The following is a 115,343-nucleotide window of genomic DNA, read 5'->3' as shown; positions in this document are numbered from 1 at the left end:
TACATATACCTATGCCTTGGTTCCTAAAGAAATTCAAGCAAGTGTAACATTGAACAGTAACGAATATGATGCCATTATTTCAACACCTGTTGAAGATTTTGTAGTTACCTCAACCACTCATATTCCCGCTTTAGAAGAATTGGGTGTTTTAAATCAACTTATTGGTTTTCCAGACACCAAATATATTTCCTCAATACCAGCAAGAAAATTAATTGATGCCGGGCAAATTAAAGAATTAGGTGTCAATGAAAGTATAAATACCGAAGCTGTTCTTGCTCTGAAACCAGATCTTATTTTCGGCTTTTCCATTAATGATGGTAACAGCACGTATGAAACCATACAACGCGCTAATATCCCCGTAGTTTATAATGGCGATTGGGTAGAAGAAACTCCTTTAGGAAAAGCGGAATGGATAAAATTCTTTGCTCCCTTTTTTAATAAAACAAAAGAAGCCGAGGCTATTTTCAGTAAAATTGAAACATCATATCTAGAAGCCAAAAAACTAGCTTCTGAAGCTAAAAATAAACCAACCGTTCTTAGTGGCGCCATGTTCAATGACGTTTGGTACTTACCTGGTGGAAAAAGCTGGGCAGCGAATTTTCTAAAAGATGCCAATGCCAACTATCTCTGGAATCTTACAGAAGAAAACGGGAGTCTTTCCTTAAGTTGGGAAAGTGTTCTTGATGTAGGTCAACACGCCGAGTACTGGATCGGTCCTGCTCAATTGGCAACTTACCAAGAAATGGAAGCATCTAGCCAGCACTATAGACAGTTTGATGCTTTTAAGAACAGAAAAATATTTACCACAGCAAATACAAAAGGTGAAACTGGTGGAACCTTGTATTATGAACTAGGTCCACAAAGACCAGATCTTGTACTGAAAGATTTAATCCATATTTTACACCCTGGCTTATTACCAGACTATGTACCTTACTTTTTTAAACCATTACTATAATTGTCAAAGCAACCTACATATAGCTTTCATTTTATAGCCTTGCTGGTAATACTGCTTCTTTGCTTTATTATTAATATTTGTTTGGGCTCTGTAAGCATTTCAGTCCTTGAAACCTTAAAAGCTTTGTTTGGAACAGCTACTGAAAATTCTACTTATTACATTGTTTGGGAATATAGACTACCAAAAGCGATAACAGCTATATTGGTGGGTGGCGGATTGTCCTTGAGTGGATTACTTATGCAGACATTATTCAGAAACCCCTTGGCAGGTCCTTACGTACTTGGTATTAGTTCTGGTGCAAGTTTAGGTGCTGCGCTCTTAATCATGGGAACATCGCTATTTTCCGGAGTGTTCACTTTTTCCACATTTAATGATATTACACTAGCTATAGCATCTAGCCTTGGTTCTTTTTTGGTTTTATCGTTAGTTCTCGTTGTTGCAGCAAGAGTAAAAGACACCATGGCTCTTTTGATTATTGGGCTCATGTTCGGGAGTATTACTGCTGCCATTGTCAGCGTACTTTCTTATTTCTCTAAAGCTGAAAAATTACAGCAGTATATATTTTGGTCTTTTGGTAGTCTAGGTAATTTATCTTGGATGCAATTACTAATAGTCGCGCTATGCACAATAATTGGTATTTTTCTCAGCATCATATCCATTAAACCATTAAACGCTTTTTTACTTGGTGAAAATTACGCCAAAAGTTTAGGTATTGGTCTACAAAAATCGCGGTACTTTATTATAGTCGCCACTGGGCTACTTGCTGGATCCATTACCGCATTTGCCGGTCCTATAGCCTTTGTTGGCTTAGCTGTACCACACATTACCAAGCAACTATTTCATACCACAGATCATAAAATTCAAATTCCCGCAGTACTTTGCTGTGGTGCCATTTTAATGCTGCTCTGTGACACTATTGCGCAATTGCCAGGCTCAGTTAGTGTCTTACCAATAAATGCCATTACTAGTATTTTTGGAGCTCCGGTCGTAATTTGGCTATTGGTTCGTAAAAGAAAAATGATATTTTAATTTTAAACTGACGTCATCACTAAAAACATAGCACATAGCACCCTTTCTATTAACAATTTATCCGTTGGGTATGATGATAAAATTGTTGTGTCTAATATTTCGTTTGAATTAAATAAAGGAGAACTTGCAGCTATTGTTGGTATTAACGGAATAGGAAAATCTACATTGTTAAGAACCTTAGGTAATTTTCAGCCAAAAATTTCTGGCGCAATAACAATTGAAGGAAAAGAATTATCTACCTATAGCGAATTACAAATAGCATCTAAAATTAGTGTTGTTCTTACAGAACCAATTGCATCTAAAAATTTATCTGTTTATGAGCTATTGGCTCTAGGCAGACAACCATACACAAATTGGCTAGGTAAATTAGCCGATAAAGATATTTCTATCATAAATAATAGTATTGACATTTTAGAATTGAAACCTTTCTTAGATAAAAAATGTTTTCAGTTGAGTGACGGTCAATTACAACGGGTACTTATTGCTAGAGCTTTAATTCAAGATACCGATATCATATTATTAGATGAACCAACCACTCACTTAGATTTGTACCACAAGGTTCAAATATTGAAACTACTGAAATCTATTGCGCACAAAACAAATAAAGTGATATTGTTCACTAGTCATGAAATTGAACTTGCAATTCAGCTATGTGATAAGATGCTTATTTTAGACGGAAAAGAGAATGCATTCAATGAGCCATGTAAATTAATCGAGAACAATAATTTTAACACCCTCTTCCCTACCGACACCATTTCTTTTGATGCCAACACTGGCTCTTTTAGAATAAATAAATAGATATTTCTACATTTATAAGATATTCAATTAAGTATGTTGATTAAAAACAGACCGGCTCATTTAAACTTTATTACCCAATCAAGTATCTTTACCAGATTACTCTAATTTAATAATGAACGAAATTTATATTTATTTGATCATTGCTATCCTTTGTCTTGCCATTGGATATTTTTTGGGTAACTATATTCAGCTTCTAAAAACAAAATCTCGTCAAAGCATTTTAGAAGAAAGAGAGCAGCAAATGCTAAATAACCTTTCTGTTTTTCAAGATCGATTAAAAGCGAGTGAGAATTATAAATCACAACTACAATTAGATAAAGAACAATTAGGCAATCAGATTGTTCGCTACCAGGCAGACTTAGAAAATTTACAGCAAAAGAATAGGGAACAGAAAGAAGAAGTAGAAAAACTTCAAGAGAAATTCACGAAGGAGTTTGAAAATCTTGCCAATAAAATATTAGAAGAAAAAAGTTTAAAATTTACCGAACGTAATGAGAAGAACATTAAAAATATTCTTACTCCGTTAAATGAAAAAATACTTCTTTTTGAAAAGAAAGTTGAAGAAAGTCAGAAAGAAAACATCAGTATTCATTCGGCTTTAAAAGAGCAATTACTAAACCTACAAACCCAAAATATAAAAATTACCCAAGAGGCCGAGAATTTGACAAAAGCCCTAAAAGGTGATAGTAAAATGCAGGGTAATTGGGGCGAGCTGGTTTTGGAGCGCGTATTAGAAAAATCAGGTTTAGAGAAAGATAGAGAATACACTGTTCAGCAAAGTTTTACTCGTGAAGATGGTAGCCGAGTGCTACCAGATGTTATCATAAACTTACCTGATGGTAAGAAAATGGTGGTAGATTCTAAAGTTTCATTGACCGATTACGAGCGGTATGTAAATGCCGAAGATGAACTAAGAGAGAAATTTTTAAAAGACCATATAAACTCCTTAAGAAGACACGTAAATCAATTATCTGCCAAGAAATATGAGGATTTATATGAAATGGAGAGTCCTGATTTTGTTCTGATGTTCGTTCCTATAGAACCTGCTTTTGCAATTGCTATTAATCAAGACAATACTTTATATAACAAAGCTTTTGAGCAAAATATTATTATTGTTACTCCTTCAACTCTTCTTGCTACCTTGCGGACCATTGATAGCATGTGGAATAATGAAAAGCAACAAAGAAATGCCATTGAAATTGCACGACAAGCTGGTGCACTTTATGACAAGTTTGAAGGCTTTGTAGGCGACCTCATGAAAGTAGGTAAAAAAATGGACGACGCTAAAGATGAATACCGTGGCGCAATGAACAAACTAGTTGAGGGTCGTGGAAATATTATCACCAGTATTGAAAAACTTAAAAAAATGGGTGCGAAAGCGAAAAAATCAATCCCTGAATCACTTATAAATAGAGCACTTGATGATGATGATTTTGAAGAAGAACCTAAATTAAAATTATAATACCAACCATTAAATATAAACTAAACACATGAAAAAAATAGTATCATTACTTTTATTAGGCGTTGTCGTTATTGGCGCGCTTTATTATGCCTTTATTTACTTTGTAACTTTTAGCGAAGGTGTAAGATCAGGAGAACTTATTAAAATAAGCCACAAGGGCGTAGTTGTAAAAACTTGGGAAGGTGAAATAAGCCAAGGAATTTCTGGTGCTCAAATATTCTCTTTCTCAGTTTTGGACAAAGACCAAGAAGTCATTGAAAAATTACAGGAGTATCAAGGTCAATACGTAAAAGTAAGTTATGTAGAACGCTACACAACTTTCTTTTGGTTGGGTGACACCAAATATTTTGTAACCGAGGTACATGCTGAAAAATCACCACATTTTAGAAACTAAAAAGAAACACAAGGACTATGGAAAAATTTAAAAGTGTAAGGGAGTCTAGAGTTTCTATAACTGAGTTGATGTTACCTTCCCATTCAAACTTTGGAGGAAAAGTGCATGGTGGCCACATTTTGAACCTTATGGATCAAATTGCTTTTGCATGTGCATCTAAACACTCTCAACAGTATTGCGTAACAGCATCGGTTAACCGTGTAAACTTTCTAAACCCTATTGAAGTTGGTGAACTAGTGACTTTAAAAGCAAGTATAAACTATACAGGTAGAACTTCTATGGTAGTTGGTGTTCGTGTTGAATCGGAGAATATTACATCTGGCACTAAAAAACACTGTAACTCGTCTTACTTTACCATGGTGGCTAAGGGAACAGATGGTAAAAATGTTCCCGTACCAGGTTTAATTATTTCTGACGACCAAGGTATTAGAAGATTTGCACGTAGCAAATACCGCAAATTAGAGGCTCAAGAAAGAGACACTAAATTTGAATCCAAAACCTTTAATTCAGAAGAATATATTAAAGAATTACAATCTGAAAATATTAAGATTGAAATGAAGTAAGAAGCTTTGCCGCGGCAGCATCTAAAAACCACACCAAGTCTTTTGTTTTAGGTGCTACGTGACTTGCAGGATATTCTAAATAGCCTTCTTCCCTATCCACTATAATTTTCACTTTTTCTGCCTTACTCTCACCAGTTACCAAGAAAGCAACAGTTTTGGCATTATTTATTATTCTACCCGTAAGCGAAACTCGTCTTTGACCGGATTCTGGATGTATAGCAACCTCACAATTATCTGGAGAAACCCAAAGATTAATTTCATGAGGAAAAATTGATGCCGTGTGACCATCATCTCCCATACCAAGTATCACTAAATCAAACTGAGGTAAACCTAATTCTTTTGGCAATTCTTTATCTAGCAACTCACCATAACGCTTAGCTTCAGTTTTTGGGTCATCTTCGCCTTTAATTCTATGAATATTCTCTTCTGGTATATCTACTTTAGAAATAAGGTGTTCTACTGTCATTTTATAGTTACTCTCATCATCGGTAGGTGCTACACATCTTTCATCGCCCCAGTATAAATGAATGTTCTTCCAATCTACATCACCAGAAAATTCCTTTGCAAGAACATCAAATACAATTTTAGGGGTACTACCGCCGGATAAGGCTATATGAAAAGCTTTTTGAGTACCTGATTTTTCAATTAAATACTTAGAAAACTCTTCTGCAACCTTTACTTTATTTTGATAAACTTTTAATTCCATTTTTACTTTTACTTTAATTGTAACGACTACTAATTAGCAAATAACACAATAGCCAGATTCATCTGCTAAGTTTTCACTAGGGTTTCTCCATTCCCCAACACCTTCAATAAGCTCATTGGCATTTTCTGGACCCCAAACACCGGCTGCATAACCGTACATTTTTACATCCTTACCACTATTCCAATATTCAAGAATTGGATCTACAAAAGCCCATGCCGCTTCAACTTCATCTGCTCTTGCATATAATGTAGCATCACCTTGCATTGCATCTAATAATAGACGCTCATAGGCTTCCATAACATTTGTTTCTGACAAACTAGAGTAATAGAAATCCATATTTGCACGTTCTACCTCAAATCCTTGTCCCGGTACTTTTACACCAAACTTAATTAGAATACCTTCATCTGGCTGAATTCGAATAACTAATTTGTTATCCTTATTATTAATTCCAGATTCCTTAAAAATTTGATGATGCGGAGTTTTAAAATGTATAACTACCTCTGTTACTTTTGTAGGCATACGTTTTGCCGTTCTCACGTAAAAAGGAACATCTGCCCAACGCCAGTTATCAACAAAAAATTTAACTGCCGCAAAGGTTTCTGTTGTTGAATTTTCATCAACCCCCTCTTCTTCTCTATATCCTTTTACTTCTTGCCCGTCAATTTTAGAAGATACATATTGTGCTCTAATTGTATTTTCAAAAAGTGTTTTCTCGTCATTCATAATCCTAAGCGACTTCAATGCTTTCAGCTTTTCATTACGAATTTCTTCTGCATCTGCACTTAAAGGCGGCTCCATTACAATCAAAGCAACTATCTGTAACAAATGACTCTGAAACATATCTCTCAATGCCCCAGATTTATCATAATATCCACCTCTTTTTTCAACACCAACACTTTCTGCATTGGTAATCTCTACATGATGAATATAATTTCTGTTCCAAAGTGGCTCAAAAATACTATTGGCAAAACGTGTTACCAATAAATTCTGAACTGTTTCTTTACCCAAATAATGATCTATTCTGAATATTTGACCTTCCTTAAAATAAGTATGTAAACCGTCATTTAATTCTTTGGCAGAATCTAAACTATAACCAAATGGCTTCTCAACAATCAACCTTCTCCAACCATTTTTTTCATTATTTAAACCTTGGTCAGATAAATTTTTTGCAATTGGCTGATATAGACTTGGCGGTGTAGATAAGTAGAACATATGGTTGCCGTCCGTACCGTATTTCTGATCTAAATCTGAAATACGTTTTTCTAAACGCTCATAAGATGTATCATAATCAGAACCTAAATCTTCGTAAAAAAGTTTATTTGCGAACTTTTCAATGAAATCATTATCAAACTCTTCTCGTTCTTTTTCTAAATATGGGCTTTCTAAAACTACCTTACTTCTAAATTGTAAATCGCCTAAATCACTCCTACTCACACCCAACACCACAAAATTATCAGGTAACTCATTTCCCTTATATAAATTGAATATAGCTGGTATAAGTTTTCTTGCCGTTAAATCTCCAGATGCCCCAAAAATTACGAGCATTTGATTTTCTGTCTTTTTCATTATAGGTTGATATTCTTTATTCTTCAAATATCTTAAAAACTAAGCCATTATCGGGCGTTATTAAGATACAATTTGGATTTAAAGTCAATATTTTAAATTATTTTTGATTCACATTATGTTACAAACAATAAATAATTAAAAATTGTAACATTATAATGTATTCTAATTATAAAACATTCAATTTATGTACGATTTTGGTTTAGTAGGTCTTGGAGTAATGGGACAAAATTTTATCCTTAATGTAGCCGATAACGGATTTTCTGCCTATGGATATGATTTAGATGACGAAAAAGTAGAGGCTTTAAAGACTTTAGGAGGAGATTTAGATAAAGTAAGTGCCTCTAGCAACATAAAAACGTTTGTAAAAAACCTTAAGCAACCACGTAAAATTATGCTTTTGGTTCCTGCAGGTAAAATTGTAGATGGCGTAATAGAATCCTTATTACCACATATTGATGAAGGAGATATAATTATTGATGGAGGAAACTCTTTCTTTACAGATACTGACAGAAGAGAAGCTTATTTACAAGAGAAAGATATCAACTTTTTTGGCGCAGGTGTTTCTGGTGGCGCTAAAGGTGCACGTAAAGGACCTAGTATTATGCCGGGTGGATCAAAATCTGCCTACGAACATATTAAACCAATTTTTGAAGCTGTATCGGCTAAATATAATGGCGAACCTTGTGTAGCATATTTAGGTCCAAAATCTGCCGGAAACTACGTAAAAATGGTTCATAACGGTATAGAATATGGATTAATGCAATTAACTTCTGAAATCTATGATGTTCTTAAAAAAGGAGGAGATTATGATAATGATGAATTACACAGCACTTTTGCAAAATGGAATTCAGGAAGGTTACAATCTTTCTTAGTTGAAATAACTTCTGCAATTTTTGAACAAGAAGATGAATTGGTAAAAGGGAGATTAGTTGATCAAATCTTAGATAAGGCAAAGCAAAAAGGTACCGGTAAATGGACAAGTCAAAATGCGATGGATTTAGGTATTCCTGTTCCTTCTATAGATGTTGCCGTGAGTATGCGTGAACTTTCTGCACTAAAAGACGAAAGAATTAAAGCCGATGCTCTTTATGATAGACCAACGGTAGCCCATATGGACAAAGAGAAGCTAGAAGCATTAACGGAAAAGGCTTTGTACTTCTCATTTATAATCACATACTCTCAAGGTTTACATCAATTAGCAGATGCCTCTAGGGAATATGGTTACGACTTAGACATTTCTGAAATTGCTAAAATATGGAGAGCAGGCTGTATTATACGCGCTGGCTTATTAGCAGATATCACAGAAGCATTTAAGGCTGAACCAACACTACCTAATTTGTTACTTTCATCAAATTTTGTAGATAAAGTAAAAGAAACTGTTGACGCAGCAAGAGAGCTGGTAGCTTTTGGTGCAAAGAATGGAATTCCGTTACCTGGTTTATCCAATTCACTTACTTATTTTGATGCCTATACTTCTAGCAAATTACCTTTGAACCTTATTCAAGCGCAAAGAGATTACTTTGGTTCTCATACGTATGAGCGTTTAGACCGTGAAGGTATTTTTCATACAGAATGGGAAGATTAAACAATATCAATTGAGAAAATTAAATATATCTTTTAGTAGCATTTGCCTTATAGCTGTTTTTGCCACTACAATATTATCTTGTAAGCAAACATCTAAAGAAGAAATTCCTGTAGAAATACTTGATAACCATACTTTAGACAGAACGGCAAATGCTACTTTAAACGATACTCTTACCAGAGAGGTATATGTTCCTATATACTCTGACATCTATAATCAGACAAGAGATTCAAGAACTCTACTTACCGCTACTTTAAGCATTAGAAATACCAGCTTAAAAGACAGTTTATTCGTTAGTAAAATTGATTATTACAATACGGAAGGTGATTTGGTCAGGAGCTACATAGACTCCCCTATTTACCTTACCCCAATGGAATCTATTGATTATGTTATTGAACAACAAGATACCTCTGGTGGTAGTGGTGCTAATTTCTTAATTGACTGGTACTCCAAAAAACAATTAAAACCGTTATTTCAAGCAGTGATGGTAGGTGGCTTAGGTGCGCAAGCTTTTTCTTTTACCACAGAAGGAATTGAGATTACTGAAGAATAGCCTAAATCAATAAAAATATATTAAAGTCTATTTTTCATACTACTTCATATGTATTTTATTTACGTTATTGAATTATCTAAAAAAGTGTTTTCCGAGAACAGAAAATTTCGGGAAGCTAATCCACAATTCAACGGAGTATTAGAATGTCTTTATGTTGGTATGACCAGCAAGACTCCAAAGGAACGTTTTGACCAGCATAAGAACGGCACATTAAGTAAAAAAGGACATAAACTTTCTTCTACAATTGTACAGAAATACGGTTTGTATTTACGTGGCAGTCTCTTTAATCATATAGACCCTATTAAATCAAGAACAGACGCTTTAAAAATGGAGGAGCAATTAGCACTTGAACTTAGACGCAAAAAATATGCGGTCTGGTTTAATTAATGACTAATTGATTATTTCGGTACAGGCGTTACAGCATCTAAAAGTTCATCTTCCATACCATAGTATTTTAATGCAAAGCCAAACGCAATAACCGATAATATTACACCTATAATAAATACAGTATACGTCCAGCGTAACAATCTATACTTCTCTTGCAATACTTTACCCAGATAGTATAAATCCATACTTAAAGAGTCATAGATAGATTCTTTACTTTTTATAATATCTCTTAATTTGGATTTAAAGTCACCCAACTCCATAGCATGAAAATTTCCAAAGAATAAGAAATTGGTATCCTTCTTCTTAATATCTTCTTCTACCACATTTGTATTATCCACTTTTGGTCTTGTTGCCAGTACCGACATAATCATGGAAGCTATACTAAAAAGAACAAAAATTACCGTTGGATAAATAAGATATGAATTAGATGGTGTATCTAGTTTTGGTATTAGATTTGCTAACAATAACGAAATAATAATTGCATTGACCGACAATAGAATATTTGCTTTGGTATCAGCTATATCACTCAATTTAATATGATTTCTAAGTTCTATACGGTATAAAGATTGAATTGCCCGCTGCGGACTCTCATCTTTTAATTTAGCTTTTAGTATTTCTTTCTTTTCTGTTTTTTCAGCTTTCTGTAATCTAGATATTAACGATAAAATATTTTCTTCTTTCTGTTCCTGCCAATTTTCTTTGGCAAAGTCAGTATAATATCTATGCTCTATTCTAAGTTTTTCAAGATAGTTTAGCCTCCATGTATCTAAATCAGGATTGGTTCCATTGAAATTTTCTAACTCTAACCGCAATAACTGAAGCATTTCTTCAAAATCTTCTGATGCATAAAACCATGTACAAACATCTTTCACAATGGCTTCAGCTTCATTTTTAGGTTTATCATTTTTCCATGCGCGCTCTATTAATTGAACCACAAAAGTAATTTCATTCTGTGGACAACTATTTTCTTGTAAAAAGTTAGTAGCCAAATACACACTCTCTTGAACATGATTATCATAATCTATTGAAAATCCAGCATGAAGAAACCACGTAGCTAATAACACGCTATCCGGATCAATATTTTCATTTGCTGAAGATTCTAGTATCTTATTTGCTTTTTTTACAGTTTTACTGGCATAACTTTGACTATGAAATAGAAAGTTTTTGTTCATCTGTTCCGATAACAAATTCTTTATATATTTTTCAGCTTTTGTTACTGTAATTTCAGTCATAATTTCAAGTTTATTGATTATAAAATGCTATGCGTAGACTAATCTATCACACAATTAAAACATGCCATTTGCGCTTTGGTCATTTTCACATCTTCAGACCCTTTTAAAGCTTTGGTCAATTTTTCACTTTTAACCAATTCTTGCTGATACAGCTTTGCATAGTTTACTAGATTATTTCTTCTGCTTTTGATTTTGCTGATGAGCTCTCTTCCATCCAGTTCAAATATATCTTCAGGCCAAACGGAGAAAGATGATTCAATAGCTTCATCAGTTAACAATTGTTGTAATTTCTTCGCTTCTTGTTCAAATACAGATGGCGGAATATCTCGCATAAAATAAACATCAAATAGAGAAATGAGACCTGATAAAAAATCAATTTCTTTTTCAAATGATTGCACTTCTGGAAGAAATTTATTGTTAGAAATTATAGTAGGCAAAACACCTTCTAAATTAAAAAAAGCATTATCTCTATCACATGGTAATGGAATTGCATTTATAGAATCGCCAATATTCTCAATTGCCCAGCCCCATTGTTTGGCATGACGGTCCCAATCACCTATTAACAAATCAAATAAACGTGCCTTAACCAGAGACTTTTCATCTATACTAACCCTGCTAGCATTGTTTATTTTCAGTTCTTGCAGATTATCAGTGTCCACTAATGAATCTACATTTTTAAGTCCTAACCAGTTTGCATTACCCTTTGTTTCATACTCCAAAAGAAATAGTCTATTTCCGTATTTGTTATTATAACTAGATAACTGTTCATGTTTTGGCACGTATACGACCTTTGGCCTGGTGTTAAGGATTTTTGCTTTCTCAGAAAGTTTTGCTACCACTAATGCCGCATAAGGATGTTGAGCAGAAATACCGTCGACAATTATATTTTCTATACCCAATGTCTTAGCCACTTTTGGCACTAAAGGCGAAGGATCTTTAGAAACACTACGTAAAGTCATTAAAGTACCATCACCTCTCTGAACTTTTAAAGAATGTGTCTGTTTTCCGCCACCTTCTTCCAACACCTTTAAATCATCATCAATATCACTTAAGTATAAAATAGGAACTTTTACAGGTGTAGACCATGCTTTTCTATATTGCTCTCCCTGCATTACATTTTTTAAACTATTACCCTCATAAAGAGTACTTGCAGCAACCAATACCGAATCATACGCTTTAAAATCTATTTTCTCTACATCAGAAAGTCCAATAATCTCACAGGTATCAAAAGTTTTATCCGTGCTAGATAATGACCAATACGTCAACCCTAAAAACACCAACATTAATAAAATCACTACTAATAGTACTCTTTTCAATCTCTAATAATTTATTTTTCAACTAAGCAAGTTTACTGATAAACACTAGTCTTGAATTATCTAATAAAATTATTTTTTAATCTTAAAAAAGTATACATCACATTATCAACTAACTATAATTAATTCACATTTTATAATGTTAAAATTGTGATGATTTCTCATTTTAAATTCATTAAATTTAATGGTCAAACAATTATTATAACTTAAAAGTGTGTTTTTATGAATGGATTAATAATGGATTACCCACTAACCACAACTACCATATTAAATTATGCAAGAAGTGCTTTTCCTGATAAAAAACTAATCTCTTACTTACCAGATGGTAGTAGGCATGAATATAATTACGGTCAACTATACAAAAGATGTTGTCAATTGGCGAATGCCTTAAGAAACAAGCTTGGTATTACCAAAGGCGATATGGTTGGCACTTTTGCATGGAACCATTATCAGCATGTAGAACTATATTATGGAATACCTGGTATTGGAGCGGTATGCCACACTATAAATATTAGATTATCATCTCAACAGACAGAATTTATAATTAACCATTCTGAGGATAAGGTCATTTTTGTAGATGCCACCCTGGTTCCTCTATTGGAAAAAATTGCACCAAAATTAGAGACCGTAGAAAAGTATATTATTATTAACGCACCCAAAGGTTTCACTACCTCCTTACCAAATACAATACATTATGAAGACTTAATAGGAGAGCAATTAGAAACTATTGAATGGCCTGAGCTAAATGAGAACGATGCAAGTGGTATGTGCTATACCAGTGGAACTACAGGTATGCCCAAAGGTGTATTATACTCACACAGATCTACGTATTTGCACGCTATGACCATTCTCACCCCTAATGCAGGTAATTATAGCAATAAAGACATTGTTTTACTCATTGTACCACAGTTTCATGTTATGGCTTGGGGTTTTCCATACATGTGCCTTTTAACTGGTTCAGATATGGTAATGCCTTCTTTACACCTGAGACCAGATGCTATTATTAGAATTCTGGAAAGCGAGAATATAAATAAGGCTAACGGGGTACCTTCTATTTGGAGAGGTGTTTATGAGGAAATGAAACAAAATCCGCCAAAGAAAAAATTAGCTTTAGAAGAATATTTAGTTGGCGGTTCTGCATTATCTGCAAGTCTTATAGAAAATTTTGAAAAGGATTTTGGTATAAAAGGTGTTCAAGCTTGGGGTATGACAGAAACATCTCCACTTGGCACAGCCAGTAGGCTTCAGAAAAAACACGAAAGCCTTAGTAACAAGGAGCAAATTAAAATACGTGCCAAGCAGGGAATAGAGTTTCCAGGCATAGAAATGCGTATTGTCGGCGATGATGGAAAGGTTGCTCCACGTGATGGCAAAACCATGGGAGAATTACAGGTAAAAGGGGCTTGGGTAATAAAGTCTTATTTCAAGACCAATAGTCGTGATAACTTTACAAAAGACAGTTGGTTTAGAACTGGTGACGTGAGTACTATTGATGAAAATGGATACATGGAAATCACTGATCGAACTAAAGACTTAATTAAAAGTGGCGGTGAATGGATTTCTAGTGTTGCTTTGGAATTGGCATTAATGTCACACCCAAAAATTAGAGAGGCTGCGGTAATTGCCATACCTGATAAAAAATGGTCAGAAAGACCTTTGGCTACATTGGTCTTGGCCGATAGCAATAATCATGTTTCTGTTGAAGAATTGAAAGAATACTTAAGTAAAGATTTTGCCAACTATCAAATTCCAGAAAATTATAAGTTCATTGAGGAAGTGCCAAAAACAAGTGTTGGTAAATTTGACAAGAAAGAAATAAGAAGATTATTCGCAGAAGGGAAACTTTAAAATAATCAAAGTCTCCCTCCTACTTATAACTTAAGTCCTGTTATTGGACTATTTACTCAAATACATTTTACGTCTAGCATAAAGATTATAAAAATCATCATCTTTTAAGCTATCAATAAACAAAATGCTTTCGCCCGTACTTTTCATTTCAGGACCTAAATTCTTATTTACATTAGGGAATTTGTTGAAAGAGAATACTGGTTGTTTAATTGCAAACCCTTCTAATTGTGGATTGAAATTGAAATCTTTAATTTTCTTCTCACCTAACATTACCTTAGTTGCATAATTTACATAAGGTTCTTTATACGCTTTCGCTATAAAAGGAACTGTACGAGATGCTCTAGGGTTAGCCTCAATAATGTATACAATATCATCTTTAATAGCGAACTGTATATTGATCAGACCTACGGTATTTAAAGCCAAGGCAATCTTCTTGGTATGATCTTTAATTTGCTGCATTACAAATTCACCAAGGTTAAATGGCGGTAAGGTAGAATTAGAATCTCCAGAGTGAATACCACAAGGCTCAATATGCTCCATTATACCAATAATATATACATCTTCGCCATCACATATTGCATCAGCTTCAGCCTCTATAGCTCCATCCAAATAATGATCTAATAATAATTTGTTATTTGGTATTTTACGCAATAAACCAACTACATGCTCTTCTAGTTCTTGTTTATTAATTACAATTTTCATTCCCTGACCACCTAGAACGTATGACGGCCTAACTAAAAGTGGAAAATCTAATTCATCTGAAAGCGCCAATGCTTCATCTGCAGTTTCAGCCACTCCAAATTGTGGGAAAGGAATATCATTTACTTTTAATAAATCGGAAAAACTACCTCTGTCTTCCGCTAAATCCAATGCTTCAAAACTAGTTCCTATAATCTTAACACCATATTTAGAAAGCTTTTCTGCCAATTTAAGAGCAGTTTGCCCACCTAATTGAACAATTACTCCCTCAGGTTTTTCATGGCGTATAATATCATATATATGCTCCCAATATACCGGTTCAAAATACAATTTATCTGCAGTATCAAAATCTGTAGAAACCGTTTCTGGATTACAGTTGATCATAATAGTCTCATAACCACACTCAGCAGCAGCCAAAACACCATGTACACAGCAATAGTCAAATTCAATACCTTGCCCTATTCTGTTTGGTCCAGAGCCAAGAACTACAATTTTCTTTTTGTCGGTTACCACACTATCATTTTCTACATATCTGGTACCATCGGGTTTCTCTATCTCTGCTTCAAAAGTTGAATAATAGTACGGTGTCATTGCTTTAAACTCTGCAGCACAAGTATCTACCAACTTATAAACTCTATTTATATTTAGCTCGGTACGCTTATTATACACTTCACTTTCATAACAATCTACCATATGAGCTATTTGTCTATCGGCAAATCCTTTTTGTTTCGCTTCTAACAATAAGTCTTTTGAAAGTGTGGCAATCGTATATTTAGAAATCTCTTTTTCTAAGAAATACAGTTCTTCATATTGCTTTAAGAACCACATATCAATTTTAGTGATCTCATGTATTCTACTTAACGGAATACCTATTTGTATAGCATCATATATTACAAATACCCTATCCCAACTTGGAATAGTAAGCTTACTTATAATTTTATTATAATCCTTATACCCTTTTCCATCCGCTCCTAGACCATTGCGCTTTATCTCTAAAGACTGCGTTGCTTTGTGAAGCGCTTCTTGAAAAGAACGCCCTATTCCCATTACTTCACCTACAGATTTCATCTGAAGACCTAAAGTACGGTCAGAACCTTCAAATTTATCGAAATTCCAACGTGGTATTTTTACAATTACATAATCTAAAGTAGGCTCAAACAATGCCGACGTAGATTTAGTAATTTGATTATCTAACTCATCAAGCGTATAACCAATAGCTAATTTGGTAGCTACTTTAGCAATAGGATAACCAGTAGCTTTAGAAGCTAATGCAGAAGACCTAGATACTCTTGGGTTTATTTCAATTGCTATAATTTCCTCTTCTTCGTCAGGACTAACAGCAAACTGCACGTTACAACCACCTTCAAAATCACCAATACTACGCATCATATGTATTGCCATATCACGCATTTTCTGGTACGTTCTATCAGAAAGCGTCATTGCTGGCGCTACGGTTATAGAATCACCGGTATGTATACCCATTGGATCCATATTCTCAATAGCACATATGATAACAACATTGTCGTTTTTATCCCTAAGCAGCTCTAACTCATATTCTTTCCAACCCATAAGGGCTTTATCGATCATCACCTCATGAATAGGCGAAATCTCTAGACCATAACTTAACTGTTCATCAAAATCTTCTGGCTTATAAACAATTGATGCTCCCGCACCACCTAGTGTATAAGAAGCTCGTATTACCAATGGAAAACCAAATTCTTGAGCAATCTCTTTACCCTTTAAGAAAGATGTTGCCGTTGCTTGCGGCGCCATACCAACACCAATTTTCAACATTAGCTCCCTAAATTGTTCTCTATCTTCAGTAATATTAATGGCATCGATATCAACACCTATTAATTCTACTCCAAAATCTTCCCAAATTCCTTTTTTATCTGCTTCGATACAAAGGTTTAATGCAGTCTGCCCTCCCATAGTAGGTAACACTGCATCAATTTGAGGATGAGCTTTTAAAATCTCTATTATAGATTTTGTAGTTAACGGTTTTAAATACACATGATCCGCCATTGAAGGATCTGTCATAATTGTTGCAGGGTTACTATTTATCAAAATAGTTTCTATACCATCTTCACGTAACGAACGTAGAGATTGACTACCTGCATAATCAAATTCACATGCTTGACCGATAACTATAGGACCTGATCCTATTAGTAAAATGGAGTTTAAATCTTTTCTTTTTGGCATTTTATAACAATTTAATATGGGAATTGGACAAAAAAAAGGTGCTACTTTCAGAAAAGTAACACCTAAATATTTTTAAAACAATGAAATCATTATTTTTTATGGCTTGGTTCAGAGGAAACAGTTAATTTCTTTCTTCCTTTTGCTCTTCTTCTTGCAAGAACTTTTCTTCCATTAACGGAAGCCATACGCTCACGAAAACCGTGTTTGTTCTTTCTTTTTCTCTTTGATGGTTGAAACGTTCTCTTGCTCATCGCCTATATAATTAAATGCTTTGTATTAATTTTGAAATTTGCCCTTCTTATTGAACGGGTAAAACTGGGCGCAAATATACAAAGAGTTTTTGCTTTAGCAAGGGTTATGAAAAAAAATATTTTTATAAATCCGTACGTCACAAAACCAAGCTTTTGATTAATTTTGCCCGGATTGAAATTTAGCGCTGTAATCGCTTTATTTTAATAGGGTTTCAATAAAAACTAAAAAACCTTTTTAACCATCAACTAGATTAATAAACTCAAAATATGTTCAATAAAAATTTAAAATTAATCATAGCCGGACTAATAATCGCCTATTCCGTGTACCAATTTATAGAAGGTAATATTGGAAATGGCATATTTCTAATATTGTTATCCTTAATTTTTATCTTTCTTTATTTTAGAAACGAAATTATTCTTTTGGCATTTTTAAGAATGAGAAAACAAGATTTAACCGGAACTAAAAACTGGTTAGACAAAATTAAAAGCCCTGAAGCTGCATTAACTGTTAAACAACAAGGCTACTACAACTACTTACACGGTATCATTTTTTCTCAAACCAATTTAACCCAAGCAGAGAAATACTTTAAAAAAGCTCTCAAACTTGGATTAACTATGGATTATGATGTTGCTATGGCAAAATTAAGCTTAGCTGGTATATCTATGCAGAAACGTCGTAAGAGAGAAGCTACTATGCTGCTTAACGAGGCTAAGAAATTAGACAAAAACAATATGTTGACAGATCAAATAAAAATGATGCAACAACAAATGAAGAAAATCTAATACTATTTAGTTTCTCTATAATATCCTTTATTAGGGATTTCTATAGTATATTTTTTACGAGAACTATTATTTAAATGCGCCTCTCTCAACCAAGGATTGTGGCGCTTTAATATTTTGTAGTTGATTTCATATTCTTGTGCAAAATCAGCAAAATCACTTACCGGTTTGTCAATTTCAACATTAAATGTAGGTACAGCTTCGTACATATCTTCTTTTTCGATATGAAAACCATACTTTTCTGGATTAGAAAGAATTTCTTTGATAGCCATAATTCTAAATACATATCTACCGGTTTCACTACCTAACAAAAGATCCCAATAATTATCTACCTGCTGAATGCCCATGTACTTATTAATTGCTCCAGGACCTGCATTGTAAGCTGCAGCAGTCAAAGCCCAGCTACCATACTTATTTTTCCATCTGTTTAAATATTTACAAGCAACCTCTGTAGACTTTTCTAAATGATAGCGTTCATCTACATTTGAGTTCACTTCTAAACCATACTCCCTACCCGTTTCTCTCATTATTTGCCAGAACCCGGTTGCACCTGCCGGAGAAACCACATTGGTTAAACCACTTTCTGCCACCGCTAGATATTTAAAATCATCAGGAATGCCATTTTTAGCCAAAATTGGTTCTATAATGGGAAAAAACTTATTTGCCCTTTTAATCAATAATACTGCATTTGATTGCCAGTAGGTATTTACCAAAAATTCACGGTCTATACGCTCCAATATTTCTGGATCTGACTGTGGTACCACCTCTCCTGCAAAATTTAAGTTCTCGGGTATATCTATAGATGAAATTTTATAAGATTTAGATACATTTTTCTGAACGCTGTCATTTACAACAACTTTATCATTACTCGCAACGCTATCAGTATTTCCCACAGCAAATATTAATGTACCTGCAACGAATACCACACCCAACAACATCAATATATTTTTAATAGCCTTCATGTATTTTATCTTTTATTTTATTTCTACAAACTTTCTTGCCTTCCAAAGGTATATATAGAACTATTTTATTCCAAAATAATTGTTGGCAAGTTCTCGTTAAACCACTTTGCCCTGTGTATTATCATTGTATGTGTTCCGTTAGGTACAGAAATATAGTTACTAATATTATCTATTGGAAAAACAGTATCCTTTTCACCTTGTATATGAATTAATTTATCGCATGGCACCTCTTGCTTCCAATTTACCAACTCATTTATGGACCAATCTATATAACTTTTATCCCTTACAGATAAATACTTTTCATATAACGAAAGTCTCTTGGTTACACTTTCTCCAAAAGCATATTTGGCGAGTAATTCCACATTGTTGACCAAACCTGTGGGCAGCAGTTTATGTACACTAGTATATCTTGCAAACAACATACGTTTTGGCAACTCATATCTCGTTTTTACACTAGAAATAATAATCACCTTTCTAACATCGATAAACTTAGTCATTTCTTGAACAAGAAGTCCTCCTAAAGACACCCCCAGCAATACTACATTTTCGTGCTGTATTTTGCTACACATATTTTTAGCATAGGCTTTAAAAGTTACACCTTTTGTAGGAATATTCCATTCTAAAAAATGAAGCTCAAAATTTTCTTTTGGTAGTTTTATATACTCAAAAATAGCAGGACTTGCCGCCATGCCAGGCATACAATAGACATGAATCATAATAGCTAGTATAGTCACGAAACGTAGTAAAAACTAGGAAATTAAGTAATTTTTAACTACTTTTGTAGGATAATGCGAAAAACACAACAATTTTCATGTGTTATATTCTGTACAGCATTTACCAAAGACTAATTACGATATGAGAACGTCGTAATTTTTTTGTCTAATAACAACACTAAAATTATCTATATGAACGATGTTATCATTAATGACAATTCTTTTCTGCGTCAATTCGAAACTACCGTAGATGGACATTTAGCCAGAATTGAATATTCTTCTCAAGAACGAAAGGTATTCCTTACCAAATTAGTGGTTCCAGAAGAAATTACAGATGAAGATTTCAAAGAAAACTTTATCAAAGCCGTTCTAAGTATTATTCAAGAAAGAAATCTTAGAGTTGTTCCAACAAGTCCTCATATAGCAGGATTTCTTCGTAAGAACAGAAGACAGTACAAAGAGATGTTACCTATTGGTATTCGAATCTAAAAAATTTAAAAGCCTTTCAGATGAAAGGCTTTTTTTTATGCTTCTACTTTCTCGTTCACAAAATTAAATCTAACCAGACCATCCTTATCGATCTCGGTCAGCTTTACTTTATGCAGCGTATTCACTAATTCAGGATTCCAAGGAGATTTTACTTTTACGTAATTTTCGGTAAATCCATGAATATAACCTTCTTTGTTTTCACCTTCAAACAATACGGTCAACTCATTCTCTAGCTGACTCTCGTAAAACGCACGTCTTTTCTTAACTGATAGTCCACGTAACATTTTACTTCTTTTGCTTCTTACTTTATTAGATACTACGCCGTCCATAGTAGCTGCGGGTGTGTTATCTCTTTCTGAATAGGTAAAAACATGGAGATATGAAATATCCAAATCGTTTAAAAAATGATATGTCTCAAGAAAATGTTCTTCGGTTTCTCCTGGAAATCCTACTATCACATCTACACCAATACAGCAGTTTGGCATTACCTCTCTAATCTTTTCTACCCGTTCCTTATAAAGATTAGTCATATAACGACGCTTCATTAATTTTAGAAGATCATCACTACCACTCTGCAAAGGAATATGAAAATGGGGTACGAACGATTTACTTTGAGAAACAAACTCTATTGTCTCGTTTTTTAAAAGATTAGGCTCTATTGATGAAATTCGTAAACGATGAATACCGTCCACATCATCTAATGCTTCAACTAATTCTAAAAAAGTATGTTCGTGTTTTTTATTACCGAACTCGCCTTTACCATAGTCGCCTATATTTACACCGGTTAAAACAATTTCTTTAATTCCTTGGGCAGATATATCTGCCGCATTCTTCAGCACATTTTCTAAAGTATCACTTCTAGATATACCACGTGCTAAAGGAATGGTACAATAAGTACATTTATAATCACAACCGTCTTGAACTTTCAAGAAAGCCCTTGTTCTAGCTCCAATAGCATAGCTACCTACATAAAAATCAGCATCTGCTATTTCACAAGAATGAACCTTACCATGATCATTTTTGGTTAAATCATTTATATAATCTGTAATCTTGAATTTCTCGGTAGCACCTAGAACCAAATCTACACCGTCTACATCTGCTAATTCTTCAGGTTTCAGTTGAGCATAACAACCAACAGCCGCAACAAAAGCATCAGGATTTATCTTTTGCGCTTTTTTTACTATAGTTTTAAATTTCTTATCAGCATTATCGGTTACAGAACATGTATTAATTACATACATATCTGCTTCTTCTGAAAAATCTACCCTATCAAACCCTTCGTCCGCAAAACTACGAGCTATAGTAGAGGTTTCTGAAAAATTCAACTTACACCCCAAAGTGTAAAAAGCCACCTTCTTCTTCATCTAAATAATCTATTTGAGTGCGCAAAAATACTTAAACTAATCTCAGCCATAAAATTCCAATTAACTGAATTTCAGACTTAACTACTTAATACTTTCTCCATTTTTTTGTTAATTCGAAAACGTGGGTCAGAATATCAGCTTCAACTTCATTAAACTCCACTCCCCTTCTTGCCATCATTACTTTTGCCGCATCAAATGCTTTTGCAGGTTGATAAGCCGTAAACCCAGACGCACCGCCCCAACTAAAACTTGGAACAAAATTTCTAGGAAATCCAGGTACATATATGTTAGAATTCACCCCAATTACCGTCCCAGTATTGAACATGGTATTAATAGCGGTCTTACTATGATCCCCCATCATTAGTCCGCAAAACTGTAATCCCGTTTGCTCAAAGCGCTCTGTTGCGTAATCCCACAAACGAACTTTTGCATAATTATTTTTTAGATTAGAGTTATTGGAATCTGCACCAATATTACACCATTCTCCTAATACGGCATTCCCTAAATAACCTTCATGACCTTTACTTGAATACCCAAATATTACCGAGTTACTGACTTCTCCACAAACTTTACTGAAAGGACCAATAGTCGTTGCTCCGTAAAGCTTACCTCCCATTTTAATAATAGCATTATCACATAGCGCCAAAGCACCACGCACAAGACTACCTTCCCAAATTTCAGAATTCTTCCCTAGGTAAATAGGTCCGTCGGTAGCATTTAATATACTAAATTCAACCTTTGCCCCTTCTTCAAGGAATATACGCTCTGGATGTATTAATTGATTAGTATCTGATATAGGTTGACTTACTCGTCCTTTGGTAATAAAATCGAAATCGGACTGTAAGATATCTGCATTTTTATCGAAAATATCCCAAGTGTTATTGATTTGCACCAAATTACTTTTAAATTCTATAGTATTAAAACTGCTTAATTCATCAGAACTTTTTACCGATGGGCTTGAATAAGCTATCACTAAATCACCTGACTTTATAACTTCACCTTCTTTTAAAGCATTGACCGTTTTTATTAAACTATCAGATGGCAAAATAGATGCATCTATAAATATATTGGAGTCCTCTAATTTAACAGGATACTTAACACTCAAATACTCTTCTGTCAAAGAAGTTACAGAAACCTTTAAATAAGCCTCCCATCGTTCTTTCAAGGTCATTATACCTACACGAATTTCAGAAACGGGACGTGTAAAGGTAAAAGGTAAAAGATGATTCCTACGTGGACCATCAAAAAGTATAAAGTTCATACAAGATGATTTTTTTTTCAAAATTAACAAATATCCACAGAGCATCTATACATAATAGATAACTTCCTTATTTTAAAAGTTAAATGCAAAAAGAAACGCCTTCGAAAATTTCGAAGGCGCTATATTTATTAGAAGAAATAAAAATACTACTCTTCTTTTTTCTCTTCTTTAACAAACTTCTTGTACTTGTTCTTGAACTTGTCAATACGTCCTGCTGTATCCAACAATTTAGATTTACCTGTGTAAAAAGGGTGAGAAGTTCTTGAAATTTCTAATTTTACCAATGGATATTCAACTCCATCAACTTCTAAAGTTTCTTTAGTATTAGCTGTTGATTTTGTTAAAAAAACTTCTTCGTTAGACATGTCCTTAAAGGCCACGATTCTATAATTTTCTGGGTGTATGTCTTTTTTCATTTTAAAAACTTTAACGCACCCATTCCGACGGGCACTCATTTTAAGGCTGCAAAAATAGTGAAATTCTATTAACAGACTATTACAAAATCAAAAAAAATATTAAAAATAAATTTTATCACTTTTGTAACAATACATATCGATACTATACTAATATACAAAACAACCTATAATCACTATATAATGGAAGAAAATCAACCAAAAACAGGAAAATTTGCTAGAGTTTACGGCTTAGTATTAGGTATACTTACCATCACCTTTGCCTTAATGCTATACATAGCCGGCTTACAATACGAACAAAGTCTTGCCCTATTCGCTGTAAATATAAGCATAATGATAGGGGTAATTGTTTTTGGCATTTACAAGTTTAGAGAGGCTAACAACAATTTACTAACAATAAGTGAAGCAATAAAAGTAGGGATAGGCATTGCTTTAATTGGAGCAATTATAGGAATCATTTATCAAATGATTTTTATCAATATTATTGAACCTGATTTTATGACCAATATGATGGCTGCTCAAAAAGCCGAAATGATTTCCCAAAACCCTGGCATGACCCAAGATGAAATTGACGCAGCCGTCAAAATGATGGAAAACTTTTCCGGACCATTTTTAAGTGCTGCAATTGGTTTGATCAGCGCTTTATTTTTTGGTCTCATAATTTCCCTTTTGAGTGGCTTAATATTGAAAAAAGAAGAAGCTGCTTATTAATGCTAAGTAATTGTAGTATTTTTGGAGACAATACCAGAAGTCGCGCATGCAATTATCAATAGTAATTCCTTTACTTAACGAAGAAGAGTCACTTAAAGAACTTCATGATTGGATTGTGTCTGTAATGCAATCCAATCATTATACATATGAAATACTATTCGTTGATGATGGTAGTACGGACAATTCTTGGAAGATAATTTCAGAATTATCCAATCAAAATCCTTCAGTAAAAGGTATTCACTTTTTACGCAACTTCGGTAAATCACAAGCACTACATGCTGGGTTTAAAGCCGTAAGTGGTGACGTCATCATTACTATGGATGCAGATTTACAAGATAACCCTGAGGAAATTCCGGAGTTATATAATATGATTACCAATGAAGGTTATGAATTGGTTTCTGGCTGGAAAAAGAAACGCTACGATTCTATCATCTTTAAAAACACACCTTCTAAATTATTTAATTGGGCAGCAAGACGTACATCTGGTGTGCGACTTCACGATTTTAACTGTGGCTTAAAAGCATATGCAAAAGACGTTGTGAAAAATATTGAAGTATCTGGTGAAATGCATAGATACATACCGGTACTTGCCAAAAATGCAGGCTTTTCAAATATTGGCGAAAAGGTAGTAAAACACCAAGCTCGTAAATACGGTAAAACAAAATTCGGAATGGAACGTTTCATTAATGGATTTCTAGATTTATTAACCATTTGGTTCGTATCTAGATTTGGTAAACGACCTATGCACTTATTTGGCGCATTGGGCGTTTTAATGTTTTTAATCGGTTTTGGATTTGCCATCTATTTAGGTATAGATAAATTATTCATCAACAAGTTTGGAAGACTAATTACAGACCGTCCACAATTTTATATTTCACTGATAGCTATGGTCATAGGAACACAGTTGTTCTTGGCCGGTTTTATTGGGGAAATATTAATACGTTCAAAGAAAGAAGAAAAAAGATATATCGTTTCAGAAGAAATAAACACAGCACTTTTAGAATAGTAAAATTCTTACTAACTTAATTGCACATAAAACTATAAACCAAATGGATAACATCCTTGATACTGCTAAAACCTGGTTAACCGATTTTTTCGACCCAGCTGTAAAAAAAGAAATTGAACATCTTATTGCCAACGATAAAGAAGAACTGAACGACCGTTTCTATAAGAATATGGAATTTGGTACCGGAGGTATGAGAGGCGTTATGGGCGTTGGCACTAATCGTATTAACAAATATACCTTGGGTAAAAGTACACAGGGTCTAAGCAACTATTTAAATAAAGTTTACAAAGGCGAGGAAATTAAAGTAGTAATCGCTTTTGATTGCCGTCACAACAGTGACACGCTTGCAAGAACCGTGGCTGAAATCTTTTCCGCTAACAATATTAAAGTGTACTTATTTTCAGATTTACGTACCACTCCAGAACTTTCGTTTGCGGTAAGACATTTAAATTGTCATGCGGGTATTGTATTAACGGCATCTCATAACCCTCCAGAATATAATGGTTATAAAGTGTATTGGACCGATGGCGGACAAATTGTACCACCACAAGACGGCGAGATTATTTCTGAAATAAACTCCCTTGATTTTGAAGATATAAAATTTACACCCAACGATAGTTTAATTGAAGTAATAGATAAAGAAGTCGATGAGGCTTTTATTTCACAATCTGTTGCTGCAGGTAATTTTAATGCTGCTGGAAAAGATGACTTCAAAATTGTTTTCACTTCTTTACACGGAACATCGATTACGGCTATTCCAGAAGTATTGAAACGAGGAGGGTATGAAAATGTAACTATTATTGAGGAGCAAGCTAAACCAGATGGAAATTTCCCAACGGTAAAGTCTCCTAACCCAGAAGAATCTGAAGCACTTTCTATGGCTGTAAAAAAAGCCGAAGAAATTGGTGCGGATATGGTTGTGGGCACAGATCCAGACAGTGACCGTTTAGGTATTGCCGTTCGTAATCTTGATGGAGAAATGGAAATTGTTAACGGAAACCAAGCTATGGTTTTAATGACAAAATTCCTTCTTGAAAAAAGAAAAGAAAAAGGATTTAAAGGCAATGAATTTATTGCGACAACAATAGTATCTACCCCAATGATGGAGGCTATGGCGAAAGCATACGGAGTAGAATTCAAAACCTCTCTTACCGGATTTAAATGGATTGGTAAAATGATCAAAGATTTTCCAGAATCTGACTTTATTGGTGGTGGTGAAGAAAGCTTTGGTTACATGGTTGGTGATTTTGTTCGCGATAAAGATGCGGTTACCTCTACCCTATTGGCATGTGAAATTGCTAGCCAAGCAAAAGCTAACGGCAGCTCTTTCTACAAAGATTTAATTCAATGTTATGTTGATTATGGTTTCTACAAAGAACACTTAGTTTCTATTACTAAAAAGGGTATTAGTGGTGCCGAAGAAATTAAGCAAATGTTGAAGGATTTCAAGGAAAATCCTGTAGCATCTGTTGCTGGATCAAAAGTGAAATGGATTGAAGATTATAATACTTCAACTGCCAAAAATGTACTAACAGGTGAAGAGAAGACTATTGACATTCCAAAATCTAACGTTTTAATCTATGAAACTGAAGATGGCACAAGAATTGCCGCTAGACCAAGTGGAACAGAACCTAAAGTGAAGTTTTACATTAGTACCAATACAAAATTGGAAAAAACTGAAGATTATAAAAAAGTGGCAGCAGAACTTGACAATAAAGTCAAAAGTATTCTTGCTGAGCTTAATTTAGCTTAATGAACTATTTCAAAAAGATTCTTCGCTTTGCGAAGCCTTACAAGATATATGCAATTTTAAACATTATATCTAATATCTTTTACGCACTGTTTTCAACATTGGCAATGATTTCATTATTTCCAATGTTGACAGTGTTATTTGACAAAACAGAAGAAGTATACACTAAACCGAAATGGAAAGGTTTTTTTGAATTAAAGGATTATGGTATAGATTATCTAAACTATTTCGTAACGGAAAAAAGTAAAGATAATGATCCTGGCGAAGTACTAATGTTTATGGTTATTTTAATAATATCCATGTTCTTACTTAAAAATTTATTTAATTACTTAGCCATGTATTTCATTACATTTTTACGTAATGGCGTACTTAAAGATTTACGTAATGAGCTTTATGACAAAACCGTAGAGCTACCCATCTCCTATTACTCTGAAAAAAGAAAAGGTGATACAATTGCCCGAATAACCTCAGATGTTTTAGAAATTCAACATTCATTTCTATCTATTTTAGAATTAATTGTACGAGAACCTTTGACAATAATTTTTACAATTATTGCCATGCTCTCTATTAGTCCTAAATTAACCTTGTTTGTATTTCTATTTCTTCCACTTTCCGGATTTTTAATTTCATTGATTGGAAAATCGTTAAAACGTAAATCTGATAAAGTTCAACAAGAACAAGGTTACTTCTTGTCCATTCTAGAAGAAACCTTAGGAGGATTACGAGTTATAAAAGCATTTAATTCTGAATCGGTATTTTCTAAAAAATTTCAAGCTTCAACTAAACGTTTTTTTAATTTCTCCAATAGTTTACTTAATAGACAAAATTTAGCTTCACCTACTAGTGAATTTTTTGGGATTGCTGCTATTGGCGTAATTTTATGGTATGGCGGGCAAATGGTTTTAGTGGAAAAAACTCTAGAAAGCGGTTTGTTTATAACTTATATGACATTGTCATACCAAATATTAACTCCCGCAAAGGCTATTAGCAAAGCCTCCTATAGCGTTAAAAAAGGAAATGCTGCAGCAGAACGTGTTATGGAGATTTTGGAAACTGAAAATCCTATTTCTGAAATTGAAAATCCTATCCATCAAGAAGCATTTAATACAGCTGTCAACATCAATAATATCTCATTTAAATATGAAGACGATTACGTGCTGAAGGATTTCAATCTAACCGTTGAAAAAGGTAAAACAGTTGCGTTAGTAGGTCAATCCGGTAGCGGAAAAAGTACTATTGCTAATCTTGTAACGCGTTTTTACGATGTTAATGAAGGAGATATAAGCATTGACGGTAACAACATTAAAGACCTTAGTAAAAAGTCTTTACGTGGTTTATTAGGTTTGGTAACTCAAGATTCTATCCTATTTAATGATACGGTTAAAAACAACATTGGCTTAGGAAAAGAGAATGCCACAGATGAGGAAATCATAGAAGCTGCAAAGATTGCAAATGCCCATGATTTTATAATGGACTTACCCAAAGGTTATGACACCAACATTGGTGATAGCGGTAATAAGTTAAGTGGCGGACAAAAACAACGTTTGTCTATTTCAAGAGCGGTATTAAAGAATCCGCCAATAATGATTTTGGACGAAGCTACTTCTGCTTTAGATACCGAAAGTGAACGCTTGGTACAAGATGCACTTGAAAAGATGATGATGAACAGAACGTCTATTGTCATTGCTCACAGGCTTTCTACCATTCAGAATGCAGATACCATTGTTGTACTTCAGAAAGGAAAAATTGTTGAGCAAGGTACTCATGCTGAACTTTTAGAGTTAAATGGCACATACAAGAAATTAGTACAGATGCAATCATTGGCATAGTAACTGTAGATTACTATAAACAAAACGGTTTAATTCATTAGTTGATTAAACCTTTCCCTAACTTAATAGTCTAAGAATAAACAAAACCTCATTTCTAGGTGATCGAAGAGGAAACATTAGTATTAGATTTAAAAACAAAAAGCAAGCAAGCGCAAGCTTTTGAGGTATTGGTAAATACCTACAAAGAGCGACTGTATTGGCAAATACGAAGTATTGTATTAAATCACCAAGATGCAGATGATGTTTTACAAAACACCTTCATTAAGGTTTATAAAAATATAGACGGATTTAAAGGAGACAGTAAACTCTTTTCTTGGATGTACCGTATTGCAACTAACGAAGCGCTAAATTTCATAAAAAAACGAGCTAAACTGCAAGGGATTTCCGATACGGATTATCAAGATAAATTGGTATCTAATTTAGAAGCAGATGTATATTTTGAAGGAGATGAAATTCAACTACAACTGCAAAAAGCTATTGCTACGCTCCCTGAAAAACAAAAGTTAGTTTTTAATATGAAATACTTTCAGGAATTAAAATATGAAGAAATTTCAGAAATATTAGACACCTCTGTTGGCGGGCTCAAAGCTTCTTACCATCTAGCTGTTAAAAAACTAGAGCAGTATTTGAAAGAAGATTAAACCTTTTATATAATTGATTGTCAAACTAGTATCATGAACAAAAACAAAAATAATCCGTTTAAAACTCCAGAAAGCTATTTCAATAGTTTTGAGGATAAACTAATGGACAAGTTATCTAAACCAGAAAGCACTTTCCCAAAAGATAGCGCATTCAATGTACCTGATAATTATTTTAAATCGTTCAATGAGACCTTAAAAAAGCAGTTAAATAACGAACCCAAGGTTATACCTCTTTTTTCTATAAAGAAAGTTTTTGCTGTAGCCGCATCTATTGCTGCCATAGCAGTCATTGCTTTAAATTATGATTGGAATTCTTCTAACGACTTAAGTTTTGAAGACCTTGCAAATACTGATATTGAAGCTTATTTTGAAAATAATGATTTTGGTTTATCTCCGTATGAAATTGCAGAAGTATTACCAGTAACGAATACCGAATATTCAGATTTTTTAAGCTCACCTATAGAAAGTGACAACCTTCTAGACTACTTAAACGAAAATGTGAGCGATTTTGATGAATTAAATTTTGAAGACAATGAATAAATTAATAATAATCATATGCCTTTGTGCAACCAGCTTCTCTTTTGCTCAAAAAAAGCAAGACTGGGAAAAAATAAACACTTTAAAAGTAGCTTTCATAACAGAAAAGCTTTCTTTAAACACTAAAGAAGCTCAAGATTTTTGGCCAGTTTATAATGAGTACCAAGAAAAGAGAAATGTACTACGCAGAAAAAGTCATAACCAGATAAGAGGTAAAATAAAAGATGCGGATGCTCTAACAGAGAAAGAAGCCGAAAATCTTTTGGCATTACACATTCAAATTGAAGAGGAAGAAGAAGCTCTAGACACTAGTTTTTTAAATAAAATCAGCAAAGTGATAACTGCTAAAAAAACACTTTTGTTATTACGTTCAGAAGAAGAATTTAAACGACAGCTAATGAAACAATATCGCCAGAATAAAGGCGGTAAATAACTACTTGAACGTTAATTTAGAAATGCGGTTTTTACCTGCTACATAAGCTACAGAATCATTTTTAAATCGTAGGGTATAGAAAGATTCTTTTGATAATTCTTTCCAAGTAGCACCCATATCCGAAGAATACGATATTCCCTTAAACCCTAAAGCAACTAAGCCCGTTCCGTTTGACCCTGGAACAAACTGAACGCAACTTTTATAACCCGGCTCTTTTCCGTCTGCAATTAAATCCCAAGTTTTTCCACCATCTTTAGTAATTGCTTTGTTAGCTTTAGAGTCATCTGGTTTGGTATAATCGCCACCAATTGCAAATCCTAAGTTTTCATCAAAAAAATCAATTGAATAAATACCCTCAGTTGGTTCATTATTTTTCATAGGAGTTTTAAAAACTTCCCATGATTTTCCCTTATCAGAGGAAAAAAGAATTCTACCAGATGTAGTCGCTACCCAAATGTTATCATTAAGTGTTTCAATATTTGTGTTACTAGCTGCAAATGCACCTTCACCTTCAATTCCATCCGGTAATTGCGAACAAGGCAATTTAGACCATGTTTTTCCTCCATCTGAAGTTATAATGATACTTAAACATCCGTTTACAGAATCTCCTATTGCAATTCCGTCTTTATCATTTAAAAACGTCATGGCATCATAAAATACTCCTTCTCCCTCCTCTTTATAGACCAGTTCCATTCGTCCATTTTCCCCTGTTTTATAAAGAAGTGCCGGCGACTCAATTGAAAGCATAAAAAAATCGGTGCTCGTATGCGCTACCGCCCTGAAAGCTGGTATACTTGTATGGTATTTTTCAACATTGGCACGAACTTTCCCTGTAGTTAAATCAACCGTACCAAATGTGCCATTGTTTGCAGCAAAAGCCAAACTATTACCCATCAACTCAACTGCCCTAATACTTAATGAATCTGTATATAACGTTTCAATTTCTACAGAATTGAAGGGAGATTTTGGAACACTTTTAGCACATGAAATCATCAAAACAATCAAAAGAAAGGTGTAACGCATAGTAATCTGGTATAAAGTTCATCAAAAATAAATGGAATCGCTTCTAAAACAATACCTTTGCAGCCATAAATTTTTGGAGAACAAAAGCCTATCTAATCGATAATCAATACAATGACGGCTTAAACCTTCTGACAAAGTAATAATAGCTATTCTAATGAAATTACACAGAAATTTGGTGTTTGCCGTGATAGACGCCCTAAACCTCATCTTCAACGAAAACGAATATGCCGATAAGGTAGTTCAAAAAGTATTACGATACGATAAACGGTGGGGTTCTAGAGACCGTGGTTTTATTGCCGAGACTACCTATGAAATGGTACGCTATAAGCGTTTATATACTGAAATAGCAGAGGTAAAAGCACCTTTTAGCAGACCTGATCTTTTTCGTATGTGGGCTGTTTGGGCAGTTTTAAAAGGTATTAAACTGCCAGACTGGAAACAGATCGAACCTACACCTGAGCGAAGAATAAAAGGTAAATTCGACGAACTTTCGCAAATTAGAAAGTTTAGAGAAGCTGTGCCAGATTGGATAGATGAATTATGCGAAAAAGCTTTAGGTGAAAAATTATGGACCGAAGAGCTTGCCAAACTTAATCAGCCTGCAGAAGTAATTCTACGTACCAATACTTTAAGAACTAACAAAGAAGAATTACGCAAAGCATTATTGAACGAAAATATTGTTGCCGAGCCAATTAGAGGATATGCCTCTGCCCTAAAATTGGTTGAAAGAGCAAACGTTTTTGTTACTCAAGCATTTAAAAACGGAATGTTTGAAGTACAAGATGCTTCTTCACAACTGGTTGCAGAGTTCTTAGATGTGGAACCTGGGCAACGTGTTGTTGATACTTGTGCCGGTGCCGGTGGTAAATCATTACACTTAGCGGCACTAATGGAAAACAAAGGTCAATTGATTTCTATGGATATTTACGGTAGTAAATTGAAAGAACTTAAGAGACGCGCCAGACGTAATGGAGCACACAATATTGAAGTTCGTGAAATAGATTCAACTAAAGTTTACAAGAAGCTTTATGGTAGTGCCGATAGAGTTCTTATTGATGCACCTTGTACAGGACTTGGCGTTTTAAGAAGAAACCCAGATTCTAAATGGAAAATGAAACCGGAGTTTCTTCATAAAATTGTAAAAACACAACATGAAATCATTAGAAACTATAGTAAAATAGTTAAACCAGGTGGTAAAATGGTTTATGCTACTTGTTCTATTCTACCGCAAGAAAACAGCCACCAAGTGCAGTCTTTCTTGAAGTCTGAAGAAGGAAAAGATTTTACTTTGGTAAGAGACAAAAAGATATACGCTTCTAAAAGTGGTTATGACGGCTTTTATATGGCTTTACTAGAGAAAAGCATGTAATTTATTTACTAAAAAATTAAAAGCCTTTCAATTTTAAGAATTGAAAGGCTTTTTTGATGGGTAGTATTTAATCGGCTAATCTTTTAAAGTTGGGTATTCAATACCCAATTGTTCCAAATAGGTATCATACTTTGTTTCATCATAATAATATTTTTCCAATTCTGATCTAAACTGATCTTGCTTATCCTTATTCAAATAAATTGGAGGTAAGTCGCTTTCAGAAATCATAGGTCGATACTTTGTTTCTTTTTGCTGTTCGTTATTAAAATAATCCCAAGCACCTTCCAATAAATCAGGCTTCAATAAAAAGTCTATTATGGTCATAGCCTCTACTTTTGCTCCCGCTACAACCCCTTTATGGGCAATTGGCGTTGCCATTGTTATGGCGTTACTCCAATGATGTCCCTGCAATCCTGGAATATTAGATGGGTACCTCAACGTTACCGTTGGCACCTTCCAAGAAATATCACCAATATCATCCGATCCACCACTAATGGGTTCTAAGACCGGCAATCCTAATTCAGCCAGTTCTAGTGGCAAACCTTCTATTTTTTCTGAGTTCACTTCTTTTTGCACTGCTTTTGCCAGTTGCTGATCTGCTTCAGACCAATCTGGCAAACCTACTTCCTTGATATTGGAATACATGGTTTCAGCAATTACCTTATTATAATGCCTGGGCCAAGCCGTACCTAAAACTTTCGAAGTCATTGTAGTTCCTGTCATTAATGCTGCGCCTTCAGCCATATCATTAGCCATAGCGTACATTTCCATAATCCCCTCATATTTAATATCTCTAAAATAGAACCATACTGCAGCTTTTGACGGCACTACATTAGGCTGATCACCAGCATCTGTAAATATAGAATGAGAACGCTTTAAAGGATGTAAATGCTCACGCTTATAATTCCACGCTATATTCATTAACTCTGCAGCATCTAAGGCACTTTTACCTCTCCACGGAGAGCCTGCGGAGTGGGCCGCCTCACCGTCAAAGGAGTATTCTACAGATATTAATCCCGTACCCCGTGTTGGTCCATAAGAGACACCTAAATTATTACCTACATGAGTAAAAATACACATATCAATATCATCAAAACGACCATCTCTTACATACCAAGCTTTAGCAGCAACAAGTTCCTCTGCAATACCTGGCCAGACCATTAACGTGCCGCCAATATTTTCGCGTTCCATTATTTTTTTAACCGCCAAGGCGGAAGTTATATTCATGGGAATACCAGAGTTATGACCTTCACCATGCCCCGGAGCTCCTTCAACTATTGGCTTATGATAGGCAACACCAGGATATTGAGACGCCTTAGGAATACAATCCACATCACTACCTAAAGCAATTGTTGGTCCTTCTCCATTGCTCCAGGTCGCGAACCAAGCGGTAGGAATTCCCGAAATTGAATTCTCTATTTCGAATCCGTTTTCTGCTAAAATTCCAGTTAAGTATTTAGAAGATTCCACTTCTTGAAATCCTAATTCCGAGAAGCTGAAAATCTTATCGACCATTACCTGAGCCAACTTTTTGTTGTCAACGACCAACCCTGCTACCTCGGTTTTTAACTTTTCAATTTGTTTTTTTGATTTTTTCTGCTTCGCATACGTAAAGCTTAAGGAGAATAAACAGCATGCAAATGCCAATAGCGTAGTTCTTTGTTTCATGATGGTTTTTTGAATTAGTTGCTAGAAGTTACACAAATTGATGATTACACATGCACAAACAATCAATTTTTGTCTAATTCAAAACCTAAGTAAACTATTTTAAAGTAAAATGGATTTTACATGGCGATAAAATCCATATTTGAAAACGTATAAAATTCTATAATAAACACTAAAAAAGTGGCAACTGCTGATTTTGAGGAACTTTTGGAGCTTCCTCAACTTCTGCCTCTTTTTTAATTTCAACATCTTTTTTAACTTCTAAAATTTCTGGTGCTTTAGGCACTTCTTTTATTTCTGGTTTTTCTTTTATTTCCGGAATTTTTTCGACTTCTACAACTTCGGAAATTACTACGGTCTCAACTATTTGCTTCTGTCCCCAGTCTGTTATAGCCTGAACCACCGGAAGTAGCGATTTACCTAACGGTGTCAATGTATATTCTACACGTGGCGGAATTTCACCATATAATGTACGATCCAAAATACCTGAACGTTCTAATGACTTTAATTGCTTGCTCAACATTTGACGATTGATGCTTTCTATTTCAGAAAAAAGCTTATTAAATCTGTTCGTACCTTTATTGACATGATATAGAATAATTGGTTTCCACTTACCCCCTATCATTTCCATACTATAGTCAAGTGCCTGAGTCTCATTATTTGCTTTCGCCATGCATATTACATTTTAACAACAACCAAAATCTGCTGTAAATTTTATAATTAATTAAAGTCTAACAAACATACTATTTATATGTTTATTGCAAAAATCTAATTTTCAGACTTTAAAGTGTTTCTTTATTAACACCACAAAGCCAGACAATAAAGGTATAACAAAATCTTACTTATTTCATTAACAATTACTGTTTAAAAGTGTTTCAGATTAGCGTAAATAGTTACTTGTAAAGTCTTAATTTTGTAATTCAAAATCAATACCAGACACACTACAATGATTCACTTTTTTGGGGAACCTAGCAAAAAGGTTTTTGCGGTACAGACCGCTAAGGAACTTTCATCTGAAGATATAAGTAAACTTATATGGTTGTTCGGCAACCAACCTAAAATAAATGCGGCGTCTCTTGACGCCTTTTTTGTTGGTCCTAGAGCCGCAATGATTACTCCTTGGAGTACCAATGCAACTGAGATCACTCAAAATATGGGCGTTTCTAGCATTATTAGAATTGAGGAGTTCAATGCTGTAGAAGAAAAATTTACAGGATTTGACCCCATGATTTCTCAAAAATACGGTTCGCTAAATCAAGAGGTTTTTGATGTTCATGTAGAACCTAAACCTATATTGAATATTGAAAATATAGCTGCCTTTAACCAACAAGAAGGTCTAGCACTGAATGACGAAGAAGTTGATTACTTGGAAAACCTAAGTAAAAAGCTTGGTAGAAAACTAACTGATTCTGAGGTTTTCGGGTTCAGTCAAGTAAACTCTGAACATTGTAGACACAAAATATTCAATGGCACTTTTGTTATTGATGGTGAAGAAATGCCTTCCTCGTTATTTAAACTAATAAAGAAAACTTCGCAAGAATTTCCTAACGATATTGTATCTGCCTATAAAGACAATGTTGCCTTTGTAAAAGGACCTAGAGTAATGCAATTTGCTCCAAAAACTGCCGATAAGCCAGATTTCTATCAAGAGAAAGAGTTTGCTTCAGTAATTTCTATAAAAGCGGAAACACACAATTTCCCTACAACAGTAGAGCCTTTTAATGGAGCAGCAACTGGTGCTGGTGGAGAAATAAGGGATCGTTTAGCTGGCGGTAAAGGTTCTTTACCTCTAGCCGGTACAGCTGTTTACATGACCGCTTATTCTCGTTTAGAAAAAGAAAGACCTTGGGAAAAGGGAATGCAAGAGAGAGATTGGTTATACCAAACTCCTATGGACATCCTTATAAAAGCTTCTAATGGTGCTTCTGATTTTGGAAACAAATTTGGACAACCTTTAATCTCTGGATCGGTGCTTACATTTGAATATGATGAAGCTTCTACTCCGTTCGATTCAACAGAACAAGATGCTTCAAACACCAACAATAATCGCAGACTAGGTTATGATAAAGTGATCATGCAAGCTGGTGGTATTGGTTACGGTAAAGTGGAGCAAGCCATAAAAGACAAACCTGAAACAGATAATAAAATTGTAATTCTAGGTGGTGATAATTACCGAATTGGTATGGGCGGTGCCGCTGTTTCTAGTGCAGATACCGGAGAATTTAGCTCTGCAATAGAATTAAATGCAGTACAGCGTTCTAACCCTGAAATGCAAAAAAGAGCTGCCAATGCCATACGTGGTATGGTAGAAAGTGATGAAAATACTATTGTATCTATTCATGACCATGGTGCCGGCGGACATTTAAATTGTTTATCTGAATTAGTGGAAGAAACCGGTGGAAAAATAGATTTAGACAAATTACCTGTTGGTGATCCTACCCTTTCTGCCAAAGAAATAATCGGTAACGAATCTCAAGAACGTATGGGGCTTGTTATCGGAAAGAAAGATATTGACTTGTTGCAACGTATTGCTGACCGTGAGCGTTCACCAATGTTTGAAGTGGGTGATGTTACTGGTGATGACAGATTTACATTTGAATCTAAAACCAATGGCGCCAAGCCAATGGACCTAGAATTATCTGATATGTTCGGTAGTTCTCCTAAAACGGTAATGACAGATTCTACGGTAAAACGTGATTATAAAAATGCAGAGTATTCATTAGAATTTTTCCATGATTATTTGGACGCCGTTCTTCAGCTAGAAGCCGTTGCCAGTAAAGATTGGCTTACAAATAAAGTTGACCGCTGTGTTGGTGGTCGTGTGGCAAAACAACAATGTGTTGGATCATTACAATTGCCGTTGAACAACTGTGGTGTAATGGCCTTAGATTTTAAAGGTAAAGAAGGTATTGCTACAAGTATTGGGCACTCCCCTATTTCTGCATTAATAGACCCTGCTGCAGGTAGTAAAAATAGTATTGCAGAATCGTTGACCAATTTGATTTGGGCACCGCTAAAAGATGGCTTGGCTTCCGTATCACTTTCTGCCAACTGGATGTGGCCTTGTAAAAACGAAGGTGAAGATGCGCGTTTATACAAAGCCGTACAGGCGGTTTCTGATTTTGCTATTGATTTAGGAATCAATGTCCCTACAGGAAAGGATTCACTTTCCATGAAACAAAAATATAAAGATGGTGATGTGATCTCTCCAGGTACCGTAGTAATTTCCGCTGCTGGTAACTGTAGCGATATCACCAAGGTAGTTGAGCCAGTTTTACAAAAAAATGCGGACGCAATCTACTACATCAACTTATCTAAAGACAACTTTAAATTAGGTGGATCTTCTTTTGCCCAAACTAGGAATAGTATTGGTAATGAAACTCCTACTATTACTGACTCAGCTTACTTTAAAACTGTTTTTAACACCATTCAATCTTTAATTAAAGAAGATAAAATTGTTGCCGGACATGATGTTGCTTCTGGCGGATTGATTACTACGCTGTTAGAATTATGTTTTGCAGATACTGAATTAGGAGCAAATCTTGACCTTACAAGTTTAGGTGAAGCCGATACCATTAAGCTATTGTTCTCTGAAAATGCCGGTATTGTTTTTCAAGCCAGTGATGATAGTATTGAAGCTATATTGAAGTTTAAGAACATTGATGCCAAGAAAATAGGAACAGTTACTAAAGAAGCTACACTTACCGTTAAAAATAATGGTATGGAAATGGGGCTGAATATTGATACCTTACGTGATACTTGGTTTAAAACTTCTTATTTACTGGACAATCAGCAAACTGCAAATGATTTAGCAAAAGATAGATTTGACAACTATAAGATTCAACCTTTACAATATCAATTTCCAAGTACAACACCAATAACTCTGGCAAACCGCTCCAAAACTTCAAGCAACGGAAGACCAAAAGCAGCTATTCTACGTGAAAAAGGTAGTAACTCTGAACGTGAAATGGCTAATGCGATGTATTTAGCAGGGTTTGATGTAAAAGACGTTCACATGACCGATTTAATCTCCGGTCGAGAAAATCTTGAAGATATTCAATTTTTAGGGGCTGTTGGCGGCTTCTCCAATTCAGATGTACTCGGTAGCGCAAAAGGATGGGCAGGAGCTATTAAATACAATGAAAAGGCTAATACAGTCATTAAAAACTTCTTTGCCAGACCAGACACCTTATCAATAGGTATTTGTAACGGATGCCAATTGTTCATGGAGTTAGATTTAATTAACCCTGAACACGAAACTCACGGCAAAATGACCTACAATGAATCTCATAAGCATGAGAGTAATTTTACCTCCGTAGAAATTCAGAAAAACAACTCTGTTATGCTTTCTTCTTTAGAGGGTAGTAAACTTGGTGTATGGATTTCTCACGGTGAAGGCAAATTTGCTTTACCGCTATCAGAAGACAACTATGATATTGTAGCCAAGTACGGTTATGAAGGTTACCCGGCAAACCCAAATGGTAGTGATTTCAACACTGCTATGCTTTGTGATAAAACCGGTAGACACCTAGTGACCATGCCACATATTGAGCGTTCTATTTTTCCATGGAACTGGGCACATTACCCAACGGATAGAAATGACGAAGTATCACCTTGGCTAGAAGCTTTCAAAAACGCTAAAGCCTGGGTAGACAATCAGAAATAATACTTTTAATTCATAAAAAAGCAAAAGCTGTGCACTCCCATGTCTGGGGTACACAGCTTTTTTTACAACCAAAACGTATTATCTAACTAAAAGCCTTCCGCTCCATATTTTCTCATTGGAGTTTTGCAACTTATAGAGGTATAACCCTGGGGCTAAATCTTTTCTTTCTACAACTATTTCATTCTGTCCGGCTACACTCTCACCTTCCATGTGATGATTTCCTAGAAGTTTACCGCTCAAAGAATAAATATCTAACTGATAAGTATCTGCGTTCTCTTCATAGAAATATAAGCTGGCGCTCTCCATCATAGGATTCGGGTAAACTACTGACTTATTTAAGTCTGAGTCTACGAATTCTTGACCTGGCTCACGATTATGAAAATCTATATTTTGTAGCTCCATTGATTTCTCTTCTGCATAACCGTTCTCTGCCACAAGATTGAACGATAATACTTTTATATCTGAAAAATCTGTTCCTGCATCCGAATCATTTTTAAAATCGGTCTCAGATAATGTATACATATCCATTTCATTATCTAAGCTTACAGTCGTTTTATAGATAGAACCATCACCTCTAATTAACTGCACGTCTAAACTACCCGTACCTTTTGCCTCGAAACTTACTTTGCTGTAATCACTTAAATCTACAGCCGTAAATCTTGGGCTCAAAGCACGGTATGCGCCTAAATAAGTACTAGTAGAACCTTCTAATTTTATATTTCTTTCTATTGGGTAACCTTCACCAACGTATGGTCCATCCGCAGGTAAAACCTCATAACTTGTCATTTTAGTTTGCTCTCCAGAATCATCTAATCCCCAAGGCGCATCTGCTACGAACAAGTCATCTGGTGTAGTACCTAGTCCTGCGCTTATCCTAAAGCCCAAATCAAACAATGTTCCTGTTTTTAAAGCAACGGAATCTAAATACCCGTCTATATCGGCAGAAACTCCTAATACTTCGGTATCACTAGTTTCGGTAAGTTTTAAACCACCTTCTAGATTAATACTTTCAGAATTATTGTTATTTACGATATTTAATAGCACTTCACCATTTTTATAACTTGCAGACTTCACAAACACCGGTGGCGGAGTTGAACCGTTATATTTGGTAATATCAGCATTAACTTCTAATAGATTTAAAATTTCATCTGCCAACAATAACAAATCATCTACCGAGTTTGACCAGATTTGAAAATTATAATATGAAGTTTCACTTGCATAAGCATCAATATTCCAATGCGATTCAATAGTAAAATTATCATCTGCATTTACTCTAGCTGAAAAAGTCAAAGCAAACTCAAGACTTCCGTCTGGCTGTTTTATGATAGACTTGATAAAATCTTTTTCTCTTAACTGTATATTGGTAACGGACAGCAACTCTGCACCAAGAAAACGATCACAAATGAACTTACTATGTTCGTAAACTTTGTTTTCTGTCTTAATAACCATTAACGATCCTAAGTTATCAGACCCGTTCAAATAATCTACCGAATAAATGTCAGATGCATTTGTCAAGTCTAACAAATCACTTGGAGATGATTCTATTGTACTGGTTTCTCCAACAACGCCTAGTGGTACTAAGCTATTTAAAGGAATCTCTTTTACATCTGTTTTAGAACTTAATCCGTAATAGGTGTTTTTAACTAGTTTTTTTGCATTCAACTTATCAAATACGTAATTGGTCTTAGCTCTATTAAAATTTCTTTTACTTATTAAATTAGCCAACCTGTCATTACTTTCCAATCCGCCTTTATTGGCACTAGAGGTTGTAACGATTACGGGACATGCAGCAACACCTGAACAAGATGGATCATCACAATCTACCAATCCGTCGCCATCGTCGTCTACTCCATTTAAACAATCTTCTTGTGGTACAGGAGCTGTTGGACAACGTGCACCATCATTACTTGATGCCGCAGGACCAAATGCGAATATGTTAGATTTCATATTTCCGCTTACTACATCCTGTACTTGTTCAATTTTATAGACGGAACCTGTTTGGTTGGCAGAAATATAGAAGTTGCCATCTACATCAAAATAGACCGCTCCAAAAGTATATCGTAAACCCTCTAAAATAGGAACTTCACCTAAATTGTAGACTTTACCTGTCTCAGGATCAATTTTATATAATTTTCTACTTCCGCCCTCTACCGTATACAACATACCATCGGCAGCGTTAAAAGCCCAGTCCGCAATACTAAGACTTTGACTAAGTTCAAAAGCACCTATATACTCTAAATAAGTTGGTGAAGCTGGATTAATATCTACCTTATAATATGATGAACCACCAGCTTTAAAATAATAAACACCGTCAGGAGATATGTCTCCAACATATTTATTTCCCGTTGGTAATTCAGGTATTGTATATTGGTCTACACTATAGTCTTTACCTATTCTAACAATAGTACTCGATGGTGTGGATAAGTATCCCCATAAATAACCATCTGCAGGATTATAACCCACGCCATTAACGTTACCCGGAGTTATATCTTCAGCAACCAAATAAGAACTGCCCGAAGCTAGATCCAAGGCATAGATATCGTTGTACTGAAATAAATATGCATTAAAGTCACAATTAAAAGGTTCTGATTGCGCACTAACTTTCCAAGAGGTTAATGTGAGCGAAATAACTGTAATTAGATAAAGTAAAGATTTAGTAAAGTAATTTTTTTCCATATTTTCTACAATTTGGGATAAAATATTTTTCTCAAAAATAATAGATATAATTACAGAATTTTCCTACATTTATTTGAGATGTATAGATAACACGCTCAATTACAATTTATTGTAGGTAAATGGTAAAATTCGATGGACTACACTCTAAAAGTCTATAATTAAGAATATTGTAATGAGATGCTATTTTATTTAACAATACAATTTTAAAATATCGAGTTCTTTCACTATTTTGCAATTCTTATTAGAATTTAAGTATGCATAAAGTAACACGTCTTTTTGATTTTCCATATTACCAACTTGAAAAGCACTCTTTAAAAGAGTCATTGGTTTCGAAGACAAATGGAGAGTGGATAAAAACATCTACTCAAGAATATATAGATAAAGCAAACGCTATTAGTCGCGGGCTTTTACGCCTGGGTGTAAAACCTAATGACAAGATTGCCGTAATATCCCTCACCAATAGAACTGAGTGGAATATTATGGATATTGGCATTCTTCAACTTGGTGCTCAAAATGTTCCTATTTACCCTACTATTTCTGAAGATGATTATGCTTATGTATTAAATCATTCTGAAGCAAAATTCTGTTTTGTTTCTTGTAATGAAGTACATGAAAAAGTAACCGCAATTAAAGATCAAGTCAAAAGTTTAGAAAATGTCTTTTCATTTGATGAACTTTCTAATTGCGATAATTGGGAAAAGGTCATTGAATTAGGTACAGATACATCTAACCAAGATGAAGTAGAAAAACTAATGAATGCAGTTACACCTAATGATTTGGCCACATTAATTTATACTTCTGGTACAACCGGCAGACCTAAAGGTGTTATGCTATCTCACAATAATTTGGTAACCAATGCTATTGAAAGCTCTAAACGCTTTCCTATAGACGATGGTAAAACAAAGGCATTAAGTTTCTTACCACTTTGCCATGTGTATGAGCGTATGCTAATATATCTATACCAATATAGAGGTGTATCTATTTACTATGCAGAATCATTAGATAAAATTAGTGACAACCTTAAAGAAACCAGTCCGCATGTAATGACAGCGGTACCAAGACTTTTAGAAAAGGTATATGATAAAATTTATGCCAAAGGAACAGAACTTACCGGTATTAAAAAGAAACTTTTCTTTTGGGCAGTTGATCTTGGACTTAAATATGAACCATACGGACAAAACGGATGGTGGTACGAAAAAAAATTATCTATTGCTAGAAAATTAATTTTCAGCAAATGGAAAGAGGGTTTAGGTGGTAACCTAGGATTAATAGCATCTGGTAGCGCAGCTTTACAACCGCGTTTATCTCGAATTTTCAATGCAGCCGAATTCGGACTTATGGAAGGTTACGGATTGTCTGAAACTTCACCTGTTATTTCAGTAAACGATATGCGTGAAGGTGGTTTTAAAATTGGAACAGTAGGTAAACCTATTGGACAAACCGAAGTTAAGATTGCGTCTGACGGTGAAATATGTATTAAAGGTCCACAAGTAATGTTGGGCTATTATAAAGATGAAGAAAAAACTAAAGAGGTAATCGTAGATGGTTATTTCTTAACAGGAGATATAGGTGAACTAGATAGCGAAGGTTTCTTAAAAATTACCGATCGTAAAAAAGAAATGTTCAAAACCTCGGGCGGTAAATATGTAGCACCCCAGCTTTTAGAAAATCGTTTTAAGCAATCAAGGTTTATAGAACAGATTATGGTTGTTGGTGAAGGTGAAAAAATGCCTGCTGCATTGATTCAGCCAGATTTTGAATTCTTAAAAGATTGGGCTGCTTTACACAATATCAGTGTTACTGACAATGCTAACTTAATAACGAACGAAAAAGTTCTGGAACGATACCAACAAGAGATTAACGAAGCAAATGAAAAATTTGCGAAATGGGAGAAAGTAAAACAATTTAGACTTACCCCTGATATTTGGAGTATGGAAGGCGGACACCTTACCCCTACTATGAAATTGAAAAGGAAGATTATTAAAGAGAAATACATGACTCTTTATAATGATATTTATGAGCATTAAGAGTTTATAAAACAATATACTTTTAATTTATACCACCCAACTAAGGCTCAGAAATGATATTTAGTTGGGTGTTATTGATTTTAGCAATAGGTAATTACTAGTTCAAATAAAATGCAAACTATTCTTAAGTATTTTTTAAACCTATCTGCTTAAGAAAGAAACTTGTAAAAAATAGAACCAACCTAAAAACAAAACTTAAAAGGTAACACCCAAATTACTTTAGCGACACCCGATTATCTAAAATTTAAACTAATTTATTATGCATGCATAATAAATTTTCTTATATTTGGGAACCAACTAAAGGAGTATGAGAGAAGCAACGATAGATTATGCGTTGAGAGCTACATGGCAAGCAGTAGCAAGAATGTATAATGAAGAAGCAAAGAATTTTGATTCTACTATGGCTGTTGGATTTACTTTATTGAGCATTGACCCAAAGACGGGTACACCTTCTACTTCGTTGGGTCCAAAAATGGGAATGGAAGCCACTAGCCTTTCAAGAATTTTGAAAAGCATGGAGCAAAAAGGTCTTATTTTAAGAAAACCCAACCCAAAAGATGGTAGAGGTGTTCTTATTTATTTAACTGATTTCGGTTTAGAAAAAAGAAATGATTCTAAGAATACCGTTATTAGATTTAATGAAGCTGTGAAGGAAAATGTAACGGAAGAAAAACTAGAAAGTTTTTTTGAAGTAACAGATGTCATCAACAAGCTCATTTCGGATAAAAAATTATTTTAATACAACTTATCAAATTAATACAGCATAAAGTACATGAACAAGCACATTAAAAAAGTAGCAGTAATTGGCTCAGGAATAATGGGTAGCGGTATAGCCTGTCATTTTGCAAATATTGGCGTAGAGGTTTTATTGTTAGATATTGTTCCTCGTGAACTAAATGACAAAGAAAAAGCGAAAGGTTTAACCTTACAAGATAAGGTAGTTCGTAACAGAATGGTGAACGATGCTCTAAAAGCAGCGTTAAAATCTAAACCATCTCCTATTTACCATCAAAAATTTGCAAATCGTATTACTACAGGAAACTTAGAAGATGATATTGCAAAGGTATCTAAGGTAGATTGGATTATTGAGGTCGTAGTTGAACGTTTGGATATTAAAAAACAAGTGTTTGAAAACTTAGAGAAGTACCGCACACCTGGTACACTTATTACCTCTAACACCTCTGGTATTCCTATCAAATTTATGTCTGAAGGCAGAAGTGAAGATTTCCAAAAGCATTTCTGTGGTACACACTTTTTTAACCCGGCACGTTACCTTAAACTTTTTGAAATAATTCCTGGTCCAAAAACAGATGCAGATGTACTTGAGTTTTTAAATGGATACGGTGAAAAGTTTTTAGGAAAAACTTCTGTTGTAGCTAAAGATACTCCAGCATTCATTGGTAATAGAATTGGAATATTCAGTATTCAAAGTCTTTTCCATATGGTAAAAGATATGGATATGACCGTTGAGGAAGTAGATAAATTGACAGGTCCTGTGATTGGTAGACCAAAGTCTGCAACATTTAGAACTGTTGATGTTGTTGGTTTAGATACATTGGTACACGTTGCCAATGGTATTTATGACAACTGTAAAGATGACGAACGTCATGATTTATTCAAACTACCTGGTTTCATCAATACAATGATGGAAAACAAATGGTTAGGAAGTAAAACGGGACAAGGTTTTTATAAGAAATCAAAAAACGATAAAGGTAAAACTGAAATATTGACGCTTGATTTAGAGACGATGGATTATCGTTCTAAAAAGAGCGCAAAATTTGCCACCTTAGAGTTAACAAAAACGATTGACAAGGTTGTTGATCGCTTTGCTGTTCTTTGTGGAGGAAAAGATAAAGCAGGTGAATTCTACCGTAAAAGTTTTGGGCAGTTGTTCGCTTACGTATCGCATAGAATACCTGAAATTACAGATGAGTTTTACAAGATAGATGATGCCATGAAAGCTGGTTTTGGTTGGGAACATGGTCCTTTCCAAATTTGGGACGCTGTTGGTCTAGACAAAGGTCTTGAGTTTATTAAAGCAGAAGGTTTAGAAGCTGCTGCTTGGGTACAAGAGATGAAAGATGCCGGTGTAGACTCTTTTTATTCAGTAAAAGAAGGAAGTACTTACTTTTATGATATCCCGAAAAAGTCTATGGAAAAAATTCCTGGACAAGATTCATTTATCATATTGGATAATATTAGAAAATCTAAAGAAGTATTTAAAAATGCAGGTATTGTTGTTGAAGATTTAGGTGAAGGAATTTTAAATGTAGAATTCCAATCTAAAATGAACACCATTGGCGGTGATGTATTGAATGGCCTGAACAAGGCTATAGACATGGCCGAAAAAGATTATAGAGGTTTGGTTGTTGGTAACCAAGCTGCCAATTTCTCTGTAGGTGCAAATATTGGTATGATCTTTATGATGGCCGTTGAGCAGGAATATGATGAGCTTAATATGGCTATTAAATTCTTCCAAGACACGATGATGCGCATGCGTTACTCTTCTATACCTACCATCTCTGCTCCACATGGTATGGCTTTAGGTGGTGGATGTGAAATTTCATTACATGCAGACAAAGTTGTTGCTGCGGCAGAAACCTATATGGGTCTTGTTGAATTTGGCGTTGGTGTTCTTCCTGGTGGAGGTGGCTCTAAAGAAATGGCATTACGTGCACAAGATACTTTCAAGAAAGGTGATGTTGAATTAAACGTATTACAAGAATATTTCTTAACCATTGGTATGGCAAAAGTATCTACTTCTGCTTATGAAGCGTTTGATTTAGGATTACTTCAAAAAGGTAAGGATGTTGTTGTAGTCAACAAAGATCGTCAAATAGCAACTGCGAAAGCACACGCTATTTTAATGGCAGAATCTGGTTATACACAACCAGCAGCCCGAAACGATGTTAAAGTATTGGGTAAACAAGCATTAGGTATGTTCGTAGTTGGTACTGACTCTATGGAGGCTAGCCATTATATCAGTGAACATGACAAGAAAATTGCCAACAAACTTGCATATGTAATGGCAGGTGGTGATTTATCAGAACCTACTCGAGTATCCGAACAATATTTATTGGATATAGAACGTGAAGCTTTCTTATCATTATGTACGGAAAGAAAAACTTTAGAACGAATTCAGCACATGTTGAAAACGGGTAAGCCGTTACGTAATTAAAATTACGTAGCTGTAAGCCTATAGCAATTAACTAGTAGGCTATTTTAAAACAACAATTAAATGCTAGTAGCTTAAAGCTAATAGCCAAAAGCATAAAAAATGAAAACTGCATATATAGTAAAAGGATATAGAACTGCTGTAGGAAAAGCTCCGAAAGGTGTTTTCCGTTTTAAGCGTACCGATGAATTGGCTGCCGAAACCATAGAATATATGATGAAGGAATTGCCGCAGTTCGATAAAAAACGTATTGATGATGTCATTGTAGGTAACGCAATGCCAGAAGGTTCTCAAGGTTTAAACATGGCAAGGCTAATTTCATTAATGGGATTGGATATTGTTGATGTACCAGGTGTCACCGTAAATAGATTCTGTGCTTCGGGCTTAGAGACTATTGGTGTTGCCGCAGCTAAAATTCAAGCTGGTATGGCCGATTGTATTATCGCCGGTGGTGCTGAAAGTATGAGTTCTGTTCCTATGACAGGTAATAAACCAGAATTAAACTATGACTTGGCAAATTCTGGTCATGAAGATTACTACTGGGGAATGGGTAATACCGCAGAAGCTGTAGCAAATGAGTACAAAGTATCTAGAGAAGATCAAGATAATTTTGCTTACAATTCACATATGAAAGCGTTAAAAGCACAAGCGGAAGACCGTTTTCAAAGTCAGATAGCACCTATTGAAGTTGAGGAAACATATTTAGATGCCAATGGAAAGAAAGCACATCGTAAATATACAGTTACCAAAGATGAAGGACCTAGAAAAGGAACTTCGGTAGAGGTTTTAAATAAGCTTCGCCCAGTTTTTGCTGCCGGTGGTAGTGTAACTGCTGGTAACTCATCTCAAATGAGTGATGGTGCTGCGTTCGTTTTAATCATGAGCGAGGAAATGGTTAAAGAGTTAAATCTTGAACCTATTGCAAGATTGGTTAATTATGCAGCTGCAGGTGTACCACCAAGAATTATGGGAATAGGACCTATTGCCGCTATTCCAAAGGCATTAAAACAAGCAGGATTGAAGTTAAACGATATTGATTTAATAGAATTGAACGAAGCCTTCGCTTCTCAATCTTTAGCGGTAATGCGTGAATTGAACATTAATCAAGATATCGTTAACGTAAATGGTGGCGCTATTGCCCTTGGTCATCCATTAGGGTGTACAGGAGCTAAGTTATCCGTACAATTATTTGATGAAATGCGTAAGAGAGATATGCAAGGCAAATATGGTATGGTTACCATGTGTGTAGGTACTGGTCAAGGTGCCGCAGGGATATTTGAATTTTTAAATTAACAACTTTTATCAATTACTATTAGTGTATTTATAGAATACATAATACTAATTACTTTATACTAAATACTATTAACAACATGAGTACAGATACAGCAAAAAAAGATATTCTTAGAGGAGGACAGTTCCTTGTAAAAGAAACCAATTGTGAAGACGTTTTCACACTTGAAGATTTGAACGAAGAGCAACGCATGATGCGTGAGAGTACCAAAGAATTTGTTGACAGAGAACTTTGGGCACATTGGGAGCGTTTTGAGAATAAAGATTATGCTTTCACTGAAGAAACTATGCGTAAAGCAGGTGAGTTAGGATTATTGAGTGTTGCTGTACCAGAATCATATGGTGGTATGGGCATGGGCTTTGTTTCTACTATGTTGGTATGTGATTATATTTCTGGGGCTACTGGTTCTTTCAGTACTGCCTTTGGTGCGCATACAGGTATTGGTACAATGCCAATTACCCTTTACGGATCAGAAGAACAAAAGCAAAAATATGTTCCAAAATTAGCTTCAGGAGAGTGGTTTGGCGCTTATTGCCTTACCGAGCCAGGTGCTGGTTCTGATGCAAACTCAGGAAAAACCAAAGCTGTTCTTTCTGAAGATGGTAAGTCTTATAGTATTACAGGTCAGAAAATGTGGATTTCAAACGCAGGTTTCTGTAACATGTTTATTGTATTTGCTCGTATTGAAGATGATAAAAACATTACTGGTTTTATTGTTGAAAATGACCCAAGTAACGGAATCACTTTAGGTGACGAGGAAAAGAAATTAGGTATCCACTCCTCTTCTACTCGCCAGGTATTCTTCAATGAAACAAAAGTTTCTGTTGAGAATATGCTTTCTACTAGAGGAAACGGATTTAAAATTGCAATGAACGCTTTAAATGTTGGTCGTATTAAATTAGCGGCTGCATGTTTAGATGCACAAAGAAGAGTAATTGGTGAAGCTACTAAATATGCTAACGAGCGTATTCAATTTAAAACCCCTATTATGAACTTTGGCGCTATTAAGTCTAAAATCGCTGATATGGCTACCAGTGTTTATGTTGATGAATCTGCGAGTTATAGAGCTGCTAAAAATATTGAAGACCGTATTGCAATTCGTGAAGCTGAGGGTAATACACACCAAGAAGCTGAATTAAAAGGTGTTGAAGAATATGCAATTGAATGTTCTATTCTTAAAGTAGCTGTTTCTGAAGATTGTCAGAATACTACAGATGAAGGAATTCAAATTTTTGGTGGTATGGGCTTTAGTGCAGATACACCTATGGAATCTGCATGGAGAGATTCAAGAATTGCTCGTATTTATGAAGGTACCAACGAAATCAACAGAATGTTGGCGGTAGGTATGCTTGTAAAAAAAGCTATGAAAGGTCATGTTGATCTTTTAGGCCCTGCTACTGCTGTTGGTGAAGAGTTAATGGGTATTCCTTCTTTTGATACTCCAGATTTTTCAGAATTATTTGCTGAAGAAAAAGACATCTTAAAACGATTAAAAAAGGTATTTTTAATGGTTGCCGGTTCTGCCGTTCAAAAATACGGACCAGAACTGGAAAAACACCAACAATTAATGTTGGCGGCATCTGATATTCTTATTGAAGTATATATGGCAGAATCTGCTTTATTACGTACAGAGAAAAATGCAAAACGTTTTGGCGAAGAGGCACAAGCTACACAAATAGCTATGTCTAGATTATATTTATTCAATGCAACTGAAACTATCATTAATAAAGGAAAAGAAGCTATTGTTTCTTTTGCTGAAGGTGATGAGCAAAGAATGATGTTAATGGGACTTAAACGTTTTACGAAATATACAAACTACCCTAATGTAGTTGCCTTACGCACACAAATTGCGGATAAGGTTGCTGCAGATAACGGTTATACGTTTGACTAATTCAGATTACCTTTTGTTGTTTGGTAACTTGAATATTAAACCGTCCCAATTGGGGCGGTTTTTTTGTTTGGTAAACATTCATATTGAGACTACTTTTAAACCATGAACAAGAAATTACTAGAACAGGTTTATAATACATCCGATTTTAATTCAAACGGACATCATTTAATTGACCAATTGACTTCACATTTAGAGGATAAGCTAAATGATTCTTCCCGAAATGCCATTAATTGGAACAATCCTGATAATGAACTAGAATTTTGGAGGAATTTTTTATCTAACGGAGATAGTAAAGACTTGTTCAAAGAAATTACTAATAGAACTACACATATACACCACCCACATTATATTGGTCATCAAGTAAGTCCGCCTGCTCCAATAACCGCATTAACGAGTTTAATCAGCGCTTTGTTAAATAATGGAACAGCGGTTTACGAAATGGGAATGTCCTCAAATGCAATAGAGCGAATTATCACAGAACTTATATGCCAGAAAATTGGCTTCAATGATTTTTCGGGAGGATTTTTAACTTCTGGAGGAACCTTGGCCAATCTTACTGCATTGTTAAGCGCTAGAAAAGCCATTACAAAACAAGATATATGGAATGAAGGCAGCCAAAATAAATTGGGAATTATGGTGAGTGAAGAAGCGCATTATTGCGTTGATCGTGCAGCTAGAATTATGGGACTAGGTGAACAAGGCATCATTAAAGTACCTGTTACGGAAGGTTTTAGCATGAATACCGATATTCTAGAAAAGAAATTTAAAGAAGCAACTGAAAATGGTATTGAGGTATTTGCCATTGTTGGTAGCGCACCTTCCACTGCAACAGGAATATTCGATAATCTAAAAATTATAGGTGAGTTCGCAAAGAAGCATGATATTTGGTTACATGTTGACGGTGCCCATGGTGGAGCGGGAATATTTTCTAAAAAATATAAACATACCCTTAGCGGTATTGATAAAGCTGATTCTGTTGTCATTGATGGTCATAAAATGATGATGATGCCAGCATTGACCACTGCCCTACTCTTTAAAGATGAAGTAAACGCTAAAACAACGTTTAGTCAAAAAGCAGATTATCTATTGTCAGACTCTGAACATGAAGATTGGTATAACTCTGGTAAACGTACATTTGAGTGTACCAAAAACATGATGAGTATTCACTGGTTTACGCTTTTAAAATTTTACGGTGAAGAAGTTTTTGATGCCAATGTCACCCAACTTTATGATATGGGTGCGCTATTTGCAAATTTGATTGAGCAAGAATTAAATTTTGAATTGGCACTACAACCAATGTCCAATATTGTATGTTTTAGATACTGCACGCCAGATTCAGATACAGAAAGTCTAAATGCCTTAAATGAAAAAATTCGCCAATTTCTTTTAGAAGATGGCGAATTTTATATTGTACAAACGAAGTTGAAAGGAAAACATTATTTGCGTATTACCGTTATGAATCCGTTTACGACCGAGCAACATTTTAAAGCCCTAATTGCTAAAATTAAGGCTTATGTTACTGGCTGATTATTCTCTTAGAGATTCCATCATTTCATCTTCACTTTCTTTTTTAGAGAAGTTTATAGCACATTCTATCAGTGCTAAATGTGAATACGCTTGAGGGAAGTTTCCTAATAATCTTTTAGTCTTAAAATCAATATCTTCACTAAAGAGACCTAAATGATTACTATAACTCAGTAATCTTTCAAAATGCTCTAATGCTTTCTTGCGTTCTCCAATTTTGAACAGGCTATTAATGTACCAGAATGTACATACTGTAAACGACGATGATGGTAAACCAAAATCATCTTCATTCTTATATCGATATAGCAATCCGTCATTGCTTAGCTCCTCTCCTATGGCGTTAACTGTTTTTATGTAGCGTTCATCTTTTGCATTCACACAACCATAAGATTCCATCAATAACACAGAGGCATCTAGCTCTTTAGAACCGTAAGATTGCGTGTACGCACCTACTTCATCATTCCATGCATTATCATAAATATCTTTCCAGATTTCAGCTCTAATAGGTTCCCATTTTTCAATTTTATGCTTTTTACCTAACATCTCTGCTACCTTAATAGCACGATCTAAGGCTGTCCAACATAACACCTTTGAGAAAGTAAAATGCCTATCTTCTGCTCTAAACTCCCAAATACCCTTATCGGCATCTTTCCAATTATTGCTAACAATCCACACGATTCCTTTCGTTATCGCCCATAAATCCTCACCATTTTCTATATCAATGCTGAATTTCACCATCTGCTCGTATATCACATCCATCAGAATACCATAAATATCATTCTGTTTTTGGTGATATGCCGCATTACCTATACGTACAGGTTTTGAACCTTTATAACCTGCTAAATGTTCTAGTGTTTCTTCCGTTAACTTTTTCTCCTTATTAATTCCGTACATGATTTGTAGCTTCTCTGCCTTATCAGGAATTAAATCTATGATGAATTGTAAATAACGTCTTGCTACATTCTTGTGCCCTAGTTCTGATACTACTTTAATTACCATAGAGGCATCACGAATCCAACAGAAACGATAATCCCAATTACGTACTTCACCAATAGTCTCTGGTAATGATGTAGTTGCTGCTGCTAGTACGGCACCCGTTTTATCATAACTTAAAAGTTTTAAGGTCAATGCACTTCTGGTAATTTCTTCGTTGAACTTTTTATATGTAGGCGTTAAGTCTACCCAATTCAACCAATATACTTTTGTGTTCTGCAAATCTAAATAAGCTCTATCTGTTGTTGGCAATAACAATTTCTCATTATAACCCATCATCATGAACTCATCTTCCGTAAGCGTAATGGTAGTACTTTCTACAACGGCGTTTTTATCAAAAGATGTATATAAAAAAACGGTGTCAAATTTTACATCGTGGGTAAGACTCGCAATAAAATCCTTTTTAATAAAGGTTTCTGTTGTACCCATTGCATACTCTAACTTTGGGTCATATAATACTGAAAAGCTGGGTTTACCCGATATATGCTTAAAATAACGTACCAATTCTGGTGGAGAATGATACTTCTTCTCTTCTTTACGATATCTAGGCATAAAATCATGAATCTCAAAATGATCATTGCCAGACTTGAAAGTAGTGATTAATATATTTGTATACTGTTCGTATTTCTGTGAGATTTCATAACTGTCATCTACGTTAATCTCAAAACTACCACCAATATTTTCATCTAATAATTTGGCAAATACTGACGGACTATCAAATTCTGGCAAACAACACCAGTCTATACTTCCTGTCTTTGAAATTAATGCTGCACTTCTACAATTCCCTATTATTCCGTAGTCTAAATTATCCATTCAATAAAAATCTTGATTCATATGAGGTTTCAATTGGTATTGCCCTCCTTTTTCCCGAAATTTAGAGAAATAATTAACAAAAAGTAGCAAAAAAACCTCTTTTATGGCGAAAACTATCATTATCTCAAATAGACTACCTGTACAATTACAAATTAGCAATGGAGACATTACTGCAGTACCAAGTGTAGGCGGATTGGCTACTGGAATGAAATCTGTACACTCTGGTGGTGATAGCTTGTGGATTGGTTGGAGTGGATTAACCGATGAAGAAATACCTGAAGAATTAGTACCCAAAATTGATAGCGCACTTGCAAAGCACGGATCTTCAAAGGTTAACCTTACAGAAAAAGAGGTCGATGGTTTTTATTACGGATTCAGTAATAGAACCGTATGGCCTCTATTTCATTACTTTTTAGAATACTCTGAGTTTGAACTGGAAAGTTGGGAAATTTATAAAGCGGTAAATCAAAAATTTGCAGATGCTATTCTCGCAAAAGCAGATAATGAAGATACAATTTGGATTCATGACTACCAGTTGATGTTAGTACCACAAATGGTACGCGCAGAAAGACCGGATATTTCTATTGGGTTCTTTTTACATATTCCTTTTCCTTCTTATGAAATATTCAGAACACTACCTTGGCGAAAAGAGGTGCTACAAGGTTTGTTAGGTTCTGATTTAATTGGTTTTCATACCTATGACTATGAGCGTCACTTCTTAAGCTCTGTACGTAGGCTTTTGGGCTTAGAGGTAAGTTTTAATGACATTTACCTAGACGACAGGGTAATTAAAGTAGACTCTTTCCCCATGGGGATTGATTATAAAAAATTTAGCGAAGCTGCCAAAGAACATTCGCAACGTAGCGAAGATGAAAAATCTGAACTACAAAAAAGATTGGATACCCATAAGAAATCAGCACCAGATGCCAAGTTCTTTTTATCTATAGACCGTTTAGATTACACCAAAGGTATTGCCAAACGTTTGAATGCCTTTGAGTATTTCTTGAACAAATACCCTCAATACAAAGAGAAAGTAAGATTGATTATCCTCGCCGTGCCTTCGCGTTCCAACGTTCCACAATACCAATTACTAAAACGTGAGGTTGACGAGTTGGTAGGACGTATTAACGGAGAGCTTTCAACGGTTAGCTGGACACCAATTTGGTATTTCTACAGATCCATGCCTTTTGAAAATCTAATTGATCTATACACGTCTTCTGATATTGCGTGGTTAACACCTATTAGAGATGGTATGAATTTAGTTGCCAAAGAATATATTGCTACTAGAACAGACAAAACGGGAGTACTTATTTTAAGTGAAATGGCTGGCTCTGCCAATGAAATGAACGAATCATTACTAATTAACCCAAACAACTTTGAACAGATAGCAGATTCGCTCTACGAGGCTATCAACATGCCAAAAGAGGAACAGATTTCTAGAAACACTTCATTACAAAAAAGGTTAGAGCGTTACAACGTTGAAAGATGGGCCAATGATTTCATGAATTCATTAGTAGGTCAAAAGGAAAAAGATCAAACCTATAAATCAAGGAAATTATCCGAAGACATCATGAATACCGTGATGGATAAGTATAGTAATGCCAAACGTAGATTAGTCTTCTTAGATTATGACGGCACCTTGGCAGGTTTTCATCCTGATCCACAAAAAGCATCGCCAGATGAGGAACTATACAAGTTATTAGATGAAATTTCATCTCAACCAAATACGGATATGTATCTTATTAGTGGGCGTGATAAAGAAACATTCACTAAATGGTTCTTACCTAAAAAATACAACATGATCGTTGAGCATGGCGTATGGATCTCACAAGGTGGTGAGGAATTTAGGATGTTAGAAACCGTAAAGAAAGACTGGATGGAGAAAATTCTACCAGTGTTAGAATCTTTTGTTGATCGTACTCCCGGTAGTTTTATTGAAGAGAAAAACTATTCTCTAGCTTGGCATTACAGAAAAACAGATCCAGATTTTGGTCAAAAACGGTCGGTTGAGCTGAATACTGTACTTACCAGCCTTATTGCCAATGACGACCTAAGTGTTTTAAACGGTAATAAAGTAATGGAAATAAAAAGTAGCAACGTAAATAAAGGTAGAGCCTCTATGCGCGTATATACGGAGCATGAATATGATTTTGTTTTCGCAATCGGTGATGACTGGACAGATGAATTTATGTTTCAAGAGCTTCCAGAAGATTCTATTACCGTTAAAGTAGGTCGCCAAAAAACACAAGCAAGATATTTTGTTGATAACACAAAAAATGTGCGTGCAATTTTGAAGAAATTTGCCGACAAAAAATAGGTTAACTAACCAGAATCTAATTTTAGATAATTAGATTCTGGTAATTACTATTAATCTATTGAAACAAAAACTACATATTCTCCCCATCATCATTCTATCTCAATTTGCCAGTACCTCTACTTGGTTTGCAGGTAATGCCATTATAGAATCACTGACTAAAAAATTAGATTTTGGTGCAGACATTGTTAGCTACGTTATTTCATCCGTTCAATTTGGATTCATAATCGGAACGTTAATTTTTGGTATACTAATGATTGCCGACAGGTTTTCACCTTCTAAAGTTTTTATGGTTTGCGCTTTTTTAGCTTCCGTTTCAAATTTGTCATTAATCTATCCGCAATTAAACGTGACCGGATTGTTATTAGCCAGATTTAGCACAGGTTTCTTTTTAGCCGGCATCTATCCTGTAGGCATGAAAATAGCCGCAGATTATTATGAAAAAGGTTTAGGCAAAGCATTAGGGTATTTGGTAGGAGCTTTAGTTCTTGGTACTGCTTTTCCGTTCTTAATTAAAGGTAGCCCCATAGCCAATCATCCAGATAGTGTTATACAACTGACATCAGGTATTACCGCTTTAGGAGGATTATTATTGTTCTTACTGGTACCAAATGGTCCGTATAGAGTAGCAAGTTCTACATTGAAACTAGATGCCGGACCAAGACTTTTTAAAAATTTTAAATTTAAAAAAGCAGCATTCGGATATTTTGGACATATGTGGGAACTTTATGCATTTTGGGCATTTACACCTGTTGCCATTCAATGGTTTGCCATGGAATCTGGTAGTGATATTTCCGTATCGCTATGGTCAGGAATCGTAATTGCACTCGGTGGATTGTCTTGCGCTTTTGGTGGTATAATCTCTCAACGTATAGGCAGCAAGAAAGTTGCTTTAATCGCCTTGATAGCATCTGGCTTTCTATGCTTGATTTCACCATTGTTATTTTCACTTCCCGTCTATTGGTTCTTAGTAGGTTGGTGCTTATGGGGTATTGCGGTTACGGCAGACTCGCCCCAATTCTCAAACCTAGTTGCATCTGCAGTAGTTCCAGAATTAAAAGGCACCGCTCTTACCCTGGTAAATAGTATTGGTTTTGCCATTACAATTATCAGTATACAGCTTCTAGGATCACTTCAATCGATCATCCCTATATCTCTTTTATTTATCCCTTTAGCCATAGGACCGTTGTTGGGTGTGTATTATCTAATGTCCAAAAAGAAGAACTAGCTAGCGCAAACCACTAGCTCATGCTTAAATACTTTATTTAATGAAATTATGGTTGGCCCCATATTTTACTTAATTTTAGAAACCTATTACCTATACTAACATTACTCACCCAAAAAACTTGAAATGAAAAAATTCTTATTACCCGCTTTATTAATCTCTGCTCTTACGCTAACAGCACAAACAGACCAACGCATTTATGATATTATCAATGCAGTTTCTGCTGAGCGTATTGAAAACGATGTAACCAAACTTGCTAATTTTGGAACTAGACATACCTTAAGTGACACCGTTTCTACGACAAGAGGGATTGGCGCTGCTAGACGTTGGATCAAAAATGAATTCGAAAAAACCTCTACGGAATGCCAAGGTTGCCTAGATGTTTTCTTTCAGAAAGATTTAGTAAAAAAAGGGGCCAACGATCGTATCGTAAAAGATGTTGAAGTGGTCAACGTTCTTGCCATACAAAAAGGAACAAAATATCCTAACCGTTACATCATCATGAGCGGTGATATTGATTCTCGTATTAGCGACCCTAATAATTATACAGATGATGCGCCTGGTGCAAATGATAATGCTACCGGTATGGCGGGTACTTTAGAAGCTGCTCGTGTGCTTTCAAAATATAAATTTGAAAATAGTATTATTTACATGGGGTTGTCTGGTGAAGAACAAGGTCTATTTGGAGGTGGTGGTGTTGCCCAGTTTATGAAAGACAAAGGCTGGGATGTCATCGGTATTTTTAATAATGATATGATTGGTAATATTTCCGGGGTAGACGGTATTGTTAGCAATGTTGATTTTAGAATTTTCTCTGAACCTGTACCTCCTACTGAAACAGAAAAACAACGTAAAGCAAGACGTTTTTATGGTGGTGAAGTTGATGGGGTTTCTAGACAATTGGCACGTTACATTCATAAAAATGTAAAATTGTATATGCCAGAAATGAACCCAATGATGATTTATCGTTTAGACCGTTTTGGTCGTGGTGGTCACCATAGACCTTTTAACGATGCAGGTTTTCCAGGTATACGAATAATGGAAGCTCATGAAAATTACACACAGCAGCACCAAGATGTTCGCGTTGAAGACGGTATTGCTTATGGCGATGTTCTAGAACATGTGAATTTTGCCTATGTAGCCAAATTAACTGCTGTAAATGCAATTAACCTTGCTTCTATTGCTTGGGCTCCACCAAGTCCTACCACCGTTAAAATAGGAGGTATAGTTAAACCTGCAGCAAAATTTCAATGGAGTAAAGTTGATGGTGCAAAAGGTTATAAAATTTATTGGAGAGATACCACATCGCCAACTTGGGATTATAGTAGGTATGTAGGTGACGTTACAGAATTCACCTTAGACGGTATTGTTATCGACAATTTCTTTTTTGGAGTTTCTGCCGTTGGTAAAGACGGATTTGAAAGTCCGGTTGTTTTTCCAAATGGAATATTCAGGTAAACCAAAATTACATCACACATGAAAAAAATAATAGCTGTACTGGCTTTAGGTATATGCTCATTTACACAGGCACAAACCTTTACCGAACAAGATACATTAAGAGGTAGTATTACCCCTGAACGTGAATGGTGGGATTTAAATTATTATCATTTGGATATTGATGTGAATCCTGATGATAAATTTATCAGTGGTAGTAATACTATTCGCTATAAGGTACTGGAACCTCATCAAGTTTTACAGGTAGATTTACAACCTCCTTTAAGCATAGAAAAAGTAACACAAGATGGTGAAGAATTACAGGTTGTACATAATATAAATGCACATTTCATTCAACTTAAAAAACCTCAGCTAGTTGGCGATTTCAATGAGGTTGTAGTCATGTATTCTGGACACCCAAAAGAAGCTGTAAGAGCCCCTTGGGATGGTGGGTTTTCCTGGAAAAAAGACCTGAGCGGTAAAGATTTTGTCGCCACTTCTTGCCAAGGGCTTGGCGCTAGTGTTTGGTGGCCAAATAAAGACCATATGTATGACGAGGTCGATAGTATGCTAATCAGTGTAAAAGCACCTAAAGGATTAATGAACGTATCTAATGGTCGTCTTAAAAGCGTTGATAAAGAAACCAACACCTATAATTGGTTTGTTTCTAATCCTATCAACAATTATGGAGTTAATGTGAACATTGGTGATTACGTTCATTTTGATGAAGTATATCAAGGAGAAAAAGGCGCTCTTGATATGGATTATTATGTTTTAAAGGACAATCTAGAAAAGGCAAAAGAACATTTTAAGGACGCTCCCAAAATGATGAAGGCTTTTGAATATTGGTTTGGTCCCTACCCTTTTTATGAAGATTCATTTAAATTGGTAGAAGTACCTTATTTGGGAATGGAACACCAAAGTTCCGTTACTTATGGAAATCAATACAAAAAGGGATACTTAGGTAGAGATCTATCAAATACCGGATGGGGATTAAAATTCGATTTCATCATTATACATGAAGCCGGTCATGAATGGTTCGCCAATAACATTACCTATAAAGATGCCGCAGATATGTGGGTTCATGAAGGGTTTACCTGTTACTCTGAAAGCCTATTCTTAGATTATCATTATGGTACTGAAGCCGCAAATGCTTATGTACAAGGAATTAGAAACAATATTAAAAATGACAAACCCATTATTGGCATTTATAATGTAAACCATGAAGGTAGTGGAGACATGTATTATAAAGGATCAAATATTCTACATACCCTACGCCAAATTGTTAATGATGATAGAAAATGGAGAACCATATTACGTGGATTAAATTCAGAGTTTTACCATAAAACCGTAACAACCGATGAAATTGAAAAGGTTATTGCTTTAGAAATGAAAAGAGATTTAAAACCTTTCTTTGATCAGTATTTAAGAACCACAAAAATTCCGGTTTTTGAATACAAAGTAAAGGGTAAGAAAATGATGTACCGCTTTACCAATACCGTTGCTAATTTCTCTATTCCTCTAAAAGTATACATCAATGATACGCCGGTTTGGATAGAGCCAACAACAGAATGGAAAACCGAGAAAGTGAAAGGCAATTTAACTTCTCTGGAAGTAGACCCCAATTTTTATGTTAAAACTAAAAATTAGATCAACGCATTTAACGTTTTGATCTTTAGCGTTCATGAAATGTTAAATAAGGCAAAGTTCAATTGTTTCATTCAATTACTTTTGCGCTCATAGTCTTAAGCTTTCATGAAAAAAACCCTTGCCAAATACAGAAATAGTGCCTTCAGAAGTTTTATCAGAAGGCACTCTAAATATGCACCAATATTGTTCTTTATGGGCGGGTTCATCTTTGATACCTTAACCTTAGGACGAATTGACAGAACCTATGACTTAACGGTTCTATGTCTGCATATGACCTCGTTATCCATAACATTATATCTGTATAATTTAGCAGATGATGGTAAATGGAAAGATACTTTTATAGCACGGTATGAAGAGTATTTCCCTCTTGCCATTCAATTCTTTTTTGGGGGACTATCAAGTGCCTATGTAATTTATTTTTCTAGAAGTGTTTCCCTATCAAAAACAGCGTCATTCTTTATAATTTTAGTGTTGCTATTAATTGCGAATGAATTTCTTAAAAAACGGATTTCCAATAAGTATCTTCAATTTGGGGTATATTACTTTATTAGCTTCACTTTTTTCACATTTATGATTCCTGTGTTCTTGAAAGAATTGAATACTACGGTATTTCTAATTTCAGGAGCAGTTAGTTTATTTAGCACTTTGCTTCTTCTCATCATTATCTATAGAAAAAGCCCAAGTAGCAGAAAAGAGATTAATTTGGGTAAAATGGTTTTTATCATTATTGCCATATACGGTAGTATTAATCTATTCTATTTCTTGAATTTGATACCACCTGTACCGTTGGCTTTGGATAAAGGAATAGTAGCTCATAAAATCATTCAGAAAAACGGCAAATATGAGGTTACTTATGAGTCTGAAGAGTCTTTTATTTTTTGGCGTAAACATAAACTTGATTTTAGTTATACTCCAGATGAACGCGTTTATATTTTTTCTTCAATTTTTGCACCTACAGACTTAAAGAAATCCATTTTTCATAGATGGAGAAGGTATAATACGCAAACTGAAGAATGGGAAAATCTTGATGATATCAGTTACGATATTACCGGCGGTAGAGATGGTGGTTTTAGAGGGTATACTTATAAAACCAATGTTATACCTGGTGAATGGGAAGTACAAGTACTTACTGAAGAAGAACAGGTATTAGGTGTTATAGCGTTTGAAATAAAACCTAAAACTGATCAAAAACCTTTGCGACTTAAAACTTCCAAATTTTAAGACTACAACTTTTAAATTGTTATATTTCAGTGTTTTAAACCTAATCAGGTAGTTAGATTTTACCTAAAACCGTTAATATTATTATTAATTGTTTGCCGTATGAAAACATAGACTACCTTCGTGAGACCTTAAACTCATAAGTGACAATATATCAAAAGGTTCAAGCAGTAGATCGTATTTTCAGCCAATTGGATAAGGAGTTAGGCTCCTTTCAACAATCTACAGGACTTAGCTGTGTAGCCAATTGCGGACTATGTTGTTTAAAACCAGACATCAACGCTACTGCGTTAGAATTTTTACCATTAGCCTATCACCTTTTAAAAAATGGGGAAACAGAACGATGGTTAGAAAAACTTAAGAATAATAAGGATAATAAAATATGTCCTGTATTGAACGAAATCATTACTCCTGATTCTAAAGGTTTTTGTTCAGAATATGCCCACCGCGGACTCATTTGCAGACTGTTTGGCTTTTCTGCCATGTTGCATAAAAACAATAAACCAAAACTAGTTACTTGCAAACCAATTAAAGAGCAAAAAACTGAAGCTTTCAATAATGCCAATGCACATATTGCAGCTAACAAAAAATATCCCCTTATTAGTAATTATTACATGCAGCTGCGCTCCATAGATGAATCTTTAGGAGAAGAATTGTTCCCGATAAGAATTGCCATAGAGAAAGCTATCTATGCTGTTTTAGCCTATTACGCTTACAGAGAACTACCCGGTAAAGACAATGAAGTTTAATGTAAATTACTTTGAAAAAGAGTTTAAACGTACCTTTAGCAATAGATAAGAATCGTTTCATAAAAGGTAACATTGAAAATTTACGCAATTAGTGGATTAGGTGCCGATCAAAGGGTCTTTAAACACTTAACTTTAGACGTTGAACTAGTTACTATAGATTGGATTACACCTCACCATAACGAATCTATTAAAGAATATTCCAAAAGACTTAGTGAAGTTATTGATACCACCGATGAGTTTTATTTGATCGGAGTCAGTTTTGGCGGATTAATAGCTACAGAGATAAGTAAAATACTAAATCCTAATAAAGTAATTCTTATTTCTTCTGCACAAACAAAATATGAATTAAGACCAATATATAAATGGGTGGGTAAATCTAGAATTTTAAAACTCATACCTCCGTCTCTATTCAACCCACCAAGGTTTCTTGCAAAGTTTATCATGGGAGCTAAAAATGTGGAATTATTTAATGCAATATTAGATGACACCGATTTTAAATTTGTAAAATGGGCTTTACAAGAATTTACTTCTTGGCAGAATATAAAACCATCTAAAAAAGTTCTTAAAATAAACGGTACAAAAGATAAGCTGATTCCGCCAAAGGGTACTACCAGAACAAAACTTATAGAAGGTGGAGAACATTTTATGATTGTAGATAGAGCAAATGAAATCAGCGAAATCATTAATTTTGAATTTAGAAATACTTAGCATAAAACAATATGAACAACTCTAAAGAATTTTTAGTTACTGTTAGTGGCGAATTAAAGAAGGACACTCCCAATTGGGATGATCTTCTAAAACTGATTTTAGCGCATTTTGATTGTTCTACGGGTACACTACATTTTTTAGATGAGAACTCTTTATTACAACTGAAATCTCAAGTAGGAATTCCTGAGTTTTTAATTCCAAAACTATCTACTATTCCTATAGGTAAGGGTATGGCCGGTATTGCTGCAGAGCGCAGAAAACCCGTTGAAATGTGTAACCTACAGACAGATGACTCTGGCGTAGCTAGACCCTCGGCAAAAGACACTAAAGTAGAAGGATCATTGGCTGCACCGCTAATGCATAATGATAATTTATATGGTACTATTGGTATTGCTAAACCGGTACCTTATGATTTTACAGAAACTGAGATGGAATTACTAATGCAAATTGGTGAACTTATCAGCCAAAAATTAAACTAAAACTTACTTATATTTATAAAAAAAGCCCGCTAAATAGCGGGCTTTTTAATGGGTTAAAAATTATTATTATTTCTCTGTTTTAGCAGGTATTACAACAGATTTAGAACCTGTAAGTGGTATAGTACCTTCGGCACCTGCATCTGTATAACTAGCTGTAATTACCAACATATTACCTGGTGCAGATGATTCTGCGGTTATAGTTCCTTTTGCCGGTAATGACTTCTCTTTTTTATCATCTCCGTTCAATGAAAGAATATACAATCCAATTTGTCTTGTTTCATCAGATGTGATATTTGGGTGTGCAGGCATAGTTACTTCTCCCCAAACTCCTGAACCACCTGTTTTCATTTTACCTTGCAAGTACTTTAAAGCATCTTTACGTTCTTTATACTTCGCCGCAACATCCTTGTAATTTGGCCCTATAGAAGCTTCTTCTTCTTTATGGCATGTTTTACAGTCCATTGCTTGGGTCAGCGCTTTTCCAGTAACCGCTGCAGATACTTGTTGGTGCCCCAAATTCATGGCCACCTTATCCATACCTTCTAAGTAATCAACACTTACGAATATATTGCTTGCATCTATTTCTGTGCCATCAGAATCTGTTACCGATACATCATAAGCAATTTTCTGACCAGGCTGATAAAATGCCGGTGCACTTTCACCTAATGAGATAGTTACTTCTGGTCTTGAATTACCAGCAACAATACCGGTGCTTTCACTAACTGCCTCTTCTCCTTTATCATCTGCAACGGTTACCTTTAACTTGTAGACTCCTGCATCTTCATACGTATAGCTGACATTTGCCTCTGTGGTTTCTCTGGTATCACCGTTACCAAAATCCCAAATGTACTTAATGGCATCATCTTCACGATCACTTGCTTCTATAGTAGCAGAAACAGTCAACGGGGTTTTACCTGCTGTTTTATCTACGTTTACTTCATTGATTAACGGTGGTCTATTTCCTCCGTTGAATTCAATATACCCTAAAGAAGAATTTGAATTTTGTGAGAACCAACCACTACCATATTCTAACAAAAATATTTTTCCGTTCGGTCCTAATTCCATATCAATTAAACTATTGACCTTTACATCGGGTGCAAAAGGCTCCATTTTACTAAAGTCTCCATTTTCATCTAAATGAACGGCAAACATCCAACCACGCATCCAATCATAGATAATCACCTTTCCATCATAATAACTAGGCAGTTTTTCATCTCCTTGAAACATATCTGAATAGTAAGTAGGTCCTGCCATTGCATTTCTACCTCCCGTAGTCGTCTGCGGAAAATCTTGTGAATCAACATACGGATAATACACATACGCCGGCATTGCTGGTGGCAACTCCGTTAATCCCGTATTATTACGAGAATTATTTATAGGTTTCTCCGGGTCAAATTCAGCACCTGTCTCACCCGTTTCATAGTCGTAGGCATTATAGGCAAAATTGTTCCCTATGAACAACGGCCAACCAAAGTTACCGGCTTTTTTAGCCTGATTCATTTCATCATATCCTCTTGGACCTCTAGTACCCAAACTATCGGCTCTAGCATCAGGACCAACGTCACCCCAGTACAGATATCCTCTTTTCATATCTACCGATATTCTATATGGATTTCTATGACCCATGGTATATATTTCAGGTCTGGTCTTTTCGGTACCTACCGGAAATAAGTTTCCTTCAGGTATATCATACGTACCATCTTCCTTAACTTTAATTCTTAATATTTTTCCACGAAGATCATTTGTATTACCAGAAGAACGGCGAGCATCGTACTGCTCATGACCAGGAATATCATTTAAAGGTGCAAATCCGTTATTCACATACTTTACCCCTTTTTCATTAAATGGTGTAGAGTTATCCCCTGTAGACAGATATAATAATCCGTCTGGACCAAAGGCTATTGAGCCACCGGTATGACAGCATATTTCTCTCTGGCTGTCTACATCCATTATTACTTGTTCAGATGCTACATCAAACTTACCATTTTCAAATTTGAACCTTGATAAACGGTTTACCCATTGATCACCAGTTGGGGCATAGTATAAATAAATCCAATGATTATTGGCATAATCCGGATCTTTCTGTAATCCCATTAATCCTTCCTCGGCATTTACGCCGGGTGTATTCAATGTTTTGCTATAGACATCTAATTTTAATACTTCGCTTAATTCTTTTGTCTCATCGTTATATAAAATGACTTCGCCCCTACGTTGCGCTACCAATACATTGCCGTTTGGTAAAACTGTCATTTCAGTAGGCTCAAAAAACTGACCTTCGCTCAAAGTCACTTTTGCAAAACGGTCAGCATCCGGTGGTATTTGAGACGTTACTTTGGAGTAATCCAATATCAAATTTTCACCAATGGCATATTCAATTCCGCCTAGCAGATGTTTCAAAAATAAATCTTCAGAAAAACTGGCATCTGCATGCCCACCACCTGTATAAAAAGCACGACCGCCGTCAAAATCATGGTACCATGCAATGGGGTGAAAATCTCCGTTTTTACCACCTTCATAAGATGACTCATCTAATGTCATCAAAACATTTATATCAGGATTGATGTTCTTGTAGTTATATAATTCATCTGTTCTTGTCCATATGGAATCTGTAAAAAACTGTGTTGCCTTAAAGTTCTTGTCCTTAATTACAAAATCTGCAGTAGGCATTCCCCTTGGGTGACTTAAAAATTGAGCTCCAGATAACTTTGTGTACCATCCCCAATCATATTCCGTATCCGTTGCGGCATGTATACCCACATAACCACCACCGGCTTGAATGTAGCGCTCAAAGGCAGCTTCTTGATATTGATCTAAAACATTGCCGGTTGTACTTAAAAATATAACAGCTGAATATTGTTTTAAATTTTCATCTGTAAATAGTTCTGCGTTTTTGGTAGTATCTACTGCAAAACCGTTCTCTAAGCCTAATTTTTGAATTGCTGCAATGCCCGCAGGTATAGATGCATGCTTAAAAGCCATTGTTTTTGAGAAAACCAAAACCTTAGGTTCTCCCTCTCGTTTATTGCCACCACATGAGACAATAATAAGCGCAAAGCCCAAAAGCAGCGCAATGAAGATTTTTTTCATACGTAATTTGTTGTTGTTTAGTTGATTTTTGAAAGCTTAAAAATAGGGCGAGTAGCTGTATTAACCAATATTTTGTCTATTAAACATTGTACATTTATGATAAATTAATACCCTTTTAATAGAATTATGTCAGAAATACCAGAGTTATATTTTAAAAACGATATTGAATTCAAAAATTGGTTGCATAATAACCATTCTGAACATAAAGGTGTTCATCTTATTTTTTACTCGGTTGCTCATGAAAATGATAGTATGCGTTGGGAAGAAGCTGTGCAGGTTGCGCTTTGCTATGGCTGGATTGATAGCACTGTAAAAAGCTTGGGTGACGGAAAACGAAGACAATACTTTTGCCCACGGAAACCAAAAAGTGTTTGGAGCAAAGTCAATAAGAATTATATAAAAGAACTTAAAGCCAATGGAAGAATGCACACCGCAGGATTGGCTTCTATAAAAGTTGCAAAAGAAAATGGTTCTTGGACTTCTTTAGATGAAGTGGAAAATGGCGTTATACCTGAAGAACTACAAGTGGCTTTTAATAAAAACCTTGATGCATTCACTAATTTCAAAAATTTTACACATAGTCAACGCAAAAGTTATCTCTACTGGTTAAACCAAGCAAAGCGACCAGAAACCAGAACAAAGCGCGTTACAGAAATTGTAAAGCATGCAGAAGCCAATATAAAATACAGAGATGGCGGAGGATGGCAGTCTGCTAAAAAGCAAAAATAATAGGCTTTTATCAGTAGATTATAAATGGAAGTTCCATTCATTGTCAATGCCTTAATTCCATTTAATTTATAAAACAGAAATACTCATTTGCCACATATTCTTTATACCTTACCCTTGTAAATTGCTATTATATTATGAGATTATTGAACATGGTGAAAGTTGTAGCTTTCATATTATTAATAACGTTTGCAGGCTGTAAAGAGGAAAACGTTACAACCTATGATGTAATTATTAAAAACGGTAATCTTATTGACTTAGAAGATGGGTCAATTAGCGTTTCCAATATTTTGATCAGTAATAACAGAATACAAAAAATAACTGCAGACAATAATTTGAAAGGCGCAGAAGCCAAAACAATTATAGATGCTACCGGTAAATATATAGTGCCAGGATTTTGGGACAACCACACCCATTTTAGAGGTGGTGATTCTTTGATCGGCGCAAATAAAAACTTCTTAAAACTCTTTATGGCCAAAGGAATTACCACAGTGCGCGATGCAGGTGGTGATCTTACCACATCTGTTTTAGAATGGAGAAAAGCTATTGCCAAGAATGAGCTTATAGGTCCAACCATTTTTACATCTGGACCAAAGATTGATGGTCTTGCCGGTACTTGGGCAGGCTCTTTAGAAGTAAACACCGATGAGGACATTACTCTAGCGCTAGATTCTTTACAATCCATACCCTCTGATTTCGTAAAAATATATGATAGCCGAATTTCTGGTGAAAACTACTTAAAAGTAATTCAAGAAGCAGAGAAACGTAATTTGATTACTTCTGGCCATATGCCTTTTACCGTTGAACTTAATGCTACTATTGATGCCGGTATTGATGCAGTAGAACACCTATATTATATTATGAAAGGCTGCTCAAATGATGAACAAAATATAACTGAGCAATTAATTAAAAAGGAAATTGGTTTTTGGGATGCCATGCCCCTACTACAAGCTTCATATAGCGATACTACCGCCAAAGCTACTTTTTCTAAATTGAAAGCAAATAATGTCTTTGTGGTTCCTACGTTGCATATTGGTGGCGTTCTAAGTTATCTAGATGAAGTTGACCATAGCAATGATGAATATTTAAAATATATGAGCAAGGGCATACAGCAAACTTATAAAGGCAGAATTGACCGTGTAAAATATGCAACAGCAAAACAAGTTGCCGATAGAAAAGCTTTAGATCAATTCTTTGGTAAATTAGCATTTCAATTGAACCAAAACGAGGTATCCTTATTGGCTGGATCCGATAGTGGTGCTTATAACAGCTACACCTACCCTGGCATTTCCCTTCATAAAGAAATGGAAGCAATGGTTGCAACGGGAATTTCTCCGCTAGACGCATTAAAATCTTCTGCCTATAACGGAGCTAAATTTTTAAAACAAAGTGCCGATTACGGAACTATTTCTGAAAATAAAATAGCCGATATCGTTTTACTGAATACCAATCCACTAGAAAATATTAAAAATACGCAAGACATTTTCATGGTCTTATCTAATGGAAATCAACATACAAAAGCCGATTTGGACGGTCTTTTAAAATCTGCCATTGCCAACTAAACCAACTACTATTATGAAATCAATATTTGTCATTTGCTTATTCTCTACCTTTCTTGGTTTTACACAAACACTCTTAAAACCAGACCGTGTTTTTGATGGCACCGCAATGCATGATAATTGGGTGGTTTTGGTAGTAGACAATCAAATTAGCTACGCAGGAAAAGCGAACGGAGTATCACTGCCCAAAAATACCTCTGAAGTGAATTTAGCAGGCACTACGTTAATGCCCGGCATCATAGAAGGGCATTCACATGTATTGTTGCACCCGTACAATGAAACGGATTGGAATGACCAGGTATTAAAAGAATCTCCTGTAGAGCGTGCCGTAAGAGGTACGGTTCACGTAAAGAATTCTTTATTGGCAGGGGTTACAACCATGAGAGACCTAGGTGCCGAAGGCGCCGGATATACAGATGTATATTTAAAGAAAACCATTGAAAAGGGAATTATTGACGGACCAAGATTATTGGTTGCCGGACCCGCCATTGTTGCTACCGGTGCATACGGACCAAAAGGATTTCATGATGGTGTAACCGTACCACTAGGTGCAGAACCTGCAAGCGGAGTAGATGAATGTATTACCACTGTTCGTAGACAAATGGGTAACGGTGCCGATTTGATTAAAATTTATGCCGATTATCGTTGGACTCCCGGTGCAGATTCTAAACCAACTTTTTTACAGGAAGAAATTGATGCCATGGTCGCCACAGCAACTACAGCCGGAAAATACGTAGTTGCACATGCAGGTACGCCTGAAGGTATGAAAAGAGCTATACTTGGTGGCGTAGAAACTATTGAGCATGGCGATGGCGGTACACCTGAAATTTTTAAAATGATGAAAGATAGAGGTATCGGACTATGCCCTACCCTGACCGCTGGTGATGCCATTACCCAATATCGTGGCTGGAACAAAGGTATCGATCCTGAACCTGAACGCATTCAACAAAAACGAAAGTCATTTAAAATGGCTCTAGACTCTGGTGTACAAATAGTTTTTGGTGGTGATGTAGGTGTCTTTACACACGGAGAAAATTATCGTGAGATGGAACTGATGGTCGATTACGGTATGAAGCCGTTAGATGTCTTGATCTCCGCCACTTCAAACAATGCAAGTATGTTTCACTTAAATCAACTTGGTAGCCTAAAGAAAGGTTTTTTAGCTGATATTATAGCTGTAAAAGGTAATCCTGTTGCCGATATTTCTTCTATGAAAAATGTATCTTTTGTAATGAAAGATGGGGTTATCTATAAGAAGTAGTTGTTGGTTGTTGGTTGTTGGTTGTCACTTCGCTTACGCTTAGTATCTTTAACGTATTGTTGTCCTAAGCTTAACCGAAAGGACTGGAACACGCTAATTACAGCTACGTTCAATCACTAAAAAATACTATAATTAATACTAACTAGCTTCTATTCAATACTCAAAAACATTTACATCTTCACCAATTCCACTCGCCTGTTCTTAGCTTTATTTTCACCGGTATCATTGGCTACCAATGGTTTTTCAGAACCAAAACCTGAAGCCTTTAACCGTTTTATATCAATACCTTTTCCTGCTAAAGCATACATTACCGTATTAGCACGATCTATTGATAATTGCTTATTTCTATCATCTGTACCAGTGTTATCCGTATGCCCTTCTATAGATAATTTTAATTCTGGGTTGGTGTCTAATAATATAAATATCTGATCTACAATTTCTAACACATCTGTTTTTAGGGTTGCCTTATCAGTATCAAAATTTATATTTAAAATAGCTTTACCATTGGTATCAATATCATCTTTCATTTCAGATGCCGTAGGTGCTTTTATGGTCTGTACAAAGTCTTCTAATTCAACAACGCCTACCTCTGCCCCATACGTGTTAGACCAAACCTGAAACATTATTTTACCACTTTTATGATTCAATGCATAATGCCTAATTGGATCACTATTATAGGCTCGACCAACAATATAGTCGCTCTGTGCCATTGGGTCTATTTTGTCAAGAGCATACATTTTTTTTCTAGGTACACTTCCTTTAAATATCAATTCTGCACCTATACTTTCTAAATAACCATCTACACTCTTGTCAAACAGCAATTTGTTGAAAGCTTTTCCTTTTTTTGTCATACCATAAAGCATTTTTGCCATTTTGCCATCCGCATTGTAAAATGCTTCGCCAGTATACATCATTAACCTACCGAAATCAGAAAACTTGGTTAAACCGTCTTTTGCCGGTTTTCCTTGTTTTGTTTTTACAAAGAATCCTTCAGGTGGAGCTAAATATGGAAACTCTCCTATATGCACTGACGATAAAGGTATTTCTGTCCAATCGAAATTATCGGTAAATAATTCGTCTTTTGGTTTTTCAACTTCCGGCTCTTTTTCCTCCTTTACAACCGTTTCACTTTCTGTACTAGGTTTAGAGTTATCATCAGTTTTAAGCTGATTTTTAGTATCGGTTTTACAGGAAATTATACTTATTAAGCAAACAAATAAAAAGGCGATTTTTCTCATAATCCTTTATAATTAATGGTATTCAAAAATAAATAATCCGGGGAAGATTTGGCTAATACATTAAAATTTTACGTTATACTAATTTACACTCGCCGTATCCTTCTTAATCCTCAAAGCGGTAGAAACTATAAAAACGATGAAACAAGTTTCTATAATACGCTGTAAAATGCCTCTGTAACCTGAATCTGGATCGGAGAACAGAGAGAATATAAAAATGCCACTAATTATACCGGTAATCATCGCTATTTGTGATAAGCGATTATAGTCTTCCTTTTTCTTTAATCCCAGTCCTATTCCTATCAAGCAAATTGGAAAGAACATGTAAGTCAAGGACGCCATTGCATTATGAATTAATTGTGATAAGCTAGAGTCCAAGACATTGGTTGGGCACCCGGCATCACACGGAAATAATCCTACTAGTATAGTTCCCAATCCGTAAAACAATGCCAAACCAAGAAAACCTGCTAATACCAATTTTGAACTTGGTAAATATTTAGGTGCACTAAAACAGAAAATAGTAATAAGTATTCCGCTAGGCACATAGCCCATGTACTGTAAATACCTTCCGTATGCCGTATTTATAGCAAAAGATTCACTAATGTACTGGCTTACCACACTGTAGTCATCTATTAATAACGGACCAACAATGGCCGCAATTGCAAATAAACTAACCCCTAAAATCCCTATATACGCTATTAGCTTATTGCTCATATTATTTTGAAAAACTTAATTACCGTTTATATGACTACCCTTAACCAGTTATGTTACAAATACATTTATATTTTCATAAATGTATCAATAAGAAAGACAGTGATTATTAAAAAAACCTATAATATCATTAGCAAGAATTTCTGGTTGTTCCATAGCAGCAAAATGACCTCCTTTTGACAATTCTGACCAGTGGACAATATTAAATCCTTTTTCCACATAAGACCTTGGCGGTATAGGAATTTCTTTCGGAAACTTAGCAAAACCAACAGGGACAGTTATATAGTCGTCTTCATTAAAATGCAGTGGATTACCGCTAATCTCGTGATACATTCTAATAGAAGAATGTATAGTTTGCGTAAACCAGTACAAACTTACATTTGCCAATAATTCATCTTTAGAAAAACAATTTTTCAATTGACCATCATTATCGCTCCAAGCATGAAATTTTTCAATAATCCAAGCACATAATCCAACAGGTGAATCGTTTAAACCATATGCCAAAGACAGTGGTTTTGTGCTATGAACTAAAGCATATGCCCCTTCAGAAGCTGTCCATTCTTTAAGATGTTTCTTGTATGCTTCAATTTCTTTAGTGGACTTTTCTTGGTCTTCTGTGAAAGGTTTATAGGAATCGGAAATATAGTTTAAATGAAGTCCGATAATGTTCTCTGGATAATATTGTGCCATTTTTATACTTATACCTGCACCTATATCACCCCCTTGTACTCCATAATTAGTATAGCCAAGCTCTTGCATGAGTTGATGCCATAATTTAGCATTTGCCCCATAGTCATTCCCTTTTTCTAAAGGCTTATTAGAAAAACCGAAACCACGAATTGAGGGTATTACTAAATGAAAAGCCAACTCATCAGAATTATTTAAATAGGTAATTATCTTGAGCATTTCAAGAAATGAACCTGGCCAGCCATGAGTAATTATCAACGGAACCGCATTTTTCTTGGAGCTTTTTATGTGGAGAAAATGAATTTTGCTACCTGATAGGGTTGCTATAAAGTTGGGAAAAGAGTTAATTTTTTCTTCTACTGCTCGCCAACTGAAATCTGTGCTCCAGTAATCTGACAATTCTTTTAAGTATCCTAAATTAGTGCCGTACAACCAACCGGAGCTGTTGAGTTCATCTGGCCATCTGGTGCTTTTAATTCGTTTATTTAAATCATCGATATCACATTGCGGAATATGTACTTTAAATTTTTCTATCATGATGATTCAATTAAAATGCAAAATCAAATTTTAGTTTTTTTCCTCCCACTCTCTTCGTAAATCTGTTGAAAGAATACTTGTGCCATCATGTTTCCAACCGGGTGGTTTTATCAAATACTTAAAACGGTTTATCAATGAGGTTTTAGAGGTGAAAAAATCGCTCAACATTTTGTACCATTCCGCAAAAGCAATTTTAATAGGATTGTAGGTATTTATATTTGTAACCAAGCCATATACCGGTTTCTCTACCTCTGGCTCAAAAGTGCCAAATATCCTATCCCAAATTATAAAAATACCTGCATGGTTACGATCTAAATACTGCGGGTTGGTAGCATGGTGCACTCTATGATGACTGGGTGTATTAAAAACAGCCTCAAACCACTTGGGCAGTTTGGTAATATATTCTGTGTGAATCCAATATTGATAGATAAGACTGATAGACATCTGAACCAAAATCATTACTGGATGAAAACCAATGAATACTAATGGAGTCCAAAAAATGAAAGTGTAAAATCCGCCAGACCAAGACTGCCGTAATGCAGTGCTTAGATTGTAGTTTTTTGAAGAGTGATGCACTACGTGACTTGCCCAAAAAAACCGACTTACATGACTTGTTCTATGAAACCAATAATAGCATAAATCTTCCGCAAAAAGTAAAATGATCCAAGACCACCATGCAAACGGAATTTCAAATAGATGATAGAAATTATACAGCAGGTAAAAGAATCCTAAAGCAATGCCTTTAGTAACCAAACCTATTGCCACATTACCCAAACCCATTACAATAGAAGTACCCGCATCTTTAAACTCGTAGTCATGCAATTTTACCTTTACAGATAGAATGACTTCTAGGATTACGGTCACCGTAAAAAACGGAATTGCGTAGTGTATTAAATTGGGGATTTCAGGAATTTGCATGCTTCTATAATGTCATATTAACCTCCCTAATTTACGAATCTAATTCGTGAACTACAATTACTTTAAAAGTCAACAATTATCATTCATAAAATTTAATAACAGTATAAGTAAAACGTATGGCTTATGTAACTTTTGTTACCCTTAAACAGGGGCTTTATACCTAATTTTACAGTAAGAAATTAAAACAACAGAATTATGGAAACTTTAAATAAAAACGTAGGATTAGACCAAGATTATAAAGTAGCTATCAGTGATAAATTGAACACTCTTTTAGCTGATTATCAAATTCATTATATGAACTTGAGAGGAATGCATTGGAACGTAAAAGGAAGTAACTTTTTTCTTTTACACGAAAAATTCGAAGAATTATACACAGGAGCAACAGAAACCGTTGATGAAATTGCTGAACGCATTTTAACTTTAGACCATCAACCATTACACACCTTCGAAGATTATTTAGAAAATAAGACAATCAGAATTATCAAAGAAGTAGCTGACGGAGCTACAGGAATATCATTATTGATCGATAATTTGAACGAGTTATTGATACAAGAACGAGAAATTTTAGAATTTTCTTCTGATAATAATGATGAAGGCACCGCAGCTTTAGTAAGTGATTTAATATCTGGACAAGAAAAATTAATTTGGATGCTGAAATCTACTTTACGCTAGTACATATTTTCAGCAAAATAAAAGGGTAAAAATCTAAGTTGATTTTTACCCTTTTTTTATGGTGTTATCTGAACTTTAGAAAATACTAAATTGTTCATTTTATAGAACGTTTTTCAATTTCCAGAGCACGCTTATAAAAGTCACAAAATTGTTCTTTATCATATTTAGCACACATAGCAGATAACACATCAGACAGGCTAAGGCTACACCAGTCCCATAACATGGTATCAAAATTATAGGCATACATTTGCTTACCTACTTCTTTACGTATTGCATTTACCTCTTTACAGGTAAAACCGTTTTCTACAAGTCTTTGTAAGCAGCGCTCCTCATTTTCTTTGGTAAATTCAGTATCCAAATACGGTTCTAAAATCCAATCCCAATTCCAGTTTTGAGGAATAAGCGGAATGTTATTTCTTTCTGCAAAATCTTCCAATGCTTCTTTCTGTTCTGAAGAAACAAATACAACATCATGCTTTACATGTACTTTACAAACTCCGAATTCCAACGCCATACAATCAATATCCTCTGCCAAGATTGTTGATTCTGGGTATGCTATAGAAGGTTCAAACGGGTAATCCATGATTAAAATCTCGTTCTGTCCAATTTCAGATGTACCTATACCACATATTAGTTTTTTAAAACTGAGTACATTTCTAGACATACTAAAACCAGTTAATGGTTTCGATGTTTTGAAATTGAATATGCTTTTAAAGTAATTGATCATTTATAGTGATTGAACTGAAAACATAAAAATTACTGTTGTTGTTGTTGTTGTTGCATTTCTATTGGTTCTAATAAATCCCACTTATTCCCATAAAGATCTTCAAAAACGGCGACCATGCCATATGGCATTTTTTCTGGAGAACGAACAAACTTAATTTTACGCTCCATCATTTTGTAGTAATCGCGCCAAAAGTCATCTGTATATAAAAATAGGAATACACGACCACCTGTTTGGTTACCTACACTTGCCCGCTGCTTTTCATCATCTGCTTTTGCCAATACCAAAGAACATTCTTTTGATCCTGGTGGTGCAACAATTACCCAACGTTTACCATCACCCAAATCAGTATCTTCTAGAAGTAGAAAATCGAGTTTTTTAGTATAAAATTCAATGGCCTTATCGTAATTATCTACTACTAATGCTATACGTGCTATGGTCTGTTTCAATGTTGTTTTTGTTTTAATTAGAAGTATTAACACCCTAATATATTGGCATTTAACTCATGTATACTTACTGTGTTTTTATTTTAAAAAGCATTCTTTAGTTCTATCCTCGCCTTGCATTGAGGTCTACAGCAAATTTACCTTCATTTCAATTCTGTACCCCTAAAAATATGTTTGTTTTATCATAAATTCTTATAATTAGGGTGTGATTTATCATGCGACTCACCCACCCCTTAATCCCCTCCAAGGAGGGGAGATTACCGTTACTGTTTGCGAGTTAAAGGTTTCAGATGATTAGTTTACTGTAAAACTGATGTCATTTTACCAAGATTAATTATCTCAGCCTTAACGAAAATGATGTCTCGTACATATTCCATTTTACCCCATAAATACGTATTTCCTTTTAGTCCTTTGGTCATGCGCATTCTACGGTTAAGTCGCTTTGTTTCTTTTACTGTTGCTAATCTTCTCTCACCAAGCTCACCATATAACTTTATTCCAGGATAACTTGAAAATTTTTCTTTGAACAAAGCCCCTAGCCAGAATAACCGACTACTGTTTACGCCAAGAAAACAAACATTTTTATTCGTTTTTGCGTGCTGTGGTAATTTCTTAGGAAATTTTTCAAAATAAAAACCGGTTTGATTATCGTTTAGAAACAGAGAACCAATTGGTGTAACCGTAGGATTATTATTTGAATCTACAGATGCAACGGAAATATGGAAATTAGAACTAAAACTCTTATTGAAATGTGTTCTTATTTTATTCCAGTCTTGAGTGATGTTCATTTTTAAGTTATTTAAGGCGGTATTGAAACTATCTGATTTAAAATTAAACAAAAATTAATTTTACAAATAATTCATATCAATATACATCCAAGAATACATCAACAATTTTAATCCTATAACTACAACAAAGGAAGCCAATAAGCTGTACCAAAACTTCTTTCTGTGGTTATTAAATTTCCTATTTATATAATACACCTGTACAGGTATAAATAATAATAGAGCTATGATTACCAAGCCTATGGACCAATAAAAATAGTACACCATTACTATGCCTTCCAGAACATTAAAAATTGCACTAAAAGCTTCTAAAATATCATCTATGGACTCAAATCCGCTACCACCCGTAAAACCGTCATTCGTAGTGAACAATACTCTTATTTCAATAAGAAATAGCACTGCATTGAATAGGAGATAAAGTATGAACCAAGATAGTTTTTTAAGTATTTTAATCAATTTATGTTCTTTAAATCTTAAGTCCAAGTGTTACGGAGAGTATGCTTCATTGATCATTACTCTTTAATGACCTCCTCAATTTCCTTTTGCAAACCTCTTTCCGTAACCATAATATCCTGCATCATAAATATTATAAGTTCTTTTTTGTCAAAACTGGTGTCTTTTATATTTGGATAAAGGAAACGCATTAAAAATTGAGTTTTTGATTTCAACAACTCTGTGTCCTCCTCAATATTTGCCAAAGCGGAAACTCTATCGTATTGCAACAATTCAATTTTTGAACTAGAAATAGCTTTCCATGAACTAATTCTAATCTGAGGCATTTGAATTCCATTAACTTTCGTCATTACATCGAAAATAGAAATTGAATCATTCTTTTTGTAAAATTCTAAGGTGTCGATAAGTATTTGCTGTTGAGGCATTTTTTTCTTTATGTCTTCATTGGTCTCCTTCAATTCCTTATCCATTGATACAAATATTTTATTCATATAATTTGCATCTTTCCGATTTTCGTTCCAATTATTGATATACAGTGCTATCAGTATACCGACAATAATTGTAAGTATCTCTTTAAAAAAATCTACCAGAGTTTTTTTCATTTTATAAGTTTAGTTAGTATGATACTATCAAAAAATTACGATGCACTATTTTCTACTTTCAATTTCATAAAAAACAACACCGTCAGTAAAGTAGAAATTCCGATACCGATCCAGTTGGAAATTACAATATCTAAACCCAAACCAACATTAGGGTCATAAAAAATATAGGAACCAACCACAGAGGTTATGAAAAATGCCGGCACTAAAGCAATGATATAATGTGTTTTCTTTTGATATAAATATACAGCTCCGATCCAAAGGGCTATGGAAGCAGTTACTTGGTTTGCCCAAGAGAAATACCTCCACAACAGCTGAAAGTCCATATTTGTCAGTATGAACGAAACGATAAAAAGTGGAATAGCCACCATAAACCGATTCTTCAATACTTTCTGATCTATGTTCAAATAGTCGGCAATAATCATACGTGCGGCTCTAAAAGAAGTATCTCCTGATGTAATTGGCAACACAATGACTCCAAGTACCGCAATAGTACCACCAATGGCTCCTAACGAGGCTATGGCAATTTTATTTACAACGGCTGTAGGTCCTCCATTTTGTAAAAGTTCATTTAAGGTATCTCCATCTAAAATACTCATTGATGCAGCTGCCCATACCATGGCAATGGCAGCTTCAAGTATCATCATACCATAAAATACTTTTCTGCCGTCTTTTTCATTATTGATAGTTCTAGAAATTATGGGTGATTGCGTGGCATGAAATCCTGATAAAGCACCACATGAGATGGTCAAGAAAATTACCGGGTAATACGGTATACCTTGCGGATGCATATTCTGAAACGTAAGTTCAGGAATAGGATTTCCAATAACGAACATACCTATACAAATACCAATAGCACTAAGTATAAGTAACAAACCTAGCACGGGATAAATTTTACCGATGATTTTATCTATTGGCAATAAGGTCGCCACAATGTAATAGAAGAATATGGCAAAAAGTACTATGGTCAAATAACTGGTTTCTGAGCCAATAACATCGTTGATCATGTTGGCGGGCGCGGTTACAAAAACAGTTCCTACCAAAATTAAAAGTAATAAGGCAAAGAAATTTACAACGTGACTGAATGATTTGCCTAAAAACCGAGATGCCAACGCTGGTAGATGTGCTCCGCCAAAACGTAAGGAAATCATACCGGTTAAATAATCATGAACAGCACCCGCAAAAATAGAACCTATTACGATCCATATAAATGCAATTGGTCCATATAAGGCACCCAAAATAGGACCAAAAATAGGACCTACACCCGCAATATTCAGAATTTGTATAAATGCATTTCTATTACTGTTCATAGGTACAAAGTCCACTCCGTCTTCCATAGTATGTGCCGGAGTTTCCTCTGTTTCATTGGGCTTAAAAGTTTTATCTACAAACTTACCGTAGATAATATAACCCAATACCAATAAAATCATGGAGGTGATAAATGTAATCATGAGGGAGTTTTAGGTGATGGTTTTGTATGAAGAAATTGATTAGATTTTATTATGAAAGGTTTCGTAAACCTTCATTAACCAATGGCAAATTTAATCTTATTTCTTTATGCGATTTATCCCAAACATTATTACTACTGACAGAATTGCTACTACAATTGCTTTTACCCAGTCAATTTCATCTTTTGCAAAAGCATCATAAATAATGAAGCCGGCTGCGAAGCCTAGTACGAATTTTAAATTTTGAACGCTAAAAAAGTCTTTCATAATTTCTACTTATATACATTTGGATTATGTTTCTCCATATACAATTTTGGATTTGGTAATTCTGTAAAACCAAACTTTTTATAAAGCCATTCTGCTGTATCAGTTAGTAAAATCCAGCGTCTTAATCCTTGTAGATTTGGATGCTCCATTATTTCATTTATCAGCCATTTACTCAATCCCTTTCCCCTATATTCTTCCAAAATATACACATCTCCTAAGTACGCTATTGTTGAATAGTCTGAAATTATTCTAGCAAAACCAATTTGCTTGCTTTTATGATAAAGTCCAAAAGTCAATGAATTATCAATTGATGTTTTCAAAGTATCTATAGGAATTTCGTTCGCCCAATCGGTTTCATTTGCAAGAAATTCGTGAATGCTCAGAATATCTAGCTTATCCTTATCAGTTGAAATGGTATATTCATTTCTATGAACTTCTTTTATTGTCATTTCTGTTTTTATAATTAAGACGTAAGGCTTTAAAATTTTCATAACTAGAGCAAACTGGCGTTTTCTTTCTGGCTTACCCCGTAGTTAAAGCTTATTTTTTAGTTTTATTTTTTCTTGTTCAAAGATAAATCCATAAGATTTAGCGAACTTAATAAATATACCCAAGTCATAAAACACATGACTTTATACGCTTAATATTAAAACCATTGCTAGTTGTAATTATTTTTTCCAACTTTCCATTCCATAGAACAAATTCCCTTCGGGTTCCACTTTGTCTACTTGTTCTCCAAAACCCACAAAATCATTGAATAATGCCATATTTATTGAGCATTTTTCGTTATCCATATGTAATATTTGAAGTCCATCAATAATCGTTTGACCAATTTTAAAAGGAACTAATCTATACTCCCTGAATTCCTCGGTAATATAGTTTTCAATTCTCTCAAAATAGTTTTTATACTCACCAACTGGAGAAACAACTATTTTAGTCAAATTTTCTGTTTGGTATGATAATTCTTCCCCATCACCTATTATTACAGATTTTCGCACTGATTTTTCAATACCATAGACTTGGTAAAACTTACCTAAATGGCTTACGGAAAAATGCAACTCTTTACTTTTCCATCTATCTTCATTTCCTTCTGTTTCCAAAGATAAAAAGGCGCTATAACTGGGAACAATGCCATAAATAGTTCCTAAGATTTTTTTTCCTAATTCTTTGCTTATTCTCTCGATAAATGATTCCCAATTCTTATTATAGTTGGTATTTTCAGGACCTATTTTATCTAGGAGTAAATTTTCTAGTTCCTGAATGCCCTTGTAATTCCGGTAAATGTCAAATTCTTGGTTCTTTTTAATCCCAATGGGATAGTACTTTTGTATTGAGTCATATAGCGGCCAAAAATCGTATTCATCGTAATTAAAGAAAAAGTTCTTATTCATTTGAAAAGCTAGTAGTTTGATTGATAATAACGTCTAAGCACGAAGCTAAAGCTTATTGTTTTGCTTTTTCTTTTATTTGTCTAAAGCTAAATCCATAAGATTTTGCGACTTCATAAATATACACAGACCTTTCTTTTTTGCCCTAAAGTCCGCATTACGTTTAGGTATCGTTGTAAATAGTTATTTTTGAGTCATCGGTATTTTATATTCCGATTTTACTTCAGTCGGTGAGTCCGTAAATTCTATTGCGTTTAAATCCGTTTTTAAACTCCATAGAGTTTCAGTCATAAACTCATCCAAGTCCGTTGGTATTTTCATTCTACTATCCTGAAACTGCTTTATAAGGACATTTAAATATTCTTCAATAGTTATTTGTCCATCTGCATCTAGAAACATCTCTTGCGACCAATAATCCATTGTCGTCATTTTCACTTTCCCCACATCATCTCTTGCAAATAAGTTAATCTGTTCAGAATTCAGCCAATCCCATTTTTTTGTCCGCGAAAAGTATTTGTCCTTATGAGGGTATGATTTTATAAACTCAAATTCAGGAACAAGAATTTTCTTTTTAAAAAAATTGAACATACTTAAAATCAGGTTTTATATAATTGTTTACAACGGTTCGGCTAAGCGTAGTGCGGAGGCAAGGAAACTTTTGGTTTCCGTCTGCGCACGAAGCTAAAGCTTATTGTTTTGCTTTTTCTTTTTTTGTTCTAGAGTTAAATCCATAAGATTTAATAAATATACACAGACCTTTCGGTTATGCCCTGAAGTCCGCATTATGTTTTTTTATACATTGTTGCCATTTCGTTATTTTCGAAGATATGTAGTGTGTTGTCTTTAGTACATATATATATCGTATTTCCGACCTTTTGGATAGTTGAAATACCGCCATTTTCTGGTCTGAAGTCATATTTAAATAGTAGTTTTTTATTGACAATATCTAAAACTCCAAATTTTGCTTTCGTATCCCCCAATGTTTCGGTAAAATAAAACATATCTTGGAAACATAAACTTCTATGGTCGTGTATACTATTGAAACCATTTCCTTTAATCAATTCATTTACATCCCAGTTTTCAAACTCAAAGGATTCTATATTTAGCTTACACAATATATTTTCAAATCGTGTCGTGAAGATGTTTTCACCATCTTGATAAACAAATCTTCTAAATCCGTCTAGAACCTTATGTATCTTACCAGAATTCAAATCAATAATAAATAAGCTCCCTTGCTTTCCATCATAGACTTGAATCATTAGTTTGTCTCTGATTAGGATAAAGTTGTTAGTTAATGATGAATTATAAATATCTAAAAGGTTGGAAAGAGAATGATTCCAAATGCTATCTCCATTCGAAGTATCTCCATAAATCATATCTTCTGAAGTGGAAATTATACAATCATTATTTACAAACAATTGAATGTGTTTCTTATTAGCTAGTTCTATCCATTCAATATTCCTTTGAGATTTTCTAAATACTCCATAAATGATTTCTTCTTTTTCAAAGTCAATTTTCTTAACTACAAGAGAATCATTATCAATTATCTGTTTTTTATAAATATTGGTATCAAGTAATGGTTTTACATTTTTTGTATTAAAAAACAATTGTTCATTAATTACATATCCACCTGACCAAGGTTCTGCTATCTCACATTTAATACCATTTTTAATAATTTTAAATTCAGAATCAGAGAATTGACATAATTCCTTTTCTGGACTTATAAAATAAATTGCACCATTAGGTGCTTTGTCAATAAATCTCCAAACTCCTGGTATTTCACTTAACTTCTTTAGCATTATTCAAATGTTCGCAGTATTTTTATAATGAATGGCAACCCTTAGTATTTGAAGTGTAGCCTGCCGATAGGCGGCTATGATTTCATATACAGTGTTAGCTGCTTTTTATTTAATTTTTCGTTTAAATTCTTTCATCAAGTGTTTATCATTGGCCATTGAAAACGCAATATTCTGGTCATTCTTTGTTGGCTCATAATCTTTAGTATATCCATTACCATAGATACCTATACCTTGTTCAATTTGGTTATCTTCAATTTCTTTTAGTACTGCGTTAATCCTTTCGGAAAGAAAAAAGTATTTAACTGAAATACCCGCTATGTCAACCGTTTTTAAGTGGCTTATAATATATCTATGAATAACTCTGTTTCTTAAGTCATACAGATCATTAAGTTCATCAAATGTTTCTTGATCCACTATTTCAAGATCTTTAGCTTCTTTATATATTCTTCTCTCGATTATTCCCCTTTCATTATCTCCTTGGAATAAATACTTGATTTCAATCTCATTACTGTTTTCTAATAACTGTTTCTTAAGAAGAATAGACATCCTTAAAAATGCATCAATTTGGTTTGATATAACAGCGATTATTTCAATATACGATTTTGACTCCATAGCCCTTTCTCGCAAGTCGTATGAACTTGCCAAAGAGCCTATGAAATTGTCATACTTATTTAAGTTTATAGCATGATTTCGATCTTCAAGAGGGATTAGCCTAAAAGTATCAAGCGATTCTCTACTTTGTTTTATGAGGTCTTTAACCGCTGTATGATTTTGATCTGTTCCTGAATAAATGCATTTCGCCATACAAAGGTGATCCTCAATCTGGGCATGCCACAAATACATATCATATTCGGAGTCATCCATTCGAGATTCCAACCACTCAACTTTTGAATTACTTTTTTGTACTGGGAAATTTGGATTGATTCTTCTTTCTGATAAAGGATAACAACTTAGCTGGAAGCAGCCAATAGAATTATCATAGGCTTCAAAGCTGTAAGGTGATTTTTCTTCGATATTATTAAGCACAGCATTTCTATATTGCCAATCAACTGGAATATTGACAATAAAAACTCCATTCGGTTCTGTCCAATGTTTTCTATTCACTTTTTCGTAATTGCAGCTAACGGTTGGGCTAAGGTTCGTTGCTGTGATTCGTCCGAAGGACAATCCAGACGAACCTAAAGATAGCTTTTTGCCCGTGATTTCCGATTAGGAAATCCGTAAGCAATGAATTTTAGCCTTTGTTGTAAACCGTTATTTTAATTTTCTTTTGTCCATTTTAAGTCCACAGTAATATTGAAAGCCTCATTGTGAAGTCTTTCTATGTATCCGCTGTCGTCTCCATCAATTAGCTTTACTATTGTCCATTTATGACTATAGTGCACTTCTTCATTATTCGGATTCTTCAAAATCCTTGAAAGTTTTCTTTTGTAAGAGCAGTTATTAAGCCACTCAATGTCAAATTCCAATTTTAAATCGTAATCAGAGAACGTAAAAATTTCTTTTCCAGCTTTTCTTTCGATTATCCTTTGTCCATTTGTGTCGGACCTAAATACTCCACTTTTCAAGCCAGAACAATTCGTTGATTGTCCCTGAGCCAAAATTGAAATGGAAGAAATAAGTATAAATAAGATTGCTTTTTTCATAATGGTTTACAACAATCCGCTAAACGTACCAAGGTACATTTAGCCCTTTTATATAATTTGTTTAAAAATAGTAATAATGCAAAGCACTACTCCACCTCTTTCAATAACACTTCTATAGATTTCTCTAATTGCTGATCAATGCCTTTTGCAATGACATCTGGTTGATTTTTAACCATAATTTCTGGGTTGGTCTCGTTGTTTTCCATCCACTCGCCTGCTTTGTTTTTGGCACTTACAGGGACAACGCCCCAAACGCCACCATTTGGTAAACGCTCCCAACCGGCAAAGCTACAGGTACCCGGTACGGGCATACCTACGGTTTTTCCAATCTTTAAATCTACATAGCCACTTGCAAAGCAAGATCCATCACTGTACATAGATTCATTGAACATTGCCAAGGTTGGCTTCGTCCACCTAGAGGTTGGTTCGCCACCTACTACCCTAGATTCTGTTTCATAGGTTAGAAATGGTACACCGGTAAAAAACATTGCCAAATCTGCTACCAAGTCCCCACCGCCATTAAAACGGGTATCTACGATGACCGCTTTTTTATCATTGAATTTCCCCAGCATTTCTTCATAAATGGTACGGTAAGGTCCGTCGCTCATTCCTGGTATGTGGACATAACCCAAGGTTCCGTTACTCTTTTCTAAAACTTCTTTTTCATTGTTCTTTACCCAACGCTCATACAGCAATCTACCTTCTTGTCTAAGTGATATTGGTTTTACCGTAATCTGTTTTTTCTTGCTTTTTTCATCTACAATATCCAATAAGGTAAAATCTCCCGCAATTCGGTTTAAATAACGAGCAATATCAGTTGATTTTGCGATAGTTTCTCCATTTATTTTTTGAATGACCATTCCTGGTTTTATATCAAATCCAGATTTATCTAATGGACCACCTTTGATGACTTCGGTAATTTTTATTCCGTCACCTGTATGTTTATAATCCATATATACACCTAGCGATGCTGTTTGATCGCCATTATCTATATTATCTGAAAATCGACCACCAGCGTGACTCACATTTAGCTCGCCCAGCATTTCTGAAATCATTTCAGAAAACTCGTAGTCATTACCAATATGAGGTAAATACTTTTCATATTCTGTACGTATGGCTTTCCAGTCAATACCATGAAAGGTAGATGTATAAAATATTCCGTTGGTTTTCAACCAAATATGATCAAACATGAACTTACGTTCTGCATCGGCATCTAAAACCATTTCGGCATTTAATTTTACCGGTTCTGTTTTAGCGACTTTGACATCTATTTTAGAAATACTGCCGTCAGATAAAAGAAATAGGTTTTCCTTCTTGGCATCCCACTGTAAACTTGCCGATTTCGCACCTAACGGAATCAACATTTTTGTGCTTTTGGTGCGTATTTCGGTTTCCCATAGGTTGTAATTTTTTTCAAACTTGGTCAAATAGTATAACTTTTCACCATCCTTCGATAATACCGCATCAGATAGTTTAGAAGAGTGTATGGTAAGTCTTGATTTTCTTCGGTCTACATCTTCTAAATTGAACTTTACCGTTTTAACCGCTGTCTCCTCTTTTTTATCCTTTTTGCCTTTCTTCTTTTTATCATCAGATTCTGCATCGCCTTTTTTCTCTTTTGCAGCTTCTTCGATCATTTTTAATAAATCGTACTCTTCCTTGGTATTATTGAATTTATCCCAAGATTCTTGAGTTAAGAACATGCTGTAAACATCGGTTTCAAAAGAACCACTGGTAGCATAACTTTTAAGTCCGTCACGATTTGAGAAATAGATGATCTGACTACCATCATTCACCCATTTAGGAGAAAAATCATAATACCCACTTTGAGTCAAATTTTTACGTTGCTTTCCGTCTTTAGATACTAAAAGCAATTCTGTATTATTTAGCGAAACACTCCAATCAACCAACAGCCATTTACTATCTGGACTCCACTGGTAATATTGATCACCGTCTCGCATATGAATGACTTCATCTGGCGTTAAAATGGTGGTCACTTTTTTTGTTTTTAAATTCTTGACCTTCAATGTTCTTCTGCCTTCCATATAGGCAACATATGTACTATCTGGCGAGAACTCTGGCAAGTAGATATCTTTTTTTGAGGTCACCAATGTATCTTCTTTTATTAAGGTAGATGCAAAGAAATAAGGCTCTTCCTGTCTTACTTTAGATGCCTTAAAAACACTCCATTTACCGTTACGTTCGCTAGAATAAGCTATAGATTTACCGTTGGGCATGAACTTTACAAAACGTTCTTGCTCTGGAGTATTGGTAATACGCTTGGTCAACGAACCATCTACAGATGTTACAAAGACCTCACCCCTACTTATAAAGGCAATTTCCTTACCGTTAGGCGCAACATCCATCTCTTGAACGCCCCCATTTACAGATACATATGATGTAGCATTACTGTCTTCTTGTGTTCTAATTATAATATCTACTTTCTTAGCGCCTTCACCTGCTTTTAGCGTATAAATTTCGCCATCGTAACCAAATGCCAAAGTATTATTACCTATACTTAAAGAGCGTACCGGGTGTGTCTTAAAACTGGTATGCGCCGCAATTTCTGGTGCTCCCGTCAATGACATTGAAAAGACATTGAAAGAGCCTTCTTGCTCGCTTAAATAGTAAATAGCATTGCCGTCTTTTGAAAATACCGGATTACGGTCCTCTCCTTTAAAATTAGTAAGTTGTTTATGCTTTCCGGTGGATGGATCATACGACCAAATATCTCTTGTAATGGCAGATGCATGATGCTTTCTAAACTCGTTCTCATATCCTTTTCTGTCATGATATATCATTTTAGTACCATCAGCATTTACTTGCACATCCTCTACCGGTACGGTCAATACTTGATCTACCCTACCGCCATTTACGGGAACACTATACAATTCTGGTTGTGACCCTGTGGGGTATTGACGATGTTCTGCAATATCTAAACGATTTGCACCAAAAAGAACGGTTGTATCGTCCGCGGAGAAACTAAATGGTTTTTCATCATTACTATGAAACGTTAAACGTGTTGAGGCACCACCTTGAGCATCCATAATATACACATCAAAATTGCCATATCTGTTAGATGCAAAGGCTATTTTTTCTCCACTTTTACTCCAAACCGGCGCATAATCATGTGCGGCATGATAGGTCAATTGTTTTGCCACACCACCATCTACAGTCACGGTGAACAGGTTACCTTTATAAGTAAATGCAATGGTATTACCGTCTGGAGAAATTGCTGGGTAACGTGCCCATTTTGGATTTGTTTGTGCTGTTGAGACATACGTTAGGCATACCGCCAAAGCGGTCAATAATGAGTATTTCATACGTTTACTTAGTTGGTGCTTAGTAGCTTTGAAAGATAGGTATTTGATTTTTCTACGGCAATAAATCTGTGATCAATGGTATTCTATTCTACATAGATGGTAGAAAATTGCTAATTCTAATTAAATTTACTGTGCTAGCAAAAACTATATCACCTTGAAAGAAGAAGAGCATTATTGGACAGAACGGTATAACAATAATAGTACAGGTTGGGACGTTGGCTACCCTTCTACTCCCATAAAAGAATATGTAGACCAATTGGCAGATAAGTCCATAAAAATTTTAATACCGGGAGCCGGAAATGCATATGAAGCAGAGTACCTCTGGAAGGCAGGATTTAAAAATGTTCACATTCTTGATATCTCTGAAATTCCGCTAAAGGAATTTAAAAAGAGGACTCCTGATTTTCCTGAAGAACATATACACCAAGCCGATTTTTTTCAATTTAAAGGTCAGTTTGATTTAATTCTAGAACAAACCTTTTTTTGTTCTTTTCCACCAACGGATAGTAATAGAAATGCATATGCCAAACAGATGGCTCAACTGTTAAAACCGAATGGTAAATTGGCAGGACTTTGGTTCAATATACCACTTACGGGAGATATGGAAAAGCGTCCATTTGGCGGAAACAAAGATCTGTACACCAAATATTTATCACCCTATTTTAAAACGATCACTTTCGATCCTTGTTACAACTCTATTAAGCCTAGACAGGGCAATGAGTTGTTTGGGATATTTCAAGTTCGTTGATGGGGTGTTGGTTGTTGGTTGTTCGTTGTTAGTTGTTAGTTGTTCGTTGTTCGGTCACTTCGGCTACGCTCAGTGACCTTGGTTTACGAGAATCGCATGGTACAACTATTAATAAAAACTGATTTTGCTATTGCCAACTGATACTGTCTACTGGAAACTGAGCACTGTTACTGCGAACTGATACTGCCTACTGAACACACTATCACTTCGGCTACGCTCAGTGACCTTAATCATTATTAGTCAGTTAGAGTGAACTTCGAGGTACAAGAAATTATTATCGAGAACCATCGCATGTTCCAAAGATTCTCGATACCTGCCCGCCGGTAGGCAGGCAACTTTTTAGTTTCCCATACGCTACAACTAAAAAGCCACTCGAACTGACAGTTAAGTAACATAATCAACTATGTAATTATCTACTAAAAACTGCTACTGTGAACTGATACCGACTACTGAAAACTGAGCACTGCTACTGCCAACTGATGCTGCCAACCGAAAACTGAGCACTGCTACTGCGAACTGATACTGCCTACTGACTACTGAGCACTAAACCGCAAAACTGTTAAAGAATTACGGATTCTTTAAAACCGCATACTGTTAACATCCTTTTAAGAATACTTCCCTTTCTTTTCAGCTATTTTTAGAAACCTAACTAACAAACCTCTAAAATGACCAGAAGATTACTCTCCTTGTTGGTGCTTTTTGCATCTGTTTTCGTTTCAGCACAAGATTTCAAAATGGAATTGGCTCAAGACCTTAAACCACGTAACATTGGTCCCGGTGGTATGAGTGGCCGTGTTACCAGTATTGATGTCGTAAATTCCAACCCAGATATAATGTATGTAGGTACCGCTTCTGGCGGATTATGGAAATCTACTTCTGGTGGTATAAAATGGGAACCTATTTTTGATAATGAAGTCACTGCATCGATTGGTGCCGTTGCTATACAACAAAGTAATCCGTCCGTGATTTGGGCAGGTACAGGTGAAGGTAACCCTAGAAATAGCTTAAACGGTGGCTACGGAGTATACAAATCTCTTGATGGCGGTAAAACCTGGAAATCTATGGGTCTTGAAAAAACAAGACACATCCATAGAATAAAAATAGACCCAATGAACCCTAATACGGTTTATGTAGGTGCTATTGGTTCTCCGTGGGGCGAACACCCTGAGCGTGGCGTATTTAAAACAACCGATGGTGGCGAAACTTGGGAGAAAGTACTTTTCGTAAACAATAAAACAGGAGTTGCCGATTTAATCATGGATCCTACCAACCCTAACAAGCTAATTGCTGCCATGTGGGAACACAAGCGTGAGCCTTGGTTCTTTAACTCAGGCGGTTCTGGTAGTGGTTTATACATTACCCACGACGGTGGTAAAAACTGGAAAAAATTAAGCGAGGAAGATGGATTACCTGCTGGCGATTTGGGTAGAATTGGTGTTGCTATAGCTCATGGAAAACCTGATGTTATTTATGCCTTGGTTGAAGCTAAAAAGAATGCACTTTACAAATCTGAGGATGGCGGCTTTAAATGGAAAAAAGTAAATGATAAAAGTGATATCGGCAACAGACCTTTCTACTACTCTGAAATTTATGTAGATCCTGAAAATGAAAACAGGGTATTCTCTGTATTTACCTACGTAAATGTATCGCAAGATGGTGGTAAGAGCTTTACGCAACTAATGCCGGCATACCGTGCAGATAACGGGGTACACCCTGATCACCATGCCTTCTGGATTCACCCTGAAAACGGACAGTTTATGATGGATGGTAATGATGGCGGACTGAATATTTCTAAAGATGGCGGAAAAACGTGGCGCTTTGTAGGTAACCTACCCGTAGCGCAATTTTATCACATTGCAACAGATAACGAATATCCTTATAATGTATACGGTGGTATGCAAGATAATGGTAGCTGGAGAGGTCCTGCATATGTTTGGAAAGCTCAAGGTATTCGTAATAGTTACTGGCAAGAAATTAGTTTTGGCGATGGTTTTGATGTTGTTCCTGATCCTGTAGATTCTAGATATGGTTATACTATGAGTCAGCAAGGTAACGTTCAACGCTTTGACCATGTTACGGGTGACAATTATATAGTACGCCCTACTCCACCAGATGCAGATACTCAACTTCGTTTTAACTGGAACTCGGCAATTAGCCAAGATCCTTTCGATAACAGTACCGTATATTTTGGTAGTCAGTTTGTACATAAGAGTACTGATAAGGCATTGACATGGAAAGTGATTTCTCCAGATTTAACAACCAATGACCCAGAAAAGCAAAAGCAAAGCGAAAGCGGCGGTTTATCTATGGATGCTACCGGAGCTGAAAATCACACTACTATATTAGTCATTGAACCATCACCTGTTGAAAAAGATATGCTATGGACAGGTTCGGATGACGGTCGTGTTCATTACACTCAAAACGGTGGTGCAACTTGGATAGATGTTACCGCAAACATTAAAGGATTACCTAAAGGAAGCTGGATTCCGCAAATAAAAGCTTCTACACGTAATAAAGGTGAAGCGTTATTAATTGCCAACGATTATAGAAGATTCAATTATACACCATATGCATATAGAACTAAAGATTATGGTAAAAGCTGGACAAGAATCGTTGATGCTACAGATGTAGAAAGCTATACCTTATCTATTATTGAAGATCCTGAAAATCCTAATTTACTATTTTTAGGGACTGATGACGGCTTATATATTTCTTTGAATGCCGGTGAAAAATGGCAGAAATGGACAGAAGGTTTCCCTACTGTTTCTACTAAAGATTTAGCTATTCACCCAAGAGAGCATGATTTGGTAATAGGTACATTTGGTAGAGCTGCGTGGGTATTAGATGATATTCGCCCACTACGTGCACTGGCATCAGACGCTAGCATCCTGAACAAGGAAATTGAACTATTTACCCCACCAACTGCATATCAGGCAGCTTATCAACAACCAACCGGTAGTCGTTTTGGCGCTGATGGTTTATACCAAGGCGAGAACAGAAAGTCTGGCGCTATGATTACCTATTACTTAAAAGAAGGTAAAAAAGCCAAGAAAAAAGAGAAATCCAAAAAGGATAAAAAAGAAGGTGCATCCGAAGAAAAAACTGAGAAAAAAGACGATGCTGTTAAGTTAACGGGCGTGCAAAAGAAAGATTCTGTTCAATTTGATTTTTATGATGGCGATAGGTTAATTCGCACCCTAAAATACAAGACTCCTGAAAAAGCCGGTTTCCATAGAATCTACTGGAGAATGGATGAAAAAGGAGCTGATAGACCTTCTAGAAAAGTAATTACCAAGAAAAGGGAATCTGGCGGACTTGATGTTAAGCCCGGTACCTACACGATAAAAATGCTTTATGGTGAAATGGAAGAAGAAACGACAATTACGGTAGCTTCAGACCCTCGTTTAGATGTTTCTGCAGTAGCAATCAATGAAGCATATGAAAACGGCAAGGTTTTACAATCTTACATGCAAACGGCAGCAGATGCAGTACAGCAATTGGCAAAAAGCAAAGAGGTTGCTGAAAAATTTCAGAAAGATTTGAAAAAGGAAGATGATAAAAAATACAAGGAACAGATAAAATCATCTAAAGATATCATTAAACAAATAGATTCCGTTACCGCTCTATATCTTGGTAAAGTAGACAAAAGACAAGGTATTACGCGTAGTAAAGAAATGACGGTAATGCAACGTTTACAAATTGCAAGACGCTACGTAGGATCTAGAAAAGCAGGAATGACCGCTACGGAAAAGCAATTAATGCAATTTGCAAAAGACGAGCTAGAGACGGCGTTACAGAAGACCAACACCTTCTTTTCTACCGATTGGAAAGACTATCAATCTTCCATGAACAGCTTAGAACTTTCTCCGTTCAAAGAGGTTGAATCTTTTAGTTTAGAATAAAATTTGTACTATATAAGAATGCTCATTTAAAACCATTTATTATGAAAAAACTACTCGCTTGTTTTGCCATAGCTCTTATTTGGAGTTGTACCGAAAAAAAGGAAGAACCTAAGGAAGAGCAAAAAGAGATGGAAATCTCTAAAATTCCTGATCAATACTCTATTAAACAAATGATGGACAATGAAGCTATTTCTGGTGGTAGTTTTTATCATAATAATTCTAAATTATTGGTCTCTAGCAATAGATCTGGCATTTACAATATGTACAGCGTTTCTACAAAGGGCGGAGAGTTAATACCGATAACGCAATCAGACAGTGCATCAATCTTTGCTATTTCTTATTTCCCTAGAGATGAGCGCATACTTTTTAGTATGGATGGTAATGGCGATGAGATCTATCATATTTACGTACGTAACCTTAATGGAAGCCATACAGACCTTACTCCTACAAAGGGTGCAAGGGCTAGTTTTAAGGGTTGGGCAGAAGACAAACAAAGTTTCTTTTTTACGTCTAACAAAAGAGATTCTAGATACATGGATCTCTATCAGATGGATTTTCTTAACTATTCACCAAAACTTGTTTACAAGAATGAAGATGGGTATGATATTGGCAACCTTAGCAAAGATCAAAAATACCTTACCCTGACAAAGTCATTAAATACAAATGATTCTGACTTATTCCTGTATGACCTTTCTGCAAAGAAAAAAATCAAGATCAATAAAACGCAAAGTGCCAATAGCAGTCAAGATTTTTCTCCTGCAGGTGATGAACTTTATTACACTACAGACGAAGGCAGTGAGTTTTCATACTTGATGAAATATAATATTGCTACGGGTAAAACCGATAAAGTGATTTCACGCGACTGGGATATTTTAGGAAGCTATTTTACCGAGAACGGAACCTACTTGGTTACCTATATTAATGAAGATGCAAAAAATACCATAGAGGTAATGGATGTTGCCACTATGAAAAACATTGATTTACCGGCTTTTGATGCCATGGCAATAACAAATGTAGATTTTTCAAATGATGAAAAATGGATGCGTTTTTATGCTGGTGGCTCACATACGCCAAGTAATTTATATGTTTATAATTTAGAAACTAAAGAGCAGAAGCAATTAACAGATGTACTGAATCCTGAAATTAAAACTGAGGATCTTGTTGCTGCAGAAGTTATTCGCTACAAATCTTTTGACGGAGTAGAGATTCCTGCAATTTATTACAAACCGCACCAAGCAAATGCCAATGCAAAAGTACCTGCACTTGTATGGGTTCACGGAGGACCGGGCGGACAAAGCCGTCAAAATTTCAGTTCTTTTATTCAATACCTTACCAACCATGGTTATGCCGTACTAGCAGTAAATAATAGAGGTAGCAGTGGTTATGGAAAAACGTTTTATCAAATGGACGATTTAAACCATGGTGACAAAGATTTAAAAGATTGCGTAGAAGGCAAAAACTGGCTTGCGGCACAACCAGAAATAGATGCCAATAAAATAGGAATTATTGGTGGTTCTTACGGTGGTTATATGACTATGGCCGCATTGACCTATACTCCAGAAGAATTTGCCGTTGGGGTAAATTTATTTGGCGTTACCAATTGGATACGAACACTAAAGAGTATACCGCCATGGTGGGAGTCTTTTAAAGATGCTCTTTATTTAGAACTTGGCGACCCGTATAGTGCAGACTCGGTTCGTTTAAAAGAAATATCACCTCTTTTCCATACTGATAAAGTGACCAAACCCTTAATTGTTTTACAAGGTTCACAAGATCCACGGGTGCTACAAGTAGAATCTGATGAGATTGTCGCAGGTGTAAAAAAGAACGGAGTTCCCGTAGAATATGTGCTGTTTGAAGATGAAGGACATGGTTTTGTCAAAAAAGAAAATCAAATAGAGGCATACAGCAGGGTATTAGATTTTTTAGATTTGTATTTAAAGAAAGATAAAGCCACCCCGATCGAGGCGGATGAAAATAAATCTAAAACTAGAGTTACACCTTAAATTTAAGAATGAAGAAAGTTATTACGTTACTGGTATTATTAGCAACAATTACGCAAACCAATGCACAAAGTGAAATTACCGGTGAAGACGATTTTGGTAGTTGGTTCATGTATTTTGGCACTAATAAAATAGCTGATAAGTGGAGTATACATACTGAAGCTCAGTTTAGATACTACGAAATGGCGAGTAATTTTAATCAATTGTTATTGAGAACCGGGGTTAATTATCATATCAACCCCAATGCAATTGCCACTTTAGGTTACGGATTTATTGATACCGACCCTACCTTTAGAGAATTTGATATTCTAGGTGATGATGCCATTTTTGAAAATAATTCAATTTCAGAGCACCGTATTTTTGAGCAGTTCATTCTTAAGAACAAAGTATGGGAATTTAAGTTTGAGCATCGCTATCGTTTAGAACAGCGCTTTGTTCAAAACAATGCCACTGGTATCAGCAATACGTTACACCGAGCTCGCTACAGAATTCAAATGACCTTACCCCTAACCGATATTTTTTTCTTGAATTTTTATGATGAAATTTTCATTAACCTACAAGACGATGCTTTTGGTCAAAACCGAGCATACACAGCGTTGGGAGTGAATGTTACCGAAGATTTAAGTATGCAATTTGGGTATTTAAAAAATCATTTTAGTGAAACTAATTTTGATCGTTTTCAAGTAGGCTTATTTTATAATACTGATTTGCGTGGCATTTTTAAAAAGAAGAAGTAAATTTATACTATAATTAAAACACATTATCATGAAAAAAATAGCACTTACATTCGCTAGTGCACTTTTAATTGTTTTTGCAAGTTGTAAAGACGCTAAGAAAAGTGAAGAATCTAAAAGCGTTGAAGCTACAAGCGAAGCAACTGAAATGTTCAGCTTAGTACAAGATTCAACAAAAGTAAGTTTTACCGCTTACAAGACAACAGATAAGGTACCTGTTGGCGGAATGTTCAAAAAGATAAACTTTACAAAAACCAATAGCGGTGCAACTGCTATGGAAACTTTAAACGGAACTGAGTTTAGTATACCTGTTAGTAGCTTATTCACTAACGACCCAACGGGAACAAGAGACCCTAAATTATTGGAATTTTTCTTTGGCGTACTGAAGGATACTGAATTGATCTCTGGTGTTTTTAAAGCTGACGGAGACAAAAGCTCTATTGATGTTACCTTGAACGGAGAAACACAGAACATTCCGCTTGCATACGAAATGAACGGTGATAAAATTACATTTACAGGTACAATGGATTTAGCAAACTGGAATGCTATGGATGCCGTTGCTTCTATAAACAAAGCTTGTGAAATTTTACATACCGGTAAAGATGGTGTTAGTAAAACATGGAGCGAGGTTGCCGTTAAAGCAGAGGTGCTATTGACAAAATAAAAAGATTAATTTTTACTTTATAAAAGGAGGAGCCCAAGAGCTCCTCCTTTTTTTTTGCCTTTAAAGAAAAAAAGGATTGCTCATATCATGTAAACATTTGACTGTGATTGATTTATATAATAATTTAACATCTCAAAATAAAAAATGAGCAAAATGAAAATATTTAAAATTGAATTAACGCTATTGGTACTATTAGTTGCCTTTAGTTGTAAAGAGGTTAAAAAAGAGGCTTCTGAAGCCAAAGAAGAAGTTGAAGAATTAATGGATGAAGCCAAGGCAGAAATGAATGACGACGAAACTGTTGTGAAATTTATGCTTGAACCTAAAAGTGATAGTAATGTAAAGGGTGAAGTAACATTTACCCAAGATGATGACGAGGTAGAAATGGTAGCTATGCTATCTGGTTTGTCTGAAGGCGAGCATGCTATTCATATTCACCAAACAGCGGATTGTACTGCAGCAGATGGATCTTCTGCGGGAGGGCATTGGAACCCAACCAATGAACCACATGGTAAATGGGGTGCCTCTGAAGGGTACCACAAAGGGGATATTGGAAACTTTACCGCTGATGCAGATGGTAATGCAAAAGTTGAATTTGAAACAGAAGAATGGTGTATTGGCTGTGATGATGAAAACAAGAATATTTTAGGTAAAGGTGTAATTGTTCACCAAGGTGTGGATGACTATACTTCACAGCCTAGTGGTGCCGCTGGTGCACGTGTTAGTTGTGCAGGTATTATTGAATAGAGTTAATAATGTTATGAATAAAAGCTGTTCTTGAAACAGCTTTTTTTATTTTTAACCGATTTTAAAATTTACTTATGCAACTAGACCAGTTGGTTGATCAGTTTAAAAAGAAAGACCCCTCGGCTTTTGAAAAGCTATATGGCATGTATAGCGATAATATATGTGGTGTAATAAACACTATCGTTAAGAACGATGCACGTTCGCAAGAAATTTGTCAAGATGTATTTGTTAAAATATGGAACAATTGCCATAGCTATAATTCCTCTAAAGGTCGATTTTTTACATGGGTCCTAAATATTGCACGTAATGCGGCTATCGATGAAATACGCAGTAGGTCGTATAAAAATGAAAAAAAGAACCTTAGTGCAGATTACTTCGTAAATATTTTACAGAACAAGCAAGAGGAAGAAACTACCAACGTAGACACCAAAGGAGTAAGAACCCTCGTTAAAAATTTAAAGGAAAAATGTGTTCAGATCATTGAACTGTTATACTTTAGAGGATACACTCAAAAAGATGCTGCCGAAGAATTGGAAATTCCGATCGGTACTGTAAAAACAAGAAATAGAAGTTGCATTTCCCAATTAAGGGAAAATATGGCCGTAAAATAGTATGGATGTAGAAAAATACATAGCATCAGGGATTTTGGAGCTTTATATAGCTGGTACACTTTCAGAAAAAGAAAATCTTGAAATTGCCAACTATGCTAAAGAATATCCGCAAATTCAAAAAGAAATAGAAGCAATTGAAGCAGCTGTTTTAGAGTTGTCGCAAAAAGCATCGCCAGGTTATAACTATTCGTTTAATGCATTGATGAATAGAATTAATGGTGACGTTAAAGTTGTAGATATTAACGAAAAACGTAGTTCGCCATTCTTATCATACATTGGTTGGGCGGCATCTGTTCTATTGGCTGTTGGGCTTTTCTGGATGTATCAGCAGAATCAAGATTTAAAGTCTGATATTGAAGTCGTTGAAAAGCAAAATATTGATTTAGAACAACAAATTGCAGACACGGACTCCTCTTTGGAACAGACTCAAGATTTATTGAATACGTTGCGCGACCAAAACATTAGTGTGATTGCATTGGGCGGGCAAGAAGTGTCACCTACGTCATACGCGAAAGCGTATTGGAACAAGGAAGATCAAAAGGTATTTATAGATGCCAAAGGATTACCTGAACCACCAGATGGTTTTGTTTACCAAGTATGGTCTCTTAAACTATCACCGCTAACACCTACTAGTATGGGTCTGCTAGAAGATTTTGCTACGGATGAAAATAAAGTATTTGCTTTGAACAACCCGAACGAATCTGAAGCATTCGGTATTACCTTAGAACCTGCTGGTGGTAGTGAATCACCAACATTAGAGCAACTATATACACTTGGTGTAGTACTGGCTTCGTAAAGAATTAAAGTATAATTGGGCAGTTTTAAAAAACTGCCCAATTTTTTTATTATTTTTCCGCCATGGATTTAAAGAAACTTTTTGGAACCGTTTTAACCTTGTTAGGTATTGGCGGACTTGTTTATACTGCTATATTATTTGGAAATAGTACTGGTACTACAAAACAGCTTATCGTTTTTGGTGTATTAGGCGCTATATTTTTCTTCTCTGGAATAGGATTAATTAGAAATACCGGTAAAAGTTAAAACAGATATTGTTCTAACTTATTTATCTTTTTTTACGCGGTGTAGTCTTAAACTTTTAACCAACCATTTTGGTAAAGTTTTATGCGGATTCCTTTTTTTAAGGTTTAAGTACAATCCCACGGACTTAAGTATAGGAACTTTATGTGTTTCTACCAATTCTATTAAGGTACCATCAGGATCTTCCATATAACTAAAATGACCTGCGGCATCGCCCATATCAAAACTATTGGCGCTGTCTACCGTAAAAGGATAGTTTTGCTGTTTTGCTTTTTCTCTAATTGACCCCATACCAGAAACATCAAAGCAAAGATGAATATACCCTAAATCTCCCCACAATCTATTTTCAAATATCTTTACGGTAGTTCTATCCAAAACCTGAATTAGTTCTAATTGTGTAGGTCCTAGAAGGTCTCCGAACCCGCCAACAGATGTTCGTTCTTGCGAGAGAATTACCCTTCTATATTTTTCACTGGTATTATATTTTTCTAGTGTTTCAACATTATCATAAGCTATCACCGTATACCCTAGCATTGTACTATAAAACTTGATTGAAGTCTCTATATTACTAACGCCAATTACGGCACCTAGTACTCCCCCATTTCTTGAAGGTTCTTTACAAAAAATGTAATGATCTTCAACCATTTGTACCCTATTACCAAAAGGATCGGTAAAGTAGAAATATGTATCATTAGATTTGGTGATATCCGAAAGATGCATAACCGCAACACTATTTAAATATGTATGCATTTCATTCAGATTTTTACATCTAATTTTCATGGCATAAATACCTAAATCCCCAAATTGAATGCTTTTGCTTGGCGGTTGAGGCACCCTATCCTTAAATTGCCAAATTTCCAATCCTCCGCCGCCGGTCATGTTCAATGATAAATAGGCTTCACGTTTCTCTGCATTACCATTAGTATATTTTGTCATCAAGGCGGCAACCGCCTCATCTTCAAATAACAAAATATCAAAATTTAAGTGCTTTCTATACCAGTTGAATACATTTTTAACATCGAGAACTCCTATCCCAATTTGTTGAATTCCGTTTATAATCTCATCCATTATATGGGGTACGTATCAATTTGTTATGAAGCGTTTTTAGTTTCTTGCCTGGATAGCCAAATTTAAAAAGTACCACCAAAAGAAAGTTAGAAAGGTTTACACGCAAATAAGAGTTAGACTCATATTTGCGAGCAGAAACTATCAAGTCATTTTTAACGATTGTATAAGGGATATTGTCCTTTTTCATCCGACGGAAAAACTCAAAATCCTCCATTAGAACTTGCTCTTCATCAAACTTTCCTAATTGATTAAAGGCTTCTCTTTTTATAAAGAGACATTGATCACCACCACCGGTAAATAACCCGTCTTTAGCAGTAAACGCTGCGTTTATGCGTAAGTACCATGCATCTTTATCAAACTTGTATGAAAAGAACCCGGCATCAAACCCATTCTGTAAACTATTTAAAATATCATCAATGAATCCAATAGGTGGCACTACATCGGCATGTAAAAAAACAAATATATTACCTAACGCTATTTTAGAAGCTTCGTTCATTTGAGCCGCCCTACCTTTTTGTTTACAACGCAATAATTTTACTTTCTCGCTACAATCTAAATACTCAATATCATCAGTATTACCGGGAGATACTGCAATAATAATTTCTATAAGTTTTTCATGTTCTAAAAAACAGGCTACCTTAAATAGCCGTTGTAAATTATTAAATTCGTTATGTGCCGGTATTATTATACTTATCATAAATGGTCAAGTCTTTGCATATAGAAATTACTATGATATTTAACTCATATTTCTATTCATGACTTACCTACGTAAGTTGGGAATAATAGTTTTAAAACCCATTACATTTTTATAAAAATGTTAACGTAATCAATTGAATAAATAAACGACCAAGGTTTCACAAACCTTTTAACTACCATTACGTAGATATGGTAACCTAAACTATTATTATGAAATTAAAAATCTCTTTTCTTGTAACTATACTGGCTATACTTTTTATGGCCAAGACAGATGTGCAAGCACAAGTTGATACTACTTCTGATACTGATTTTAATGAATTATCAGAAACCTTCTTAAAAAGGATCATTGACAAAAAAGACACACAAGACCTACAAGACATTTTAGCGAATAGTTCTATTGCAGAATTAGACAATGCACTAGATACCAATGATAAACGCCTGGCTTTTTGGCTAAATATCTACAATGCCTATATACAAGTCATTTTAGAAAAAAATCCTGAATTATATGATGATCGTGGTACCTTTTTTAAACTAGAGCAGATTAAGATTGCAGGTGAGATGGTATCTTTTGCTAAAATTGAACACGGCATCATTAGAAAATCTCAATGGGAATATGGTTTAGGTTATATCCGCAAATGGTTTCCTGGTAAATTTGAGCGTAAGCTAAGAGTCAACAAGCCTGTTTTTAACGTTCACTTTGCCTTAAATTGTGGCGCTAAAGATTGCCCGCCTGTTGCTATATATAAATGGCAACGTTTACAAGAGCAATTAAATATTGGCACAAAAAGACTTTTAGAGAAAACCAGCACCTACAATAGCGAAACTAATGTAGTCAAGGTTACCTCATTATTCAGTTGGTTTAGAGGGGATTTTGGCGGTAAAAGCGGTATTAAGAAAATACTGAAAGCCAATGAGATTATACCTTCTACCAAAGGTGTTGATATAGAGTACACCAATTACGATTGGACCTTATACCTTGATAATTTTATTGACCTATAGTTATTATACTGTAGTAAGAGCGATGTAGGTTTAATAAAAACTTCATCGCTCTTATTTTATTCTTTTTACCAAGATTATCTTGAAGAATGGTAACTTTGTACCAGAATAGATTTATATTTTTCTATGAAGGTTAACTTTGGCTTTCTTAAAAAGCTTTTCATTGTATTATTTATCCTATTAGGTGTATTGGCTGCCTCTAAATTGGAAGAACTCCGATTTTCTTTTGATTTTAGCCAGTTCTTTCCAGAAGAAGATCCAGATTTAGCCTTTTATGACGATTATGTAGAAGAGTTTGGAACCGACGACAATTTTTTACTTATTGCCGTAAAAAACGACCCCAATGTATTTCAACAAGAGTTTCTTAATAATTTTAAGGCATTTTCAGAAGAAAGTAAGAACTTTACCCATGTTCTGGAAAGTAGTTCTTTAGTAACACTCTCCTACCCGCTTAAAACTTCATTTGGCTATACAACATTACCGATTATACATATTGACGACCCTTCTCAATACCAAAAAGATTGGGATAAGATTAAAGAAGATTCCCTTTTTGTAAACGTACTTGTAGACGAAAAACGAAAATCGTTGGTCTTAGCATTAGAGACCGAAGATAACCTAGATTATAAACAATCTGAACTTCTTTTAAATAGTATTAGAACGTCATTAAAGGAGCACAATTTACCCGATTACCACATTTTAGGAAGAGCCTTTTTCTATGAAGCCATTGTTGAAATGCAGAAGAGCGAAGTGCTTACCACCACCATTGTAGCCTCTATTTTGGTTTTTATAATTCTACTATTGGTGTACAGAAGCATGCCCGTAGTACTTATATCGGTTTTTTCCATTGCCATGTCACTGTTACTGTTTATGGGCTTATTGGGCTGGTTAGGCAAAGAATTGAATGCCATGGCCGCTTTCTACCCGGTGCTCATGCTCATTGTAGGTACATCTGATGTTATTCACCTTACGGACAGTTATATAAGAAAATTACAAACGGGTATACCACGATACAAAGCAATTACCTCTTCTCTGAAAGAAGTAGGTATGACCACCTTACTAACTTCTATAACCACTGCAGTAGGTTTTGTAACATTACTTTCTTCTAGATTGGTAAGTATTCAAGAATTTGGCATCAATGCAGCTATTGGTGTTCTAGTAGCTTATATCACCGTTATTTTCTTAACAGGTTCCTTATTGATTTTTCTACCGGAAAAATCACTGATAGGTCGCAGAAGTATTTCTGAAAACTGGGTAAACTATCTTTTAAAAGTAAACACGTTCACTAAAAACTATCCCAAGTCTATTATAGTAGGAACAGTTGTTTTTACAGCGCTTTGCATATTGGGTATTTACATGGTACAAACCAATCAGGAATTAAAGAATACACTACCTGCAAAAAGTAAAATAGCCCAAGACTTTGATTACTTTCAAAGTAACTTTTCTGGATTTAGACCATTGGAAATCGCGGTAATGAGCACTGAAGGCAATAAGGTTACAGATTTTAAAGTAGCGCAAGAAATAGAAAAGCTTTTGGTTTATTTAAAAACCTTTGAAAGTATAGGTAACGTACAATCGTCCAATCTACCTTATAAAATTTTTAATAAAGCGAACAACCTTAATAGCGCCGCCTATTTTGCATTACCTAACAACGAAAAAACCTTTTTAAAATATCAAAAAGATACGCGTAAACTTGCTCGAAAGCAGTTAGCAAAATTCGTTAATGCGGACGAAACAATTGCCCGTATAAACGGTAGATTACAAGATATTGGTACGGATAACCTTAAAATTGTTTACGACGATATCGATCATTTTGCCAAAACCAAATTAGATACTTCTATTGTTACAATAAAGGTCACCGGTAAAAGTATTCTATTGGACAAAAATTCTGAATATATTAGAAGTAGCCTTTTAGAGGGCCTACTTTACGGATTGTTAGTAATTGGAGTGATTATGGCCTTTGTTTTTAGAGATGTCAAAATCTTCCTTATTTCACTTGTACCCAATGTATTGCCCATACTATTTGCTGGTGGTATGCTGGGGTTTTTAGGAATTCCGCTTGAGGCTTCACTCTCTGTGGTATTCGCCATTGTATTTGGTATTGCCGTTGATGATACCATTCACTTTCTAGGAAAGTACAAATTAGGTATTAGCCAAGGACTGGATAAAGAAGCCGCTCTTGAAAAAACTTTTGCACAAACAGGTAGAGCACTAGTTATTACGACCATAATTCTTTTCTTCGGATTTATGGTAATGCTATTTTCTATTCATCAACCTAGTGTAACTATTGGGCTTATCATTAGTGTAACCCTAGTAACCGCCTTGATACTAGATTTACTACTGTTGCCAGTACTGCTAAGAAAATTGATTTAGATAGAGCTCTTTGTGCGATCTAATGTCTTTTGTAGAGATCTGTGGGCAAATATCATTTTGCCAACCATTAAAATCATTAAGCTAATCCATAATGTAAAGAGTAGGTATTCCATAACACTAATTGGTTTACTTGGTTACTTTTAGTTCAAGATTCAAAATCTTTGGGAACATTTTGAATGCATTTGGTCGGTAAATATATGTATTTCATCTATACGCCTGTTAAAAAAAACCAAATTTTCGATGAAATACGTAATATTAACAATGCCACGACTTTAAATCGTGGCACTGAAAAAAAACAATCCAACCTAAAACAAACATGAAATGCTATTAATTGGGCAATCAATTACAAATCATGGACTTGCTTTTCCATACCAGGGCCTAATTCATAAATAGCCCCTATTAATTCTCCTTTCAACTCCTTAACTTTTTCTTCTTCGCCATTGGCTTTATAAACTTCTGCTGCCTGATACAACAAAGCCGGTTCAAATGTTTTTCCATAAACGTAGGTGTTCATAATTTCCATTGCTTTCTCTTTATCGCCGTTTTTCAAATGACTATAACCTAGCCAACTATAAGATTCTGGTGTAGGTCTATTAGCTACCTCTTGTTGTGCCAAAATCAAGGCACTATCATATTGCTTGGTTTCGCCAATGTATAAATCTAGGTTGTATGCATTGTACATATCGCCATAGGCTGTATTCTTTACTCTCGTAAAATACTCGTCTAAATTCTTTGTGCGCACAACATCGTCACCTATATAATCTGCAATTTCAGCTTTCAACAAAAAATAATCTGGTGCAGAATAGTTTTTGGTCACCGAGTCTAAAATGCGAATTGCCTCTTCGGCATTTTTATCATTTGAAAAAACGATCCATGCAATTCCTTTTTTAGCATATGCATTATCAGTATCAATTTCTAATGCCTTCAAATAGTGATGGTAAGAATCTTTAATTCTACCTGCATGACCGTAATAGTCGCCCAAATTGGTATAGCTCCACAACATTAAATCTTTATTCTTTGCGGTTTCAGCTTTTGTTCTAGCCTTCTCCATAAATTTTATGGTGGTATCTAAATCGCCTTTATAATCGTTCCATTTTGCTAAACGAATCATATACCCAAAATCTGACATGTTCTTTAAACTATCTAAATAGCTTTCTGCCAATTGATAATTACCTAATTCCATATGAACATCAAAATACAAGCTTTGTGTTTCACTTTTATCCCCGCCAATTGCCGCTGCATTATCCGCTAATTGCAATGCTTCTTTAAAGCGGTGTTGAGATATATAATTTCTGGCCAAAGACCTGTAAAAACCTGGCTTACCGATATTGGCAATATCAACGGCTTTTTTTAAACTCCTTTCTGCCTTCTTTAAAAATTCAATATCACCAGTCTGCTGAAAGTACCTATTGTACTCCCCACCTACCACACCAAAGCTGGTAAGCTGCATACTATCTGGTCTTATTTTAGAATTCCATAGGTCAAAATATTTTGAAGTTGTTCTAATTTCGTTAGCGACTAAAAACTTGTTGTAATCTTCTTTATTTGCAATTGCGTCCTGATTTTTGGTATCACATGATGACACCAGTATCACTACTATTAATAGCTTTAATAATTTCATAAGGTTGTTTTTTTGTGGATTGTTTAAAATAAGGGGAGCTTTTCAACTCCCCCATTCCCTTTTCTTTTTCATAAACACTTAAGGGATGTGCCTACCGTATATATTAAACATACGGTTTAGACAATTTTATTCAGGTGCGCCCAAGTATGGGAACGTTGTACCTACAGTAGCGGTTAGCCCAACGCCATCTGAGGTTAATCTTGGTAAATCTGCCATACCATCACCATCGGTATCTTGACCACTAAAACGGTCACCTTCCATACCACCAAATAATAATATCAATGAAACATCGATGACATCATCTTGTGGAGTTCTACCCGTCAATGCTACTTCATCACCATCTGGAACCAAAATTCTACCGTCATCATCGGCATCTGTACCCGGGTTAAAGTAAGTAGTAGGTAAGTTTGGTGCCACCTCTAAAACATCTGCCGCCAAATAACCCGTTAATGTAGGGGCATCTAATCCTAATATGTTATTCTCATAATTTACAGCTGCAGGATCTGCTCCTAAAATGTTTGCGTAAACATCATGATATGCTTCTAACCTTGCTTCAAAATCAGCTTGAAACGTAGCTGCCATTTCTGAAGGAATAGACACGTTATGTGCATCTTTTAAAGTACCATCTGCACTTAAAACGGTATTAATACCCGGTCTTCCCATAAAATCAACTTGTGCATACGTTCCTGTAAAATCTGGCGCCATTGCCTCTTCACAAGGGGTACATGTACCACCACAATCAACTCCTGTTTCATCACCGTTCATTATACCATCATCACATGTTGGTGTTATTACTACCGGTGTATTGTCATCATCATCGCTACAAGAAGCTAATGCTACTACTGCCATAAGAGACAAAAACGTATATTTTATATTTTTATATTTCATCATTATATTTTTAAGAGGTTATTATTGTTTTGCGTTGGTAGTTACCCATGTTTTATACACTTCTAAACCAAGTGCATTCTGGCCTGTTGTTGCACCTAAAAGGCTGTTAGGTAGTTCTACTACAATAGACATTGTATTGGCACCATCAAAAGTATCAACGGCAGTTTCATCGTCGTCGTCAGTAGAATTAGGATCACCTGCTGGTTTAAAACCTAAAGGTGCCGTACCACCTATTACTTCATTGAATTGAAAAAAGTCAAAGAAAAAAGCATCTTGTCTTGGACCTGCAAATAATGAAACTCCGCTATCCGTAGTTTCTACAATAGCAGTTTCTGCAGAAATGACAACTGAACCTAATGGTGCATCTACCATAATAGAACCGTTTAGCCCTGTTTCACTTGGCGCAACCGGACCAAAGAAATACATTTTACCATCTCTTGGTATTGCCTGTATTACCAAATCTTCTACCAAGTCGTTATCGGTATCGATATTGATTTCCAATAATACATTCTCGTCGAACGTACCGTAAGCTAAATCTGGCAGTACATTAGATTGAAGATCTACCGCAAAAACGGTGTTGTCCGAACCTTCTGTTGGCTCAAACGCATAAAAATCGGCAATATCTGCCGTGGTCCCCATAGCGCTAGGTGCATCAATATGATCTGCAGCCACTAAAAGAACTCCTACCAAGGCTAATGCCCCAAGTCCCATAAATAATTTTGATTTTTTCATTATCTCTTTTTTTAGATTAGAATCACCCTTACTTACGGAGTTAAAAACGGAGGGTTCATTTTTTCTTAAAAAAAATTAAATTTACTTTTCAGCTGTATAATGAGACCCATAGAAAAAACTTTGTTACAGCTTATTATGTAACCATTTATAAATAACTGTGAAGTAATAATTAGCTAACTTTGCAGTGTTAAATAATTAAGATATGAACCCGTCTTCCTCTGGTTGGATCGAGAAATATGGTTCGGTTGTTCAAAAACACCAAGACGAATTTCCAACTTTTGAAGCCTTGTATGCTACGCTTAAAAAAAGCGGGTTTGTGTATGGACTGAATTCTGGTATTCCTGATTTTATTGAATTGGAGCATACATTATCTGAAGACGAAAAAGCAAAAATTAATTTACTACATGCCCTATTCTTTACCTACCGAACCGAAGGTGGTGAAGACTATTCTATATTTATAGAACAGGTTTTTAAGTTCTATGAGATACTGAATATTAGCCGAGCCGGATTTTTTGATAAATGGTTTACAGGAAGTAAAACCTCTGCCAAGCTTGAAAAGCTGATGACCTCAAGAATTTACATTGAGGATAATATCATTAGTAAAACCTTTAATAGCCTTATTACCAATTCACTTCTATTTATAGATGTGCTACTTTTTAAACACTTTTTAAATAACCATACCGATTTAAAGAAAAAAGCCGAAGAGATTGAATACCTAGCGATAAATATTACCTATGATGCGTTAAGCTCTAAGGAGTTGGATAGGAAGGATAACAAACTTTCTCAACTGCTGGCTTCTTCTTTAACCTATATAAGTTGTGCAGAAAATAGCTTTGATGGTACTTACCGTAAAAGATTACTTGATAATAAAGACAATTGGGAAAACCGATATTTATTAGATATGGCCTGCCTTACCGTTTGGGAAGATCATTCTTTAGATTACACTGAATCTGAATTTATATTTGGAATAGGAAAAGACCTTGGATTTGACAACACCGTTATTTCTACATCTATTATGGATGTTACCCAATTCTTTAAACTCAATTTTGATACTATACCTTATTTAAAGGAAAAGAACTTGGCAATGCAGTTCTATGATAGTATGGGTAAATTGGTAAAGAAACTTATTCTTAGAAATAGTAAGCGGTTACATAAAGAGCTTTCTCAAAGTGCAGAATTGGTTGCATTATTATCAAAGTCTACCATACGCGATTTAAGCGATGAGGAAAAAAAGAAGGTTCAGAATCAACTATTGGATATTTTTAAAAGCATACCTTCTCTTGCCATTTTCATTTTACCTGGCGGTGCTATTCTACTACCCATATTTATTAAGTTGATTCCTAAGCTATTGCCATCGGCATTTGATGAAAATAGAATTGACGAAGAAGAAGATTTATATCGTAAATAACTTAATATCAATTTATTAAATCTTCTATTCTAACCAAAGCTTAAAATCTTTCACCTTTTCTCTACTCACGATAATTTCGTGATCAGCGTTGTTATTCAACTTGATCTGTAACCTTGAATTGGTGTATGAAACTATATCTTTTATGTGATCTATATTCACGAAGAACTTTCTACTTACCCTAAAAAATACTTGTGGTTTCAACTCCTCTTCTAGTTGTTCTAAAGTAGTATCTAACAAATAATTGCGACCATCTTTTGTAGCGGCGTAGGTGCCTTTATTTTCACTGTAAAAACATTCTACGTCTTCTGCATTAATGATTTTTAAATGCTGACCCACTTTCGCTGTAAATCGCTTTTTATATTCCCGCTCTAGCGGATTCACCAATAGCTTCTTAATATCTTCAAAGTCCAAAGCTATCTTACTTGGTTCATTATCAGACTTGAACATTTTTCTGTATTTATTTACAGCTTGCTCTAGATCTTCGTCATCAATGGGTTTTAAAAGGTAGTCTATACTATTCAATTTAAAAGCTTTAAGCGCATACTCATCAAAAGCGGTAGTGAATATAATGGCGCTATGCACCTCAATTACATCAAAAATTTCAAAAGAGAGTCCGTCAGATAATTGAATGTCCAAGAAAATTAAATCTGGATGTTCATTGTTCTGAAACCAATCTATTGCCTCTTCCACAGAATGTAACATAGTAGAAACAGACAAGTCTAAACTCTCTAACATTCTACCCAACCTACGTGCTGCTGGTTTTTCATCTTCAATTATAATGGTCTTCATGGTCGGTATTTATGGTGGTTATAAACAATATGCTTTATTCGTTGTTAGCGTTGATGTACTTCTGAATTTTACGCTCTTCCCATTTTTTCAAATGCCAAGGTAGGTTTCCAAAAACAGTAATTGCATGTATAGCCAGTATAATTGCCCATACTATGGTGGTGCCATATACATTCCAATTTATCCAATCTAAAAACTCAGGATTACCTAAGGCATCTTTACTCACTAATATGAAAACAAATTTATGTCTCAAGAAGTACAAAATGATATTTATAACTAGAAAAACTAGTGCGTGGTTATAGAAACTCTTTATACTAGCCACTTTTGTTTTTGCCCTTTCGTATTTAGACAGCCTGCTAAATTCTTCACTTACAAGATTATCGTTTGGTAGATTAGTTTCCATATTATCTATATTTTTCAGCATCTTTTTTATCCTGCTCTATATATTTACTTATTTGGCGTTGTTCCCAATCTTTACTAAAAAAAGGATTAAATCCAAATACCTTGGCCGCGTGAAATGCCAACCCTATTCCCCAGAAAAACGGAGTTGAAAATGTGCCTATGTTGAACAAAGCTTCTGAAAATGAAGCTCCACCAGACATAATACCCATAATTGTAATGGTCATGATGAATAAATTGACCAGTACATAAATACTTAGGTGAATATAAAACCCTTTAAGCTCTTTTACTTTCTTTTGGGCCCTTGCCAGTTTATCGGCTTGATCAAATTCGTTTAGTTCCATCTTTGCTTATTTTCTTCTTGTTGTAAAAACTCTTGTAATTTTCTTTCTTCCCAGTCACGATTCATAAACGGATTCAAGTTAAAGATTTTATTCGCTTTTAAAAATAAGCTAATGCTTAATCCGAATACTACCCAAAGAAACCAAGCATATTCCCATTCGTTAAGGTAATAATTTAATGCCGCTACGAGTATTATGGTGACGACTGCCGAGGCTACCTTACCATAAAATTCTTTTATCGCTTCTACTCTTAATTTTGCTTTTGTATATTTTGTGTTTTCCATGATCTTCAGTTTATTAAGTTATGATTCTTGCATATATTGTTTGATCTTTCTCTCTTCCCAGTTCTTAACGAAAAAAGGGTTGTACCCAAAGGCATAAAGACCGTTCATAGTTAATCCGAATCCCCAACCCAGTGCCGGAAAAATGGCCCAAGGAAAACTAGTGGTGTTATAATTGATATATGCCAAAATGGGAATTACAATGCAGTACGCTATTAAATTACCGTAAAAACCTTTTATAGCTTCTACTTTATCTTTTGCTTTTTGATACTTGTAATTATCGTTATTTGTGAATTCTGTTTCCATCTTTATAAGTTTTAGGTTATTATTATTTGATTACTATACTTCAAATTTCGGTAGATAACCCAGGTTTTAAAAAAATGAAATACCCAATTGTAATTTTTAATGACTGAATTGTAGAAAGAGGTATTTATAGCTATAAAACCCTTAAAATCCGTACGATTTCTTCGCACTTTCAATTTGTTCTTGCTCTGTTGTATTAGGGTACAGCACGTATTTAGGCGCTAGTATTGGTTTTGTACTGGTGATGGTAATCTTTGTAATAGTAGCGAACGGAAACTTGCCTTCTGTAAGTGAAAGAAGTACTTTTTCCATACTAGAGAATTCTGAAGATGATTCCGCTATAATTTCAGCCTCACCTTTCAACTGAAATCCTTTTTGCTTTAAAACGTCTATAAAGCTGATACAAACATGTTTGTTCTCCCTTATATTCTTAACCGTTTGTGGCGAAGCTATATTTGCAACAATTATGATGTCTTCTTCATAAAAGCTAAAAATCTCTTTTGGTGATACATTAGGTATATTATCTAATGACGATGTCGCCAACCAACACAGAACACTATCGTTTATAGACATTATAATATTTTCTGTCAGCTTCATAATAGCGATTTTAGAACACGTTTAGAAATTGTCTTTCTCCATCAATTCCTTGATTTTTTTCTCTTCCCAATCTTGACCGAATAACGGATTTAGTCCGTATGCCTTTAATCCATGGGCTATTAATCCTATACCCCACCCTACAGCCGGAAAAATTACCCATACAAAGCTTGTGGTTCTATAATTTATAAATGCCAGAACAGGTATAACAATACAGTACGAAGTTAGGTTACCATAAAAACCTTTAATTTCTTCTACTCGCTTTTTAGCTTTCTCATAGCGCTTGGCACTAATGTGCGAATCTTGTGTTTCTTTAAAAGAAATAGCATTGGTCAACATTGGTAGCCTTACCTTAAATTCTTTAGCGGTCTTAAAAATTTGCATTTCTTTTTTAGTAAGTATGGCATAACGCTGGCGTATATTTTGCAGCCCTACCCCACTACTCTTTTTAACAACCTGTTTCTCTTGAAGGTTATTGACCACATACAAGTAATTATCCTCCTCATAAATTTTTATATGCAAAGGTTTGGAAGACGTGACTACATTATGCTTTACTGCATTTTCTAACAATAACTGCAGCGATAATGGTACTATTTTAGCTTCTGGGTTTGTAGCCTCATCAGGGATTTCAAATATGATACTATCTTCAAAACGCATTTTTAATAATCGCACATAGGTTCTGGCAAACTTTAATTCTTCATCTACAGAAATTAGATTTTTACTCTTCTGCTCCAATACATACCTATACACTTTAGATAACGAAGTCGTAAATTTTTGCGCCTGCATAGGATCTTCTTCTATAAGGCTAGTAAGCACATTAAGGCTATTGAAAAGAAAGTGAGGATCTAATTGATTTTTTAAAGCATCGAACTTTGCAGACGCTGAACCTGCTATAATTTTCTGCTCTTTTACTTTAGTATCCTGTAAGGCTTTGTAGAAGTAGAAGGCGTGTATAAATAAGGATATAAATACAGCAACCGCGATAAATATTAAATATGTACTACTATTTTCATTAGATATAAAATCCACTAAGGATTTATTAAAATATGCCACATAAAGTAATAATCTTAACAAACCGTATGCAACTACTATTATTGAAATAGAACCCAAAGACCCATATATTAGCCTCTTTTTAGGGGCTTGTTCCCATGAATATTTTTTAGATATAAACGCCTCGTAGTAGACACTTATTATTGTTAAAACTATAGATATACCAAAAACAATTATTATTTGTTCAGCTTGTTCTTTCCATACAAAAGGTTCTCCCCAACTAAGAAATCGATTAACAACAATAATCCCCAAAGAAATTACAGTACTGTACTTAACTATTTTCAAAATATTACTCATAAAATAAATTTTTGTACGAATCGTAAAATACTAATTTCAGATTTCTAAAATTAGGGATTTCCTTTTAGAAGTATACTTCTTTCTATAAATGCCCTAGATAATAGCAAACATGAAACCTTTTCTTCCAAATTAAAAAAAATGACGACCCAACTGTATTTTTTTGGTACTGAACTGTTAGTATAAACAGTTGTCATTCTTCCAATTAGTGCAGTACAGATTTGAGTGCATATAAATTTGTACAATTTTTCTTTCTTAAATTGTACAAATCTTATAGATTTAATAATTCATATAGTAGAAATATGTGCAATTGTGTGCATATACAATTGTTGTAAGCCATTTGAAAAAACCAATAACTACATTGAAAAATGGATTATTCCGAAACAAATAGACTATCAAGATTAACAGCAATCTTAATTCAATTACAGACCAAACGAATTGTAACTGCTTCGGAATTAGCTAATAAATTTAATATTAGCAAAAGAACTATATACAGAGACATTAAGGCATTGGAACAATCTGGTGTTCCTGTATTAACCGAAGAAGGAAAAGGCTATACATTAATGGAAGGATATAAAATCCCACCTGTAATGTTTACCGAAAAACAAGCAAATGCTTTAATACTTGCAGAACAATTAGTGCTAAATAGTAAAGATGCATCATTTGTCAAGGATTATTCGGAAGCAATAGATAAAATAAAATCAATTCTAAAATATACAACAAAAGATAAAGCTAATATACTTCTTGAACGTACACGTTATGACGAAAACATAAATAGAGAAAGGAATAGTAATAATTTATCAGATTTACAAAATGCATTAACTAATTACAACCTTGTTAAAATAGAATATATCAATAAAGAAAATTCTGCATCAATTAGAATAATAGAACCATTTGCCATATTAAATTCTGAAAATTGGTATTTAGTTGCATTTTGTCGTTTGCGTAACGAGTTTAGGTTTTTTAGACCAGACAGAATTCAAAAATTAGAAATTCTAACAGAAAATTTCGAACCTCATAATATGACTTTACAAGAATATTTTGACAAATATCAGTAACTCTTTTTTACCCTTGCCATAAGGCTGTCATCGACCCAATTTACTTTTGTAGTATAATTATTTTAAAACAAAAAATGACAACACAAATGAACAAAAGTATTAATTCAATCGAATTTCCAAAATCTACTATGATTTCAGTCAATGGTATTGAACTTGAAGTATTTGAAGCAGGTAAAGAGAATAAAGGTAAACCTATTATACTTTGTCACGGATTTCCAGAAAATGCGTTTTCTTGGCGTTTTCAAATTCCCGAACTTGTTAAAGCTGGTTATCACGTTATTGTACCAAATCAGAGAGGTTATGGTAAATCATCTTGCCCAACTGAAATAACAGCTTATGGCATTGAACATTTAACTGGAGATTTAGTTGCTATACTTGACCACTACGGATATGAAAAAGCTACCTTTATTGGTCACGATTGGGGAGCAAATATTGTTTGGAGTCTAGCTTTATTAAATCCTGAGAAAGTAAATAAAATAATAAATTTGGCTTTACCATATATGCAAAGAGGAGAAAAACCTTGGATAGAGTTTATGGAAGAAATATTTGGACCAGATAATTATTTTGTTCACTTTAATAGACAAGTAGGAGTCGCAGATGCTATTTTGGATGAAAACAAATCTCAATTTCTTGGTAATTTGTTCCGAAAAAATGTACCACTTACAATGCCTGAACCAGGTATGATGATGATTAATCTTGCAAAAGCAGAAAAATCACTTGGAGACCCTATAATGAGTGAAAGTGAATTGGCTGTTTATGTTTCTGCTTTCGAAACATCAGGATTTACAGGAGGTATAAATTGGTATAGAAACCTTGACCAAAATTGGCATTTATTGGCAGACGTGAATCCAATCATTAAACACGCTGCACTTATGATATATGGAGACCAAGATATGATTCCTAAATCTGAAAATTTAACAGATTTTGTTCCTAATGTAGAAGTAGTTAGTTTAGATTGTGGTCATTGTATCCAACAAGAAAAACCTGAAGAAACTAATCAAGCCATATTAAAATGGTTAGAACAGCATAATGAATAAAGAGGAAATAGAAACATATTATCCTAAAAGTCAAACAGATTGGAGAAACTGGTTAGAAGTAAATCATCAGTTGAAACAGTCTGTTTGGCTTGTTTTTTATAAAAAATCAACAAAAGTTGCCTCTATTAGTTGGAGTGAATCAGTTGATGAAGCACTCTGTTTTGGATGGATAGATAGTACTAAAAAAACAATTGACTCAGAAAGGTACATCCAATATTTTAGCAAAAGAAAACCTAACAGTATTTGGTCTAAGGTAAATAAAGATAAAGTAGAATATTTAACTTCAAAAAAACTTATTCGAGAAGCTGGCTATAAAGCTATTGAAACGGCAAAGGCAAATGGTTCTTGGTTTATACTAGATGATGTAGAAGCACTAATTATTCCTGAAAATTTAAAAAAAGAATTTGACAAAAGAGAGGGAGCTTTAGAATATTACGAGAGTTTAAGTAAATCAGCAAAGAAAATTCTATTAAGTTGGATTGTACTAGCTAAAAGAGATGAAACTAAACAAAAAAGAATTATTGAAATAGCAGAAAACGCTAGTAGAAACACGAAACCAAAACAATTCCGATAAAATAAAAACGGCTTACAACAATGTATAAAAAACATAGGGCATTTGTGCTTAATCGAAAGGTCTGTGTTTATTAACAAAGTCCGCTAAATATAAAATTTGGCGTTTACAGTAAAAAAAATATAAGCAAAATATTTATATTTAGCTAAGTAATAAACCGAAAAGATAGTGCTTATCACCTGCCCTACGATTTCTTATACTAAACGTTAGTCACAATTTTAAATGAGTACGAAATGGAAATCGGAAATAAAGTGCATTCTATTTATTGGGGTATGTGCTTTAGTACTCACTTTTATCATCTTGTCCCAATTTCAAAACTATAATTGGACTCTAGGATTCGAACACTCAGGATTACTCTGGATTTTATGGATTTTCATTTCGATATTGGGTATAATAGGCGGGAACATCTATTTCATCAGATTTTTAATATCCAAAGAATATAATGGACTTAAAAACCAATTGACTTTAATATTTCTGTCCATATCTGTTCTAGGAATTTATGGAATTGTCAAAGTGGTGAATGGACTTGAAAAATATTTTATTCCTACCTCTGAAAAAACAAAATACGGCTTTACCATTTATCCGCCACTAACAGCCGACCCAGAACAATGGGAACAACTAAATGGACTGAAAAATCACGCTAAAACTGGATATGGACTTATGTTTTTCATAATAATTTTGCTAATTATAACAGCAGTAATTACATGGAAAAGAAAAAAAACTACGCCTAACAAATCCTCCTATGAAAAGCCTTAGTCCAGTTTCTTAAAGTTAATTAATATTTTCTTTTTTGCCTTAAACCACCTTTTTTTC

Annotated in this window: 101 protein-coding genes (1 of these 101 running past the window's edge); 55 read left to right on the top strand and 46 right to left on the bottom strand. The window is 34.9% G+C overall.

Annotated elements, in window-relative coordinates:
- The 6 genes from PXD56_RS06960 to PXD56_RS06935 form a co-directional block, all read left to right on the top strand.
- Positions 1-955: the 3' portion of an ABC transporter substrate-binding protein gene (locus tag PXD56_RS06960; protein WP_276492618.1), read on the top strand. It extends 194 nt beyond the left edge of the window; the window shows 955 of its 1,149 coding nt (coding positions 195-1,149); the start codon falls outside the window, past its left edge; its stop codon occupies positions 953-955.
- Positions 956-1,984, top strand: a complete 1,029-nt coding sequence (locus tag PXD56_RS06955) for a FecCD family ABC transporter permease (protein ID WP_276492617.1) — start codon at positions 956-958, stop codon at positions 1,982-1,984.
- A gap of 87 nt (positions 1,985-2,071) precedes the next feature.
- Positions 2,072-2,782, top strand: a complete 711-nt coding sequence (locus tag PXD56_RS06950; protein WP_276492616.1) for an ABC transporter ATP-binding protein — start codon at positions 2,072-2,074, stop codon at positions 2,780-2,782.
- 112 nt (positions 2,783-2,894) lie between these two features.
- A complete protein-coding gene (locus PXD56_RS06945) occupies positions 2,895-4,244 on the top strand; it encodes a DNA recombination protein RmuC (protein WP_276492615.1) in 1,350 nt (449 codons plus the stop codon).
- Between the two features lie 28 nt (positions 4,245-4,272).
- The gene (locus PXD56_RS06940; protein ID WP_276492614.1) at positions 4,273-4,638 is read left to right on the top strand and encodes a 6-phosphogluconate dehydrogenase; all 366 of its coding nucleotides are present in this window, start codon (positions 4,273-4,275) and stop codon (positions 4,636-4,638) included.
- 17 nt (positions 4,639-4,655) lie between these two features.
- The gene (locus PXD56_RS06935; RefSeq protein ID WP_276492613.1) at positions 4,656-5,201 is read left to right on the top strand and encodes an acyl-CoA thioesterase; all 546 of its coding nucleotides are present in this window, start codon (positions 4,656-4,658) and stop codon (positions 5,199-5,201) included.
- Here PXD56_RS06935 and pgl read toward each other — a convergent pair.
- Positions 5,182-5,907 carry a 6-phosphogluconolactonase gene (gene pgl / locus PXD56_RS06930; protein ID WP_276492612.1) on the bottom strand — a complete coding sequence of 242 codons (726 nt, stop codon included), beginning with the start codon at positions 5,905-5,907 and terminating at the stop codon, positions 5,182-5,184. The two genes, PXD56_RS06935 and pgl, sit on opposite strands and share 20 nt — an antisense overlap.
- Positions 5,908-5,940: 33 nt before the next feature.
- On the bottom strand, positions 5,941-7,473 hold the full coding sequence (gene zwf / locus PXD56_RS06925; protein ID WP_276492611.1) for a glucose-6-phosphate dehydrogenase: 1,533 nt from the start codon (positions 7,471-7,473) through the stop codon (positions 5,941-5,943).
- Positions 7,474-7,657: 184 nt separating this feature from the next.
- Between zwf and gndA the strand changes: the two genes are divergently transcribed.
- From gndA to PXD56_RS06910, 3 genes are read left to right on the top strand one after another with little or no spacing between them, the layout of a single operon-like run.
- The gene (gene gndA, locus PXD56_RS06920; protein ID WP_276492610.1) at positions 7,658-9,058 is read left to right on the top strand and encodes an NADP-dependent phosphogluconate dehydrogenase; all 1,401 of its coding nucleotides are present in this window, start codon (positions 7,658-7,660) and stop codon (positions 9,056-9,058) included.
- A gap of 10 nt (positions 9,059-9,068) precedes the next feature.
- Complete coding sequence (locus PXD56_RS06915) at positions 9,069-9,608, top strand: DUF3124 domain-containing protein (protein ID WP_276492609.1); 540 nt, start codon at positions 9,069-9,071, stop codon at positions 9,606-9,608.
- A gap of 48 nt (positions 9,609-9,656) precedes the next feature.
- Positions 9,657-9,995, top strand: a complete 339-nt coding sequence (locus tag PXD56_RS06910) for a GIY-YIG nuclease family protein (RefSeq protein WP_276492608.1) — start codon at positions 9,657-9,659, stop codon at positions 9,993-9,995.
- Between the two features lie 11 nt (positions 9,996-10,006).
- Here the strand turns inward: PXD56_RS06910 and PXD56_RS06905 are convergent, their stop codons facing one another.
- Both PXD56_RS06905 and PXD56_RS06900 read right to left on the bottom strand, forming a co-directional pair.
- Positions 10,007-11,227 (bottom strand): Pycsar system effector family protein, encoded by a 1,221-nt coding sequence (locus tag PXD56_RS06905; protein WP_276492607.1) that lies wholly within the window; start codon positions 11,225-11,227, stop codon positions 10,007-10,009.
- Between the two features lie 38 nt (positions 11,228-11,265).
- Positions 11,266-12,543, bottom strand: coding sequence for a hypothetical protein (locus tag PXD56_RS06900; protein ID WP_276492606.1), 1,278 nt, complete (start codon positions 12,541-12,543; stop codon positions 11,266-11,268).
- 219 nt (positions 12,544-12,762) lie between these two features.
- Here PXD56_RS06900 and PXD56_RS06895 point away from each other — a divergent pair, with 219 nt between their 5' ends.
- Positions 12,763-14,388 carry a long-chain fatty acid--CoA ligase gene (locus PXD56_RS06895; RefSeq protein ID WP_276492605.1) on the top strand — a complete coding sequence of 542 codons (1,626 nt, stop codon included), beginning with the start codon at positions 12,763-12,765 and terminating at the stop codon, positions 14,386-14,388.
- Positions 14,389-14,436: 48 nt separating this feature from the next.
- On the opposite strand, the gene carB is transcribed toward PXD56_RS06895, so the two are convergent.
- Entirely contained in the window at positions 14,437-17,289 is a 2,853-nt protein-coding gene (gene carB / locus PXD56_RS06890) for a carbamoyl-phosphate synthase large subunit (RefSeq protein ID WP_276492604.1), read from the bottom strand.
- A gap of 89 nt (positions 17,290-17,378) precedes the next feature.
- Positions 17,379-17,540, bottom strand: coding sequence for a 50S ribosomal protein L34 (gene rpmH, locus PXD56_RS06885; RefSeq protein WP_036155072.1), 162 nt, complete (start codon positions 17,538-17,540; stop codon positions 17,379-17,381).
- Between the two features lie 267 nt (positions 17,541-17,807).
- Here rpmH and PXD56_RS06880 point away from each other — a divergent pair, with 267 nt between their 5' ends.
- Positions 17,808-18,323: a DUF2892 domain-containing protein gene (locus PXD56_RS06880; protein ID WP_276492603.1), complete on the top strand. Its 516-nt coding sequence runs from the start codon at positions 17,808-17,810 to the stop codon at positions 18,321-18,323.
- A gap of 2 nt (positions 18,324-18,325) precedes the next feature.
- On the opposite strand, the gene PXD56_RS06875 is transcribed toward PXD56_RS06880, so the two are convergent.
- On the bottom strand, positions 18,326-19,282 hold the full coding sequence (locus PXD56_RS06875) for a lytic transglycosylase domain-containing protein (RefSeq protein ID WP_276492602.1): 957 nt from the start codon (positions 19,280-19,282) through the stop codon (positions 18,326-18,328).
- Between the two features lie 65 nt (positions 19,283-19,347).
- Positions 19,348-19,998, bottom strand: coding sequence for an alpha/beta hydrolase (locus PXD56_RS06870; protein WP_276492601.1), 651 nt, complete (start codon positions 19,996-19,998; stop codon positions 19,348-19,350).
- Between the two features lie 189 nt (positions 19,999-20,187).
- On the opposite strand from PXD56_RS06870, the gene PXD56_RS06865 reads away from it, so the two are divergent.
- Positions 20,188-20,484, top strand: a complete 297-nt coding sequence (locus PXD56_RS06865; protein ID WP_276492600.1) for a GNAT family N-acetyltransferase — start codon at positions 20,188-20,190, stop codon at positions 20,482-20,484.
- 35 nt (positions 20,485-20,519) lie between these two features.
- On the opposite strand, the gene mtaB is transcribed toward PXD56_RS06865, so the two are convergent.
- From mtaB to PXD56_RS06850, 3 genes are all read right to left on the bottom strand, one after another.
- On the bottom strand, positions 20,520-21,848 hold the full coding sequence (mtaB, locus tag PXD56_RS06860) for a tRNA (N(6)-L-threonylcarbamoyladenosine(37)-C(2))-methylthiotransferase MtaB (protein ID WP_276492599.1): 1,329 nt from the start codon (positions 21,846-21,848) through the stop codon (positions 20,520-20,522).
- Between the two features lie 85 nt (positions 21,849-21,933).
- On the bottom strand, positions 21,934-23,109 hold the full coding sequence (locus tag PXD56_RS06855) for a GlmU family protein (RefSeq protein ID WP_276492598.1): 1,176 nt from the start codon (positions 23,107-23,109) through the stop codon (positions 21,934-21,936).
- A gap of 146 nt (positions 23,110-23,255) precedes the next feature.
- Entirely contained in the window at positions 23,256-23,525 is a 270-nt protein-coding gene (locus tag PXD56_RS06850) for a type B 50S ribosomal protein L31 (protein ID WP_276492597.1), read from the bottom strand.
- 180 nt (positions 23,526-23,705) lie between these two features.
- On the opposite strand from PXD56_RS06850, the gene PXD56_RS06845 reads away from it, so the two are divergent.
- From PXD56_RS06845 to PXD56_RS06815, 7 genes are all read left to right on the top strand, one after another.
- Positions 23,706-24,233, top strand: coding sequence for a DUF4199 domain-containing protein (locus PXD56_RS06845; protein ID WP_276492596.1), 528 nt, complete (start codon positions 23,706-23,708; stop codon positions 24,231-24,233).
- 46 nt (positions 24,234-24,279) lie between these two features.
- Entirely contained in the window at positions 24,280-25,239 is a 960-nt protein-coding gene (locus PXD56_RS06840) for a glycosyltransferase family 2 protein (RefSeq protein WP_276492595.1), read from the top strand.
- A 43-nt stretch (positions 25,240-25,282) separates the two neighbouring features.
- Positions 25,283-26,992, top strand: coding sequence for a phospho-sugar mutase (locus PXD56_RS06835; protein WP_276492594.1), 1,710 nt, complete (start codon positions 25,283-25,285; stop codon positions 26,990-26,992).
- On the top strand, positions 26,992-28,818 hold the full coding sequence (locus PXD56_RS06830; RefSeq protein WP_276492593.1) for an ABC transporter ATP-binding protein: 1,827 nt from the start codon (positions 26,992-26,994) through the stop codon (positions 28,816-28,818). The genes PXD56_RS06835 and PXD56_RS06830 overlap by 1 nt, the downstream gene beginning before the upstream one ends.
- 98 nt (positions 28,819-28,916) lie before the next feature.
- A complete protein-coding gene (locus tag PXD56_RS06825; protein WP_276492592.1) occupies positions 28,917-29,459 on the top strand; it encodes an RNA polymerase sigma factor in 543 nt (180 codons plus the stop codon).
- A 33-nt stretch (positions 29,460-29,492) separates the two neighbouring features.
- Positions 29,493-29,999: a hypothetical protein gene (locus tag PXD56_RS06820; protein ID WP_276492591.1), complete on the top strand. Its 507-nt coding sequence runs from the start codon at positions 29,493-29,495 to the stop codon at positions 29,997-29,999.
- On the top strand, positions 29,992-30,429 hold the full coding sequence (locus PXD56_RS06815; protein ID WP_276492590.1) for a hypothetical protein: 438 nt from the start codon (positions 29,992-29,994) through the stop codon (positions 30,427-30,429). Before PXD56_RS06820 ends, PXD56_RS06815 begins: the two co-directional genes overlap by 8 nt.
- Here PXD56_RS06815 and PXD56_RS06810 read toward each other — a convergent pair whose 3' ends face one another.
- A complete protein-coding gene (locus PXD56_RS06810) occupies positions 30,430-31,452 on the bottom strand; it encodes a WD40/YVTN/BNR-like repeat-containing protein (RefSeq protein ID WP_276492589.1) in 1,023 nt (340 codons plus the stop codon). It abuts the gene before it with no gap.
- A gap of 154 nt (positions 31,453-31,606) precedes the next feature.
- Here PXD56_RS06810 and PXD56_RS06805 point away from each other — a divergent pair, with 154 nt between their 5' ends.
- Positions 31,607-32,821, top strand: coding sequence for an RsmB/NOP family class I SAM-dependent RNA methyltransferase (locus tag PXD56_RS06805; protein ID WP_276492588.1), 1,215 nt, complete (start codon positions 31,607-31,609; stop codon positions 32,819-32,821).
- 75 nt (positions 32,822-32,896) lie between these two features.
- On the opposite strand, the gene PXD56_RS06800 is transcribed toward PXD56_RS06805, so the two are convergent.
- Together PXD56_RS06800 and PXD56_RS06795 are read right to left on the bottom strand one after the other, a co-directional pair.
- On the bottom strand, positions 32,897-34,489 hold the full coding sequence (locus PXD56_RS06800) for a zinc-binding metallopeptidase family protein (RefSeq protein WP_276492587.1): 1,593 nt from the start codon (positions 34,487-34,489) through the stop codon (positions 32,897-32,899).
- Between the two features lie 169 nt (positions 34,490-34,658).
- Entirely contained in the window at positions 34,659-35,159 is a 501-nt protein-coding gene (locus tag PXD56_RS06795; protein ID WP_276492586.1) for a winged helix-turn-helix transcriptional regulator, read from the bottom strand.
- A 273-nt stretch (positions 35,160-35,432) separates the two neighbouring features.
- On the opposite strand from PXD56_RS06795, the gene purL reads away from it, so the two are divergent.
- Entirely contained in the window at positions 35,433-39,152 is a 3,720-nt protein-coding gene (purL, locus tag PXD56_RS06790; protein WP_276492585.1) for a phosphoribosylformylglycinamidine synthase, read from the top strand.
- Positions 39,153-39,230: 78 nt separating this feature from the next.
- Here the strand turns inward: purL and PXD56_RS06785 are convergent, their stop codons facing one another.
- The gene (locus tag PXD56_RS06785; protein ID WP_276492584.1) at positions 39,231-41,828 is read right to left on the bottom strand and encodes a DUF6923 family protein; all 2,598 of its coding nucleotides are present in this window, start codon (positions 41,826-41,828) and stop codon (positions 39,231-39,233) included.
- Between the two features lie 254 nt (positions 41,829-42,082).
- On the opposite strand from PXD56_RS06785, the gene PXD56_RS06780 reads away from it, so the two are divergent.
- From PXD56_RS06780 to PXD56_RS06755, 6 genes are all read left to right on the top strand, one after another.
- Positions 42,083-43,855: an AMP-dependent synthetase/ligase gene (locus PXD56_RS06780; RefSeq protein WP_276492583.1), complete on the top strand. Its 1,773-nt coding sequence runs from the start codon at positions 42,083-42,085 to the stop codon at positions 43,853-43,855.
- A gap of 307 nt (positions 43,856-44,162) precedes the next feature.
- The gene (locus tag PXD56_RS06775) at positions 44,163-44,594 is read left to right on the top strand and encodes a MarR family winged helix-turn-helix transcriptional regulator (protein WP_276492582.1); all 432 of its coding nucleotides are present in this window, start codon (positions 44,163-44,165) and stop codon (positions 44,592-44,594) included.
- Between the two features lie 33 nt (positions 44,595-44,627).
- The gene (locus tag PXD56_RS06770) at positions 44,628-47,033 is read left to right on the top strand and encodes a 3-hydroxyacyl-CoA dehydrogenase/enoyl-CoA hydratase family protein (protein ID WP_276492581.1); all 2,406 of its coding nucleotides are present in this window, start codon (positions 44,628-44,630) and stop codon (positions 47,031-47,033) included.
- Positions 47,034-47,132: 99 nt separating this feature from the next.
- On the top strand, positions 47,133-48,323 hold the full coding sequence (locus tag PXD56_RS06765) for an acetyl-CoA C-acyltransferase (RefSeq protein WP_276492580.1): 1,191 nt from the start codon (positions 47,133-47,135) through the stop codon (positions 48,321-48,323).
- A 77-nt stretch (positions 48,324-48,400) separates the two neighbouring features.
- Entirely contained in the window at positions 48,401-50,212 is a 1,812-nt protein-coding gene (locus PXD56_RS06760; protein WP_276492579.1) for an acyl-CoA dehydrogenase family protein, read from the top strand.
- Positions 50,213-50,314: 102 nt separating this feature from the next.
- The gene (locus PXD56_RS06755) at positions 50,315-51,739 is read left to right on the top strand and encodes a pyridoxal phosphate-dependent decarboxylase family protein (protein ID WP_276492578.1); all 1,425 of its coding nucleotides are present in this window, start codon (positions 50,315-50,317) and stop codon (positions 51,737-51,739) included.
- On the opposite strand, the gene PXD56_RS06750 is transcribed toward PXD56_RS06755, so the two are convergent.
- On the bottom strand, positions 51,740-53,542 hold the full coding sequence (locus PXD56_RS06750) for a glycoside hydrolase family 15 protein (protein ID WP_276492577.1): 1,803 nt from the start codon (positions 53,540-53,542) through the stop codon (positions 51,740-51,742).
- Between the two features lie 103 nt (positions 53,543-53,645).
- On the opposite strand from PXD56_RS06750, the gene PXD56_RS06745 reads away from it, so the two are divergent.
- The 8 genes from PXD56_RS06745 to PXD56_RS06710 all read left to right on the top strand — a co-directional run bounded on the left by PXD56_RS06745 (position 53,646) and on the right by PXD56_RS06710 (position 63,319).
- Positions 53,646-55,859, top strand: coding sequence for a bifunctional alpha,alpha-trehalose-phosphate synthase (UDP-forming)/trehalose-phosphatase (locus PXD56_RS06745; protein ID WP_276492576.1), 2,214 nt, complete (start codon positions 53,646-53,648; stop codon positions 55,857-55,859).
- 58 nt (positions 55,860-55,917) lie between these two features.
- Positions 55,918-57,084 carry an MFS transporter gene (locus PXD56_RS06740; protein ID WP_276492575.1) on the top strand — a complete coding sequence of 389 codons (1,167 nt, stop codon included), beginning with the start codon at positions 55,918-55,920 and terminating at the stop codon, positions 57,082-57,084.
- A gap of 123 nt (positions 57,085-57,207) precedes the next feature.
- A complete protein-coding gene (locus PXD56_RS06735) occupies positions 57,208-58,539 on the top strand; it encodes a M28 family metallopeptidase (protein WP_276492574.1) in 1,332 nt (443 codons plus the stop codon).
- An 18-nt stretch (positions 58,540-58,557) separates the two neighbouring features.
- Positions 58,558-60,165, top strand: a complete 1,608-nt coding sequence (locus tag PXD56_RS06730) for a M1 family metallopeptidase (protein ID WP_276492573.1) — start codon at positions 58,558-58,560, stop codon at positions 60,163-60,165.
- Between the two features lie 105 nt (positions 60,166-60,270).
- Entirely contained in the window at positions 60,271-61,386 is a 1,116-nt protein-coding gene (locus tag PXD56_RS06725; RefSeq protein ID WP_276492572.1) for a DUF2914 domain-containing protein, read from the top strand.
- A 140-nt stretch (positions 61,387-61,526) separates the two neighbouring features.
- Positions 61,527-62,132 carry a YkgJ family cysteine cluster protein gene (locus PXD56_RS06720; RefSeq protein ID WP_276492571.1) on the top strand — a complete coding sequence of 202 codons (606 nt, stop codon included), beginning with the start codon at positions 61,527-61,529 and terminating at the stop codon, positions 62,130-62,132.
- 72 nt (positions 62,133-62,204) lie between these two features.
- Positions 62,205-62,840, top strand: coding sequence for an alpha/beta fold hydrolase (locus PXD56_RS06715; RefSeq protein ID WP_276492570.1), 636 nt, complete (start codon positions 62,205-62,207; stop codon positions 62,838-62,840).
- 11 nt (positions 62,841-62,851) lie between these two features.
- Complete coding sequence (locus tag PXD56_RS06710; protein WP_276492569.1) at positions 62,852-63,319, top strand: GAF domain-containing protein; 468 nt, start codon at positions 62,852-62,854, stop codon at positions 63,317-63,319.
- Positions 63,320-63,385: 66 nt separating this feature from the next.
- Here the strand turns inward: PXD56_RS06710 and PXD56_RS06705 are convergent, their stop codons facing one another.
- Entirely contained in the window at positions 63,386-66,406 is a 3,021-nt protein-coding gene (locus PXD56_RS06705; RefSeq protein ID WP_276492568.1) for a ThuA domain-containing protein, read from the bottom strand.
- Positions 66,407-66,532: 126 nt separating this feature from the next.
- Here PXD56_RS06705 and PXD56_RS06700 point away from each other — a divergent pair, with 126 nt between their 5' ends.
- The 3 genes from PXD56_RS06700 to PXD56_RS06690 all read left to right on the top strand — a co-directional run bounded on the left by PXD56_RS06700 (position 66,533) and on the right by PXD56_RS06690 (position 69,952).
- The gene (locus PXD56_RS06700) at positions 66,533-67,135 is read left to right on the top strand and encodes a YdeI/OmpD-associated family protein (RefSeq protein WP_276492567.1); all 603 of its coding nucleotides are present in this window, start codon (positions 66,533-66,535) and stop codon (positions 67,133-67,135) included.
- Positions 67,136-67,269: 134 nt separating this feature from the next.
- A complete protein-coding gene (locus tag PXD56_RS06695) occupies positions 67,270-68,694 on the top strand; it encodes an amidohydrolase family protein (protein ID WP_276492566.1) in 1,425 nt (474 codons plus the stop codon).
- 13 nt (positions 68,695-68,707) lie between these two features.
- Complete coding sequence (locus PXD56_RS06690; protein ID WP_276492565.1) at positions 68,708-69,952, top strand: metal-dependent hydrolase family protein; 1,245 nt, start codon at positions 68,708-68,710, stop codon at positions 69,950-69,952.
- Positions 69,953-70,122: 170 nt separating this feature from the next.
- Here the strand turns inward: PXD56_RS06690 and PXD56_RS06685 are convergent, their stop codons facing one another.
- The 4 genes from PXD56_RS06685 to PXD56_RS06670 form a co-directional block, all read right to left on the bottom strand.
- Complete coding sequence (locus PXD56_RS06685) at positions 70,123-71,190, bottom strand: OmpA family protein (RefSeq protein ID WP_276492564.1); 1,068 nt, start codon at positions 71,188-71,190, stop codon at positions 70,123-70,125.
- A gap of 78 nt (positions 71,191-71,268) precedes the next feature.
- Complete coding sequence (locus tag PXD56_RS06680) at positions 71,269-71,901, bottom strand: DUF998 domain-containing protein (protein ID WP_276492563.1); 633 nt, start codon at positions 71,899-71,901, stop codon at positions 71,269-71,271.
- A gap of 84 nt (positions 71,902-71,985) precedes the next feature.
- Positions 71,986-73,122 carry an epoxide hydrolase family protein gene (locus tag PXD56_RS06675; RefSeq protein WP_276492562.1) on the bottom strand — a complete coding sequence of 379 codons (1,137 nt, stop codon included), beginning with the start codon at positions 73,120-73,122 and terminating at the stop codon, positions 71,986-71,988.
- Positions 73,123-73,152: 30 nt separating this feature from the next.
- Positions 73,153-74,040 carry a sterol desaturase family protein gene (locus PXD56_RS06670; protein WP_276492561.1) on the bottom strand — a complete coding sequence of 296 codons (888 nt, stop codon included), beginning with the start codon at positions 74,038-74,040 and terminating at the stop codon, positions 73,153-73,155.
- 195 nt (positions 74,041-74,235) lie between these two features.
- On the opposite strand from PXD56_RS06670, the gene PXD56_RS06665 reads away from it, so the two are divergent.
- Entirely contained in the window at positions 74,236-74,712 is a 477-nt protein-coding gene (locus tag PXD56_RS06665; protein WP_276492560.1) for a Dps family protein, read from the top strand.
- Between the two features lie 94 nt (positions 74,713-74,806).
- Here the strand turns inward: PXD56_RS06665 and PXD56_RS06660 are convergent, their stop codons facing one another.
- From PXD56_RS06660 to PXD56_RS06600, 13 genes are all read right to left on the bottom strand, one after another.
- The gene (locus PXD56_RS06660; protein ID WP_276492559.1) at positions 74,807-75,376 is read right to left on the bottom strand and encodes a hypothetical protein; all 570 of its coding nucleotides are present in this window, start codon (positions 75,374-75,376) and stop codon (positions 74,807-74,809) included.
- Positions 75,377-75,468: 92 nt separating this feature from the next.
- The gene (locus PXD56_RS06655) at positions 75,469-75,885 is read right to left on the bottom strand and encodes a VOC family protein (protein ID WP_276492558.1); all 417 of its coding nucleotides are present in this window, start codon (positions 75,883-75,885) and stop codon (positions 75,469-75,471) included.
- Positions 75,886-76,181: 296 nt separating this feature from the next.
- The gene (locus tag PXD56_RS06650; protein WP_276492557.1) at positions 76,182-76,670 is read right to left on the bottom strand and encodes a hypothetical protein; all 489 of its coding nucleotides are present in this window, start codon (positions 76,668-76,670) and stop codon (positions 76,182-76,184) included.
- Positions 76,671-76,730: 60 nt separating this feature from the next.
- Positions 76,731-77,123: a hypothetical protein gene (locus tag PXD56_RS06645; RefSeq protein WP_276492556.1), complete on the bottom strand. Its 393-nt coding sequence runs from the start codon at positions 77,121-77,123 to the stop codon at positions 76,731-76,733.
- Between the two features lie 56 nt (positions 77,124-77,179).
- Positions 77,180-77,722 carry a hypothetical protein gene (locus PXD56_RS06640; protein ID WP_276492555.1) on the bottom strand — a complete coding sequence of 181 codons (543 nt, stop codon included), beginning with the start codon at positions 77,720-77,722 and terminating at the stop codon, positions 77,180-77,182.
- 35 nt (positions 77,723-77,757) lie between these two features.
- Positions 77,758-79,170 (bottom strand): carbon starvation CstA family protein, encoded by a 1,413-nt coding sequence (locus PXD56_RS06635; protein WP_276492554.1) that lies wholly within the window; start codon positions 79,168-79,170, stop codon positions 77,758-77,760.
- Between the two features lie 269 nt (positions 79,171-79,439).
- Positions 79,440-79,925 carry a GNAT family N-acetyltransferase gene (locus tag PXD56_RS06630; protein WP_338088439.1) on the bottom strand — a complete coding sequence of 162 codons (486 nt, stop codon included), beginning with the start codon at positions 79,923-79,925 and terminating at the stop codon, positions 79,440-79,442.
- A 177-nt stretch (positions 79,926-80,102) separates the two neighbouring features.
- Positions 80,103-80,825, bottom strand: coding sequence for a hypothetical protein (locus tag PXD56_RS06625; RefSeq protein ID WP_276492553.1), 723 nt, complete (start codon positions 80,823-80,825; stop codon positions 80,103-80,105).
- A gap of 180 nt (positions 80,826-81,005) precedes the next feature.
- Positions 81,006-81,410, bottom strand: coding sequence for a hypothetical protein (locus PXD56_RS06620; protein ID WP_276492552.1), 405 nt, complete (start codon positions 81,408-81,410; stop codon positions 81,006-81,008).
- A gap of 194 nt (positions 81,411-81,604) precedes the next feature.
- Positions 81,605-82,621: a hypothetical protein gene (locus PXD56_RS06615; RefSeq protein WP_276492551.1), complete on the bottom strand. Its 1,017-nt coding sequence runs from the start codon at positions 82,619-82,621 to the stop codon at positions 81,605-81,607.
- A gap of 105 nt (positions 82,622-82,726) precedes the next feature.
- Entirely contained in the window at positions 82,727-83,725 is a 999-nt protein-coding gene (locus PXD56_RS06610) for a hypothetical protein (protein ID WP_276492550.1), read from the bottom strand.
- 155 nt (positions 83,726-83,880) lie between these two features.
- Positions 83,881-84,267 (bottom strand): hypothetical protein, encoded by a 387-nt coding sequence (locus PXD56_RS06605; RefSeq protein ID WP_276492549.1) that lies wholly within the window; start codon positions 84,265-84,267, stop codon positions 83,881-83,883.
- An 86-nt stretch (positions 84,268-84,353) separates the two neighbouring features.
- The gene (locus PXD56_RS06600) at positions 84,354-87,590 is read right to left on the bottom strand and encodes a S41 family peptidase (protein WP_276492548.1); all 3,237 of its coding nucleotides are present in this window, start codon (positions 87,588-87,590) and stop codon (positions 84,354-84,356) included.
- Positions 87,591-87,744: 154 nt separating this feature from the next.
- Between PXD56_RS06600 and PXD56_RS06595 the strand changes: the two genes are divergently transcribed.
- From PXD56_RS06595 to PXD56_RS06555, 9 genes are all read left to right on the top strand, one after another.
- A complete protein-coding gene (locus PXD56_RS06595) occupies positions 87,745-88,338 on the top strand; it encodes a methyltransferase domain-containing protein (protein ID WP_276492547.1) in 594 nt (197 codons plus the stop codon).
- A gap of 665 nt (positions 88,339-89,003) precedes the next feature.
- Positions 89,004-92,240 carry a VPS10 domain-containing protein gene (locus PXD56_RS06590; RefSeq protein ID WP_276492546.1) on the top strand — a complete coding sequence of 1,079 codons (3,237 nt, stop codon included), beginning with the start codon at positions 89,004-89,006 and terminating at the stop codon, positions 92,238-92,240.
- 41 nt (positions 92,241-92,281) lie between these two features.
- Positions 92,282-94,246: a S9 family peptidase gene (locus tag PXD56_RS06585; RefSeq protein WP_276492545.1), complete on the top strand. Its 1,965-nt coding sequence runs from the start codon at positions 92,282-92,284 to the stop codon at positions 94,244-94,246.
- A gap of 8 nt (positions 94,247-94,254) precedes the next feature.
- Complete coding sequence (locus PXD56_RS06580) at positions 94,255-94,980, top strand: DUF2490 domain-containing protein (protein ID WP_276492544.1); 726 nt, start codon at positions 94,255-94,257, stop codon at positions 94,978-94,980.
- Positions 94,981-95,008: 28 nt separating this feature from the next.
- Entirely contained in the window at positions 95,009-95,641 is a 633-nt protein-coding gene (locus PXD56_RS06575; protein ID WP_276492543.1) for a YceI family protein, read from the top strand.
- A 153-nt stretch (positions 95,642-95,794) separates the two neighbouring features.
- Complete coding sequence (locus PXD56_RS06570; RefSeq protein ID WP_276492542.1) at positions 95,795-96,388, top strand: superoxide dismutase family protein; 594 nt, start codon at positions 95,795-95,797, stop codon at positions 96,386-96,388.
- A gap of 74 nt (positions 96,389-96,462) precedes the next feature.
- Positions 96,463-96,999: an RNA polymerase sigma factor gene (locus PXD56_RS06565; RefSeq protein ID WP_276492541.1), complete on the top strand. Its 537-nt coding sequence runs from the start codon at positions 96,463-96,465 to the stop codon at positions 96,997-96,999.
- A gap of 1 nt (position 97,000) precedes the next feature.
- Positions 97,001-97,795: an anti-sigma factor gene (locus tag PXD56_RS06560; protein WP_276492540.1), complete on the top strand. Its 795-nt coding sequence runs from the start codon at positions 97,001-97,003 to the stop codon at positions 97,793-97,795.
- A 62-nt stretch (positions 97,796-97,857) separates the two neighbouring features.
- Complete coding sequence (locus PXD56_RS06555; RefSeq protein ID WP_276492539.1) at positions 97,858-98,040, top strand: hypothetical protein; 183 nt, start codon at positions 97,858-97,860, stop codon at positions 98,038-98,040.
- Positions 98,041-98,058: 18 nt separating this feature from the next.
- On the opposite strand, the gene PXD56_RS06550 is transcribed toward PXD56_RS06555, so the two are convergent.
- Both PXD56_RS06550 and PXD56_RS06545 read right to left on the bottom strand, forming a co-directional pair.
- A complete protein-coding gene (locus PXD56_RS06550) occupies positions 98,059-99,105 on the bottom strand; it encodes a VOC family protein (RefSeq protein WP_276492538.1) in 1,047 nt (348 codons plus the stop codon).
- The gene (locus PXD56_RS06545; protein WP_276492537.1) at positions 99,098-99,802 is read right to left on the bottom strand and encodes a glycosyltransferase; all 705 of its coding nucleotides are present in this window, start codon (positions 99,800-99,802) and stop codon (positions 99,098-99,100) included. Before PXD56_RS06545 ends, PXD56_RS06550 begins: the two co-directional genes overlap by 8 nt.
- A gap of 209 nt (positions 99,803-100,011) precedes the next feature.
- Here PXD56_RS06545 and PXD56_RS06540 point away from each other — a divergent pair, with 209 nt between their 5' ends.
- Entirely contained in the window at positions 100,012-100,800 is a 789-nt protein-coding gene (locus PXD56_RS06540; protein WP_276492536.1) for a DUF547 domain-containing protein, read from the top strand.
- Between the two features lie 123 nt (positions 100,801-100,923).
- Positions 100,924-103,167 (top strand): efflux RND transporter permease subunit, encoded by a 2,244-nt coding sequence (locus tag PXD56_RS06535; RefSeq protein WP_276492535.1) that lies wholly within the window; start codon positions 100,924-100,926, stop codon positions 103,165-103,167.
- Positions 103,168-103,510: 343 nt separating this feature from the next.
- Here PXD56_RS06535 and PXD56_RS06530 read toward each other — a convergent pair whose 3' ends face one another.
- The 3 genes from PXD56_RS06530 to PXD56_RS06520 all read right to left on the bottom strand — a co-directional run bounded on the left by PXD56_RS06530 (position 103,511) and on the right by PXD56_RS06520 (position 106,408).
- Positions 103,511-104,788, bottom strand: a complete 1,278-nt coding sequence (locus tag PXD56_RS06530) for a tetratricopeptide repeat protein (protein ID WP_276492534.1) — start codon at positions 104,786-104,788, stop codon at positions 103,511-103,513.
- 126 nt (positions 104,789-104,914) lie between these two features.
- Positions 104,915-105,676 (bottom strand): DUF4331 family protein, encoded by a 762-nt coding sequence (locus PXD56_RS06525; protein WP_276492533.1) that lies wholly within the window; start codon positions 105,674-105,676, stop codon positions 104,915-104,917.
- A gap of 21 nt (positions 105,677-105,697) precedes the next feature.
- The gene (locus PXD56_RS06520) at positions 105,698-106,408 is read right to left on the bottom strand and encodes a DUF4331 family protein (RefSeq protein ID WP_276492532.1); all 711 of its coding nucleotides are present in this window, start codon (positions 106,406-106,408) and stop codon (positions 105,698-105,700) included.
- Between the two features lie 202 nt (positions 106,409-106,610).
- Here PXD56_RS06520 and PXD56_RS06515 point away from each other — a divergent pair, with 202 nt between their 5' ends.
- Entirely contained in the window at positions 106,611-107,816 is a 1,206-nt protein-coding gene (locus PXD56_RS06515; RefSeq protein WP_276492531.1) for an LETM1-related biofilm-associated protein, read from the top strand.
- A gap of 24 nt (positions 107,817-107,840) precedes the next feature.
- Here PXD56_RS06515 and PXD56_RS06510 read toward each other — a convergent pair whose 3' ends face one another.
- The 7 genes from PXD56_RS06510 to PXD56_RS06480 all read right to left on the bottom strand — a co-directional run bounded on the left by PXD56_RS06510 (position 107,841) and on the right by PXD56_RS06480 (position 111,867).
- On the bottom strand, positions 107,841-108,605 hold the full coding sequence (locus PXD56_RS06510) for a LytR/AlgR family response regulator transcription factor (protein ID WP_276492530.1): 765 nt from the start codon (positions 108,603-108,605) through the stop codon (positions 107,841-107,843).
- Between the two features lie 34 nt (positions 108,606-108,639).
- On the bottom strand, positions 108,640-109,005 hold the full coding sequence (locus tag PXD56_RS06505) for a 2TM domain-containing protein (protein ID WP_276492529.1): 366 nt from the start codon (positions 109,003-109,005) through the stop codon (positions 108,640-108,642).
- 1 nt (position 109,006) lies between these two features.
- Entirely contained in the window at positions 109,007-109,345 is a 339-nt protein-coding gene (locus PXD56_RS06500) for a 2TM domain-containing protein (protein WP_276492528.1), read from the bottom strand.
- Positions 109,336-109,626, bottom strand: coding sequence for a 2TM domain-containing protein (locus PXD56_RS06495; protein ID WP_276492527.1), 291 nt, complete (start codon positions 109,624-109,626; stop codon positions 109,336-109,338). The genes PXD56_RS06500 and PXD56_RS06495 overlap by 10 nt, the downstream gene beginning before the upstream one ends.
- Before the next feature lie 18 nt (positions 109,627-109,644).
- Positions 109,645-109,929, bottom strand: a complete 285-nt coding sequence (locus PXD56_RS06490) for a 2TM domain-containing protein (RefSeq protein ID WP_276492526.1) — start codon at positions 109,927-109,929, stop codon at positions 109,645-109,647.
- 141 nt (positions 109,930-110,070) lie between these two features.
- Positions 110,071-110,523, bottom strand: coding sequence for a pyridoxamine 5'-phosphate oxidase family protein (locus PXD56_RS06485; RefSeq protein WP_276492525.1), 453 nt, complete (start codon positions 110,521-110,523; stop codon positions 110,071-110,073).
- 21 nt (positions 110,524-110,544) lie between these two features.
- A complete protein-coding gene (locus PXD56_RS06480) occupies positions 110,545-111,867 on the bottom strand; it encodes a 2TM domain-containing protein (RefSeq protein WP_276492524.1) in 1,323 nt (440 codons plus the stop codon).
- A gap of 365 nt (positions 111,868-112,232) precedes the next feature.
- Here PXD56_RS06480 and PXD56_RS06475 point away from each other — a divergent pair, with 365 nt between their 5' ends.
- From PXD56_RS06475 to PXD56_RS06460, 4 genes are all read left to right on the top strand, one after another.
- Positions 112,233-112,922, top strand: coding sequence for a helix-turn-helix transcriptional regulator (locus tag PXD56_RS06475; protein WP_276492523.1), 690 nt, complete (start codon positions 112,233-112,235; stop codon positions 112,920-112,922).
- Positions 112,923-113,008: 86 nt separating this feature from the next.
- Entirely contained in the window at positions 113,009-113,959 is a 951-nt protein-coding gene (locus PXD56_RS06470) for an alpha/beta fold hydrolase (RefSeq protein WP_276492522.1), read from the top strand.
- Positions 113,952-114,533: a YdeI/OmpD-associated family protein gene (locus PXD56_RS06465; protein WP_276492521.1), complete on the top strand. Its 582-nt coding sequence runs from the start codon at positions 113,952-113,954 to the stop codon at positions 114,531-114,533. The genes PXD56_RS06470 and PXD56_RS06465 overlap by 8 nt, the downstream gene beginning before the upstream one ends.
- A gap of 219 nt (positions 114,534-114,752) precedes the next feature.
- On the top strand, positions 114,753-115,286 hold the full coding sequence (locus tag PXD56_RS06460; RefSeq protein ID WP_276492520.1) for a hypothetical protein: 534 nt from the start codon (positions 114,753-114,755) through the stop codon (positions 115,284-115,286).
- Positions 115,287-115,343: the final 57 nt, after the last annotated feature.

This window comes from Maribacter zhoushanensis, assembly GCF_029350975.1.
GTDB classification, from domain to species: domain Bacteria; phylum Bacteroidota; class Bacteroidia; order Flavobacteriales; family Flavobacteriaceae; genus Maribacter; species Maribacter zhoushanensis.
Note: the sequence above shows the minus strand (reverse complement) of the source record. Positions and strands in the feature narration are given on the sequence as shown.

What these genes read in the sequence shown, in the direction of transcription:
- PXD56_RS06945 (WP_276492615.1), top strand. Translation starts at nt 2,895, where the DNA reads ATGAACGAAATTTATATTTATTTGATCATTGCTATCCTTTGTCTTGCC.
- PXD56_RS06940 (WP_276492614.1), top strand. Translation starts at nt 4,273, where the DNA reads ATGAAAAAAATAGTATCATTACTTTTATTAGGCGTTGTCGTTATTGGC.
- PXD56_RS06935 (WP_276492613.1), top strand. Translation starts at nt 4,656, where the DNA reads ATGGAAAAATTTAAAAGTGTAAGGGAGTCTAGAGTTTCTATAACTGAG.
- pgl (WP_276492612.1), bottom strand. Translation starts at nt 5,907, where the DNA reads ATGGAATTAAAAGTTTATCAAAATAAAGTAAAGGTTGCAGAAGAGTTT.
- zwf (WP_276492611.1), bottom strand. Translation starts at nt 7,473, where the DNA reads ATGAAAAAGACAGAAAATCAAATGCTCGTAATTTTTGGGGCATCTGGA.
- gndA (WP_276492610.1), top strand. Translation starts at nt 7,658, where the DNA reads ATGTACGATTTTGGTTTAGTAGGTCTTGGAGTAATGGGACAAAATTTT.
- PXD56_RS06910 (WP_276492608.1), top strand. Translation starts at nt 9,657, where the DNA reads ATGTATTTTATTTACGTTATTGAATTATCTAAAAAAGTGTTTTCCGAG.
- PXD56_RS06905 (WP_276492607.1), bottom strand. Translation starts at nt 11,227, where the DNA reads ATGACTGAAATTACAGTAACAAAAGCTGAAAAATATATAAAGAATTTG.
- PXD56_RS06895 (WP_276492605.1), top strand. Translation starts at nt 12,763, where the DNA reads ATGAATGGATTAATAATGGATTACCCACTAACCACAACTACCATATTA.
- carB (WP_276492604.1), bottom strand. Translation starts at nt 17,289, where the DNA reads ATGCCAAAAAGAAAAGATTTAAACTCCATTTTACTAATAGGATCAGGT.
- rpmH (WP_036155072.1), bottom strand. Translation starts at nt 17,540, where the DNA reads ATGAGCAAGAGAACGTTTCAACCATCAAAGAGAAAAAGAAAGAACAAA.
- PXD56_RS06880 (WP_276492603.1), top strand. Translation starts at nt 17,808, where the DNA reads ATGTTCAATAAAAATTTAAAATTAATCATAGCCGGACTAATAATCGCC.
- PXD56_RS06875 (WP_276492602.1), bottom strand. Translation starts at nt 19,282, where the DNA reads ATGAAGGCTATTAAAAATATATTGATGTTGTTGGGTGTGGTATTCGTT.
- PXD56_RS06870 (WP_276492601.1), bottom strand. Translation starts at nt 19,998, where the DNA reads ATGATTCATGTCTATTGTATGCCTGGCATGGCGGCAAGTCCTGCTATT.
- PXD56_RS06865 (WP_276492600.1), top strand. Translation starts at nt 20,188, where the DNA reads ATGAACGATGTTATCATTAATGACAATTCTTTTCTGCGTCAATTCGAA.
- mtaB (WP_276492599.1), bottom strand. Translation starts at nt 21,848, where the DNA reads ATGAAGAAGAAGGTGGCTTTTTACACTTTGGGGTGTAAGTTGAATTTT.
- PXD56_RS06855 (WP_276492598.1), bottom strand. Translation starts at nt 23,109, where the DNA reads ATGAACTTTATACTTTTTGATGGTCCACGTAGGAATCATCTTTTACCT.
- PXD56_RS06850 (WP_276492597.1), bottom strand. Translation starts at nt 23,525, where the DNA reads ATGAAAAAAGACATACACCCAGAAAATTATAGAATCGTGGCCTTTAAG.
- PXD56_RS06845 (WP_276492596.1), top strand. Translation starts at nt 23,706, where the DNA reads ATGGAAGAAAATCAACCAAAAACAGGAAAATTTGCTAGAGTTTACGGC.
- PXD56_RS06840 (WP_276492595.1), top strand. Translation starts at nt 24,280, where the DNA reads ATGCAATTATCAATAGTAATTCCTTTACTTAACGAAGAAGAGTCACTT.
- PXD56_RS06835 (WP_276492594.1), top strand. Translation starts at nt 25,283, where the DNA reads ATGGATAACATCCTTGATACTGCTAAAACCTGGTTAACCGATTTTTTC.
- PXD56_RS06830 (WP_276492593.1), top strand. Translation starts at nt 26,992, where the DNA reads ATGAACTATTTCAAAAAGATTCTTCGCTTTGCGAAGCCTTACAAGATA.
- PXD56_RS06820 (WP_276492591.1), top strand. Translation starts at nt 29,493, where the DNA reads ATGAACAAAAACAAAAATAATCCGTTTAAAACTCCAGAAAGCTATTTC.
- PXD56_RS06815 (WP_276492590.1), top strand. Translation starts at nt 29,992, where the DNA reads ATGAATAAATTAATAATAATCATATGCCTTTGTGCAACCAGCTTCTCT.
- PXD56_RS06810 (WP_276492589.1), bottom strand. Translation starts at nt 31,452, where the DNA reads ATGCGTTACACCTTTCTTTTGATTGTTTTGATGATTTCATGTGCTAAA.
- PXD56_RS06805 (WP_276492588.1), top strand. Translation starts at nt 31,607, where the DNA reads ATGAAATTACACAGAAATTTGGTGTTTGCCGTGATAGACGCCCTAAAC.
- PXD56_RS06800 (WP_276492587.1), bottom strand. Translation starts at nt 34,489, where the DNA reads ATGAAACAAAGAACTACGCTATTGGCATTTGCATGCTGTTTATTCTCC.
- PXD56_RS06795 (WP_276492586.1), bottom strand. Translation starts at nt 35,159, where the DNA reads ATGGCGAAAGCAAATAATGAGACTCAGGCACTTGACTATAGTATGGAA.
- purL (WP_276492585.1), top strand. Translation starts at nt 35,433, where the DNA reads ATGATTCACTTTTTTGGGGAACCTAGCAAAAAGGTTTTTGCGGTACAG.
- PXD56_RS06785 (WP_276492584.1), bottom strand. Translation starts at nt 41,828, where the DNA reads ATGGAAAAAAATTACTTTACTAAATCTTTACTTTATCTAATTACAGTT.
- PXD56_RS06780 (WP_276492583.1), top strand. Translation starts at nt 42,083, where the DNA reads ATGCATAAAGTAACACGTCTTTTTGATTTTCCATATTACCAACTTGAA.
- PXD56_RS06775 (WP_276492582.1), top strand. Translation starts at nt 44,163, where the DNA reads ATGAGAGAAGCAACGATAGATTATGCGTTGAGAGCTACATGGCAAGCA.
- PXD56_RS06770 (WP_276492581.1), top strand. Translation starts at nt 44,628, where the DNA reads ATGAACAAGCACATTAAAAAAGTAGCAGTAATTGGCTCAGGAATAATG.
- PXD56_RS06765 (WP_276492580.1), top strand. Translation starts at nt 47,133, where the DNA reads ATGAAAACTGCATATATAGTAAAAGGATATAGAACTGCTGTAGGAAAA.
- PXD56_RS06760 (WP_276492579.1), top strand. Translation starts at nt 48,401, where the DNA reads ATGAGTACAGATACAGCAAAAAAAGATATTCTTAGAGGAGGACAGTTC.
- PXD56_RS06755 (WP_276492578.1), top strand. Translation starts at nt 50,315, where the DNA reads ATGAACAAGAAATTACTAGAACAGGTTTATAATACATCCGATTTTAAT.
- PXD56_RS06750 (WP_276492577.1), bottom strand. Translation starts at nt 53,542, where the DNA reads ATGGATAATTTAGACTACGGAATAATAGGGAATTGTAGAAGTGCAGCA.
- PXD56_RS06745 (WP_276492576.1), top strand. Translation starts at nt 53,646, where the DNA reads ATGGCGAAAACTATCATTATCTCAAATAGACTACCTGTACAATTACAA.
- PXD56_RS06735 (WP_276492574.1), top strand. Translation starts at nt 57,208, where the DNA reads ATGAAAAAATTCTTATTACCCGCTTTATTAATCTCTGCTCTTACGCTA.
- PXD56_RS06730 (WP_276492573.1), top strand. Translation starts at nt 58,558, where the DNA reads ATGAAAAAAATAATAGCTGTACTGGCTTTAGGTATATGCTCATTTACA.
- PXD56_RS06725 (WP_276492572.1), top strand. Translation starts at nt 60,271, where the DNA reads ATGAAAAAAACCCTTGCCAAATACAGAAATAGTGCCTTCAGAAGTTTT.
- PXD56_RS06710 (WP_276492569.1), top strand. Translation starts at nt 62,852, where the DNA reads ATGAACAACTCTAAAGAATTTTTAGTTACTGTTAGTGGCGAATTAAAG.
- PXD56_RS06705 (WP_276492568.1), bottom strand. Translation starts at nt 66,406, where the DNA reads ATGAAAAAAATCTTCATTGCGCTGCTTTTGGGCTTTGCGCTTATTATT.
- PXD56_RS06700 (WP_276492567.1), top strand. Translation starts at nt 66,533, where the DNA reads ATGTCAGAAATACCAGAGTTATATTTTAAAAACGATATTGAATTCAAA.
- PXD56_RS06695 (WP_276492566.1), top strand. Translation starts at nt 67,270, where the DNA reads ATGAGATTATTGAACATGGTGAAAGTTGTAGCTTTCATATTATTAATA.
- PXD56_RS06690 (WP_276492565.1), top strand. Translation starts at nt 68,708, where the DNA reads ATGAAATCAATATTTGTCATTTGCTTATTCTCTACCTTTCTTGGTTTT.
- PXD56_RS06685 (WP_276492564.1), bottom strand. Translation starts at nt 71,190, where the DNA reads ATGAGAAAAATCGCCTTTTTATTTGTTTGCTTAATAAGTATAATTTCC.
- PXD56_RS06680 (WP_276492563.1), bottom strand. Translation starts at nt 71,901, where the DNA reads ATGAGCAATAAGCTAATAGCGTATATAGGGATTTTAGGGGTTAGTTTA.
- PXD56_RS06675 (WP_276492562.1), bottom strand. Translation starts at nt 73,122, where the DNA reads ATGATAGAAAAATTTAAAGTACATATTCCGCAATGTGATATCGATGAT.
- PXD56_RS06670 (WP_276492561.1), bottom strand. Translation starts at nt 74,040, where the DNA reads ATGCAAATTCCTGAAATCCCCAATTTAATACACTACGCAATTCCGTTT.
- PXD56_RS06665 (WP_276492560.1), top strand. Translation starts at nt 74,236, where the DNA reads ATGGAAACTTTAAATAAAAACGTAGGATTAGACCAAGATTATAAAGTA.
- PXD56_RS06660 (WP_276492559.1), bottom strand. Translation starts at nt 75,376, where the DNA reads ATGTCTAGAAATGTACTCAGTTTTAAAAAACTAATATGTGGTATAGGT.
- PXD56_RS06650 (WP_276492557.1), bottom strand. Translation starts at nt 76,670, where the DNA reads ATGAACATCACTCAAGACTGGAATAAAATAAGAACACATTTCAATAAG.
- PXD56_RS06640 (WP_276492555.1), bottom strand. Translation starts at nt 77,722, where the DNA reads ATGAAAAAAACTCTGGTAGATTTTTTTAAAGAGATACTTACAATTATT.
- PXD56_RS06635 (WP_276492554.1), bottom strand. Translation starts at nt 79,170, where the DNA reads ATGATTACATTTATCACCTCCATGATTTTATTGGTATTGGGTTATATT.
- PXD56_RS06630 (WP_338088439.1), bottom strand. Translation starts at nt 79,925, where the DNA reads ATGAAAATTTTAAAGCCTTACGTCTTAATTATAAAAACAGAAATGACA.
- PXD56_RS06625 (WP_276492553.1), bottom strand. Translation starts at nt 80,825, where the DNA reads ATGAATAAGAACTTTTTCTTTAATTACGATGAATACGATTTTTGGCCG.
- PXD56_RS06620 (WP_276492552.1), bottom strand. Translation starts at nt 81,410, where the DNA reads ATGTTCAATTTTTTTAAAAAGAAAATTCTTGTTCCTGAATTTGAGTTT.
- PXD56_RS06615 (WP_276492551.1), bottom strand. Translation starts at nt 82,621, where the DNA reads ATGCTAAAGAAGTTAAGTGAAATACCAGGAGTTTGGAGATTTATTGAC.
- PXD56_RS06605 (WP_276492549.1), bottom strand. Translation starts at nt 84,267, where the DNA reads ATGAAAAAAGCAATCTTATTTATACTTATTTCTTCCATTTCAATTTTG.
- PXD56_RS06600 (WP_276492548.1), bottom strand. Translation starts at nt 87,590, where the DNA reads ATGAAATACTCATTATTGACCGCTTTGGCGGTATGCCTAACGTATGTC.
- PXD56_RS06590 (WP_276492546.1), top strand. Translation starts at nt 89,004, where the DNA reads ATGACCAGAAGATTACTCTCCTTGTTGGTGCTTTTTGCATCTGTTTTC.
- PXD56_RS06585 (WP_276492545.1), top strand. Translation starts at nt 92,282, where the DNA reads ATGAAAAAACTACTCGCTTGTTTTGCCATAGCTCTTATTTGGAGTTGT.
- PXD56_RS06580 (WP_276492544.1), top strand. Translation starts at nt 94,255, where the DNA reads ATGAAGAAAGTTATTACGTTACTGGTATTATTAGCAACAATTACGCAA.
- PXD56_RS06575 (WP_276492543.1), top strand. Translation starts at nt 95,009, where the DNA reads ATGAAAAAAATAGCACTTACATTCGCTAGTGCACTTTTAATTGTTTTT.
- PXD56_RS06570 (WP_276492542.1), top strand. Translation starts at nt 95,795, where the DNA reads ATGAAAATATTTAAAATTGAATTAACGCTATTGGTACTATTAGTTGCC.
- PXD56_RS06565 (WP_276492541.1), top strand. Translation starts at nt 96,463, where the DNA reads ATGCAACTAGACCAGTTGGTTGATCAGTTTAAAAAGAAAGACCCCTCG.
- PXD56_RS06560 (WP_276492540.1), top strand. Translation starts at nt 97,001, where the DNA reads ATGGATGTAGAAAAATACATAGCATCAGGGATTTTGGAGCTTTATATA.
- PXD56_RS06555 (WP_276492539.1), top strand. Translation starts at nt 97,858, where the DNA reads ATGGATTTAAAGAAACTTTTTGGAACCGTTTTAACCTTGTTAGGTATT.
- PXD56_RS06550 (WP_276492538.1), bottom strand. Translation starts at nt 99,105, where the DNA reads ATGGATGAGATTATAAACGGAATTCAACAAATTGGGATAGGAGTTCTC.
- PXD56_RS06545 (WP_276492537.1), bottom strand. Translation starts at nt 99,802, where the DNA reads ATGATAAGTATAATAATACCGGCACATAACGAATTTAATAATTTACAA.
- PXD56_RS06540 (WP_276492536.1), top strand. Translation starts at nt 100,012, where the DNA reads ATGAAATTAAAAATCTCTTTTCTTGTAACTATACTGGCTATACTTTTT.
- PXD56_RS06535 (WP_276492535.1), top strand. Translation starts at nt 100,924, where the DNA reads ATGAAGGTTAACTTTGGCTTTCTTAAAAAGCTTTTCATTGTATTATTT.
- PXD56_RS06530 (WP_276492534.1), bottom strand. Translation starts at nt 104,788, where the DNA reads ATGAAATTATTAAAGCTATTAATAGTAGTGATACTGGTGTCATCATGT.
- PXD56_RS06525 (WP_276492533.1), bottom strand. Translation starts at nt 105,676, where the DNA reads ATGAAATATAAAAATATAAAATATACGTTTTTGTCTCTTATGGCAGTA.
- PXD56_RS06520 (WP_276492532.1), bottom strand. Translation starts at nt 106,408, where the DNA reads ATGAAAAAATCAAAATTATTTATGGGACTTGGGGCATTAGCCTTGGTA.
- PXD56_RS06515 (WP_276492531.1), top strand. Translation starts at nt 106,611, where the DNA reads ATGAACCCGTCTTCCTCTGGTTGGATCGAGAAATATGGTTCGGTTGTT.
- PXD56_RS06510 (WP_276492530.1), bottom strand. Translation starts at nt 108,605, where the DNA reads ATGAAGACCATTATAATTGAAGATGAAAAACCAGCAGCACGTAGGTTG.
- PXD56_RS06505 (WP_276492529.1), bottom strand. Translation starts at nt 109,005, where the DNA reads ATGGAAACTAATCTACCAAACGATAATCTTGTAAGTGAAGAATTTAGC.
- PXD56_RS06500 (WP_276492528.1), bottom strand. Translation starts at nt 109,345, where the DNA reads ATGGAACTAAACGAATTTGATCAAGCCGATAAACTGGCAAGGGCCCAA.
- PXD56_RS06495 (WP_276492527.1), bottom strand. Translation starts at nt 109,626, where the DNA reads ATGGAAAACACAAAATATACAAAAGCAAAATTAAGAGTAGAAGCGATA.
- PXD56_RS06490 (WP_276492526.1), bottom strand. Translation starts at nt 109,929, where the DNA reads ATGGAAACAGAATTCACAAATAACGATAATTACAAGTATCAAAAAGCA.
- PXD56_RS06485 (WP_276492525.1), bottom strand. Translation starts at nt 110,523, where the DNA reads ATGAAGCTGACAGAAAATATTATAATGTCTATAAACGATAGTGTTCTG.
- PXD56_RS06480 (WP_276492524.1), bottom strand. Translation starts at nt 111,867, where the DNA reads ATGAGTAATATTTTGAAAATAGTTAAGTACAGTACTGTAATTTCTTTG.
- PXD56_RS06475 (WP_276492523.1), top strand. Translation starts at nt 112,233, where the DNA reads ATGGATTATTCCGAAACAAATAGACTATCAAGATTAACAGCAATCTTA.
- PXD56_RS06470 (WP_276492522.1), top strand. Translation starts at nt 113,009, where the DNA reads ATGAACAAAAGTATTAATTCAATCGAATTTCCAAAATCTACTATGATT.
- PXD56_RS06465 (WP_276492521.1), top strand. Translation starts at nt 113,952, where the DNA reads ATGAATAAAGAGGAAATAGAAACATATTATCCTAAAAGTCAAACAGAT.
- PXD56_RS06460 (WP_276492520.1), top strand. Translation starts at nt 114,753, where the DNA reads ATGAGTACGAAATGGAAATCGGAAATAAAGTGCATTCTATTTATTGGG.